Source organism: Streptomyces sp. NPDC088157 (assembly GCF_044741545.1).
Taxonomy (GTDB): domain Bacteria; phylum Actinomycetota; class Actinomycetes; order Streptomycetales; family Streptomycetaceae; genus Streptomyces.
Window position 1 is genome coordinate 506,415 of record NZ_JBIUSU010000006.1, and the last position, 115,343, is coordinate 621,757.

93 protein-coding genes, 1 pseudogene and 1 riboswitch (1 of these 95 only partly in view) are annotated in these 115,343 nt (G+C 70.3%); of the genes and pseudogenes, 27 read left to right on the forward strand and 67 right to left on the reverse strand.

From position 1 onward, the window contains the following. Positions 1-642, forward strand: the 3' portion of a protein-coding gene (locus tag ACIPFH_RS26210; protein WP_401829975.1) for a GAF domain-containing protein. Its footprint begins 96 nt before the window's first position; 642 of the gene's 738 nt are visible here — the last part of the coding sequence; the start codon falls outside the window, past its left edge; its stop codon occupies positions 640-642. A 1,083-nt stretch (positions 643-1,725) separates the two neighbouring features. Here the strand turns inward: ACIPFH_RS26210 and ACIPFH_RS26215 are convergent. The 11 genes from ACIPFH_RS26215 to ACIPFH_RS26265 all read right to left on the reverse strand — a co-directional run bounded on the left by ACIPFH_RS26215 (position 1,726) and on the right by ACIPFH_RS26265 (position 15,546). Then, entirely contained in the window at positions 1,726-3,699 is a 1,974-nt protein-coding gene (locus ACIPFH_RS26215) for a glycoside hydrolase family 97 catalytic domain-containing protein (RefSeq protein ID WP_401829977.1), read from the reverse strand. A gap of 103 nt (positions 3,700-3,802) precedes the next feature. Beyond that, positions 3,803-6,187, reverse strand: a complete 2,385-nt coding sequence (locus ACIPFH_RS26220; protein ID WP_401829978.1) for a carbohydrate binding domain-containing protein — start codon at positions 6,185-6,187, stop codon at positions 3,803-3,805. Further along, entirely contained in the window at positions 6,184-6,717 is a 534-nt protein-coding gene (locus ACIPFH_RS26225; protein WP_401829979.1) for a hypothetical protein, read from the reverse strand. Before ACIPFH_RS26225 ends, ACIPFH_RS26220 begins: the two co-directional genes overlap by 4 nt. A gap of 20 nt (positions 6,718-6,737) precedes the next feature. Beyond that, positions 6,738-7,691, reverse strand: a complete 954-nt coding sequence (locus tag ACIPFH_RS26230) for a glycosyl hydrolase (RefSeq protein ID WP_401829980.1) — start codon at positions 7,689-7,691, stop codon at positions 6,738-6,740. Positions 7,692-7,910: 219 nt separating this feature from the next. Next, entirely contained in the window at positions 7,911-9,440 is a 1,530-nt protein-coding gene (locus ACIPFH_RS26235) for an alpha-N-arabinofuranosidase (RefSeq protein ID WP_401829982.1), read from the reverse strand. Positions 9,441-9,499: 59 nt separating this feature from the next. Further along, positions 9,500-10,570, reverse strand: coding sequence for a lactonase family protein (locus tag ACIPFH_RS26240; RefSeq protein ID WP_401829984.1), 1,071 nt, complete (start codon positions 10,568-10,570; stop codon positions 9,500-9,502). A gap of 45 nt (positions 10,571-10,615) precedes the next feature. Continuing rightward, positions 10,616-11,584, reverse strand: coding sequence for a sugar kinase (locus ACIPFH_RS26245; protein ID WP_401829986.1), 969 nt, complete (start codon positions 11,582-11,584; stop codon positions 10,616-10,618). Next, positions 11,581-12,252 carry a bifunctional 4-hydroxy-2-oxoglutarate aldolase/2-dehydro-3-deoxy-phosphogluconate aldolase gene (locus ACIPFH_RS26250; RefSeq protein WP_401829988.1) on the reverse strand — a complete coding sequence of 224 codons (672 nt, stop codon included), beginning with the start codon at positions 12,250-12,252 and terminating at the stop codon, positions 11,581-11,583. The genes ACIPFH_RS26245 and ACIPFH_RS26250 overlap by 4 nt, the downstream gene beginning before the upstream one ends. Positions 12,253-12,338: 86 nt before the next feature. Further along, positions 12,339-13,160: a carbohydrate ABC transporter permease gene (locus tag ACIPFH_RS26255; RefSeq protein ID WP_401830239.1), complete on the reverse strand. Its 822-nt coding sequence runs from the start codon at positions 13,158-13,160 to the stop codon at positions 12,339-12,341. Beyond that, on the reverse strand, positions 13,160-14,203 hold the full coding sequence (locus ACIPFH_RS26260; protein ID WP_401829990.1) for a carbohydrate ABC transporter permease: 1,044 nt from the start codon (positions 14,201-14,203) through the stop codon (positions 13,160-13,162). The genes ACIPFH_RS26255 and ACIPFH_RS26260 overlap by 1 nt, the downstream gene beginning before the upstream one ends. Further along, positions 14,200-15,546, reverse strand: a complete 1,347-nt coding sequence (locus ACIPFH_RS26265; RefSeq protein ID WP_401829992.1) for an extracellular solute-binding protein — start codon at positions 15,544-15,546, stop codon at positions 14,200-14,202. The genes ACIPFH_RS26260 and ACIPFH_RS26265 overlap by 4 nt, the downstream gene beginning before the upstream one ends. A 474-nt stretch (positions 15,547-16,020) precedes the next feature. Between ACIPFH_RS26265 and ACIPFH_RS26270 the strand changes: the two genes are divergently transcribed. The 3 genes from ACIPFH_RS26270 to dgoD all read left to right on the forward strand — a co-directional run bounded on the left by ACIPFH_RS26270 (position 16,021) and on the right by dgoD (position 19,217). Further along, a complete protein-coding gene (locus tag ACIPFH_RS26270) occupies positions 16,021-17,070 on the forward strand; it encodes a LacI family DNA-binding transcriptional regulator (protein WP_401829995.1) in 1,050 nt (349 codons plus the stop codon). Then, positions 17,067-17,834 carry an SDR family NAD(P)-dependent oxidoreductase gene (locus tag ACIPFH_RS26275; protein ID WP_401829997.1) on the forward strand — a complete coding sequence of 256 codons (768 nt, stop codon included), beginning with the start codon at positions 17,067-17,069 and terminating at the stop codon, positions 17,832-17,834. Before ACIPFH_RS26270 ends, ACIPFH_RS26275 begins: the two co-directional genes overlap by 4 nt. A gap of 237 nt (positions 17,835-18,071) precedes the next feature. Further along, positions 18,072-19,217: a galactonate dehydratase gene (gene dgoD, locus ACIPFH_RS26280; protein ID WP_401829998.1), complete on the forward strand. Its 1,146-nt coding sequence runs from the start codon at positions 18,072-18,074 to the stop codon at positions 19,215-19,217. A gap of 410 nt (positions 19,218-19,627) precedes the next feature. Here the strand turns inward: dgoD and ACIPFH_RS26285 are convergent. From ACIPFH_RS26285 to ACIPFH_RS26300, 4 genes and pseudogenes are all read right to left on the reverse strand, one after another. Then, positions 19,628-19,987 (reverse strand): annotated as a pseudogene (locus ACIPFH_RS26285) (SDR family NAD(P)-dependent oxidoreductase); the annotation flags it as partial. Beyond that, positions 19,911-20,120 carry an SDR family NAD(P)-dependent oxidoreductase gene (locus tag ACIPFH_RS26290; protein WP_401830000.1) on the reverse strand — a complete coding sequence of 70 codons (210 nt, stop codon included), beginning with the start codon at positions 20,118-20,120 and terminating at the stop codon, positions 19,911-19,913. The pseudogene ACIPFH_RS26285 and the gene ACIPFH_RS26290, both read right to left, overlap by 77 nt. 500 nt (positions 20,121-20,620) lie before the next feature. Then, positions 20,621-21,961, reverse strand: a complete 1,341-nt coding sequence (locus ACIPFH_RS26295) for a class I SAM-dependent RNA methyltransferase (RefSeq protein WP_401830003.1) — start codon at positions 21,959-21,961, stop codon at positions 20,621-20,623. A 107-nt stretch (positions 21,962-22,068) separates the two neighbouring features. After that, positions 22,069-24,192: an APC family permease gene (locus ACIPFH_RS26300; RefSeq protein WP_401830006.1), complete on the reverse strand. Its 2,124-nt coding sequence runs from the start codon at positions 24,190-24,192 to the stop codon at positions 22,069-22,071. A 412-nt stretch (positions 24,193-24,604) separates the two neighbouring features. Here ACIPFH_RS26300 and ACIPFH_RS26305 point away from each other — a divergent pair, with 412 nt between their 5' ends. Then, positions 24,605-25,273: a TrkA family potassium uptake protein gene (locus ACIPFH_RS26305; protein WP_356266079.1), complete on the forward strand. Its 669-nt coding sequence runs from the start codon at positions 24,605-24,607 to the stop codon at positions 25,271-25,273. Beyond that, entirely contained in the window at positions 25,273-25,950 is a 678-nt protein-coding gene (locus ACIPFH_RS26310) for a potassium channel family protein (RefSeq protein ID WP_401830008.1), read from the forward strand. Before ACIPFH_RS26305 ends, ACIPFH_RS26310 begins: the two co-directional genes overlap by 1 nt. Before the next feature lie 240 nt (positions 25,951-26,190). On the opposite strand, the gene ACIPFH_RS26315 is transcribed toward ACIPFH_RS26310, so the two are convergent. From ACIPFH_RS26315 to ACIPFH_RS26350, 8 genes are all read right to left on the reverse strand, one after another. Continuing rightward, positions 26,191-26,946 (reverse strand): DUF3159 domain-containing protein, encoded by a 756-nt coding sequence (locus ACIPFH_RS26315; RefSeq protein ID WP_401830010.1) that lies wholly within the window; start codon positions 26,944-26,946, stop codon positions 26,191-26,193. Positions 26,947-26,949: 3 nt separating this feature from the next. After that, a complete protein-coding gene (locus tag ACIPFH_RS26320) occupies positions 26,950-27,348 on the reverse strand; it encodes an OB-fold nucleic acid binding domain-containing protein (protein WP_171399974.1) in 399 nt (132 codons plus the stop codon). Between the two features lie 57 nt (positions 27,349-27,405). Continuing rightward, positions 27,406-28,122: a response regulator gene (locus ACIPFH_RS26325; RefSeq protein WP_401830013.1), complete on the reverse strand. Its 717-nt coding sequence runs from the start codon at positions 28,120-28,122 to the stop codon at positions 27,406-27,408. After that, positions 28,116-30,674, reverse strand: coding sequence for an ATP-binding protein (locus ACIPFH_RS26330; RefSeq protein WP_401830015.1), 2,559 nt, complete (start codon positions 30,672-30,674; stop codon positions 28,116-28,118). Before ACIPFH_RS26330 ends, ACIPFH_RS26325 begins: the two co-directional genes overlap by 7 nt. 212 nt (positions 30,675-30,886) lie before the next feature. Beyond that, a complete protein-coding gene (locus tag ACIPFH_RS26335) occupies positions 30,887-32,065 on the reverse strand; it encodes an alginate lyase family protein (RefSeq protein WP_401830017.1) in 1,179 nt (392 codons plus the stop codon). Between the two features lie 228 nt (positions 32,066-32,293). After that, complete coding sequence (locus tag ACIPFH_RS26340) at positions 32,294-33,058, reverse strand: DUF3710 domain-containing protein (RefSeq protein ID WP_394640247.1); 765 nt, start codon at positions 33,056-33,058, stop codon at positions 32,294-32,296. A 1-nt stretch (position 33,059) separates the two neighbouring features. After that, positions 33,060-33,611: a dUTP diphosphatase gene (gene dut, locus ACIPFH_RS26345; protein ID WP_401830019.1), complete on the reverse strand. Its 552-nt coding sequence runs from the start codon at positions 33,609-33,611 to the stop codon at positions 33,060-33,062. Continuing rightward, entirely contained in the window at positions 33,608-34,192 is a 585-nt protein-coding gene (locus tag ACIPFH_RS26350) for a PaaI family thioesterase (RefSeq protein WP_356254889.1), read from the reverse strand. Before ACIPFH_RS26350 ends, dut begins: the two co-directional genes overlap by 4 nt. 58 nt (positions 34,193-34,250) lie before the next feature. Here ACIPFH_RS26350 and ACIPFH_RS26355 point away from each other — a divergent pair, with 58 nt between their 5' ends. After that, positions 34,251-34,718: a DUF3093 domain-containing protein gene (locus ACIPFH_RS26355; protein ID WP_356254892.1), complete on the forward strand. Its 468-nt coding sequence runs from the start codon at positions 34,251-34,253 to the stop codon at positions 34,716-34,718. 55 nt (positions 34,719-34,773) lie between these two features. Here ACIPFH_RS26355 and ACIPFH_RS26360 read toward each other — a convergent pair whose 3' ends face one another. The 4 genes from ACIPFH_RS26360 to ACIPFH_RS26375 all read right to left on the reverse strand — a co-directional run bounded on the left by ACIPFH_RS26360 (position 34,774) and on the right by ACIPFH_RS26375 (position 38,352). Next, entirely contained in the window at positions 34,774-35,745 is a 972-nt protein-coding gene (locus tag ACIPFH_RS26360) for a hypothetical protein (protein ID WP_401830022.1), read from the reverse strand. A gap of 13 nt (positions 35,746-35,758) precedes the next feature. Beyond that, positions 35,759-36,055, reverse strand: a complete 297-nt coding sequence (locus ACIPFH_RS26365; RefSeq protein WP_003993510.1) for a DUF4193 domain-containing protein — start codon at positions 36,053-36,055, stop codon at positions 35,759-35,761. A 396-nt stretch (positions 36,056-36,451) separates the two neighbouring features. Continuing rightward, positions 36,452-37,693 (reverse strand): HAMP domain-containing sensor histidine kinase, encoded by a 1,242-nt coding sequence (locus ACIPFH_RS26370; protein WP_356254897.1) that lies wholly within the window; start codon positions 37,691-37,693, stop codon positions 36,452-36,454. A gap of 5 nt (positions 37,694-37,698) precedes the next feature. Then, entirely contained in the window at positions 37,699-38,352 is a 654-nt protein-coding gene (locus tag ACIPFH_RS26375) for a response regulator transcription factor (RefSeq protein WP_356254900.1), read from the reverse strand. 416 nt (positions 38,353-38,768) lie between these two features. On the opposite strand from ACIPFH_RS26375, the gene ACIPFH_RS26380 reads away from it, so the two are divergent. Continuing rightward, on the forward strand, positions 38,769-38,942 hold the full coding sequence (locus ACIPFH_RS26380) for a hypothetical protein (RefSeq protein WP_171399964.1): 174 nt from the start codon (positions 38,769-38,771) through the stop codon (positions 38,940-38,942). A 72-nt stretch (positions 38,943-39,014) separates the two neighbouring features. Here ACIPFH_RS26380 and ACIPFH_RS26385 read toward each other — a convergent pair whose 3' ends face one another. Both ACIPFH_RS26385 and ACIPFH_RS26390 read right to left on the reverse strand, forming a co-directional pair. Beyond that, positions 39,015-39,830 carry an inositol monophosphatase family protein gene (locus tag ACIPFH_RS26385; RefSeq protein ID WP_401830024.1) on the reverse strand — a complete coding sequence of 272 codons (816 nt, stop codon included), beginning with the start codon at positions 39,828-39,830 and terminating at the stop codon, positions 39,015-39,017. Between the two features lie 8 nt (positions 39,831-39,838). After that, positions 39,839-40,966: a ferrochelatase gene (locus ACIPFH_RS26390; RefSeq protein ID WP_401830027.1), complete on the reverse strand. Its 1,128-nt coding sequence runs from the start codon at positions 40,964-40,966 to the stop codon at positions 39,839-39,841. Between the two features lie 247 nt (positions 40,967-41,213). Between ACIPFH_RS26390 and ACIPFH_RS26395 the strand changes: the two genes are divergently transcribed. The 3 genes from ACIPFH_RS26395 (at position 41,214) to sepH (ending at position 45,464) form a co-directional block, all read left to right on the forward strand. Further along, entirely contained in the window at positions 41,214-42,452 is a 1,239-nt protein-coding gene (locus ACIPFH_RS26395; protein ID WP_401830030.1) for an MFS transporter, read from the forward strand. After that, positions 42,412-43,731 carry a D-arabinono-1,4-lactone oxidase gene (locus ACIPFH_RS26400; protein ID WP_401830032.1) on the forward strand — a complete coding sequence of 440 codons (1,320 nt, stop codon included), beginning with the start codon at positions 42,412-42,414 and terminating at the stop codon, positions 43,729-43,731. The genes ACIPFH_RS26395 and ACIPFH_RS26400 overlap by 41 nt, the downstream gene beginning before the upstream one ends. Before the next feature lie 695 nt (positions 43,732-44,426). Next, positions 44,427-45,464, forward strand: a complete 1,038-nt coding sequence (sepH, locus tag ACIPFH_RS26405) for a septation protein SepH (protein ID WP_356254915.1) — start codon at positions 44,427-44,429, stop codon at positions 45,462-45,464. A gap of 126 nt (positions 45,465-45,590) precedes the next feature. Here sepH and ACIPFH_RS26410 read toward each other — a convergent pair whose 3' ends face one another. Then, complete coding sequence (locus tag ACIPFH_RS26410; protein ID WP_401830034.1) at positions 45,591-46,442, reverse strand: sulfurtransferase; 852 nt, start codon at positions 46,440-46,442, stop codon at positions 45,591-45,593. A gap of 220 nt (positions 46,443-46,662) precedes the next feature. Here ACIPFH_RS26410 and ACIPFH_RS26415 point away from each other — a divergent pair, with 220 nt between their 5' ends. Further along, the gene (locus tag ACIPFH_RS26415; protein WP_356254921.1) at positions 46,663-47,463 is read left to right on the forward strand and encodes a VOC family protein; all 801 of its coding nucleotides are present in this window, start codon (positions 46,663-46,665) and stop codon (positions 47,461-47,463) included. A 365-nt stretch (positions 47,464-47,828) separates the two neighbouring features. Here ACIPFH_RS26415 and ACIPFH_RS26420 read toward each other — a convergent pair whose 3' ends face one another. The 4 genes from ACIPFH_RS26420 to ACIPFH_RS26435 all read right to left on the reverse strand — a co-directional run bounded on the left by ACIPFH_RS26420 (position 47,829) and on the right by ACIPFH_RS26435 (position 53,489). Further along, the gene (locus tag ACIPFH_RS26420) at positions 47,829-48,476 is read right to left on the reverse strand and encodes a thymidine kinase (protein WP_356254924.1); all 648 of its coding nucleotides are present in this window, start codon (positions 48,474-48,476) and stop codon (positions 47,829-47,831) included. A 70-nt stretch (positions 48,477-48,546) separates the two neighbouring features. Then, positions 48,547-49,791, reverse strand: coding sequence for an alkaline phosphatase family protein (locus ACIPFH_RS26425; RefSeq protein ID WP_401830037.1), 1,245 nt, complete (start codon positions 49,789-49,791; stop codon positions 48,547-48,549). Next, positions 49,791-50,387 (reverse strand): DUF5998 family protein, encoded by a 597-nt coding sequence (locus ACIPFH_RS26430; RefSeq protein WP_401830242.1) that lies wholly within the window; start codon positions 50,385-50,387, stop codon positions 49,791-49,793. Before ACIPFH_RS26430 ends, ACIPFH_RS26425 begins: the two co-directional genes overlap by 1 nt. 240 nt (positions 50,388-50,627) lie before the next feature. Then, positions 50,628-53,489 carry a GNAT family N-acetyltransferase gene (locus ACIPFH_RS26435; protein ID WP_401830040.1) on the reverse strand — a complete coding sequence of 954 codons (2,862 nt, stop codon included), beginning with the start codon at positions 53,487-53,489 and terminating at the stop codon, positions 50,628-50,630. 179 nt (positions 53,490-53,668) lie between these two features. Here ACIPFH_RS26435 and ACIPFH_RS26440 point away from each other — a divergent pair, with 179 nt between their 5' ends. Continuing rightward, positions 53,669-53,950: an HPr family phosphocarrier protein gene (locus ACIPFH_RS26440; protein ID WP_355703427.1), complete on the forward strand. Its 282-nt coding sequence runs from the start codon at positions 53,669-53,671 to the stop codon at positions 53,948-53,950. A 225-nt stretch (positions 53,951-54,175) separates the two neighbouring features. On the opposite strand, the gene ACIPFH_RS26445 is transcribed toward ACIPFH_RS26440, so the two are convergent. The 4 genes from ACIPFH_RS26445 to ACIPFH_RS26460 all read right to left on the reverse strand — a co-directional run bounded on the left by ACIPFH_RS26445 (position 54,176) and on the right by ACIPFH_RS26460 (position 58,925). Next, positions 54,176-54,871, reverse strand: coding sequence for a GntR family transcriptional regulator (locus tag ACIPFH_RS26445; RefSeq protein ID WP_401830041.1), 696 nt, complete (start codon positions 54,869-54,871; stop codon positions 54,176-54,178). Positions 54,872-55,060: 189 nt separating this feature from the next. Beyond that, a complete protein-coding gene (locus ACIPFH_RS26450) occupies positions 55,061-55,804 on the reverse strand; it encodes a M23 family metallopeptidase (RefSeq protein WP_401830043.1) in 744 nt (247 codons plus the stop codon). A 15-nt stretch (positions 55,805-55,819) separates the two neighbouring features. Then, positions 55,820-55,988: riboswitch (cyclic di-AMP (ydaO/yuaA leader) on the reverse strand. A 202-nt stretch (positions 55,989-56,190) separates the two neighbouring features. Beyond that, complete coding sequence (locus tag ACIPFH_RS26455) at positions 56,191-57,579, reverse strand: M16 family metallopeptidase (protein WP_401830045.1); 1,389 nt, start codon at positions 57,577-57,579, stop codon at positions 56,191-56,193. Continuing rightward, entirely contained in the window at positions 57,576-58,925 is a 1,350-nt protein-coding gene (locus ACIPFH_RS26460) for a pitrilysin family protein (protein WP_356254942.1), read from the reverse strand. Before ACIPFH_RS26460 ends, ACIPFH_RS26455 begins: the two co-directional genes overlap by 4 nt. Before the next feature lie 270 nt (positions 58,926-59,195). Here ACIPFH_RS26460 and ACIPFH_RS26465 point away from each other — a divergent pair, with 270 nt between their 5' ends. Next, entirely contained in the window at positions 59,196-61,685 is a 2,490-nt protein-coding gene (locus ACIPFH_RS26465; protein ID WP_401830047.1) for a DNA topoisomerase (ATP-hydrolyzing) subunit A, read from the forward strand. Here the strand turns inward: ACIPFH_RS26465 and ACIPFH_RS26470 are convergent. Then, positions 61,682-62,755: a CobW family GTP-binding protein gene (locus tag ACIPFH_RS26470; RefSeq protein WP_401830048.1), complete on the reverse strand. Its 1,074-nt coding sequence runs from the start codon at positions 62,753-62,755 to the stop codon at positions 61,682-61,684. The two genes, ACIPFH_RS26465 and ACIPFH_RS26470, sit on opposite strands and share 4 nt — an antisense overlap. Positions 62,756-63,078: 323 nt before the next feature. On the opposite strand from ACIPFH_RS26470, the gene ACIPFH_RS26475 reads away from it, so the two are divergent. Together ACIPFH_RS26475 and ACIPFH_RS26480 are read left to right on the forward strand one after the other, a co-directional pair. Then, a complete protein-coding gene (locus tag ACIPFH_RS26475) occupies positions 63,079-63,636 on the forward strand; it encodes a DUF6082 family protein (protein ID WP_401830051.1) in 558 nt (185 codons plus the stop codon). 267 nt (positions 63,637-63,903) lie between these two features. Next, complete coding sequence (locus ACIPFH_RS26480) at positions 63,904-64,143, forward strand: hypothetical protein (protein WP_356254954.1); 240 nt, start codon at positions 63,904-63,906, stop codon at positions 64,141-64,143. Between the two features lie 102 nt (positions 64,144-64,245). On the opposite strand, the gene ACIPFH_RS26485 is transcribed toward ACIPFH_RS26480, so the two are convergent. Beyond that, positions 64,246-65,430: a citrate synthase/methylcitrate synthase gene (locus ACIPFH_RS26485; protein ID WP_401830053.1), complete on the reverse strand. Its 1,185-nt coding sequence runs from the start codon at positions 65,428-65,430 to the stop codon at positions 64,246-64,248. Positions 65,431-65,528: 98 nt separating this feature from the next. On the opposite strand from ACIPFH_RS26485, the gene ACIPFH_RS26490 reads away from it, so the two are divergent. From ACIPFH_RS26490 to ACIPFH_RS26505, 4 genes are all read left to right on the forward strand, one after another. Further along, entirely contained in the window at positions 65,529-66,785 is a 1,257-nt protein-coding gene (locus tag ACIPFH_RS26490) for a citrate/2-methylcitrate synthase (RefSeq protein WP_401830055.1), read from the forward strand. A gap of 506 nt (positions 66,786-67,291) precedes the next feature. Beyond that, entirely contained in the window at positions 67,292-68,233 is a 942-nt protein-coding gene (locus tag ACIPFH_RS26495) for a sucrase ferredoxin (protein ID WP_401830057.1), read from the forward strand. Between the two features lie 129 nt (positions 68,234-68,362). Then, complete coding sequence (locus tag ACIPFH_RS26500; RefSeq protein WP_401830058.1) at positions 68,363-70,033, forward strand: ATP-binding protein; 1,671 nt, start codon at positions 68,363-68,365, stop codon at positions 70,031-70,033. Further along, a complete protein-coding gene (locus tag ACIPFH_RS26505; protein ID WP_356261735.1) occupies positions 70,030-70,710 on the forward strand; it encodes a response regulator in 681 nt (226 codons plus the stop codon). The genes ACIPFH_RS26500 and ACIPFH_RS26505 overlap by 4 nt, the downstream gene beginning before the upstream one ends. An 80-nt stretch (positions 70,711-70,790) precedes the next feature. Here ACIPFH_RS26505 and ACIPFH_RS26510 read toward each other — a convergent pair whose 3' ends face one another. The 3 genes from ACIPFH_RS26510 to ACIPFH_RS26520 form a co-directional block, all read right to left on the reverse strand. Further along, complete coding sequence (locus ACIPFH_RS26510) at positions 70,791-71,852, reverse strand: ABC transporter substrate-binding protein (RefSeq protein WP_401830060.1); 1,062 nt, start codon at positions 71,850-71,852, stop codon at positions 70,791-70,793. 125 nt (positions 71,853-71,977) lie between these two features. Further along, on the reverse strand, positions 71,978-72,841 hold the full coding sequence (locus tag ACIPFH_RS26515; protein WP_401830062.1) for an ABC transporter permease: 864 nt from the start codon (positions 72,839-72,841) through the stop codon (positions 71,978-71,980). Continuing rightward, positions 72,831-73,646 (reverse strand): ABC transporter ATP-binding protein, encoded by an 816-nt coding sequence (locus tag ACIPFH_RS26520; protein ID WP_401830064.1) that lies wholly within the window; start codon positions 73,644-73,646, stop codon positions 72,831-72,833. Before ACIPFH_RS26520 ends, ACIPFH_RS26515 begins: the two co-directional genes overlap by 11 nt. 161 nt (positions 73,647-73,807) lie before the next feature. Here ACIPFH_RS26520 and ACIPFH_RS26525 point away from each other — a divergent pair, with 161 nt between their 5' ends. Continuing rightward, positions 73,808-74,500, forward strand: coding sequence for a response regulator (locus ACIPFH_RS26525; RefSeq protein ID WP_356261723.1), 693 nt, complete (start codon positions 73,808-73,810; stop codon positions 74,498-74,500). A 48-nt stretch (positions 74,501-74,548) separates the two neighbouring features. On the opposite strand, the gene ACIPFH_RS26530 is transcribed toward ACIPFH_RS26525, so the two are convergent. From ACIPFH_RS26530 to ACIPFH_RS26555, 6 genes are all read right to left on the reverse strand, one after another. Beyond that, positions 74,549-76,141 carry a cation acetate symporter gene (locus ACIPFH_RS26530; RefSeq protein ID WP_401830066.1) on the reverse strand — a complete coding sequence of 531 codons (1,593 nt, stop codon included), beginning with the start codon at positions 76,139-76,141 and terminating at the stop codon, positions 74,549-74,551. Further along, on the reverse strand, positions 76,138-76,716 hold the full coding sequence (locus ACIPFH_RS26535; protein WP_401830069.1) for a DUF485 domain-containing protein: 579 nt from the start codon (positions 76,714-76,716) through the stop codon (positions 76,138-76,140). The genes ACIPFH_RS26530 and ACIPFH_RS26535 overlap by 4 nt, the downstream gene beginning before the upstream one ends. 79 nt (positions 76,717-76,795) lie before the next feature. After that, the gene (locus ACIPFH_RS26540) at positions 76,796-77,482 is read right to left on the reverse strand and encodes a response regulator (RefSeq protein WP_401830071.1); all 687 of its coding nucleotides are present in this window, start codon (positions 77,480-77,482) and stop codon (positions 76,796-76,798) included. Next, a complete protein-coding gene (locus ACIPFH_RS26545; protein WP_401830073.1) occupies positions 77,479-78,630 on the reverse strand; it encodes a sensor histidine kinase in 1,152 nt (383 codons plus the stop codon). The genes ACIPFH_RS26540 and ACIPFH_RS26545 overlap by 4 nt, the downstream gene beginning before the upstream one ends. Next, on the reverse strand, positions 78,627-79,151 hold the full coding sequence (locus ACIPFH_RS26550) for a DUF1453 domain-containing protein (RefSeq protein WP_401830076.1): 525 nt from the start codon (positions 79,149-79,151) through the stop codon (positions 78,627-78,629). The genes ACIPFH_RS26545 and ACIPFH_RS26550 overlap by 4 nt, the downstream gene beginning before the upstream one ends. 225 nt (positions 79,152-79,376) lie before the next feature. Beyond that, positions 79,377-81,497: a type IIA DNA topoisomerase subunit B gene (locus tag ACIPFH_RS26555; protein WP_401830077.1), complete on the reverse strand. Its 2,121-nt coding sequence runs from the start codon at positions 81,495-81,497 to the stop codon at positions 79,377-79,379. 445 nt (positions 81,498-81,942) lie between these two features. Between ACIPFH_RS26555 and ACIPFH_RS26560 the strand changes: the two genes are divergently transcribed. Then, positions 81,943-82,173: a hypothetical protein gene (locus ACIPFH_RS26560; protein ID WP_328479314.1), complete on the forward strand. Its 231-nt coding sequence runs from the start codon at positions 81,943-81,945 to the stop codon at positions 82,171-82,173. Positions 82,174-82,291: 118 nt separating this feature from the next. Here ACIPFH_RS26560 and ACIPFH_RS26565 read toward each other — a convergent pair whose 3' ends face one another. The 7 genes from ACIPFH_RS26565 to ACIPFH_RS26595 all read right to left on the reverse strand — a co-directional run bounded on the left by ACIPFH_RS26565 (position 82,292) and on the right by ACIPFH_RS26595 (position 94,272). After that, positions 82,292-83,158 carry a S1 family peptidase gene (locus ACIPFH_RS26565; protein ID WP_401830079.1) on the reverse strand — a complete coding sequence of 289 codons (867 nt, stop codon included), beginning with the start codon at positions 83,156-83,158 and terminating at the stop codon, positions 82,292-82,294. Between the two features lie 134 nt (positions 83,159-83,292). After that, complete coding sequence (locus ACIPFH_RS26570) at positions 83,293-84,831, reverse strand: RNA polymerase sigma factor (RefSeq protein WP_359122586.1); 1,539 nt, start codon at positions 84,829-84,831, stop codon at positions 83,293-83,295. Positions 84,832-85,258: 427 nt separating this feature from the next. After that, positions 85,259-86,146, reverse strand: a complete 888-nt coding sequence (locus ACIPFH_RS26575) for a FadR/GntR family transcriptional regulator (protein WP_401830080.1) — start codon at positions 86,144-86,146, stop codon at positions 85,259-85,261. Positions 86,147-86,311: 165 nt separating this feature from the next. Continuing rightward, positions 86,312-88,702 carry an ATP-binding cassette domain-containing protein gene (locus ACIPFH_RS26580; protein ID WP_401830081.1) on the reverse strand — a complete coding sequence of 797 codons (2,391 nt, stop codon included), beginning with the start codon at positions 88,700-88,702 and terminating at the stop codon, positions 86,312-86,314. A 129-nt stretch (positions 88,703-88,831) separates the two neighbouring features. Beyond that, positions 88,832-89,590: an NUDIX hydrolase gene (locus ACIPFH_RS26585; protein WP_356253075.1), complete on the reverse strand. Its 759-nt coding sequence runs from the start codon at positions 89,588-89,590 to the stop codon at positions 88,832-88,834. Between the two features lie 130 nt (positions 89,591-89,720). Beyond that, on the reverse strand, positions 89,721-91,640 hold the full coding sequence (locus ACIPFH_RS26590) for a glycogen debranching N-terminal domain-containing protein (RefSeq protein ID WP_401830243.1): 1,920 nt from the start codon (positions 91,638-91,640) through the stop codon (positions 89,721-89,723). A 628-nt stretch (positions 91,641-92,268) separates the two neighbouring features. Then, complete coding sequence (locus tag ACIPFH_RS26595) at positions 92,269-94,272, reverse strand: DUF4192 domain-containing protein (RefSeq protein WP_401830082.1); 2,004 nt, start codon at positions 94,270-94,272, stop codon at positions 92,269-92,271. 162 nt (positions 94,273-94,434) lie between these two features. On the opposite strand from ACIPFH_RS26595, the gene ACIPFH_RS26600 reads away from it, so the two are divergent. Next, positions 94,435-96,600, forward strand: coding sequence for a RecQ family ATP-dependent DNA helicase (locus tag ACIPFH_RS26600; protein WP_401830084.1), 2,166 nt, complete (start codon positions 94,435-94,437; stop codon positions 96,598-96,600). A 343-nt stretch (positions 96,601-96,943) separates the two neighbouring features. Continuing rightward, the gene (locus ACIPFH_RS26605; protein WP_401830087.1) at positions 96,944-97,564 is read left to right on the forward strand and encodes a hypothetical protein; all 621 of its coding nucleotides are present in this window, start codon (positions 96,944-96,946) and stop codon (positions 97,562-97,564) included. A 362-nt stretch (positions 97,565-97,926) separates the two neighbouring features. Here the strand turns inward: ACIPFH_RS26605 and ACIPFH_RS26610 are convergent, their stop codons facing one another. The 3 genes from ACIPFH_RS26610 to ACIPFH_RS26620 form a co-directional block, all read right to left on the reverse strand. Continuing rightward, positions 97,927-98,556 carry a hypothetical protein gene (locus ACIPFH_RS26610; RefSeq protein WP_401830088.1) on the reverse strand — a complete coding sequence of 210 codons (630 nt, stop codon included), beginning with the start codon at positions 98,554-98,556 and terminating at the stop codon, positions 97,927-97,929. A 68-nt stretch (positions 98,557-98,624) separates the two neighbouring features. Then, positions 98,625-99,326 carry a ribonuclease HII gene (locus tag ACIPFH_RS26615; protein ID WP_356253061.1) on the reverse strand — a complete coding sequence of 234 codons (702 nt, stop codon included), beginning with the start codon at positions 99,324-99,326 and terminating at the stop codon, positions 98,625-98,627. A 93-nt stretch (positions 99,327-99,419) separates the two neighbouring features. Then, positions 99,420-100,043 (reverse strand): TetR/AcrR family transcriptional regulator, encoded by a 624-nt coding sequence (locus ACIPFH_RS26620; protein ID WP_401830091.1) that lies wholly within the window; start codon positions 100,041-100,043, stop codon positions 99,420-99,422. A 187-nt stretch (positions 100,044-100,230) separates the two neighbouring features. Here ACIPFH_RS26620 and ACIPFH_RS26625 point away from each other — a divergent pair, with 187 nt between their 5' ends. Continuing rightward, on the forward strand, positions 100,231-101,778 hold the full coding sequence (locus ACIPFH_RS26625) for an MFS transporter (protein ID WP_401830092.1): 1,548 nt from the start codon (positions 100,231-100,233) through the stop codon (positions 101,776-101,778). Between the two features lie 348 nt (positions 101,779-102,126). Here ACIPFH_RS26625 and ACIPFH_RS26630 read toward each other — a convergent pair whose 3' ends face one another. The 3 genes from ACIPFH_RS26630 to ACIPFH_RS26640 all read right to left on the reverse strand — a co-directional run bounded on the left by ACIPFH_RS26630 (position 102,127) and on the right by ACIPFH_RS26640 (position 104,451). After that, positions 102,127-103,032, reverse strand: coding sequence for an ADP-ribosylglycohydrolase family protein (locus ACIPFH_RS26630; RefSeq protein WP_401830093.1), 906 nt, complete (start codon positions 103,030-103,032; stop codon positions 102,127-102,129). Positions 103,033-103,044: 12 nt separating this feature from the next. Then, positions 103,045-103,704 (reverse strand): histidine phosphatase family protein, encoded by a 660-nt coding sequence (locus tag ACIPFH_RS26635; RefSeq protein ID WP_401830095.1) that lies wholly within the window; start codon positions 103,702-103,704, stop codon positions 103,045-103,047. Positions 103,705-103,845: 141 nt separating this feature from the next. Next, positions 103,846-104,451: a YdbC family protein gene (locus tag ACIPFH_RS26640; protein ID WP_401830097.1), complete on the reverse strand. Its 606-nt coding sequence runs from the start codon at positions 104,449-104,451 to the stop codon at positions 103,846-103,848. A gap of 156 nt (positions 104,452-104,607) precedes the next feature. Here ACIPFH_RS26640 and ACIPFH_RS26645 point away from each other — a divergent pair, with 156 nt between their 5' ends. Continuing rightward, entirely contained in the window at positions 104,608-105,141 is a 534-nt protein-coding gene (locus ACIPFH_RS26645; RefSeq protein ID WP_401830099.1) for a TerD family protein, read from the forward strand. Positions 105,142-105,265: 124 nt separating this feature from the next. Here the strand turns inward: ACIPFH_RS26645 and ACIPFH_RS26650 are convergent, their stop codons facing one another. Both ACIPFH_RS26650 and nrdR read right to left on the reverse strand, forming a co-directional pair. Continuing rightward, positions 105,266-108,166 (reverse strand): vitamin B12-dependent ribonucleotide reductase, encoded by a 2,901-nt coding sequence (locus tag ACIPFH_RS26650; protein ID WP_401830101.1) that lies wholly within the window; start codon positions 108,164-108,166, stop codon positions 105,266-105,268. 163 nt (positions 108,167-108,329) lie between these two features. Further along, positions 108,330-108,899, reverse strand: a complete 570-nt coding sequence (gene nrdR, locus ACIPFH_RS26655) for a transcriptional regulator NrdR (RefSeq protein WP_401830103.1) — start codon at positions 108,897-108,899, stop codon at positions 108,330-108,332. 583 nt (positions 108,900-109,482) lie between these two features. On the opposite strand from nrdR, the gene lexA reads away from it, so the two are divergent. Then, positions 109,483-110,262 (forward strand): transcriptional repressor LexA, encoded by a 780-nt coding sequence (gene lexA, locus ACIPFH_RS26660; RefSeq protein WP_057575372.1) that lies wholly within the window; start codon positions 109,483-109,485, stop codon positions 110,260-110,262. Positions 110,263-110,414: 152 nt separating this feature from the next. On the opposite strand, the gene ACIPFH_RS26665 is transcribed toward lexA, so the two are convergent. From ACIPFH_RS26665 to ACIPFH_RS26675, 3 genes are all read right to left on the reverse strand, one after another. Then, positions 110,415-112,391 carry an ATP-dependent DNA helicase gene (locus tag ACIPFH_RS26665; protein WP_401830104.1) on the reverse strand — a complete coding sequence of 659 codons (1,977 nt, stop codon included), beginning with the start codon at positions 112,389-112,391 and terminating at the stop codon, positions 110,415-110,417. Positions 112,392-112,557: 166 nt separating this feature from the next. After that, positions 112,558-113,181: a GNAT family N-acetyltransferase gene (locus tag ACIPFH_RS26670; protein WP_401830106.1), complete on the reverse strand. Its 624-nt coding sequence runs from the start codon at positions 113,179-113,181 to the stop codon at positions 112,558-112,560. 95 nt (positions 113,182-113,276) lie between these two features. Beyond that, complete coding sequence (locus ACIPFH_RS26675) at positions 113,277-115,217, reverse strand: IucA/IucC family protein (protein ID WP_401830107.1); 1,941 nt, start codon at positions 115,215-115,217, stop codon at positions 113,277-113,279. Positions 115,218-115,343 lie beyond the last annotated feature (126 nt).

Genomic DNA, 115,343 nt, shown 5'->3' on the forward strand with positions numbered 1-115,343 from the left:
CACGCCTGCCAGGACCTGCTGGACGTGGACGCGGCGGCCGTGATGATCGCCGACGCGCGTGGTGGTATGAGGACGATGGCGTCGACCGACGAGGACGCCGCCTTCGTCGAACTGCTGCAACTGCAGAACGGCCACGGCCCCTGCGTGGACTGCTACCGCACCGGGGAGCCGGTGAGCGTGCCCGACATCTCCGCCGAGCAGGAACGCTGGCCGCACCTGGTCGCCGCCGTGGTCGAAGCCGGATACGGCTCCCTGCAGGCGATCCCGATGCGGCTGCAGGATCGGCCCTTGGGCGCCCTCACCCTGCTGCGTCGGCCGTCGGGCCATCTCGCGCCGGACGACGTCCATCTCGCGCAGGCCCTCGCGGACTCGGCGGCGCTGGCCCTGATGCACTGGTCCAGCGAGCCCGCCCGGGTCGACGACGTGATCACCCGCGTGCAGAGCGTCATCGCTTCCAAGGCCACGCTGGAGATCGCCAAGGGCATGGTCGCCCAGTACGCCGACACCACCGTCGGCGAAGCCGCGCGACTGCTCACCGCCTATGCGAGTGAGCGACGGCTTCGCCTCACCGAGACCGCCCACGCCCTGGTCACCCGCCAGATGGCCCCGGATGCGGTCATCGGAGCACAGCGCCTGGGGTAGGGCTCGGGCCACTGCCGGGTGCCTGGAGCAGACGACTCTCCTCATGCCTTCATGCCCCCGGGCGGAACGGCGGGTACGCGGGAGCCCGAGCCCCGACGAGAACCGGAGACGCCGTGAAGCGCTGATCGTCAGCTGCGCCCCCAAGACGTCCCCCGAGCCTTCCGACACCGAGGCCCTGGCCGCCGTGGCCGGCGAGCGGCTGTCTGGAGGAGCGGCGCGGACGTGAGCCGGTCCCTCGCACCGGCCGGCTCATGGCCGCCGACCTCACGGCGTGGCCCGGGCCCCGCGTGCCGGGCCGTCGCCCCCGCCCGCCTGACGGCCGTCGCCCCGCCTGCGAGGTGCCCCCGTCCCGGAGCACGCGCAGGACCGCCCGCGGCGGGGCGCTCCCGATCGCTCGAGTGCCGAGCACGCCGTCGTCCCGGACGAGGTGGTGCCCGGGAACAGGTCGGAGCGATTCACTCCCACACGAGAAACCGCTGGTCGTCGATGTCTTCATCATGGCTTCCCGATCCTTGGTGACAGGGCCCCGACGAGAGGGGGAGCAAGGGAGACTGGCAACCGCGTTCCCGGCATACCAGCGGCGGCAGTTCCCAAAGTCGCGCGGCTGCCCTGCGCCGGCTGATAAGAAGCCGCTGCGGTGGCCGACGGGCACGTCGTCCGCGTTCGGGACGCTCGTGGCAGTTCTCGACGCAGCGGCCGTCCTGAGGTGAGCGGGTGGCCAGCACACTCGTCTCCCTGACGGCGGCCAATAGGTGACGGACCGGACCGGGCGCGAGCTGCACTGGCGGGCGCTCTGCGGCTTCTTCCGCCGCTGGCGGTCCTACCTAGCCGGGGCGGCTGCCCGACCTGGACCATCTACGTGGCCCGCAGAGCAGCGGGCACACCGGAGGACGAGGGCGCGGCCGGCCCCGGAAACGGGCCGGCTGCTCGCAGAACTCACGCCCGGCGCCGAAAACCTTCCGGCTCGTGGACCCGGTCCGCAGGACTCCGGGCATGGTGTCCTGCGGACCGGGTGCGGTCGAGCGCCTGCCGGTTCGCCCGCGCCCACCAGGTCCGGAACGGGACAGCCCGGGTCGCGGGGCGTCAGCTCGGCTTGAGGATGACCGCCTGACCACCCGCGTTGGTCATCGCCATGCTCAGGGTTGTCGAGGAGGTGACGGTCCGGGTGCTGACCACCGTGGGCGTGGCGTGCGGGGTGGTGCCCGCCGTTCCGTCCGCGTAGACGGTGGCGGTGTAGCTCACGCCGCTGTCGAGGAAGTCCAGCGGAACCGACAGGGTGCGGGCGGTCTCGTTGGTCATCGCCCCGAGGAACCAGGTGGTGCCGCTGCGGCGGGCGACCGCGATGTACTCGCCGATCGAACCGGTGAGGGTCGTGCTCTCGTCCCAGGTGGTGGGGACGGCGTCGAACCACGCCAGTCCGGGCCAGTTGGCGGTGGTGGCGTACGACGACGGTGTGGAGTACCAGTAGAGGAAGTTGAGCGGCTGGTAGTACACCGCCGCCATCGCCATCTGATGGTTGTTGGTCGTCAGGTCGCGGGACTGCCCGTAACAGATGGTGTAGTCCATCGGTCCGCCGACGTTGCGGGCGAAGGGCAGGGTCACGTTGTGGGTGGCCGTGGGGAAGTTCTCGTTGCCCCGGACGCCTTCCAGGCTGATCCAGTTGGGGTAGGTGCGCTCGTAGCCGAACGGCCGCACGTCGTCGTGCATGTCGATCAGCAGGTTGTACTTGGCGGCGGTCTTGGCCCAGGTGATGATCTGGTTGGTCATGGTCTGGGTGCCGTCGTTGATGAAGCCGAGCTTGACGCCGGCCACGCCCCAGCTCTTGTAGAGGGCGAACAGGGTGTCGGGGGCGCTCAGGGCCAGACGGTTCACATAGAGGAAGAGGCCGACGCTGCTCCTCGTGGCGTAGTCGATCACCGCGGGCAGATCGATCTCCGAGATGGCCTGGGTCGCGTCGGTGGTGGTGAACTCCGGCCCGTACCATCCCGCGTCGTACTCGACGTAGTCCAGGCTGCGGGCGACGGCGAAGTCCACGCCGGCGATTCCCGCGGCGGTGGTCAGGTTGCAGCGGAACACCTTGCCCGGCCGGATCCACGTCGTGTCGGTCAGGGCATTGGCCGGGGCCAGGTTGAGCACCAGTTCGGCGTTGTCGACCAGGTCGGTGTCGGAGGAGCCGAGGACGAGCACCCGCCAGGGCGTGGCGAACGGGGTGGCGACGGTCGAGGTGGTCTGCACCGTGCCGCTGCCGCGAGCGGTCTTCTTCATCAGGTACGTCTTGAGGGTGTTGCTCTGCCCGGAGACCGACGTGAGCATCCCTCGCGGGTAGTTCACGCGGGAGGACTCACAGATGCAGGCGCGCAGCCCGCCGGCCAGGGTGACCAGCAGAGGCATGTCGGTCAGGGGGCCGGCGTCCGTGCTGGAGGTGCCGGTGGAGGGGATCGCGTCCGGTGCGACCGGGGTGTACACGCTCTCGTCCCGGGCGCTGTGGACCAGGGTGCCGCCGGGGAACACGAAGCTGGTCAACTCGTCCGAGATGGTGGCCTTGCCCGTGCCGAGCAGCGTGTAGCGCAGCGCGACTCCGGTGTTGTAGGCGCGTATCTGGACGCCGAAGGTGATGCCGCCGCTGCTGTCCTGAAGGTTCCAGCGCATTTCCTGGTAGTAGTCGCGGATCGTCGCGTTACGCCCGTACACCGGGGTCCAGGTGTTGTCCTGGGTCCAGTGCTGATAGTTGGTCATTACGGTGTTGGCGGTGCCCAGCGTGGTGCCGTCGCTCATCACGAGTCCGAGCACCGAGGTGGCGACGACCGTCGTGCCGGAGCGCGTGACCGACCAGGAGAGCGCTCCACCGACCAGCGACACCGTGATCTTGTTGCTGCCGTCCGGTGACGTGGCGGTCATGACGGCGTCCGCGGCATGGGCCTCTCCCGTGCCGGCGAGGCCTAGTGCGGCGGCCCCCGCCGTGACCGCCGCTCCCTTGAGGATCCCGCGCCGGGACAGCCCTCCCGGGCGAGCGGCTCCGGGCAGGCCGGGCTGCTCCTGACGTCCTGACGTTCCCATGGTCGGTTCACCTCTCTGTTGAGTTGCACGAAAAGACATCGGCACGGGGAGCGCGTGGGCGTCCCGCACGGTCTTGGCCTGTGCGGGACGCCCACGCTGTTGGTCACTGCTGGGTCAGGGTGACTTCGTCGCAGTAGCCGTCGCCGGTTCCGGAGACGAGGTGGCAGTAGATGCGGGCGGAGGTCACGCCCGCGCCCGTGGTGAAGGTCGTCGACTGCTTCGAGTAGGTGCTCGACGTGGTCGAGGCACTCGTGACGGCCGTGCCGTTGTAGAGCTTGGCCTCCAGCGCCGTCGTGGTGCCGGCGGTCTGGCTCGCGAGGGAGCCGGTCAGCCTGTAGGTGGTGTTCGGCGTGAGGCCGGTGATGATCTGGAACAGGGTGCTTCCGCTCAGGGACGAGTTCGTCAGCGCCGCGGCGTTACCGTTGGCCGCGGTGCCCGTGAGCGAGAAGTCGCCGTTGCGCCAGGGCACGGTGTGGCCGGACTCGAAGTTGCCGTTGATGGCGTAGTTCCTGACGGGGGTGACGGCCATGTCGTCGCAGTAGCCGCTGCCCGTTCCCGAACTCTTGTAGCAGTACAGCCGCACGGTGTTGTTCGTCGCCCCGGTGGTGAAGTCGGCGGAGACGAACGTCCACGAGGTGCCGCTGGCGCTCGCCACCGTCTCCAGACCGCCGGTGTTCTTGACGCCGACGTTCATGACCTCACCGGCCGTGTCCGACTTCACCCAGCCCGAGACCCGGTAGGTCGTGCGTGGGGCGACGGGTACGGACTGTTCGAGGGAGGCGGGCGATGAGGTGATTTTGGCCGCGTAGGTTCCGGTGTGGGAGGTCGCGTTCGTCACCGAGGCGTTGTTCCACTTGCTCCACGCGCTGGTCGTCCCCGTCTCGAAGCCGAGGTTCTCGTTCGCCAGGCAGGTGGAGTCGGAGGGCGAGCTGTACTGGTCGGCGCCGATGTCGGGCGCGCAGACCGAGGGGACGGCCGATCCCCAGTAGTCCTGGCCGCCGTTGTTGGGGATGACGACCCCCGCGCCTACGGCCGGGGAGCCCGCGGTGAGCTGGTAGCCCGTGACGCTGCCGATTCCGGTGCCGCCGCTGCCGGGCGATGCCAGCAGCGGATTCGCCGTGATCTTCCCGGGGTCGGACGGCTCGCTGGCCGGGTGGTTGCCGTAGAAGAGATTGTTCCGCCAGGCGAAGTTCGAGGCGGGCTGGCCGGTGGTGTAGACGTAGCCGCCGCTGCCGAGGTTGTAGATGATGTTGTTGGCGAGCGTCAGGTCGTTCCAGGCGCCCGTGACCTCAAGGACGTTCGCGGTGGATCCGGACGGGATGTAGATGGTGTTGTTGTAGAACCTGGAGTCCTGCGAACCGTCCATGGTGATGGCGCGAAGACGGTCGTTCTGGCTGACGTTGTAGCGGACCGCCGCGTTGCTGGCGAGGTGCATCCCGCCGCCGCAGCCGCAGAAGAGGATGAAGCCTCCCGCGTTGTCGTGGCTGTAGTTGTACTGGACGATCGTGCCGTCTTGCCCGTAGTCGACGTCGAAGCCCTGGCCGTCGCTGTTCCCGGAGTTCTTCTGGGTTCCGTACGCCTCGTTGTACTGGATCACCGTGTTGTCGGAGTCCCAGGCCCAGATGCCCGCGTTCGCCGAATTGCCCTTGGCCGCGTTGTAGACGACGTTGTGCTGCATGACGGCGCCCTGCGAGCTCTGCACGACGATGCCGTCGCCGCTCGTGTCATGGACGGTGTTGTTCTGGACGACGACGTTGGTGAACGGGGTCCAGTTCGTGGAGCTGCAGCCGATGGAGGGGCGGCACCCCCACACGCTGCTCATGTTGATACCGCTGCGGTGGATGTTCGACACCGTGTTGCCGTCGATGACGAGGTCGTCGAAGGTGGTCGGCGTCGTGGTGGTCCCGATGACGGAGAACTGGATGCCGGCGCTTCCGTCGCCCGCCTTCGACTCGGTTCCGTTCACATCATGGATGTTGAGGTTGCTGATCTTGTAGTGGTGTCCCGTCCCGTAGTTCTCGAGGACCACGTAGACACCGCGCCGCTCGTTCGCGCCCGTGACGGCGCCGGTGTTGGTCACCTCCAGATCGGAGATCTCCCAGTACTGCTGGTTGTACAGGTAGATCGCGTCCGTGCCACCGCCGCCGGCTATGACCGGCAGGGCGCCGGTGCCGTAGGCGCTCATGGTGATCGATCCGCCTGCCGCGCTGCCCGAGCCCAGCGGGTGCAGAAGGCCGGTGCAGGTCGTCCCCCGTTTGAACAGCAGCTGGTCACCCGGGGCGAACGTCGTCGCGTTCGGGCCCGCCAGTGAGTTCCACGGTGAGGAGGAGGTTCCGGTCCCGTTGGATGCCGCCGAGCAGTCCACGTAGTAGGTCGAGCCCGCTGCGTGGGCGGGCACGGCCGGTGTCAGGGCCACCGCGGCGCAGGCGAGCAGCATGGTGACGACCGCGCCTGCGAACAGCCGTCTGATCTCTGCTATTTGTCTCATGGTGCTTCTTTCCGTACGACATTGTCGGAAGGGGTGGAGGGGCTCGCCGTGACCTTGCGGAGTGCGGCGACGATGGCCTGCGTCGGGGCGGCCTGGTTCGACCATTCGGCGGCGATGTGTCCGTCGGCTCCGATCAGCAGGGTGTGGAGCTGTCCGTCCGTGGGCAGTTGTCCGCCCACGGAGGCGGAGTCCGCGGCGACGACGAGTTCGGGCGGGAGGGCCCAGTTCGCCGCGAGGTTCTGGAGTGCGGCGTCGGTCGTGTGCCCGTCCGAGTCGGTGACGAGGACCCGGACGTCGGGATACTGAAGCGCCACGCTCTTGAGCGAGGGGATCTGGCCCCGCGCCGTCGCCGCGTCGACGTCGCCCTGGTCGTCGATGGGAAGGGCCGAGACGACGGTCGGGCCGGAGAGGGAGATGTGGTTCCCGTCGAGCAGGGTCACACCGGAGCCTGCCGGCGCTTGGGCACGGCATGCGGTGACGAGGAGGAGCGCGGCGGCGCACGGGATCATCCATGCGCGACGGGCCCTCACGGTCACTTCTCGGATCGCTGTCACCGGACCGGCCCTTCGAGAGGCAGGATGGGTGCTTCCAACTTTTCGTCGCGGTCGCACACGAGGGTGTCTCCGTTCACCTGGAGGCGGGCGACCTGGATCGAGCTTCGGCGCTCGTCGTGGTCGCTGTGTCGTCCAGGGCTTTTGTCGGATCGCCCGGGGTGGGTGAAGTAGAAGACGAATGCGCCGAGTTCGCTGGTGACGACATCGGCGTGGAAGCCGTACGACCCGTCGTCCGGGCCACGCCCGGGACGATCGAGGACGAGTCCTCGCGGTTCCCAAGTCTCCAGGTCCCGTGAGTGAAGGACTCGCAGGCCGTGCCATTCGTCGACAAGCATCCAGTAGCTGCCGTCGAACTCGAAGACATTAGGGCCTTCGTGCGACGAGCACTCGACGGCGGGTCCCCGGACGGTCCACCGCGTCAGGTCGTCGCTGTCCGCCGCATAGGTGTGCGCGTGGTCGGCCTCGTCCTTGTACCACATGCGGTAGCCGCCTGTGGGGAGCCGCAGTACGCAGGCGTCGATCACTTTGCCGGACGACAGCGACAGGGTGGAGCGGTAGGTCCATGAGAAGAGGTCGTGGCTCGTGTAGTGGCGGATCGCGCGTGCATGACCCTCCCACCGGGTCGGAACACCGCGGATGACGCTGAGGAACATGTGGTATTCGGTTCCGTCGTCGACGATCTCGGGGGCCCAGTAGGTGTGCCGTCCGGGCTCGATGTCCAGTCCCTCGGCGACTCCCCGGTACAGCCAGTCAGCCCCGCCGTCCGAGGAGGACGCGATCCCGATGTCGCTCCCGTGCACCCAGCTCACGTCGTTCGTCGGAGGCGCGTCGGCGCGACGGCTCGTGTAGAACATCCACCACTCGCCGGTGTGCCGGTTCCAGATGACGGTGGGATCGGTCGCCCCGTCGTGAACGGGGTCGCGGAACAGGGGGCGGGCAACGGCTGTCATCGGTACTTCCCAGGAGTGAGGACGACGGTGTCCCAGGACACCGGTTGCGGTCGTGCGGTCGGGGTGTGCCCGTCGGTCGAGGACACGGAGAACGTGTGGGCCTGAGGCCCGTCGTGATCCGGATGGCCCGGTACGCGGCCGGCAGGCCCATGAGCCGGTGTCGGCGACGTCGAGGACGGTGACTGCGCCGGCCCATGGGCGGTCGGTTCGTCGACGTCGTCAGGCGTGCTGGTGCGTCAGACGGATCATGTTCCAGGAGAGCGGTTCGAGTTCGGCATGGAGGACTCCGTCGGTGACGGCCGTGCCCGTGGCGGTGTGCGGGGTGACACGGTCGGGCCGGTCCGCGGTGTTGGTGGCCTCCGGGTCGCTGTCGGCCAGGACGAGGTGCTCCGCCAGGGCGTGGGCGTCGACGCCGCGCAGGTCGATCTTCAAGGGAAGGGCGTCCGTCTGGCTGCGGTTGACCGCGAAGACGGTGATGTCGCCTGTCTCGTCGTCGATCACCGCGGTGGCGTGCAGCAGCGGTACGTCGCCGAACCTGGCGGTGACGTACGTCGGGCTGTCCACCTCGACGCGCAGCACCCGGCCGCGCCCGTACCGCGAGGCCTGGGCGAAGGGGAAGAAGGTGGTCTGCCGCCAGGCGGGCCCGTCCGGCTCGGTCATGATCGGCGCGATGACGTTGACGAGCTGCGCGAGGGAGGCGGCGGTGACCCGGTCGGCGTGCCGCAGCAGGGCGATGAGCAGCGAGCCGAAGACCACGGCGTCGGTGACGGTGTAGACGTCCTCCAGCAGGCGCGGCGCCTGCTGCCACTCCTCGACGGGGTGCGGGTTGGGCCGCTTCTGGTACCAGACGTTCCACTCGTCGAAGGAGAGGTTGATGCGCTTGTCCGCCTTGAGGCGGGCGCGGACGTGGTCGCAGGTGGCGACGACCGACTCGATGAAGTGCTCCATGTCCACGGCGGACGCCAGGAAGGAGTCGCGGTCGCCGTCGATCTCCTCGTAGTAGGCGTGCAGGGAGACGTAGTCCACGAGGTCGTACGCGGCCTGAAGGACGGTCGCTTCCCAGGAGGCGAAGGTCGGCATGGAGGAGCTGGAGCTGCCGCAGGCGACCAGCTCCAGATCGGGGTCGACCTGCCGCATGGCACGGGCGGTCTCGGCGGCGAGGCGGCCGTACTCCTCGGGCGTCTTGTGGCCGGTCTGCCAGGGGCCGTCCATCTCGTTGCCCAGGCACCACATCCGGATGCCGTACGGCTCCTTGCCGCCGTCAGCGACACGGCGGTCGGACAGCTCGGTGCCGCCGGGGTGGTTTGCGTACTCCAGCAGCCGTACCGCGTCCTCCACGCCTCGCGTGCCGAGGTTGACGGCCATCATGGGTTCCATGCCGGTCCTACCGCAGAAGTCCATGAACTCGCCGAGGCCGAACTCGTTGGTCTCGGTGGACTTCCATGCCAGGTCCAGCCGGGTCGGCCGCTCCTCGCGCGGGCCCACGCTGTCCTCCCAGCGGTACCCCGAGACGAAGTTGCCGCCGGGGTAGCGAACGGTGGTGACGCCGAGCTCCCGGACCAGCGCCAGGACGTCCTGGCGCAGGCCGTCCGCGTCGGCGGCGGGGTGGCCGGGCTCGTATATGCCGGTGTAGACGCAGCGGCCCATGTGCTCGACGAACGATCCGTACAGACGAGGGTTGACATTGCCGACGTCGAACGCCGAGTCGAGAGTGAAGCGGGCGGCGGAGGTTGGGCCGTGCTCGGACATGACTGCCTTTCGGAGGTCGCTTCGGACGCGACCAGGGGGAGGGTGGGAGGGGAGGGTGGTCAGAGCGCCAGTGCGCAGACCACCGAGGGGGCGGAGATCGGCGGGTGGGGTGCGGTCAGGGTTCCGTCGTGCAGGACCGGCAGGACGGCGAGCGTGCCGCTGTGCTGGTTGGCGACGAGCAGATGACCGTCCACCAGAGCGAGGCCGCGGGGCCATGTGCCGCCGGCAGGGACCTCGCCGAGCGGTTCCAGGGCGCTGCCTGCGAGCCGGAACGCGGCGACCGTGTCCGCGCCGCGGTTGGTCACCCACACGAAGCGTCCGCAGGGCGATGCGACGATTCCCCCGGGCTGGTTGACGACGTCCTTGGCTGTCGTGGCGGGTACGGAGGAGAGAGCGGTCAGGGTGCCGTTGGCGGCGTCGTAGCGGTGGCAGGTGACGGTCGAGGACAGCTCGTCGGCGCTGAACACCAGGTCACCGCCGGGGGCGAAGGCGAGGTGGCGAGGGCCGGACCCCTCGCTCATCGGATTCACCGCGATCCGCTCCAGAGTTCCGGTGAGGGTGTCGAGCCGGTAGGTGAGAACGGCGTCCGCCCCGAGGTCTACAGCCAGCGCGAAACGGCCCGCCGGGTCGACGAGGACCTGATGGGCGTGGCTGCCCTCCTGCCGTCCGGTGACCGGTCCCGCCCCGTGGTGGACGACGAGATCGGTCGGCTCCAGCAGGCGTCCGTCCGCGCCGAGCCGGTGCACCGCGACAGTGCCCGGCGCGGTGTCGCTGCCGTAGTTCGCGGTCAGCAGCCACTCTCCGTCCGGGTGGACGGTGAGGTGGCACGGGTTCGCCCCGCCGCTGTTCATCGGGTCGCCCAGCGGGGACAGGGTGCCGTCGTCGGAGCGGGCGACGGCGCTGACGGTTCCCGTCTCGGTCTCGTTGGTGCTGTAGACGACGCCGAGCGACGGGTGCGCCGCCAGGAACGAGGCCCCGTTCACGGGCAGCGGCTGCACCTCGTCGTACGAGAGGCGTCCGGTCGTGGGATCGAGCCGCAGGGCGGCGATGCCGGGCCCGGTGCCGCCGGAGTCGGGGGTGTAGGAGCCGGTGAGGACGGGGATCGCGCCGGTGAGGGAGCTTGTGCGCATGGGTGGTCCTGGGAGGTTCATCGAGCAGGGCGGGTGGAGGGGGCTTCAGCGGACGATGTCGTCGTGGTGGTCCAGCAGCCCGAGTTCGGAGCGCCGGGGCAGGCCCTCCCAGTCGCCGGCGGTGCTCACCGCGAAGGCGCCGAGCCGGACCGCCGTCCTCAGCCGCCGTTTCGGGGGCTTCCCCGCGAGCAGTTCGGCGAGGTACCCGGCGGCGAAGGCGTCTCCCGCGCCCACCGAGTCGTGCACGCGGACGGGGATGGCGGGCTGCCGGTGGGTCCGTCCGTCGAGGAGGGCGTACGCCCCTTCGGCGCCGAGCTTGATCACGGCACCGCTGGGTCCGAGGTCGCAGATGCCCTGGGCGAGTTCCTCCGGTCCGTCGGCGCCGGGCACGACGAGAGCGGCCTCGTGCGGTCCGGCGAAGACCAGGTCGCTCCTGCGCACCAGGGGCAGCAGGATCGTCCGGGCCTCGGTCTCGCTCCACAGCAGGGAGCGGAAGTTGACGTCCAGCGAGATGGTCACGCCCGCCTCGGCGGCGATGCCCACGGCCCGGGTCACGGCCGCGGCGGGACCCTCCCCGAGCGCCGGGGTGATGCCCGTGATGTGCAGGACCGCCGCCCCCGCGACGACATGTTCGGGGATGTCGTCGGCGGACAGCCGGGCTCCGGCCGTGTGGGTGCGGTAGTAGCGCGTGCGGCTGTGGGTTGTGGTGCGGCGCTCCTTCAGCAGCAGGGAGGTGGGGGCGGGGTCGCGCACGGCGACGGTGGTGACCCCTTCGGCCCGTAGTTCCCGCAGGACGAGGTCGCCGAGTTCGTCGTCGCCCACCCGGCCGATCCAGGTCGCGGATCCGCCGAGTCGGCTGACCCCGATGGCGACGTTGGACTCCGCGCCGGCGATCCCCAGGCGCAGTGTCGTGCCGAGCGCGAACGGGCCGGGATCCGGGGCCGCCATGACGGCGAGCACGTCGCCGAGGGTGACGAGGTAGGGCTCGCCGAGCGGCGGTGAGGAAGTGTTCACGCGCTCGCCTCCCTGGCCCGCGCGGTGGTCCGTACCGCGTCCAGCAGGGTGCGCGCCCTCGCGGTGAGGGCGTCCAGTGCCTGCGCAGTCGGGTCCTGGTCCGCCCCGCGCACCAGCGGGGAGCCGATACCGACCGCACAGGCGCCCGCGTCGAGGTAGTCCCGCGCCTCGTCGAGGCCGACGCCGCCGACGGCGACGAGTGGGATGCCGGGCAGTGGCGCTCGCAGTTGGCGCAGGTGAGCGGGGCCGCCCGTGCTCGCGGGGAACAGCTTGACGGCGGCGGCGCCCGCCTGCCAGGCCTGGGACACCTCGGTCGGTGTCCAGGCACCCGGGTAGCACGGTACGCCCCGGTCGGCCGCGTTCCGGACGACGGCGGTGTCCACGACGGGGGCGACCAGGAACTCCGCTCCGGCCGCCAGGGCGTCCCTGGCCTGGTCACCGGTGATCACGGTGCCGGCGCCGACCGCGACGTCGGGGCCGAGTTCCGCCCGGATGGCGGCCAGCACGTCGAGCGCTCCGGCGGTGGTGAGGGTGACCTCCAGGCAGGTGACACCGCCGGACGCGAGAGCCGTGGCCACGGCGAGCAGCCCGGAGGCGTCGGCCGACCGCAGGATGGCCATGACCCGTGTCCGGCCGAGCTGCGGGGTGAGGGCGGGACGCTCGGTCATGACCCCACCGCCGCACGGGACCTGACGGTTGCCTGGGTGCCGGTCATGGGAAGTCCTTTGCTGCGAGGTGTGCTGGTACACGTCGGTCACTTGAGTCCGGAGGTGGCGGCGCCCGTGACGAAGCCTCGCTGCACGATCAGGAACAACGCCAGCACCGGGACGACGTACATCACCGCGCCCGCGGCGACCAGGTTCCCCAGCGGTGCACCGTGCTCGTTGACGTAGCCGTAGGCGAGCTTGACCGCGAGCGTGGTGTGGGCGTCGTCCAGCAGCAGGGCGGGCGCGATGTAGTCGCCCCAGGTCCAGCTGAAGGAAAGGATCAGGCTGGTGGCGATGACCGGCCAGGACTGCGGCAGGAAGATCCGCCAGAAGATGCGGATCTGCCCGCAGCCGTCCACGATCGCGGCCTCCTCCAGCTCCTTGGGCATGTTCGAGAAGAACTGCCGGAACAGGAAGATCAGGTACGGGGCGCCGCACAGGCCCCACAGCACCCACGGCACATAGGTGTTGGTGAGATGGAGCTTGGCGAACAGTAGATAGGTCGGGATGAGGGTGAGGATCTGCGGCAGCATCATCGTCGATAGCAGAACGTTGAATATGAGCCGCTTGCCGGGTGCGTTGAGGCGGGCGAATCCGTAGCCCGCCCACGCCGAGGCCAGGGTGACCAGGACGGCGTAGAGGGTGGCGATCGTCAGGGAGTTGCGGGCATAGCCGAGGTAGTCGATCTGGGTCAGGGCGTCACGGAAGTTGCTGAGGCTGGGGTGGTGCGGCCACCAGTGGATGGGCAGCGCGCGCAGCTCGTCGGGGGCCTTCAGAGCGGTGTCCAGCAGCCAGGCGAACGGGCCGAGGAAGAGGACGAGGGCGCCGACCAGCAGCATGTAGACGGCACTTCTGCGGGGGAACACCATCACTTGCCTCCGATCGTGCGCGGCCGGGACGGCTTGTCCGGCTCCGGGGCGACGGAGTAGAAGACCGCGCCCCTGCTGAGCCTGAAGACGAGGAAGGTGATCGCGACGATGATCAGGAACAGCACCCAGAGCATCGCTGAGGCGTATCCGTAGCGGCCGTTGGCGAAGTACTGGGCGAACACGTGGATCATGAAAAGGTAGTTGCCCTCGGGGACGGCCGTGACGCCCCTGGGGGTGGGGTCGAGGGAGATGAGCAGCGGCAGGAAGCTCTGCACGGCGGCGATGATGCCGGTGATGACCTGGAAGAACAGCACCGGGGAGAGCATCGGCAAGGTGATCCTGGTAAAGGACTGCCAGGCGTTCGCCCCGTCCATGCGGGCGGCCTCGTGGAGCTCCTTGGGGATTTCCTGGAGCCCGGCCAGCGAGATGATCATGGCGTTGCCGGCGCCCCACAGGGTCAGGGTGACCAGGACCCAGCGGGCGTAGGGATCCATCAGCCAGCTGACACCGTCGATGTGCAGGGCGTCCAGGACGCCGTTGGCGGCGCCCGAGTCCCGGTCGAAGATCAGCTTGAAGGTGAGGGCGGCGCCCACTGGCGGGACGACCGCGGGCAGGTACAGCAGGGTGCGGAACATCCCGCGGGCCCGGATCGGCTGGTTGACCAGCACCGCGAGCAACAGCCCCGCCGCGATGCTCAGCGGCACGGTGATAGCGGTGAAGACGCCGGTGCGGGCCAGGGAGGACATCGTCTCCGGGTCGGTGAGGACCTCCCGGTAGTTGTCCAGGCCGACGAAGCGGGAGTTGTTCGACAGTCCGTCGGCGTTGGTCAGGCTCAGCCACAGGGCGTAACCGAGCGGGAAGGCCGTCAGGGTGAGGAAGCCCAGCACCCAGGGTCCGGCGAACACGTAGAAGGAGAAGGCCCGGCGGGTGGTCAGGGAGGGGCGCCGACGGCTGCCGCGCGCGCGGCTGCGGGGCCCGGGCCGGGCGGCCGTCTCCCCGATGGGGGACGGCGCGCCCGGCGCGGTGATCTGTCCGGTGCTCACCCCACGAGCTCCTTGCCCTGGGCGAGCTGGTCGTTCATCCGGGAGTTGAGCTGGTCGGCGACCTTGCCCGCGGACGTCCCGGACTTCACGGCGCCCGGCAGGACCTTGTTCAGAACGCCCTCCAGGGCGGCCTGCTGGGCGTACGGGGTGAAGCTGAGGACGGAGAAGTGCGGCAGCTCCTGTTCCTGCACCTGGAACGCCTGCTTCTGGAAGGCGTTGGTCTGCGGCATCTTCGAACGCAAGGAGGTCAGCGAGGGGATGCCCCATCCGCTGGCGGCCCGGTCCTGGGCGGGCTTGCCGCCGAAGTACCACTCGAAGAACTTCCAGGCCGCGTCCTTGTTCTTGGCGTCCCTCGGGATCCAGAAGCCGGTGGCGCCGAAGCAGGAGCTGACGCGGTGGCTGCCGAGCTGCGGGGCGGGCGCGAAGCGGGAGACCTCGGCGAGCTTGGCGTCGGCGCCGATCAGACCGCCGAACCAGTAGCCGTTGCAGCTCATCGCCATCCGGTTGGCCTGGTAGGTGGGGCCGTCCCAGCCGTCCGGGTTGGGGTTGACGACGCTGGGGCCTATGTCGGCCTTCGCGTAGTCCAGGTACCACCGCAGGGCCTTGAGCGCCTCCGGGGAGGAGAAGTCCACCGTGGCCAGGTCCTCGGCGAACAGGCTGCCGCCGGCGGAGGCGGTCATGCCCATGAGCTGTGGGAAGACGCCCATGCCGGTGGCGTTCAGGCCGTACACCTTGACCTTGCCCAGGCGGCGCTTGACCAGCTTCTTGCCCAGGTCGAGCCACTCGTCGTAGGAGATCGGTTCGGTCGCGCTCGGCACGTCCAGCTTGGCGGCCTCGAACAGGTCGGTGCGGTACCAGAACATGGAGTCCTGTGAGTAGTCCTTGGCCATGCCGTAGCGCGGTCCGGCGCCCTGCTTCTTGCCGTCGTAGCGCCACACGTCGTTGACCGGGTCGAGGTCCGAGGCCTTCAGCACGGAGCTCTTGGCGAAGTACGGGTCCAGGTCGGTCATCAGGCCGCGCGCGGCGAAGTACGGGGTCTCGGTCGCGCCGAAGCCGCGGACCACGTCCGGCGCGTTCTTGGCGGCCAGCATGGCGTTGAGCTTGGTGGCGTCCCAGATGATGACGTTGAGGTGCATCCCCAGCGCCTCTTCGGCGGCCTTGAGGGTCTTCTTGTCCCACTCGTTCTCGACCGTCATCACGGTGAGGGTCGTCTTGCCGCTCCCCGCATCACCCGTGCCGTTGCTGACGGAGCCGGCGCAGGCGGACAGACCGGTCGCGGCGAGCGCGGTTCCGGCTGATACGGCGAGGAATCGACGTCTGTCGAGGGAGGTCGTCGTTGACATGGGCATGCTGATGGCCTTTCGTGGCGGACGTACGCGGCTGCGGGACGTACGACGGGGTCCATGGCGGCATGGGGGTTGCCGTGGCGGGCGAACGGAGAGGCGCGGCGGCCGGCGGAACACCGGCTCGCTCGGCAGTGGTGTCGATGCCCTGGGCCGAGCGCATCCGCCTGCGTGGACGAGTGCGCGCACCGGTTCGGCGGACCGCGGGTGCGACGGTGGTCGCGTCGGCGGTGAGCCCGGGGCCTCCATCGGCCAGCTGACTCCACGTCAGATTTGGCCGATAACTAGCAATGTCGCTATGGCCGGTTTCAACAGCTCTGCGTAGAGTTACCGCAATTTTCCGTCTGAGGAAACCGGTTGACTGAAGCTTTCGCGAACGTTAAGTTGCGTTTCCAGAAAGTGTCAAGAGCTACGAACAAGTCACTCTCGGCCCGCACCAGTGGACCAGGGCGACACCTACGGGAGGGGGAGCGCGTGCCGGAACAGCCCGTCCGTGCCAGGCTCGTGGATGTGGCACACGCGGCCGGGGTCTCCAAGGCCACCGTGTCCAAGGTGCTCAACGGCCGGCAGGACCTGTCCGTGCGGCCGGAGACACGCCGACGCGTCCATGAGGCCGCCGAGGAACTCGGCTACCGACCGCATTCCGGGGCCCGGGCCCTGGCCGGAGCCAGCACCCACGCAGTGGCCCTGCTGATCCCCGCCCTCGCCAACCCCACGTACGTCACCATCGCCCGCGGCGCCTATCAACGTGCCCGCGAGCTGGGCTACCTCTCCCTGCTGGCGGAGGACTTCGACGGTCAGGAGGCCGACGGCTCCTTCAACGACCTGGTGCAGGAGGGCAGGGTCGACGGGCTGCTCATCGCCTCCGCCCGCCCCGGCCACCCCCTGCTGGAGACTCTGAGCCACAGCACGGTCCCCCACGTCTTCCTCAACCGCTCCGTGGAGGGATCCGGCCGCAACGTCACCATGGACGTCGCCCGCTCCAGCGTGACCGCGCTCGACCACCTGCACGGCCTCGGCCACCGCAGGGTCGGCCACATCGCGGGTCCCGCCGGGATCACCCCCAGCGAGGTCCGCAAGGAGGCGTTCGTGCGCCACGCCGACGCACTGGGGCTGGACGCGGCTCCGGTCGCGTCCGGGGACTTCACCGAGGACGGCGGCAGCTTCGCCGCGCGGGAACTGCTGCGCCCCACCGCCGGGAGCGCGCGTCCGCCGGTCACCGCCCTCTACACCAGTTCGCTCGCTCAGGCGATAGGCGCCATGGCCGCGATCAGGGACCTGGGCTTCAGGATCCCGCAGGACGTCTCCGTGGTGGGCAATGACGACCTGCCCGTGGCCGCGCACCTCCATCCCCCGCTGACCACCGTGGCGATGCCCCTGTACGAGCTGGGGACCGTTGCCGTGGAGGCCTTGGTGGCCACCATCGAGGGCAAGCCCGTGGGAGACGTCGTCGTACCGACCGAGCCGCGGCTGGTGCTGCGGGGCTCCACGGCCAGACCGGCAGAACCAGGAGGAACGCCATGACCGTCGCCGCCGCACCGGCACGTTTCACCGGCCGTACGGCCCTGCTCACCGCGGCGGGCTCCGGCATCGGGGCGGCCACCGCCGGCCGGCTGGCGGCGGAGGGGGCGTCCGTCCTCGTCACCGACGTGGACGCCGACGCCGCCCATCGCGTGGCCGAGGAGATCCGCGCCTGGGGCGGGCGGGCACAGGACCGGCCCCTCGACGTCACCTCGCCGGTTCACTGGGCCGCGGCCGTCGCCGAGGCCGAGTCCTGGACCGGGCGCCTCGACGTGCTCCACCTCAACGCCGGCCGCAACCTGTACGGAGCGGCACATGAACTCGGCGATGCCGCCTGGCACGACCAGCTGCGGCTCTGCCTCGACTCGGTGTTCTACGGTGTCCGGGCCGCGGTGCCCCTCCTCAGGACGGCCAGGGGTGCGGTGGTGATCACCTCGTCCGTGCACGCGGCCATCGGCTTCAAGGGCTTCCCCGCGTACGCGGCGGCCAAGGGCGGTATCGACGCCCTCGTACGCCAACTCGCCGTCGAGTACGGGGGTCAGATCAGGTTCAACTCCGTCCTGCCCGGAGCCGTGGTCACCGCCCTGTGGGCCGAGGTACCCGAGGAGTACAGGGCGCAGACCGTCGCGCGTACCCCCGTCGGCAGGCTCGGCGCCCCCGAGGACATCGCCGCCGCCGTGGCCTTCCTCGCCTCCGAGGACGCCTCTTTCGTCACCGGCCAGAACCTGCTCGTGGACGGTGGCCGCAGCATCAGCTCCCAGGAGTAGGCGACCGGCCTCACCCGTCCCGGGCGAAGGCCCGCCCGGCCCGCTCCGGGAACGACCCGACCGCCGCAACTCCACCCTCGCACGCCCGCAACGGCCCTCCTCTTCCCCCCGCTCCAACTTCTCTCCCGCGCCACCGAGCGGGCAGTGGCCCCTTGCTCGCTGCGACCACGACCGACTCACCCCTCACCGAGCCCCCGCATCAGGCCGTACACAGCACAGGACCCGGAGGTCCATCCCATGAAGATCACTGGATACGAGCTCTTCCTCGTCGAACCGCGCTGGCTCTTCCTGCGCGTCGACACCGACGAGGGCATCTCCGGCTGGGGGGAGCCCATAGTCGAGGGCAAGGCCCACACCGTCGCCCGCTGCGTCGAGGAGATGTTCGACTACCTTCTCGGCCAGGATCCGGCCCGGATCGAGGAGCACTGGCAGGTGCTCGCCAAGAGCGGCTTCTACCGCGGCGGAGTCGTCCTCAGCAGCGCCCTGGCCGGAATCGACCAGGCGTTGTGGGACATCGCGGGCAAGACCCACGGCGTCCCGGTCCACCAGCTCCTCGGCGGCCACGTGCGCGACCGGGTGCGCGTCTACGGCTGGGTCGGCGGCGAAACCCCCCAGGAACTGGCCGAGTCGGCCGCCGAGCAGGTCGCCAAGGGCATGACCGCGGTCAAGCTCAACCCCTGCGGCCAGCTGGAACCGCTCGCCACGCCCGCCGCGATCGATGCCATCGTGGCCGGCGTGACCGCGGTCCGCGAGGCCATCGGGCCGGACCGCGACCTGGCGCTGGACTTCCACGGCCGGTTCAGCGGGGCGATGTCCCGCCGCGTCCTGCCCTTCCTGGAGCCGCTCCTGCCGCTCTTCGTCGAAGAGCCCGTGCTGCCGGAGTTCTCCCGGGACCTCGGCGCCGTGGTGCGCTCCACGTCCATCCCCATCGCCACCGGCGAACGGCTCTACTCCCGCTGGGACTTCCGCTCGGTGCTCTCGGACGGCATCGCCGTGGCCCAGCCCGACATCAGCCACGCCGGCGGCATCTCCGAGACCCGTCGTATCGCCGCGATGGCAGAAACCTACGACGTCCTGGTGGCACCGCACTGCCCGCTCGGCCCGATCGCCCTCGCCGCCAGCCTCCAACTCGACTTCGCCATCCCCAACTTCCTCATCCAGGAACAGGCACTGGGCATCGGATACGGCGACAGCAGCGGCCTGCTGGACTACCTCGCCGACACCACGCCCTTCACGTTCCGCGACGGTTACATCGACCGCCCGACAGCACCCGGTCTCGGCATCACCATCGACGAGGACGCAGTCCGCGCCGCCGCCGAACGCGGCCACCGCTGGCGCAATCCGCTCTGGCGCAACACCGACGGCTCACTGGCCGCCTGGTAGCCGCACCCGGCACCACCAGCCAGCCCGGACGAAGGCCACCTCGTCGACAACGGTGTGAAGTGGACGGCTCTGCCGGTCGATTTCCCGTACTGGCGGGCGGTCTGCGACTTCTTCCGCCGCTGGCGGTCCTGGGTCGGCCTCCCGCAATTCACCTGCGCGGGCTCCCCAACCTGAGCTGGCGGACAGATCGCCCGACGGCGCTTCCTGACCGTTCCGCGTCTTCGGTGAGGACCATCCGAGACGGGTCCAGCTCGCGTTCGCCCATGATGTGGCCCCAAGGTCCCGCCCGCGTGCTGTTGTCTCCCCCATCGAGAGCCACAGCGCGGCGGTGGATCTCGGCGACCGGCTGGCCCAGACACCACCTCGATCACCTGGACTCCGGCGTCAGCACCGGCGAGCTGGATGCGCAGGCTCTCGGAGAAGGAGTGCAGCGCGGCCTTGGTCGCGCTGTAGGTCGGGGTGAACGGGAGCGGTACGAACGCCAGCGCGGAGGTGACGTTCACGACGACCGCGTCGTCCTTGCCCACCAGCAGCGGCAGGAAGGCGTACGTCATCCGGATCGTGCCAAGCAGATTGGTCGCGATGTGATCCTCGGCGGCCTGGAGTCCGGCCGGGGCGAGGACGCTCTCCAGCAGCTGAATGCCGGCGTTGTTGACCAGGACGTTCAGCCCCGGGTGGCTCGCCGCCACGGTCTCACGGGCCCGGGCGATCGAGTCGGGGTCCGCGACGTCGAGGACGAGCGCGTCGATGCCCGGGTGCTCGGCCGTGATCTCGTCGAGGAGTTCCTTGCGCCGCGCCGGCGACGATCACTTTGTTGCCGGCCTCGTGCAGCCGCAGCGCCAGACCGAGGCCGATGCCCGAGGTTCCGCCGGTGATCAGGATCGTGTTGCCAGTCATCTTCATGAGGGTCCTGCTCCTTCGGTACGGCGGGCCGGTGAGCGCCCGCAGCCTCGACCGTAGGAGCGTCCGCGCAGGGGCGGGAGAGGAAGGTTTGTCCATGGGTCGGCGGTCTCTGCCTCGTGAAGCGAACGCCGCCCGTCGGGCCGAGTCCTGCAGAAGATGGACGGGGCCGCTGGCCGAGCAGTCGCGCAGGCACATCAACCCGCACCTGGCGTCCAACTCCTGAGCCCCCGTGCAGTCTGAGTTTGATCATTAACCTCGCTGCTGTTTCAGGCGCACGAGCCTCGTGACGCCCCATCAGAAGCAGCGTCGAACGAGCGTCAAGACACGTCCCCCACCGCCCCCTCACGAAGCCGAGGCAGAGCGTTCATCGCCCGCACCCCGCTGTTCGAAGCAGCAGGTGAGGCATGTGACACGAGCCTGCGACGCACTCCACGCGATGGACTGAGGGAAACAGGTCGGGCACACCTCGACGCACCTGAGCAGCCCAAGAAAACCGCAGGTCAGAGCGCCTTTGAAGCCGGTTCGAGAATCGCCACGCACTCCACGTGGTGCGTCATCGGGAACAGATCGAAAGCCCGAAGCGTCCGCACCCGGTATCCCCCGTCCCGGAAGTACGCCAGGTCCCGCGCCAGCGCCGCCGGGTCGCAGGCCACGTACGCGATCTTCCGCGCCCCCAGCGACGACAGATGCTCGACCGTCTTCTTGCCCGCGCCCGCGCGCGGCGGGTCGAGGACGATCAGGTCGACCTCGGTGATCCCGGTGCGCGGCAGGACCGCCTCGACCTTGCCCTGCTCGATCCGCACCCGCTCGAACCCGGCGAGGTTGTGCCGGGCGTCCTCGACGGCGCGCTTGCCGGACTCGATGCCGAGGACCGCGCCCTTGTCGCCGAGGCGGTCGGCGAGGGCGCCCGCGAAGAGGCCGACGCCGCAGTACAGGTCCAGCGCCATGTCGCCCTTGCGGGGCAGCAGACCCTGCATGACCGCCTTGACGAGGGTGTCGGCGGCCTGCGGGTGGACCTGCCAGAAGCCGCCGCTGCCGACCCGGTACGTCCGGCCGTCGGCACGCTCGCGCACGAACGCGCGGCCGTGGACGCGGTGGATGCCGCCGTCGTGCTCCTCGACGCGCATGACGGAGACGGGCCTGTCGAGCTCGACGAGGGGAAGGCGGGCGCCGGGCCGGGGCTCGAGGATCACCATGCGGTCCTGCGAGCCCGTGGCCGCGATCGCGTCGACGGACGCCATCCCCGACCAGTCGCGGTCCTCGATGCCCAGCTCGCTGACGCCCGGCGCCGCGATCATGCAGTGCTCGATCGGCTCGACCTCGTGCGAGCGGTGGCGCCGCAGGCCGGCGTTGCCGTCGGCGTCCACCGCGTACTGGACTCGGGTACGCCATGAGGGCACCTCGCCGGGCGGCAGCTTGTCGCCCTCGGCCGGCATCACCGTGCCGTCCCAGCCGGCCTCCTCGGGCGTGAGGCCCGCGAGCCGCAGCAGCTGCTCGGCGACGACCTCGCCCTTGAGGCGGCGCTGGGCGCCCGGCTTGGCGTGCTGCCAGTCGCAGCCACCGCAGCGGCCGGGTCCGGCGTAGGGGCAGGGCGCCTCGACCCGGTCCTTGGACGCCTCCAGCACCCGCACCGCGTCCGCGCGCAGATACCGGGCCCCCTCCTCGCCCTCGGTCACCCGGGCCACGACCCGCTCGCCGGGCAGCGTGTGCCGGACGAACAGCACCTGGCCGGCCTCCGTACGGGCGATGCAGTGGCCGCCGTGGGCGACGGGGCCGATCTCGACCTCGTACTCCTGCCCGACGAGCGACACCGCCTGCGACTTCTTCGGTTCTGCCTGCATGGCGGGGTGACTCCACAACGTCGAACGAGGAACAGCCGGACAACAGCCCACCAGTCTACGTGGCTGTCGTCCGGCCGTTCACCATGCGCCCGGGGATGAAGGGAGCGTCAGTCCTTCGCGTCCGGCCCCGAGGAGCCCGGGGCCTTGCCGGCCCCCGACCCGTTGCCGGAATGCGTCGAGGTGCCGGAACCCGACGGCTCCTTCGGCCGCCCCTCCTGCAGAGGACCGCGCCGCACCGAACCCGGAGCGTTCCACTCCGAGCGCCTGCGGGCCCGCTTCTTCGCCGCCTCGGAGGACTGGAGCTGGTACGGGACGGACGTGACCATGATGCCCGGGGTGAACAGCAGCCGGCCCTTGAGCCTGAGCGCGCTCTGGTTGTGCAGCAGGTGCTCGTACCAGTGGCCGACCACGTACTCCGGGATGATCACCGACACCGCGTCGCGCGGCGACTCCTGGCGCAGGCTCTTGACGTACTCGATGACCGGCCGCGTGACCTCGCGGTAGGGCGAGTCCAGGACCTTCAGCGGTACGTCGATCCCGCGCCGTTCCCACTCGTCGCGCAGTGTCTTCGTCTCGGCCGGGTCGACGTTGACGGTGAGCGCCTCGAGGGTGTCGGAGCGCATCAGCTTGGCGTAGGCGAGGGCGCGCAGCGTCGGGCGGTGGATCTTGGAGATCAGCAGCACCGAGTGGACGCGCGAGGGCCGGACGGTGTCGTCGCTGGGGCCCTCGGGGGCGGCGATCTCCGCGGAGACACCGTCGTAGTGGCGGCGGATCGCGGTCATCGTCCCGTAGAAGATCACCATGCCGAGCAGGGCGACCCACGCACCGTGCGTGAACTTGGTGACCAGGACGACGACCAGGACCAGGCCGGTGAAGAAGGCGCCGAAGGTGTTGATCGCGCGGGAGCGGACCATGTGACGGCGCTTGAGCTGGTCGGTCTCGGTCGCCAGGAGGCGGTTCCAGTGCCGGACCATGCCGATCTGGCTGAGCGTGAAGGACACGAACACGCCGACGATGTACAGCTGGATCAGCCGTGTGGAGTCGGCTCCGTAGATGACGACCAGCAGCGTGGCCGCGCCGGCGAGCAGCACGATGCCGTTGGAGAAGGCGAGGCGGTCGCCGCGGGTGTGCAGCTGGCGGGGCAGGTAGCGGTCCTGTGCGAGGATCGAGCCGAGCACCGGGAAGCCGTTGTAGGCGGTGTTCGCCGCCAGGAACAGCACCAGGGCCGTGGCCGCGGCGAGCACGATGAACAGGAAGCTGCCCTTGCCGAAGACGGCCTCGGCGACCTGGGTGATCACCGGGTTCTGGACGTATCCGGCGCCGACGGCGACGCCGTTGTGCAGCAGGTCGACGGCCGGGTTCTCGGCCATCCGGACCTTGGTGACCAGGGCCAGCACGATGATGCCGCAGAACATGGTGACGGCCAGCAGGCCCATCGCCGCGAGGGTGCTCGCCGCGTTCTTCGACTTGGGCTTGCGGAAGGCGGGGACGCCGTTGGAGATGGCCTCCACGCCGGTGAGCGCGGCGCAGCCGGAGGAGAAGGCGCGCAGCAGCAGGAAGACCAGCGCGAAGCCGGCCAGGCCCTGGTGCTCGGCCTTGATCGTGTACTCGGCCGTCGGCGCCCGCATGGTGTCGTCGAGCACCAGTCCGCGGAAGGCGCCCCAGGCGATCATGATGAAGACGCCCGCGACGAAGACGTAGGTCGGGATCGCGAAGAGATTGCCGGACTCCTTGACCCCGCGCAGGTTCATCAGCGTCAGCAGCACGATCACGCCGACCGCGCAGGCCACCTTGTGCTCGACGACGAACGGGATCGCGGAGCCGAGGTTCTCGATGCCGGAAGCGATGGAGACGGCGACGGTCAGGACGTAGTCGACGAGCAGCGCGCTCGCGACGGTCAGGCCGGCCTTGGGGCCGAGGTTGGTGGTGGCCACCTCGTAGTCGCCACCGCCGCTGGGGTAGGCGTGCACGTTCTGCCGGTAGGAGGCGACCACCGTGAACATCAGCACGACGACCGCGAGGGCGATCCACGGGCTGAAGTGGTAGGCCGACACGCCCGCGATGGACAGGACCAGCAGTACCTCCCCAGGCGCGTAGGCCACGGAGGACAGCGGGTCGGAAGCGAAGACGGGCAGAGCGATGCGCTTCGGCAGGAGCGTTTCTCCGAGCCGATCACTGCGCAGTGCGCGCCCGATCAGAATCCGTTTGGGCACGTCGGTCAGTTTGGACACAACAGAGGATCGTATTCCTTCGAACACGGAGCCGCCCACCCTCCCCCGTCCTCAGCCGGGTGATGGTGTGCCGCGTCTGCCTCCCGGGTGAAATCGGCCAGGCCCGCGCTGCGGATTCCGTGGCCGCGCCGGTCCTCATGTCTATATGACAAACCCCGCCCGCTGCCGCCCCCCAGGAGGGTCCATGCACACGACCGCGGAGATCATCGGCGCCGTCGGCACCCTCGTCGGCCTCGGAATCCTTACCTTCCTCAGTCTCTGGAGCATCAGCCGCCGCTGATCACGCAATGCGTGCACGGGGGTGCCCTGCGCCGACCGCGCGTGTGTAGCTTGGGCGACGGTCTGAGACCCTGTTCCAGGCCAGGCCAGATTTTTATTGACTTCTTGACTTCTTGACCTCGGAAGGACGGTCGTGCACATCGTCATCATGGGCTGCGGGAGAGTGGGTTCCGCTCTCGCCCAGACCCTGGAGCAACAGGGGCACACGGTCGCCGTGATCGACCAGGACCCCACCGCCTTCCGACGACTGGGCTCCGGTTTCGGCGGCCGTCGTGTCACCGGAGTCGGCTTCGACCAGGACACCCTGCGCGAGGCGGGCATCGAGGAGGCCGGCGCCTTCGCCGCCGTGTCCAGCGGCGACAACTCCAACATCATCGCCGCCCGCGTGGCGCGCGAGATGTTCGGCATCGAGAACGTCGCCGCCCGCATCTACGACCCCCGCCGCGCCGAGGTCTACCAGCGCCTGGGCATCCCCACCGTCGCCACCGTCCGCTGGACGGCCGACCAGATGCTGCGCCGCCTGCTCCCCTCGGGCGCCGAGCCGCTGTGGCGCGACCCCACCGGGGGCGTCCAGCTCGCCGAGGTGCACGCGGCCCCGTCCTGGGTCGGCCACAAGATCAGCAGGCTTCAGGAGGAGACGGGCGTCCGCGTGGCGTTCCTCACCCGCCTCGGCGAGGCGATCCTGCCCACCTCCCAGACGGTGCTCCAGGAAGGCGACCTGGTGCACGTGATGCTGCGCAGCGACGAGATCGAGAAGGTCGAGGCCTCGTTCGCCGAGGGTCCCAAGGAGGACGGTCACTGATGAGGGTCGCCATTGCCGGAGCCGGCGCCGTCGGCCGCTCGATCGCGGGCGAGCTGCTGGAGAACGGCCACGAGGTCCTGCTCGTGGACAAGGCGCCGACCGCGATCTCGGTCGAGCGCGTCCCGCAGGCGGAGTGGCTGCTGGCCGACGCCTGCGAGATCACGTCCCTCGACGAGGCCGCCCTCCAGCGTTGCAACGTCGTGATCGCCGCGACCGGCGACGACAAGGTCAACCTGGTCGTGTCGCTGCTGGCCAAGACGGAGTACGGCGTTCCGCGCGTCGTCGCCCGGGTGAACAACCCGAAGAACGAGTGGCTGTTCAACGAGTCCTGGGGCGTGGACGTGGCCGTCTCGACCCCGCGTCTGATGTCGGCCCTGGTCGAGGAGGCGGTGAGCGTCGGCGACCTGGTCCGGCTGCTCCGCTTCAGCCACGGCGACGCCAACCTCGTCGAACTGACCCTCCCCGAGGAGTCGGCCCTGGCCGGCACCCAGGTCGGCGACGTGGAATGGCCGGAGGACACCTCACTGGTCACCATCATCCGCGGCACCCGGGTCCTCACCCCGACCCGCGAGGACTCCCTCGAACCGGGCGACGAACTGCTCTTCGTGGCCGCCCAGGCCAGGGAGGAGCAGCTGGAGGACCTGCTGTCGGTGCGCAAGGACGACACCGGCAGCTGACCCGAAACGGTTCCGACGGCGAAGGGCGCCCTGAGATCTCAGGGCGCCCTTCGCCGTCGGTCGGCCCGGCGAGCTTGCGAACCGGGCTGTAGGCGTCCAACCAGCCCGTCCGGCAAGCTTGCGAACCAGGCTGTAGGGGTCCAACCAGCCCGTCCGGCGATTGAGGACAAGGCCCGTTCAGGGCCGGAGCGGGGGGTCCGGGGGCGCAGCCCCCGGGGACGGTCACCTGAACGCCGGGTGCTAGCCCTCCCGACGGTGCCGCGCACCAGCCTCCGACGACGCCTTCTCCGCGGCAGCGGCCTTCTCCTCCGCCTCCATCTCCGCGAAGACGTCGATCGGCGCGGGCGCCTTCGCGAGGAAGACCCACGTCAGCCAGACGGCCAGCAGGAACGGCGGGATCTTCAGGGCGATCAGGACCCAGCCCAGCTGTGCGGTGTTGGCCCACCAGTACAGCGGGAAAAGGATCGCGCACTTGGCGAGCAGGATCAGCCCCCACGCCCAGCTGGCCTTGGCGTACGCCTTCTTGCGGCCCGGGTTGCGGGTCCGCCAGGAGAGGTTCTCCTTGAAGACCGGCCCCAGGATCAGGCCGATCAGCGGCACCCCGCACAGCGTCGTGATGATGTAGGCGAGGGCCAGGCCCAGCGTGTAGAGCATGCCCGGCAGATAGAAGTCCTTGGCGTTGCCGGTCATCATCGCGAAGACGACGCCGAAGGCGACGCCGAAGACCCCGCTGAAGGCGTGCTTGACCGTGTCCTTCATCGCCAGGCGGACCACGACCAGGATCAGCGACACCGCGAGCGCGGCGATCGCGGACATGTGCAGGTCCTTGTTGATCGTGAAGATCGTGACGAAGAGCAGGCCGGGCACGACCGTCTCGACCATGCCCCGCACCCCGCCGAACGCTTCGAACAGCGCGGCCTCGGTCACCGCCCGGGCGTCGGCCGCGGTCGTGTCGTCCGCGGTCGTGTCTTCGGTCGGCTTGTCGAGCGAGGTCACCGGCTACTCCCTACCCAGGGGTCTCAGTTCGTACTTGGGGTTGAACAGCACGCGGCGGCCGCGGCTCATGGAGACCCGACCCGACGCGATGAGCTTGCGCCCCGGTTCTATCCCCACGATGGAGCGCCTGCCCAGCCACACCACGTCCAACGCGGCACTGCCGTCGAACAGCTCGGCCTCCAGGGCCGGGACTCCGGCGCGCGGCCGCAGGGTGACCGTGCGCAAGGTACCAGTAACCGTGACGATCTGGCGGTCCTGGCAGTCTCCGATGCGCGTGCATCCGGCCGTCTCGGCGTCCTCTCGCAGCTCCTCGGACTCCAGGTCCTCCTGCGAGGAGGAGAGCCGGTCGAGCATGCGCCGGAACCGGCCCACCGGCTTTTCGGAACGAGGAACAGCACTCATGTCTGAAGCGTACCGGGGCACACCCACAGAGCCGTAGCCACCGCCCCGGCCGTCGCACTAGCGCTCGAACCGGTATCCCATCCCGGGTTCGGTGACGAAGTGCCTGGGATGCGAGGGGTCCGCCTCGAGCTTGCGTCTCAGCTGCGCCATGTACACCCGCAGGTAGTTGGTCTCCGTCCCGTACGACGGCCCCCACACCTCCTGAAGCAGCTGCTTCTGGCTGACCAGACGGCCGGCGTTGCGCACCAGCACCTCCAGCAGATGCCACTCGGTGGGGGTCAGCCGTACGTCCCTCCCGGCCCGGTTGACCTTCTTCGCGGCCAGGTCGACGGTGAACCCGTCGGTCTCCACCAGGACCTCGTCCTCGCCGCCCCCGGCGGGTTCGGCCCGGCGGACGGCGGCCCGCAGCCGGGCCAGCAGCTCGTCCATGCCGAACGGCTTGGTGACGTAGTCGTCGGCGCCCGCGTCGAGCGCCTCGACCTTCTCGTCCGAGGAGTGCCGGGCCGACAGCACCAGGATCGGCACCCTGGTCCAGCCGCGGAGCCCCTTGATCACCTCGACGCCGTCCATGTCGGGCAGCCCGAGGTCGAGGACGATCACGTCCGGGTGGCGGGCGGCGGCGAGCCGGAGGGCGGTGGCGCCGTCATGGGCCGCGTCGACCTCGTACTGGCGGGCCTTGAGGTTGATCACGAGGGCACGGACGATCTGCGGCTCGTCGTCGACCACGAGCACCCTCGTGGGGACCTGGGGTGATCCGCCGGCCGGGCTCAGCATGGGGCATGCCTTTCGGGTTGTGCGGGCTGTGCGGGTTGCGGCTCGGGGCGCCGCCCAGCCGCGCGGACGGTGAGGACCATGGTGAGGCCGCCGCCCGGGGTGTCCTCGGCGTCGAGGGTGCCGCCCATGGCCTCGGCGAAGCCGCGCGCGACCGCGAGCCCCAGCCCGACTCCGGCCCCGCGCGGGGCGTCGCCGTAGCGCTGGAAGGGCGCGAATATCCGCTCCTTGGCCTCGTCGGGAACGCCCGGCCCACGGTCCACGACCCTCACCTCCACCCGGTCGGACAGGGCGCTGGCCGAGACAAGCACGGGCTCGCCGCCCGGGCTGTACTTGACCGCGTTCTCCACGAGGTTGGCGACCGACCGCTCCAGGAGCCCGGCGTCCACGGCGACCATGGGCAGCGTCTCCGGAATGTCCAGCTCCACGCTCTCCGCCGGGTCCGGCACCCCGCCGAGCGCCATCGGCACCACCTCGTCCAGGTCGATCTCCCGGATGATCGGCGTGACCGTACCGGTCTGGAGGCGGGACATGTCGAGCAGGTTGCCCACCAGGTGGTCGAGACGGTCCGCACCCTCCTCGATGCCCGCGAGCAGCTCCGCCCGGTCCTCCTCCGACCAGGCCACGTCGTCGGACCTGAGGCTCGACACCGCCGCCTTGATCCCCGCCAGCGGGGTCCGCAGATCGTGGCTCACGGCGGCCAGCAGGGCCGTGCGGATGCGGTTGCCCTCGGCCAGCGCGCGGGCCTGGTCGGCCTCCTCCTGGAGGCGCCGCCGGTCCAGTACGACGACCGCCTGCGCGGCGAACGCGGCCAGCACCCGTCGGTCCTCCGCGGGCAGCACCCGCCCGGTGAGCGCCAGCGCCAGGTGGTCGCCGACCGGCACGTCGACGTCCGCGTCCTCGGGCCGGTCGACCGGCCGTCCGAACCCGACGTGCCCCGCGCGTGTCCACGGCGCTCTGCCCTCCGCCCGCTCCAGCAGCGCCGCCGACTCCATCCCGAAGGTCTCGCGCACCCGCTCCAGCAGCGCCTCCAGGCTGGTCTCGCCCCGCAGTACGCTGCCCGCCAGGTAGGACAGGATCTCCGACTCGGCCCGCAGCCTGGCCGCCTGGTGCGTGCGCCGGGCGGCCAGGTCCACCACCGAGGCCACGGACACCCCCACCCCGACGAAGATCACGATGGCGACGATGTTCTTCGGGTCGGCGATCGTCCATCTGTGCAGGGGCGGCGTGTAGAAGTAGTTCAGCAGGAGCGACCCGACCGCAGCCGAGGCCAGGGCCGGCAGCAGCCCACCGAGCAGCGCCGCCGCCACCGTCACGGCCAGGAACAGCAGCATGTCGTTGGCGAGGCCCAGGTGGACGGTGTTCAGCAGCAGCGCGAGCAGCGCCGGGCCCGCCACGCCGACCAGCCAGCCCCAGACGATCCGGGCCCGCCCCAGCCGGGCGCCCCGGGCCACCGGCAGCCCGCGCCCCTTCGCGACCTCGTCGTGCGTGACGATGTGCACGTCGAGGTCGGACCCCGACTCCCGGGCGACCGTCGCGCCGACCCCGGGCCCGAAGACGTACTGCCAGGCCTTGCGGCGCGAGGAGCCGAGCACGATCTGCGTGGCGTTGACCCCACGGGCGAAGTCGAGCAGCGCGGCCGGTATGTCGTCGCCGACCACATGATGGAAGGTGCCGCCCAGGTCCTCCACGAGGGTGCGCTGGACCGCCAGTTCCTTGGGTGAGGCGGAGGTCAGCCCGTCACTGCGGGCGATGTACACGGCCAGCACCTCGCCGCCGGCGCCCTTCTCCGCCAGTCGCGCGGCCCGCCGGATCAGGGTGCGTCCCTCCGGGCCACCGGTCAGCCCGACCACGATCCGCTCGCGCGAGCCCCAGATCGCCGACACCCGGTGCTCGCTGCGGTACTGCTTCAGGTACTCGTCGACCCGGTCGGCCACCCACAGCAGGGCCAGCTCCCGCAGGGCGGTGAGGTTTCCGGGCCGGAAGTAGTTGGACAGGGCCGCGTCGACCTTGTCCGGCTGGTAGATGTTGCCGTGCGCCATCCGCCGCCGCAGCGCCTGCGGTGACATGTCCACCAGTTCGATCTGGTCGGCGTGCCGCACGAACTCGTCGGGCACGGTCTCCTGCTGCCTCACCCCCGTGATCGCCTCCACGACGTCACCGAGGGACTCCAGGTGCTGGATGTTCACCGTCGAGACCACGTCGACGCCGGCGGCCAGCAGCGCCTCCACGTCCTGCCAGCGCTTGGCGTCGCGCGAGCCCGGGACATTGGTGTGGGCGAGTTCGTCCACCAGGGCGACCTGCGGGGCGCGGGCGAGGACGGCGTCCACGTCCATCTCGGTGAAGACGCCGCTCCGGTACTCCAGCTCCCGGCGCGGGACCTGCTCGAGGCCGTGCAGCATCACCTCGGTGCGCTGGCGCCCGTGGTGCTCCACGAAGGCCACCACGCAGTCCGTGCCGCGCTCCACCCGGCGGTGCGCCTCGGACAGCATCGCGTACGTCTTGCCCACGCCCGGTGCCGCACCTAGGTAGATCCGAAGCTTTCCGCGTGCCATGGCCTCATTGTCTTCCAGGGGCTCCTGCGTAGGGCTGGTGCTTACGCAGCGTCGACCTTACGGCCAACAGTTCCGACATAAAGGACGAGCTGAAGGATGAGGGGCGCCTTTGACGCAACCCTGACGCGGTGAGACGAACACCGGCGCCCCTCACCCCCTCATCGGACGAGCCCCCCGAATCGGTTCACGCGCGTCGGGTCACGCGCGTCGGGTCACGCGGGATTGTCCCCGTGGGTGAACGTCTCCCAGGCGACGAAGAGGTTGTTGCTGCCGGCCGGACGGTTCTGCAGGGTCAGCGCCTGGGTGTTGCTCATCGCGATCCCCAGGCGGTTGTGCAGCGCGTTGTAGCCGACCTCGGTGACCGGGCCGAGCCCGAGGTTCAGGGAGCCTCCGCACAGCGAGCTCGGGACGGCCGCGCCGAGCTGGTACCTGGCCTGGAAGCCGAGGGCCTGCCGCAGTCGCTCCCCGACGTCGGTGCCGTACAGGTCCTGCCCCTGGATCCGGCTGGTCTCGGCGACGTGCGAGATCGCGGAGATGCCGTACCCCGTGTGGGTGAGGTCGCGGCAGGTCTCCTGGGTCAGGCCGGTGACGAACGTGCCCTGCCCCTGCCAGTAGGCGACGATCTTGTCCCGGGTGTTCAGGTTCTGGCTCGGCACGGTCTTCGGCAGCTCGCCGTCGGAGGCCAGATAGACGTAGGCGGCCGTGCGGGCGCGGAACTTCGCCATGGCCTTGTCGTACGACGCCCTGTCCTCGAGGAAGACGGAGATGCCGATCGCGGCCTCCGTCATGGAAAGTTCCCAGTTTCCGTTGGAGTGGGAGCCGTTGATGACCTCGGGCAGGTAGACGTCCCGCAGCATGGTCGCGAAGCGGCCGGAGTTCGCCCAGGTGCCGGTGTACGCGTACTTGATGATCTCGGCGGCCCTCGGCCAGGACGATCCGGCCCAACCGGTCTGGAGGGGCGCGTTGCTGTTGGTGTGGTCCTTGATGACGGCCGACCAGGCGTCCATCAGCTCGATGGCCTTCTTGGCGTACCGCTCGTCCCGCGTGACGTACCAGGCGAGCGCGTCGGTGTACGCGGCGAGCGCGTCCTCGCGTTCGTCCGTGCAGCCGTAGTTCGGGTTGGAGTAGGACCCGCACTCGACCACGGCGCGGGGCTTGGGGCTGCGGCTCAGGTTGGCGTACTTGCTCGCCAGGAGCTGATCGAAGGCTCCCTTCCAGGGCTGGGCCGCGGAGGCGACCTTGTCCCGGACGAAGTCCAGCTGGGCCCGGGAGACGGTGACCCCGGGGTGGGCGAAGGCGGCGGGGGCGGCTTGCGCGCGCGGGACGTTCGAGGGCACGAGAGCGCCCACGACCAGGGCGGCGACGGTCACAAGGAATGCGGTTCGACGCACAGCGGCTCCGTTCTCGTTCTCATATGTGAACTGGGAGCGCCCTTATGAACTTAGGCGTTGAGCGGAGACCGTAGGTCCAGACCAATCGACCGTCAAGAGTTCACACACGAGGAAGGAGCGGACATGGCCACGCCACGCCAAGAGGACCCGCCGGGAGGCGCGGCGAAAGGGCACGGCAAAGGGCCGCACCCCGTCAGGAGTGCGGCCCTCGCAACCGTGCGGTCCGGCCTAGCGGACCTCGGTGATCTCCGGCCCGCGCTGCAACTGGCCCATGCCGCCGGAGAAGCGGGAACTGTCGTCCTGCTGCTGGACGCCCTCGGGGACCATCTGCGCGTCGTTCGGCAGCTTGAGGACGATCGGGTCGCGGGGCGCCATCGGGCCCTCGCCGCGAACCACGACCGTGTCCCGGAAGATCTGCTCGAGCAGGCCGGCCGCCTGCGGCTGCACCGCGCCCTGTCCCGAGATCACCCCGCGCAGGAACCAGCGGGGGCCGTCCACGCCGACGAACCGCACGACGTGGAAGCCGCCCGTGCCGTCCGGCAGCTGCACCGGCACCTGTGCGCGCAGCTCCCAGCCCAGGGGGCCCTCGACCTCGTCGACGATGCCACCCTGCTGAGTGATGCCGGAGCCGATCTCCTCGCGCACCTCGCCCCAGATGCCCTCACGCTTGGGAGCGGCGAAGGCCTGCAGCTGGATGGCGCTGTCGCGCAGCACGACGGTCGCCGCGACGATCGCGTCACCGGCGACCTCGACCCGCAGTTCCATGCCGTCGACCCCGGGCACGAAGATCCCGCCGAGGTCCACACGGCCCTCGGCCGGGTCGCGCACCTCCGAGTCGTCCCAGGGCCCGTCGGGCCGCGGCTCGGGCTCGAGCCGCACCCGCTCGCGCTCGCCCTCTACATCGTCCGCCTCAGCGTCGACACTGTCGACGACCTGCTCGGCCTCGCCGGCCGCGTCTTCGGCGGCACCCTTCTTCTTGCGACGTCCGAACACGTCACTGTCCTTCCCGGTCGGATACGACCGAAGCGTATCGATTCCCACCCGTCGCGCCGCCCTCGGCGGCCGAGGCGCTTGTACCGCTTGCACCGCCCACGGCAGCATGCCCGCCGGTGGACCCGAAGCCCCCCGCGGCCCGCGCCGATTCGGGAAGCTCCGCGACCTCCTGGAAGCGGACCCTCTCGACCTGCTGTACGACCAGTTGGGCAATCCGGTCGAAGCGCTCGAACCGCACGGACTCGCGCGGGTCGAGATTCACCACGATCACCTTGATCTCCCCACGGTACCCGGCATCAACCGTCCCCGGGGCATTCACGAGGGCGACGCCGCACCGGGCGGCCAGGCCCGAACGCGGGTGCACGAAGGCCGCGTACCCCTCGGGCAGGGCGATGGACACCCCCGTGGGCAACACTGCCCGCTCCCCCGGCGCCAGTTCATGGCCGCGCGTGGTGCGCAGATCGGCTCCGGCGTCACCCGGGTGCTCGTACGTCGGAAGCGGTACCTCGGGGTCGACGCGCCGGATCAGGACGTCCAGGAAGTCACGGCTCACGGGTTCACCTCGAAGGCGCGGGCGCGCCTGCTCTGGTCCGGGTCGCTCATCGCGGCCCGGATCTCGGCCTCGCGGCCGTGGTTCACGAAGTGCTCGACCGCCACCTCGACGAAGAGGGCGTCGGCACGAACGGCGACGGGCCCGTCGGGGCCACCGATCCGTCCGGTGGCACTCGAGTAGATCTTGCGCCGGGCCACCGCTGTCACCTCGGCCTCCAGGTACAGCGTGGTCCCCACGGGCACGGGCCGTACGAAGTCGGTCTCCAGCCGTCCGGTCACGGCGATCGTCCGCAGCAGCCAGTTCAGCGAGCCGAGCGTCTCGTCGAGGGCGGTGGCCAGGATCCCGCCGTGCGCGAGGCCGGGCGCGCCCTGGTGGGCGGGCTGCACGGTGAACTCGGCGGTGACGGTCACTCCCTCGCCGGCCCGCGCCTCCAGGTGGAGCCCGTGGGCCTGCTCGCCGCCGCATCCGAAACAGTGTTCGTAGTGGGCACCGAGAAGCTCGCCGGGCACCGGAGCGTCGGGGTGCCGAACGGGTTTCACGGCATCGGCCGGAGGCTCAAGAGCTGCGGAAGTACCACTCACAGGCGCAGACCTTACCCGCGCGTCCGCCGTCTCAGGACACCGTGCCAAGCTTGGCTGCATGCAGCTCTCCGCCACCCCTTACGAAGAACGCCTCACCGCCCCCCGCTCCTGGTGGTTCGTCTCGTTCCTCGTGGGTGTCTCCATGGCCCTGATCCTGCTGCCCTTCGGCACCCTGCCGTTGCTCGGCGGCCTGGTCGGCGGCACCGCGGCCGCGGCGGTCGTGGCCAGTTCCTACGGTTCCCTCCGGATCCGCGTCGTCGGCGACTCCCTGATCGCGGGCGAGGCGAAGATCCCGGTCACGGCCCTGGGCGACGCGGAGATCCTGGACGCGGACGGGGCGCGCGCCTGGCGCACGTACAAGGCCGACACCCGGGCCTTCCTGCTGTTGCGCGCGTACATCCCGACGGCGCTGAGGGTGGAGGTCACCGACCCCGACGACCCCACGCCCTACCTGTACCTGTCGACGCGGGAGCCGGAGCGGCTGGCGGAGGCGCTGAAGGCGGCACGGGAGGCCGCGGCGTCGTAGTCGGAGCCGCAGCGCGGATCCGGCAGAACCGGCCTCGCCAGACGAGCCGGAGCCCTCAGCGCCCGAGTTGTCCGGGGTTCCCGGAGCCGTCGGGGTCTTCGGGGTTCAGCGGGTGCTCGGGGATCTCCCCGATGGCCAGGGGGTTCGCCGGCTTCTCCAGCGGCGGCAGTTCCGACAGCGTGTCCCACGGCACCTGCATCTTCCGCAGGTCGGCCCGGACCTTCGCGGCCAGCCTTCTGGTGTCCCGCCGGTTCATGACCGCGCCGACGGCGGCGCCGACCATGAAGGGCATCAGGTTCGGCAGGTCACGGACCATGCGCTTCATGATCTGCTGGCGCAGCTCGCGCTTCATCTGACCGCCGAGCGCGGAGTTGATCGAGGACGGCTTCATGACGTCGATCCCGCGTTCGCCCGACCACGAGCGCAGATACGCGGTACTGCGGTCCTTGAGATTGCCCGTCGGCCGCACGCCGTAGACCTCGTGGAGTTCGGCGATCAGCTTGAGCTCGATCGCCGCGACCCCGGTGATCTCCGCGGCCAGTTCGGTCGGCATCGCGGGCGGCACGGGAAGCATGGCCGCCGCCCCGATGCCCGCTCCGACGGTGGACGTGGCGTTCGCGGCGCCCGTCACGAGCTTGTCCGCGAGCTGTTCGGGACCGAGACCGGGGAACTGCCTGCGCAGCGCCTGGAGGTCCCGTACGGGGATCCGCGGGGCGATCTCGATGATCCGGTCGGCGAGGTGCCCCAGTCCCGCCCTGGCGCGGCTCCCGCCCTTGCGGACGCCTTCACGGGCCAGGCCCGTCGCCCTGTCCCGGATGACCGCCGCCCTCCGCCTCGCGACGGGGGCGGCGTTCCGCGTGGGTGCCGGGAGGTCATTCCGGCCGCTCGCGGGTTCGAGCGAGGCCGATCCGCCCTCGGCGGATGAGCCTCGCTCGTCGTCACGCACGCCGTGAGGGCCGCTGGACGGCCCTTTGTCCGTTCCCCGGAAGGGGAAGCGGCGCTTCCGAGGAGGGGTCGAGCCAGTCACGGCCGACCCCGCCTCAGTCGCAGTCGCGGCAGATCGGCTGGCCGTTCTTCTCCCGGGCCAGCTGGCTGCGGTGGTGCACCAGGAAGCAGCTCATGCAAGTGAACTCGTCCTGCTGCTTCGGCAGCACCCGGACGGCCAGTTCCTCGTTCGAGAGGTCTGCGCCGGGCAGCTCGAGCCCCTCCGCGGCCTCGAATTCGTCGACATCGACTGCGGAGGCGGACTTGTCGTTCCGCCTGGCCTTCAGCTCTTCAAGGCTGTCTGAGTCGACGTCGTCATCGGTCTTGCGTGGGGTGTCGTAATCGGTAGCCATTTCGCCTCTCCCCCTCTGGGTGTCTGCGGTGTCTCCAGCGCACGTAACGCGTGAGAGGCCGGACTTGTGCCCGCCTCGAGGCGGAGATTTTGCCTCACATCAAGGTCTGTTACTCAATCGACACCCAACCGAACTCCTCACGAGTGATCGGCTTGGATGGCGATGCGGACCGTACACGGTCCGAATGCCGCACTTCAAAGGCGTCTCACCGTGTACTTCCCGTGATCAGGACCCTTGAAAACCCGGATTTTCCGGGCTTTACGACGGCATTCATGATCACGGAGAGTAGATGGCCGGAAATTCGCCCTTGTGATCGATCACACACGGGAAACCCAGGTCGGGACCCAAAGAATTCCGCGCAAAGCGAACATCCCCGCGTGTGTCGGCGACATGATCTCAGACGGGGAAGGTGACCCGCATCACGAGCCCACCCCCCTCGCGTGGATGGGCCACGATATGACCGCCGTGCGCCCGGGCCACCGACCGCACGATGGACAGACCCAGCCCGACCCCCTTGTCACTGCCCGTCCGCTCCGTACGTAGCCTACGGAAGGGCTCGAACAGATTGTCGATCTCGTACGCGGGCACGACCGGCCCCGTGTTCGACACGACGAGGACCGCCTGTCCGTGCTGGACCTCGGTGGTCACCTCGACCCAGCCGCCCTCGGACACGTTGTACCGTACGGCGTTCTGCACGAGATTGAGCGCGATCCGCTCCAGCAGGACGCCGTTGCCCTGGACGACCGCGGGCTTCTGCTCGCCCCGGATCACCACGCCCTTGGCCACCGCCTCGCCGTGCACCTGGTCGACGGCCTGCTCGGCGACCTCCGCCAGGTCGACCGGCTTGCGCTCGACGATCTGGTTGTCGCTGCGGGCGAGCAGCAGCAGACCCTCGACCAGCTGCTCGCTGCGCTCGTTGGTGGCCAGCAGTGTCTTGCCGAGCTGTTGCAGCTCCACTGGCGCGTTCGGATCGGAGAGGTGCACTTCGAGCAGCGTGCGGTTGATCGCCAGCGGTGTTCTCAGCTCGTGCGAGGCGTTGCCCACGAAGCGCTGCTGGGCCGTGAAGGCCCGTTGCAGGCGCTCCAGCATGTCGTCGAAGGTGTCGGCCAGTTCCTTCAGCTCGTCGTCCGGCCCGTCCAGCTCGATACGACGGGACAGGTCCGAGCCCGCCACCGCGCGCGCGGTGCGGGTGATCCGGCCGAGCGGGGACAGCACGCGGCCGGCCATCGCGTAGCCGAAGGCGAAAGCGATCACGGCGAGGCCCAGGAGAGCCAGCAGGGACCGGCTGAGGAGGTCGTCCAGGGCGTGCTGCCGCTGGACGGCGTCGCACTGCCTGAGCACCGAGTTGATCTCGTCCACGGGCGCGGAGTTCACGGCGGGACAGCTCGCGCTGCTGACGTCGAGGCTGACCCCGCGAATCTGCAGGGACTGGCCGCCGCCGCCCTCGTGCAGGGCCTGCGCGGCCAGCAGGTAGATGATCGACAGCAGCAGGATCCCGGCGATCAGGAACATCCCGCCGTACAGCAGCGTGAGCCGTATGCGGATGGTCGGGCGCAGCCAGGGGAACGGGGCCTGCGGGCTCCTGGGGTCCCAGGTCGGCTTCGGGGGCGCCTGGGGAGGCGCGGGCGTCGATGCCACGGCCATCAGATCCGGTAGCCGGAACCGGGGACCGTGACGATCACCGGGGGCTCACCCAGCTTGCGGCGGAGCGTCATGACGGTCACGCGTACGACGTTCGTGAACGGGTCGGTGTTCTCGTCCCAGGCCTTCTCGAGGAGCTGCTCCGCGGAGACCACCGCCCCCTCGCTGCGCATCAGCACCTCGAGGACGGCGAACTCCTTCGGCGCGAGCTGGACCTCCTTGCCGTCGCGGAAGACCTCGCGGCGGTTCGGGTCGAGCTTGATGCCGGCCCGCTCCAGGACGGGCGGCAGCGGCAGGCTGGTGCGCCGGCCCAGGGCACGCACGCGTGCGATCAGCTCGCTGAAGGCGAACGGCTTGGGGAGGTAGTCGTCGGCGCCGATCTCCAGGCCCTCGACACGGTCGCTGACGTCACCCGAGGCCGTGAGCATCAACACGCGTGTGGGCATGCCGAGTTCGACGATCCTGCGGCAGACGTCGTCGCCGTGCACGAGGGGGAGGTCCCGGTCGAGGACGACCACGTCGTAGTCGTTGACTCCGATGCGCTCCAGGGCGGCCGCACCGTCGTACACGACGTCGACGGCCATGGCCTCCCGGCGCAGTCCGGTGGCCACCGCATCGGCGAGCAGCTGCTCGTCCTCGACGACGAGTACGCGCACGTCGCTTGTCCTTCCTGTGTCCACCCGCGTAGCGCTCCGTGAACGCACGCGGGCAGGGGCTGGTGGGTGTGGGCCTCCATCCTGCCCTTTTCGGCCATAAGTCGGCGGTAAGACGGGTGCGCGCGAGATGAAGGCCGGGTGTGAAGCCCGGGAATGCGAAATTTTCTCGAGACGTTGAGGTTTCCGTGGAATGGAGCGGGGGGAGGACGGCTTTACACACCCCGCGATCACGCTCTGCATGTGCCACAGCACCATGTGGTACTCCGTGTTCCGCTTGCCGCAGAGCGGGCGTGGGTGTCCGGCACCGTCGCCGCCCGGCAGGGCAGCGCTGGGCACCTATGGCAGACGTGATCGCCCCTTCCCAACCGGCACACCCCCGTGCCACCGACCCACGACCCAGGACGAGGGGGCGCAGCATGGACGCATTCACCGCAGGACTTCTGCACCGCATAAGGACGACCGAGTCCGACCTGACGCGGGCTCGCGACGAGGGCGACGACTTCCTCGTCGAGGTGGAACAGGCCGAGCTCGACGACCTGCGCCGCCTCGCCGCCGAGCACGGTGTGGAGGTCGGCGCGACGAGCGTCTGAGCGTTTCGCGGTACGCGGAGGGGCCCCGGCGAATCCAGCGCCGGGGCCCCTTCGCGTCTTCGCGCGAGCGGCTCAGTCGTGCCAGGCGCCGAAGTCCTCCAGGAGTCGCTGGAGGGGCTCGAAGACGCCCGGGGTGGCCGCCACCGTCAGGTCACGTGCGGGGCGTTCTCCGGGCCGCCCACCGGTCAGGGCGCCCGCTTCCCGGGCGATCAGGTCGCCCGCGGCGAGGTCCCAGGGGTGCAGCCCGCGCTCGTAGTAGCCGTCGAGACGGCCCGCGGCCACGTCGCACAGGTCGACGGCGGCCGAGCCGCTGCGCCGGATGTCCCGCAGCAGCGGGATCAGCCGCTGTGCGACGTCGGCCTGGTGGGCACGGACCTCGGTGACGTAGTTGAAGCCGGTGGAGACCAAGGCCTGCTCGAGGGGCGCCGCGGGACGGCAGGAGAGGGCACGCTCGCCCTCCCGCCCACCGGTCCCCCACGCTCCCCGGCCGCGCACGGCGTGGTACGTCTCACCGCGCATCGGGACCTCGACGACCCCGACGACGGTCTCGCCGTCCTGCTCCGCGGCGATGGAGACGGCCCAGGTCGGCAGCCCGTAGAGGTAGTTGACCGTGCCGTCGAGGGGGTCGATCACCCAGCGGATGCCGCTGCTGCCCTCGCTGGAGGCCCCCTCCTCGCCGAGGAAGCCGTCGTCCGGGCGGTGCTCGGAGATCAGGCCCGTGATCAGTTTCTCGGCCGCGATGTCCATCTCGGTGACCACGTCGATCGGGCTCGACTTGGTGGCGGCGACCGCGAGATCGGCCGGGCGGCCGTCCCGCAGCAGCTCGCCGGCCCGGCGGGCGGCCTCCTGGGCGAGCTCGAGCAGTTCCGTGTGCAGGGAGTCGATCACGCCGTTCCTCACGCGTAGGGGCTGTCGGCGCCCGCGGCGGCGGGCTTGGGAGCGCGGGCGGGGCAGCAGCCGACCGGGCACAGGTCGTGGCTCGCGCCCAGCGCCCCCAGGGCGCACGGGGTGACCTCCCGGCCGCTCTCCGCCGCGGCGCGCTCCAGGACGAGTTCGCGGATCGCTGCGGCGAAGCGCGGGTCGGCGCCGACGGTGGCGGAGCGGCGCACCGGCAGGCCCAGCTCCTTAGCCCTGGCCTCGGCCTCCGTGTCGAGGTCGTAGAGGACCTCCATGTGGTCGGAGACGAAGCCGATGGGGGCCATCACGACGGCCGGGACGCCGGCAGCGTGCCGCTCCTCCAGGTGGTCGCAGATGTCGGGCTCCAGCCAGGGGATGTGCGGCGCGCCGGAGCGGGACTGGTAGACGAGCTGCCACGGGTGGTCCACGCCGGTCCGGTCGCGGACGGCGTCGGCGATGAGTCGCGCGGTGTCCAGGTGCTGCCTCACGTACGCGCCGCCGTCCCCGTGCTCCTCGACCGGGCCGGAGGTGTCCGCGGACGCGTTCGGGATGGAGTGGGTCGAGAACGCGAGGTGCGCGCCGTCCCGGACGTTCTCGGGCAGGTCGGCCAGCGACCGCAGCACGCCCTCGATCATGGGCTCCAGGAAGCCGGGGTGGTTGAAGTAGTGCCGCAGCTTGTCGACCTTCGGCAGCTCGAGGCCCTCGGCCTCCAGCGCGGCCAGCGAGTCGGCGAGGTTCTCGCGGTACTGGCGGCAGCCGGAGTAGGAGGCGTAGGCGCTGGTGGCGAGGACGAGAATGCGACGGCGGCCGTCGGTGACCATCTCGCGCAGGGTGTCCGTGAGGTACGGGGCCCAGTTGCGGTTTCCCCAGTAGACCGGCAGGTCCAGGCCGTGCTCGGCGAAGTCCTTGCGCAGGGCGTCCAGCAGGGCGCGGTTCTGGTCGTTGATGGGGCTGATCCCGCCGAACAGGAAGTAGTGCTGCCCGACTTCCTTCAGGCGTTCCTTGGGGATGCCGCGCCCGCGCGTCACGTTCTCCAGGAACGGAACCACGTCGTCCGGGCCTTCCGGGCCGCCGAACGAGAGCAGGAGCAGGGCGTCGTAGGGGGTGGCATCGAGCGCGTCTCGCATGACTCGATCCTGCCACCCGCCTCTGACGGGCGGGAAACGACGGGGTGCCGGACGGGCGCCGAACGGGACGCCACCCGCACATCCGGATGCGTTAGGGTTACCTAACTTCGTAAGCTGTATGAGCTGCATTCACGCCTTACCGGCTCTGTCCGGGCTCACCGCACGCCTTACCGAGTCCCTGCCGAGCCGCCTTCTCACACGCCGCGCCGAGCCGCCACGCGCGCGTGCCCGGACCACCGGAGACCCCGTGCCCAGCCCGTACCACGCCCTGTTCGCCGCCCCCGGCTCCAAGGAGTTCTCCGCCGCCGGGTTCCTCGGCAGGATGCCGCTGTCGATGATGGGCATCGGCGTGGTCACGATGGTCTCCCAGCTCACGGGACGCTACGGGCTGGCGGGAGCGCTCTCGGCGACCATCGCCCTGGCTGCCGCCGCCTTCGGGCCGCAGATCTCGCGCCTGGTGGATGTCCACGGTCAGCGCCGGGTGCTGCGGCCCGCGACGCTGGTCGCGCTCGCCGCCGCGGCCGGGCTGCTGCTGGCCGCGCACTTCGAGTGGCCCGACTGGGTGCTGTTCGTGTGCGCCGCCGGGATCGGTTCCGTGCCGAGCCTGGGCGCGATGATCCGGGCCCGCTGGGCGGCCGTGTACCGGGGCACGCCGCAGCTGCACACCGCGTACTCCTTCGAGTCCGTGGTGGACGAGGTGTGCTTCATCTTCGGACCGATCATCTCCATCGGTCTGTCCACGGCCTGGTTCCCCGAAGCGGGCCCCCTGCTCGCGGCCTGCTTCCTCGCCGTCGGCGTCTTCTGGCTGACCGCCCAGCGGGCCACCGAGCCCGTGCCGCACCCGCGCGGGCAGCGCGGTGACGGTTCGGCCCTGCGCTCGCCCGGCCTCCAGGTCCTGGTGGCGACCTTCGTGGCCACCGGAACGATCTTCGGGGCTGTCGACGTGGTCACCGTCGCCTTCGCCGACGAGCAGGGCCACAAGGGCGCCGCCAGTGTCGTCCTGGCGCTCTACGCGGCGGGTTCCTGCGTGGCCGGGCTCGTGTTCGGCCTGCTGCGCCCCGAAGGCGCACCGGAACGGCGCTGGCTGCTGGGCGTGTTCATGATGGGCGTGAGTATGATCCCCCTCCTACTGGTCGGAAACTTGCCGTTTCTGGCCGTGGCGCTGTTCTTTGCGGGCCTGGCCATCGCTCCCACGATGATCACCACGATGTCCCTCATCGAAGAGCACGTACCACGCGCACAACTGACCGAGGGCATGACCTGGATCAGCACCGGGCTCGCGGTCGGCGTCGCGCTCGGTTCCTCCCTCGCCGGCTGGGTCATCGACGCGGCGGGCGCGCGGGCCGGGTACGGGGTTCCGGCGGTGTCCGGAGCCGTCGCGGTCGCGGTCGGTTTCCTGGGGTACCGCCGGCTGAGCAGGCCGGCTCCGGGTCGGGGAGGCACCGTTGAGCAGCACGACGAGCGGGAAGAACGCCACGTGGCGTAACTGGGGCGGCAATGTCGCCGCACGCCCCGCGCGGGAGGTCACGCCCGCCTCCGTCGACGAACTGGCCGAGGCCGTGCGCCGGGCCGCCGAGGACGGGCTGAAGGTGAAGGCCGTCGGCACCGGCCACTCCTTCACGTCGATCGCGGCGACTGACGGCGTTTTGATCCGTCCTCAGCTCTTGACCGGCATCCGCAACATTGATCGCGACAACATGACCGTCACGGTCGAGGCCGGAACGCCGCTCAAGAGGCTCAACCTGGCGCTCGCGCGCGAGGGTCTGTCGCTCACGAACATGGGCGACATCATGGAGCAGACGGTCTCCGGGGCCATCAGCACCGGCACGCACGGCACCGGCCGCGAGTCCGCCTCGATCGCCGCCCAGATCAAGGGGCTCGAACTCGTCACCGCCGACGGCTCAGTCCTCGTCTGCTCCGAGAAGGAGAATCACGAGGTCTTCGCGGCCGCCCGGATCGGCCTGGGCGCCCTGGGCATCGTCACCGCGATCACCTTCGCCGTGGAGCCGATCTTCCTGCTCACCGCGCGGGAGGAACCGATGCCCCTGGACAGGGTCCTCGCCGACTTCGACGAACTGTGGGCCGTAAACGAGCACTTCGAGTTCTACTGGTTCCCGCACACCGGCAGCACCAACACCAAGCGCAACAACCGCAGCGCGGGCCCCCGCAGGCCGGTGAGCCAGGTCTCGAGCTGGGTCGAGGACGAGTTCCTCTCCAACGGCGTCTTCCAGGTGGCCCAGTGGGTCGGCCGGGCGGTGCCCGCCACCATCCCGACGATCGCCCAGGTCTCCAGCAAGGCCCTGTCCGCGCGCACCTACACGGACATCCCCTACAAGGTCTTCACGTCTCCGCGTCGGGTGCGCTTCGTGGAGATGGAGTACGCGGTCCCGCGCGAGGCGGTGACCGAGACCCTGCGTGAGCTGAAGGCGATGGTCGACCGCTCGGGCCGGCGGATCAGCTTCCCGGTGGAGGTGCGCACCGCGCCGGCCGACGACATCACGCTGTCCACCGCCTCCGGCCGCGACACCGCCTACATCGCCGTCCACATGGTCAAGGGCACGCCCTACCAGGGGTACTTCACCGACGCGGAGCGCATCTTCACCGCCCACGAGGGCCGGCCGCACTGGGGCAAGGTGCACACGAGGGACGCGGAGTACTTCGCCGGTGTCTATCCGCGCTTCGGCGAGTTCACGGCGCTTCGGGATCGGCTGGATCCTGACCGCCGGTTCCAGAACGACTACTTGCGGAGGGTCCTGGGGACGTAGCGGACTCCGCGGGTGCGGGCGCCGTCGGGTCACCGGGCCCCCTGCCGCCCTCCGCGGCCGCTTGCGGCTCACCGTCCGGGCACGGTGAACGGTGTCCTCGCCGAACTCACCGGGGGCGGGCGGTGTTCCGTCCCCCGGTCGCGTCGTCACCTGCGCGTCGCGGAGCTGCGCCTCGCGCAGTTGCCCGTCGGTACGCCTGAGCGGCTTCGGGCCTTTCACGCGTACCGGCGACTTGCCTGCCTTTCCCGCACTTGGTCCACCAACCGCACCAGTGCGGGACGTACGGAGACTAAACGGATAGTTCCGTTTCGGGAGATTCCGTGAACTACGCCACGTTCAAGATCGCGAAACGCCCGCCACGGACGGTCAAGTCGCTCCCACTGCCAGAAGTTGAGTGGCGCGCCAATCCACGCACGTGGCCCAAATGGAGTACTGTTGCGAGCCCTGGGCCCGGTCTCCCGCCAGGATGTCCAGGGCCTCGCTGGACCGCTGGAGGGGGCTGGTTGCACAGGGTGACGGGGTTGGTCACTTAGCGTGGCGAATAGGTAACCGTGCCATAACGGCGGCACAGGACCTGTGCCCGACACGCCGGGCAACTCGGCAAGGTTGTGGCAGGCTGCACCCGGGCAGGCCACACTCGACTAGCGGAAGCAGCGACGCACGTGACGTCGGCAGGCACCACCCGGGAGGTCCCCATGCCCGAACTGCGTGTCGTGGCCGTCTCGAATGACGGCACACGGCTGGTGCTGAAGGCTGCGGACAGCACGGAGTACACGCTTCCGATCGATGAGCGTCTGCGCGCCGCCGTCCGCGGCGACCGTCCCCGCCTCGGCCAGATCGAGATCGAGGTGGAGAGCCATCTCCGCCCCCGTGACATCCAGGCGCGTATACGAGCCGGCGCCACCGCGGAAGAAGTCGCCCAGATGGCCGGCATCCCTGTCGACCGTGTGCGCCGCTTCGAGGGCCCCGTGCTGGCCGAGCGCGCCTTCATGGCCGAGCGGGCCCGGAAGACTCCGGTCCGCAGGCCCGGCGAGAACGCCGGACCCCAACTCGGCGAGGCCGTCCAGGAACGGCTGGTGCTGCGCGGCGCCGACAAGGACACCGTCCAGTGGGACTCGTGGCGCCGCGACGACGGCACCTGGGAAGTCCTGTTGGTCTACCTGGTCGCGGGCGAACCGCATTCGGCGAGCTGGACCTACGACCCGCCCCGGCGGCTCGTCCAGGCCGTCGACGACGAGGCGCGTTCACTGATCGGCGAGTCCGACGACCTGGCCGCTCCCGAGCCCAGCTTCCCGTTCGTCCCGCGTATCGCACGGCTGCCGCGCGACCGTCCGCTGGACCGCACCCTCGACCGGCCCAGCCTGCCGGCCCAGCCGTCCGAGCCGACCGAGGAGAGCACCGGCGAGCGGGAACGCGACTCGCTGACCAGCCTGTTGGAGGCGGTGCCGAGTTTCCGTGGCGACATGGTCGTGCCGGAGCGCCCGACGGAGCCCGCTCCGGAGGAGCCCGACGAGCAGGAGCCCGTCACCGAGGAACCCCCGGCGCCGGCCGCCTCCGCCGGATCCGCCTATGCGGACGTCCTCATGCCGCGTTCCGTCGGCAGTCACCGCGACCGTCTCGTCGGTGCCACCGACCGCCAGGCCGAGGCGGACGGCGTCCGTCCGGGCCGCCGGGCCGCGGTGCCGAGCTGGGACGAGATCGTGTTCGGCACCCGCAGGAAGAAGCAGGAGTAACCGGCCCTCGGCAACCCGCCCGAGGCGTCGGCCGGTTCGCGGGATTCGGTTCGCGCGCCAGGACATACGTGGGGGAGGTCCGCACCGGGCAGGTGCGGACCTCCCCCACGCGTCTGTGCGGAACGGCTACTGGGGATCGGGGCCCACGGCGACCGGCCGGGCCGGGTCCGAGGACCACTCCGACCAGGAGCCGACGTAGAGGGCCGCCGGAATGCCCGCGACCGCCAGGGCCAGCACCTCGTGGGCGCCGGAGACGCCCGAGCCGCAGTACACGCCGACCTCGGTGTCGTCGGCCGCCCCCAGCGTCTTGAAGCGGTCCTTGAGGTCCTCCGCGGACAGGAAGCGGCCGTCCGGACCCACGTTGTCGTTCGTGGGCGCGGAGACGGCACCCGGAATGTGCCCGCCGACCCGGTCGATCGGCTCGACCTCACCCCGGTACCGCTCCCCCGCGCGGGCGTCGAACAGCACTCCGGAACGGGCGAGAGCCGCGGCGCCGTCGGCGTCGAGGAGGCCCTTGGCACCCGGCACCGGCTCGAAGTCGCCCTCCACGCGCGCGGGGTCGTCGACCGAGAGCTCCCCCTGCCACGACGGCAACCCACCGTCGAGGACCCGCACGTCCGGGTGACCTGTCCAACGCAGCAGCCACCACGCGCGTGCCGCCGCCCAGCCCTGCCCGCCGTCGTACACGACCACCGGCCTGCCGGCCGAGACGCCGGCCCCGCGCATCGCGGAACCGAACAGCGCGATGTCGGGCAGCGGATGCCTGCCACGCCCGCCCGGCGCTCCCGCGAGCTCCCCGTCCAGGTCGACGTAGACCGCGCCGGGCACATGCCCGGAGTCGTACGCGGCACGGCCGTCGAACGGCGGCTCCCCCGCGGCCTTGGCCAGGCTGAGCTGCCAGCGGACGTCGAGGACGACGGGCGGATTCGCCCCCGCCAGGTCGCCTGCCAGTTCCGATGCGGTGATGATGACGTTCATGGCCACCATCCTCGCGTACGGAGTGGCCCCATCGCTGATGTCCGGCTACTCTGCTCGGCCGGACAGGCTCGGTCACGGGGCGTACGGGATCGAGCACATGCCGTACAGGCAATCGACATACAGCGACAACCACACGTAAACCAAAGAGAAACCCCCTATCAGGCATCCTCCGAGGGCGGCAGCGACGCGGCCACAGCAAGGGGCCGAGGAGAGAGTGACGATGACCGAGGCAGGCGGGTCGGCCGACCGGATCGGCGCAGCACACGCCAGGTACGCGCCCGGTACACCCTGCTGGGTGAGTCTGATGGCGCACGGGTTGACCGCGACGCAGGAGTTCTACGGCGAGCTGTTCGGTTGGGAATTCCAACCCGGCCCGGAGCAACTCGGCCCCTACGCGCGGGCATTGCTCGACGGCGAGGAGGTGGCCGGCATCGGCCAACTGTCCCCGGATCGCCACCTCCCGGTCGCCTGGACGCCCTATTTCGCCTCGGACGACGTGGACGCGACAGCGGAAACGGTCCGGCTGTGCGGCGGCACGATCGGAGTCGGCCCGCTGGACGCCTCCGACGCCGGGCGGCTGGCCATCGGCTCCGATCCCTCCGGCGCCGTCTTCGGCGTCTGGCAGGCGGCGGCCCATGTCGGCACCACCATCACCGGCGTGGCCGGCACGCCGGTCTGGAACGAGCTGACGACCTATGAGGCCGCGAGTGTCCGCAAGTTCTACGAGACGGTCTTCGGCTACGAGGAGACGGTGTCGTCCGCCGACTTCGACTACGTGACTCTGCACGTCGCCGGGCGCCCGGTCGCAGGCATCCACGGAGTGGGCACCGCGTTGCCCCGGGACCGGGGACCGCACTGGACGACGTACTTCGAGGTGGCCGACACGGACGCGGCGCTCGGCCTCGTAACGGGCCTCGGCGGGCGCGTCGTCGAACCGGCCCGGGACAGCGGCCACGGGCGCGTGGCGACCGTGGCCGACCCCGAGGGGGCCTGCTTCTCCCTGATCCAGGGGCCCCGTTGAGAGACGGCCCGTGAGGGCGTCGGCGCCTGGGGTCACGCGTTTGGATCAGGACGGATCAGGGAGCGGGGTCCGGTGCCGTGCATCGCAAGGCGGAGGAGGGAGTCAGGGCGGAGAGCCCTGGCGACCGACGACAACGCGGCGAGGTGCGGTGCCAGGGCTCGCGAGCCCGGCCTGATCCGAACGAGAGGCCTAGGTCGGGTCCGCAAAGTCCCGCCTGACTCGCGACGCCCGGCACGCGCGCTCGCCGCGTTGTCGGGATCGCCCACGTACACCGGTAGGAGGGCGACCCTCCGCCTTGCGATCGCACGCACCGGACGCCGCGAGCCCTGCCCTCCGGGCAGCCGGCGCTACTTCGCGGACCCGACCTAGCCCTGCTGCACCGGCAGCACGTCCGGCGAGAGGGCCGCCGCCCGCGCCGACGCCGAGGTCATACGGCGGCGGTGGTGACGTCGGCACAGGACCTCGTAGCCGACCGTGTCCGCCTGGTCGACGTCGCCGACGACGACCTGGGCGCCCTCCACGACCATGACGCCGCCCACCGTGCGGGCGTTGTGCGTCGCGCGGGCCCCGCACCAGCACAGGGCCTCCACCTGGAGGACCTCGACGCGGTCGGCGAGTTCGACGAGCCGCTGGGAGCCGGGGAACAGCTTGGAGCGGAAGTCGGTGGTGATCCCGAAGGCGTAGACGTCGATGTCCAGGTCGTCGACCACGCGCGCGAGCTGGTCGATCTGCTCCTCGGCCAGGAACTGCGCCTCGTCGGCGATCACGTAGTCCGCGCGGCCGCCCTGCGAGAGGTGGTCGACGAGGGAGGCGTAGAGGTCCTGACCGTCCTCGACCTCGACCGCGTCGGTGACCAGCCCCAGGCGGGAGGAGAGCTTGCCCTCGCCCGCCCGGTCGTCCCGGGTGAAGATCATGCCCTGGAGGCCCCGCGCGGAGCGGTTGTGCTCTATCTGGAGAGCCAGCGTCGACTTCCCGCAGTCCATGGTTCCGGAGAAGAAAACCAGCTCGGGCATGGGGAGTCGAGCGCCTTTCGGTGAAGGTGAAGAAGGAACGGGAGCAGGGCGGGAGAAAAGGTTCCGGGCGTCAGGAGCGTACTTCGAGCAGCGGGACGAGCTGTTCGGCAGGGGTCATCGAGCCGTGGTTGCCGACCATCGACGACTCCTTGGGCTCCCGCTCGGAGGCGATGATCAGGACGTCGTCCCGGGCGGCCGCGACCACATCGCCGAGGCGGGCGTACACCCGCTTGTCGATCTGCGGCCCGAACCAGCCCGCGGCGATCGCCTCGTCGCGCGAGGCGACCCAGAACTGCTCGCCGAGCACCTCGCGCCAGCAGGTCAGGACGTCGCCCTCGGCGCCCGGCACGGCGTACACATGGCGGGCGCGGCCCTCGCCGCCCAGCAGGGCGACTCCGGCACGCAGCTCCCAGTCCGCGTCGAAGTCGATGCGGTGCTCCTCGTCGAAGGGCACGTCGACCATGCCGTGGTCGGCGGTGACGTAGAGCGCGCTGCGTGGCGGAAGCTGCTCGGCGAGGCGCTGCACGAGCCGGTCGACGTACATGAGCTGGCCGCGCCAGGTGTCGGAGGCGACGCCGTAGCGGTGCCCCGCGCCGTCCAGTTCCGCGTAGTACGTGTAGACCAGGGAGCGGTCGCCGGCGGCGAGTTGCTCGGCGGCGAAGTCCATGCGCTCCTCGCCGGTCAGCCGCCCGTGAAACGTTCCGCCGCTGAGCGCGACCTTGGTCAGCGGGGTGTTCTGGAACGTGGGCGACGACACCTGGGCGGCGTGCACACCCGCCTTGTGCGCGAGCTGGAAGACGGTGGGGTACGGCTGCCAGGCGCCCGGGGCCGTCCACGGCTGCCAGCGGAGCTGGTTCATCAGCTCGCCGGTCGCCGGGTTGCGCACGGTGTAGCCGGGCAGGCCGTGCGCGCCCGGGGGCAGGCCGGTGCCGACGGAGGCGAGGGAGGTCGCGGTGGTCGCCGGGTAGCCGGCGGTGAGCGGGCGTCCGGTGCCGCCGCGCGAGCTGCCGAGCAGCGCGTGGAGGTAGGGCGCCTCGTCGGGGTGGGCCTTGATCTGCTCCCAGCCGAGGCCGTCGATCAGGAAGACGCAGTTGCGGTCGGCCGGGGTCAGCTCCGTGATCGCCGCGGTCGTACCGGGTACGCCCATGCCCGCCGCCAGCGTCGGCAGCAGGTCGGCGAGGGAGCCGGAGCCGTACTCGGGGACGGGGGCGGAGCCGACGGCGAGCGGTTCGGGGAAGTCCCAGGGGACGGAGTCGATCGGGGTGGGCGCGGAGCGCCCTCGATCATGGGCGGCGGGGGGAGGCGGGAGGGACATCAGCGGGTTACGTCCGCTGTCGCCTCGGAGAGCGACTGTGCGAAGACGAGTGTCTGGCGCACCGTCTCCGGGCCGTCGCCGGCCTCGCTCACACGCAGGCTGAGGTCGTCGGCCGTCGAACTGCCGGTGTAGCCGTGGTCGGCGTCGCAGTTGGGGTCGCCGCAGGCGGCCGGCTCGAGGTCGATGCGGGAGACGGCGCCCCAGCCGATGGTCAGTACGACCTCGCGCGGCAGGGTGCCCGGCGTGTACGACTCCGGGTTGGCGACCACCCGGCTGAGGACCACGGACGAGATCCGGCCGAGCTTCACGGACTCCGTGGACGTCGTGGCGTACGGCGTCGGAGAGGTACTGTCGGCGGCCTGCTCATCGGTGTGGCTGACGATGAAGCGGTTGCCGGTGAGAACCAGCACGGTCACATGCCGGCGCACCTCGTTCTGGTCGAACGTGGTCTCCTGGTGGACCAGGTACGACCGGATCGGCTCGCCGCCCACGGCGGCCTCCACCGCCTCGGCCACGAGGGCCGGGTAGTAGCCGCTGCGCTCGATCGCCGCGCGCAGCCCCTGGGTCGTCGTACTGGTCTTGGCCATGCCCTCCATCCTACGGGGACCCACTGACTGCGAGGCACCGCTCAGGACCGCTTCGCTACGTCCACGGCGGCCACGGCGCGCTCCGACGGCGCCGAGGGGGATCGCCCCCAGGGGCGAGCCGCTGTCCGGGCTGCGCGTCCACGCGCGCGTACCCTCCGACGCGCTCCCGGACGGTCTCCGACCGTCCGGGGCCTCCTGGCAGGGGTCCGTCCTGCGAGACCGGCGCGATCCGTCCGCCCAGGGGCGTGCTCAGTACGTCGGCAGCGTTCTCGGTCCGAGGTCGTCGCGGGCCGGTGGGGGCGCGAGGCGAACGGACGCGCCGAGGACGCTCAGGCCGTGCGGGGCGACGACGACCGGCTCGAGGGTGACCGCGACGACCTCGGGGTGGTCGTCGACCAGCCGGGACACCCGCAGCAGCAGCTCCTCCAGGGCGGCGGTGTCGACGGGTGTCGAGCCGCGCCAGCCGAAGAGGAGCGGGGCCGTCCTGATGGACCTGATCAGCGCGGCGGCGTCCCGGTCCGTGACCGGGACCAGCCGGTGCGCCATGTCGCCGAGCAGCTGCGAGGCGGCTCCCGCGAGCCCGAAGGACAGGACGGCTCCGGCCGCCGGGTCGATGACCGCGCGGACGACCGTGTCGACCCCGCGCGGTGCCATCGCCTGCACGACGGGACGGATCTCCTCCGGCTTGCCGAAGAGCTCGGTCAACTCGGCGTACGACCGACGCAGTTGCTCCTCGTCGGCCACGTCGAGGCGTACGCCGCCCAGGTCCGCGCGGTGTCGCAGGTGCGGGGCGGTGGCCTTGAGGGCGACGGGATAGCCGAGGGCGTCCGCGGCCCGCGCGGCCTCGTCCGGGGTGGGGGCCGGGATCGCCCGGCGGATGCGGATGCCGTAGCGGCCGAGCAGTTCGCACGTCTCGTCGGTGCCGAGGGTCAGGCCCTGCCCGCGCGCGAGGAGCCCCCCGATCAGTCCGGCGGCGCCCTTCTCGTCGATGTCCTCGTACTCGGGCACCTTGCCGGCGTCGGCCGCCTCGCGCCGCCACTGGGCGTACTTCACCGCCTCCGCGAGCGCGCGGACGGCGCGTTCGGCCGCGGGGTAGGCGGGGATCAGGTGTGTTCCCTCGGGCGCTTCGACGGCGGTGGGCGCCGGCGGCCCGCTGTCCTGGTCGTCGGGCCGCACGCGGTCCTGGCCGTCGGGCCGCACGCGGTCCTGGTCGTCGGGCCGCACGCGTGGGGCGGCTTCCGCGCGCGGTGCGGTGCTCGCCGCGGCGGACAGCGCCGTCGCGAGGCCGCCGAGTTCCACGTGCACGACGAGCACCGGCTTCGCGGGAGCGGCGGCCGCGGCCGACCGCAGGGCGTCGGCGAGCTCCGCGTCCCCGGGCGACCTCTCCCCGATCGCCGGGATCGCCGTCACGACCACCGCGTCGCACGTCTCGTCGGCCAGCGCCCGGGCCAGCGCCGCGTGGAAGTCCTGCGCCGACGCCTCCGTCGTCAGGTCCAGCGGCGGCAGCGGCCGCAGTCCCTCCGAGAGGCAGGCGTCGTACGTCAGCAGGCCCAGCGACTCGGAGTTGCCGAGGATCGCCACCCGCGGCCCCGTCGGCAGCGGCTGGCGGGCGAGCAGCAGGCCCGCGTCGACCAGTTCGGTGATGGTGTCCACGCGGATCACACCGGCCTGCCGCAGCAGCGCCGACACCGTCGCGTGCGGCAGCCGGGTAGCCCGTACGGCGTGCCCCTGCGGGGCGGAACCCGCGCCCTGGACGACGACCAGGGGCTTGGCGGCCGCCGTGCGCCGTGCGAGGCGGGTGAACTTGCGCGGGTTTCCGATGGACTCCAGGTACATGAGGGCGACATCGGTGTCCGGGTCGTCGTACCAGTACTGGAGCACGTCGTTGCCGGAGACGTCCGCACGGTTGCCGGAGGAGACGAAGGTCGACACGCCGGTGACGCCGGTGACTCCTCCGCCCCGCCGGTGGAGGCGGGACAGCAGGGCGATGCCGATGGCGCCGGACTGCGCGAACAGGCCGATCCGGCCGGGCCTCGGCATCTCCGGGGCCAGTGAGGCGTTGAGCCGGACCTCCGGGGACGTGTTGATGACCCCGAAGGCGTTGGGGCCGATGATCCGCATGCCGTACGCGCGTGCCTGCCGGACGAGTTCGCGCTGGCGCTCACGCCCGTCGGGCCCGCTCTCGGCGTAGCCGGCGGAGAGGACCACCAGTCCCTGCACGCCGTGCTCGCCGCACTCGGCGACGGCCTCGGGCACCTGCTCCGCCGGGACGGCGACGACCGCGAGGTCGACGGGTGCCGCTATGTCGCGCACCGAGCGGTGGGCGGGCACCCCGTCCAGTTCCTTCAGGTCCTCGGGAAAGGCCTTGTTCACCGCGTACAGAGGGCCGGTGAAGCCCGCCTCCCGAAGGTTGCCCAGGACGCTCCGGCCGACGCCGCCAGGAGTGCGGCCGGTGCCGACGACGGCGACCGAGCCGGGCGCCAGCAGCCGCCGTACGGAGTGCGCCTCGGCGCGCTGCTCCCGCGCGCGCTGCACCGCGAGGGAGCGCTCGGTGGGTTCGAGGCCGAACTCCAGGTGCACGACGCCGTCCTCGAAGCTGCGCTTCTGGGTGTAGCCGGCGTCCGTGAACACTTTGATCATCTTGGTGTTGGCGGGAAGCACCTCCGCCGCGAAGCGGCGGATGCCGCGCTCGCGTGCCACGGCCGCGATGTGCTCGAGCAGTGCGGAGGCGACGCCCCGGCCCTGGTGGGCGTCCTGCACGAGGAACGCGACCTCGGCCTCGTCGGCCGGCGCCGAGGCCGCCATGCCGTCGGCGCCAATGCGGTCATAGCGTACGGTTGCGATGAACTCGCCGCCCACGGTGGCCGCGAGTCCCACCCGGTCCACAAAGTCGTGGTGCGTGAAGCGGTGGACGTCCTTGGCGGACAGCCGCGGGTAGGGCGCGAAGAAGCGGTAGTACTTCGACTCGTCCGAAACCTGCTCGTAGAAGCTGACCAGGCGCTCGGCGTCGTCGACGGTGATGGGGCGGATGCGTGCGGTGCCGCCGTCGCGCAGCACCACGTCGGCCTCCCAGTGGGCGGGATATTCGTGGCGGTCCGACGCGCTCTGCATGGGGCCCAGAGTACGGCTCGCGTACGACAACGGCGCGAGGCAGTCTGTGGAGGACGAACGTCGGATCGAGGCCGCGATCCGACGACCACGTCCGGGAGCGGGTGACACAACCCCTCCCTCACACGCTTCACGTGTGGAACACTGGTCTAGACAACCTGAACACTGAAGGGCAGCATCACATGGCTGAGCGCCGCGTCAACGTCGGCTGGGCCGAGGGCCTTCACGCCCGCCCCGCTTCCATCTTCGTCCGGGCCACCACGGCCGCAGGTATCCCGGTGACGATCGCCAAGGCCGACGGCAACCCCGTCAACGCGGCCTCCATGCTGGCCGTTCTCGGCCTGGGAGCCCAGGGCGGCGAGGAGATCGTCCTCGCCTCCGAGGCCGACGGCGCGGACGCCGCCCTCGACCGTCTGGCGAAGCTGGTCGCCGAGGGGCTCGAGGAACTTCCCGAGACCGTCTGACCGCGCGCAACCCGCGCACCTGAGCCGGCGCCGCTCTCGCGGATTCGGTTGCGCGTCGTCGGGGTCGCTCAATTGACGGTTGCGGTGTTCGTCGCTTCAAAGGGGTCGTCCCGCCAACCCCGAAGGGCTCGTCCGAATTATCGGGCGAGCCCTTCGCAATTCCCGTTCCCGGGCAGCAGAAATAATCCCCCGCGAATTATCTCCTCTTTGTATACGGCCCCCGTGTTAATGCCGAAGGCCCGTCATGTTTACGGGAGGTTGCGAAGTCCTCACACGGTCGGCGCGCTCGGGTCCGCCGGAAAAGCGCAGCCGGTGCGCGGACGTCGCGCGCTCGGTGTGCAGCGACGTGATCGCCCGCGCGCGCTCGCCGTCACCGCGCGCCACCGCGTCCACGATCGCGCCGTGCTCCGCCCAGGACTCCACGGGGTTCGCCGGAGCCTCCACCGCGTACATCCACGCGATCTTGTGGCGCAGCTGGGTGAGCATCGACGTCAGGGCATGGCTTCCGGAGGACTGGGCGAGCGTCTCGTGGAACCAGCCCCCCAGGGAGCGCAGATCCTCGCTGTTACCCCTCCTGGCCCGCTCCTGCCCCAGCCGGACGAGTCCGCGCAGCACCTTGAGATGGGCCTCGGTGCGCCGCTGGGCGGCCCGGGAGGCGCCGAGCGGCTCCAGCAGCATGCGCATCTCCAGCAGGTCCGCGGCCTCCTGCTCGGTCGGTTCCGCGACGCACGCGCCCGCGTGCCGCCGCGTGACGACGAAGCCCTCGGCCTCCAGCGTGCGCAGCGCCTCCCGGACCGGGACGCGGGAAACGCCGTAGCGGCGGGCGAGGAGTTCCTCAGTGAGGCGGCTGCCGCGCTCGTAGACACCCGCGACGATGTCGTCCCGAATGGCCGTGCACACCGAGTGCGCCGGAATACGCATGACGGACCTCCGCCTTAATCCCCGTGAAACGTCGACGATTGACGTGTGTTCCGTGACTCTATTGCAATGAGCGGGAATTTCCGACGGCGGACCGGAATCCGGGGATATTTTTTGGACAGCGGGCCCTCGAAAACGACGAAAGCCCCGGCCGGGAGGGGCCGGGGCAAGACGATCTGTCGCCGTGGGTCGTCAGACGTTCACGCCGTGCTTGCGAAGGTAGGCGACCGGGTCGATGTCCGAGCCGTACTCCGCGGTGGTACGCGCCTCGAAGTGCAGATGAGGGCCGGTGACGTTGCCGGTGGCGCCGGACAGGCCGATCCGCTGGCCCGGGATGACCTGCTGCCCCACCGACACCGCGAGGGACGACAGGTGACCGTACTGGGTGTACGTCCCGTCGTTCATCTTGATGACGATCTCGTTGCCGTAGGACCCGCCCCAGCCGGCCTCGACCACGGTGCCGGAGCCCACCGCGTGCACGGAGGTACCGCTCGCGGCGTGGAAGTCGATGCCGGTGTGGCTGCCGGAGGACCACAGCGAACTGCTGGCCTGGTAGCCGGTGGAGACGTAGGAACCGGTGATCGGCGACACGAAGGTGTTGAGGAGCTTGCGCTCGGCGTCGCGGGCGGCACGTACGCGTGCCTCGCGCTCCTCCACGGCCTTCTTGGCGGCGGCCTGGCGGGAGGCCTCCTCGAAGGCCGCCTGCTTCTGCACGGCGACCTGGTCGTCGATCTGCTCGACGACGGACTCGCCGGCGGTGACGACGGGGATCAGCCCGGTCTGCTCGGGGGTGGGCTCGGCGGCGAAGGCCGGGGTGGAGGCGACGGTGGCCATGACACCGGTGGTGGTGAGCGCCGCGAGGCCCGCCGCGCGGACGCCGCTGCGCTGCATCCGGCTGGGCCGACGGTGCTTCCCGGTGGCGCAGGTGAACGCCATGAAGTTGGGGGTGTCCTTTCCTTCCTTCTCGCCTACCGGGTTAGCTGACGGGTTCGGAGCAGGAAGGTCTCCTACGGACCCCCTCGCGCTTGGCGCGCGGGCGTCCGATTCACCCCAGGGACTTCACAGTTGGGTCCCCGGCTCCCCTGGCTCGCGCCGTACGGGGACTCGGCGATGACTGTCCGGTGCCGCGGCTGCGGCGCACTGCCTGACGAACAGCCCGCATGACGCTAAGCGGCGCGGGTTTCAATCCTCAAACGGATCCCGGTTTTTGTAGCGCATCCCACAGGGCAGACAGGCAACCTCCGTCTCAATTCGGACATGCGGAGGCCCTGGTGACACTTTCGTCGACCAGGGCCCCTGCACGCGCGCGTCGTTGCCGGGAACTACTCCGCGGACACGACCTTCACCTCGCCGATACCGAGGGCCTCCACCGGTTCCTTGATCTGGGCCGCGTCTCCGACGAGGACGGTCACCAGCCGGTCCACCGGGAAGGCGTTCACGGCCGCCGCGGTGGCCTCCACCGTGCCGGTCGCGGCGAGCTGCTGGTACAGCGTGGCCTGGAAGTCGTCGGGCAGGTGCTGCTCGACCTGGTCGGCCAGCGTGCCGGCGACGGCCGCGGCCGTCTCGAACTTCAGCGGCGCCACGCCGACCAGGTTCTGCACGGCGACGTCACGCTCGGCGTCGGTCAGCCCCTCGGCGGCGAGGGTGCGCAGGACCTTCCACAGGTCGTCCAGAGCGGGACCGGTGTTCGGGGTGTCCACGGAGCCGCTGATGGCGAGCATCGCGGCGCCCGAACCGTCCGGAGCCGACCGCAGGACCTGCCCGAACGCGCGGACACCGTAGGTGTAGCCCTTCTCCTCGCGCAGGACGCGGTCCAGCCGGGAGGTGAGGGTGCCGCCGAGGCAGTACGTGCCGAGCACCTGCGCGGGCCACACACGGTCGTGCCGGTCGGCGCCGATCCGGCCGATCAGCAACTGCGTCTGGACGGCGCCGGGACGGTCCACGATGACGACCCGGCCGGTGTCGTCGGCCGTCACCGGCGGCACGGGCCGCGGCTGGCCCGAGGAGCCCGTCCAGGCGCCCAGGGTGTCGCCGAGGAGCGCGTCCAGGTCGACGCCGGTGAGGTCGCCGACGATCACGGCGGTGGCCGTGGCGGGGCGGACGTGCTTGTCGTAGAAGGCGCGTACGGCGGCGGAGTCGATCTTCTCGACCGTCTCCGCGGTGCCCTGACGCGGGCGCGACATGCGCGAGGTGGCCGGGAACAGCTCCTTGGAGAGCTCCTTGGCGGCGCGCCGGGACGGGTTGGCCAGCTCGTGCGGGATCTCGTCCAGGCGGTTGCGGACGAGGCGCTCGACCTCGCTGTCGGCGAACGCGGGCGCCCTGAGGGCGTCGGCGAGCAGGCCGAGGCCCTTGGGCAGGCGCGAGGCCGGCACCTCGAGGCTCAGCCGGACGCCGGGGTGATCGGCATGCGCGTCCAGGGTGGCGCCGCAGCGCTCCAGTTCGGCGGCGAACTCCTCGGCGGAGTGCTTGTCGGTGCCCTCCGAGAAGGCGCGCGCCATGATCGTGGCGACGCCGTCGAGGCCTGCCGGTTCGGCGTCCAGGGGCGCGTCGAGGAGGATCTCGACGGCGACGACCTGCTGGCCGGGACGGTGGCAGTGCAGCACGGTCAGGCCGTTGGCCGGCGCGGTGCGCTCGGGCGCCGGGAACGCCCACGGCCTGGCCTCGCCCGCCCGGGGCTGGGGGTGGAAGTCCATCGTGGCGAGCTCGGTCACCGGGCCGCCTCCTCGTTCTCGTCCTGGTCGGCGGGGGCTTCGGCCGCGGTCGGCTCGTAGACGAGCACCGCGCGGTTGTCGGGGCGCAGGCGGGCCTTGGCGATCTCCTGCACCTCCTCGGGCGTCACGTCCAGCACACGCTGGACGGCGTTGAGAGCGAGCTGCGGGTCGCCGAACAGGACGGCGAACCGGCACAGTTCATCGGCGCGGCCGGCGACCGTGCCGAGCCGGTCGAGCCACTCGCGCTCCAACTGCGCCTGGGCCCGCTCCATTTCCTCGGCCGTCGGCCCCTCCTCGGCGAACCGGGCGAGCTCCTCGTCGATGGCGGCCTCGATGACGGGCACCTCGACGTCGCCGGACGTCTTCACGTCCAGCCACCCCAGGGAGGGCGCCCCGGCGAGCCGCAGCAGGCCGAAGCCGGCCGCGACGGCCGTACGGTCGCGGCGCACGAGCCGGTTGTAGAGGCGGGAGGACTCGCCGCCTCCGAGGACGGTGAGCGCAAGGTCGACGGCGTCGCACGCACGCGTGCCGTCCTGGGGCAGGCGGTAGGCGGCCATCAGCGCACGGGCCGGCACCTCCTCCTCCACGACCTCGCGCAGCTGCTCCCCGATGACGTCGGGCAGGCCGCCGTCACGGGGCGCGGGCTTGCCGTCGTGGCCGGGGATGGAGCCGAAGTACTTCTCGACCCAGGCGAGGGTCTGCTCGGGGTCGATGTCGCCGACCACGGAGAGCACCGCGTTGTTGGGCGCGTAGTACGTGCGGAAGAACGCGCGCGCGTCCTCCAGTGTCGCCGCGTCCAGGTCCGCCATCGAACCGATCGGCGTGTGGTGGTACGGGTGGCCGTCCGGGTAGGCGAGGGCGGTCAGCTTCTCGAACGCCGTGCCGTAGGGGACGTTGTCGTAGCGCTGGCGGCGCTCGTTCTTGACGACGTCGCGCTGGTTCTCCATCGACTCGTCGTCGAGCGCGGTGAGCAGCGAGCCCATCCGGTCGGCCTCCAGCCAGAGGGCGAGCTCCAGCTGGTGGGTGGGCATGGTCTCGAAGTAGTTCGTGCGCTCGAAGCTGGTGGTGCCGTTGAGCGAGCCGCCCGCCCCCTGGACCAGCTCGAAGTGGCCGTTGCCCTTGACCTGGCCGGAGCCCTGGAACATCAGGTGCTCGAAGAGGTGAGCAAGACCGGTACGCCCCTTGACTTCGTGGCGTGAACCGACGTCGTACCAGAGGCACACCGCCGCGACGGGGGTCAGGTGGTCCTCCGAGAGCACCACGCGCAGGCCGTTGGCCAGACGGTGCTCGGTCGCTGTCAGGCCCCCGGAGCCTGCCTGGGCTGTGGCCGTGTGACCCATGGGCATGTACGTCCCTTCCGATCGCGGACGCGGTCGTCGAAACCGCGGTTTTCCTGCCGGTCCTGCCACTGTATGCAAGCGTGCGGACGGTCCGCGAAGTTCCCGCACGACATACGCCGAGAGCGAGATCGCGTAGCCTGCGGGCAGCCGCGGAGGAGAAGCCTCTGCGTACGGGCCGGACGGCCGACCCCGGGTCCTCGCCCGCTCTGTCAGTGCCACGGTCCACAATGGTCCGCGTCAGATCCCGTATCACGCCCCAGCAAGGAGCCGGCAGCGATGGCCCGCCGCAGCACGAAGACCCCGCCGCCCGACGACTCGTACGAGGAGCGGATCCTCGACATCGACGTCGTCGACGAGATGCAGGGCTCCTTCCTCGAGTACGCGTACTCGGTCATCTACTCCCGCGCCCTGCCGGACGCCCGTGACGGCCTCAAGCCGGTGCACCGCCGCATCGTCTACCAGATGAACGAGATGGGCCTGCGCCCGGAGCGCGGCTATGTGAAGTGCGCCCGGGTCGTCGGCGAGGTCATGGGCAAGCTGCACCCGCACGGCGACGCGTCCATCTACGACGCGCTGGTGCGGATGGCCCAGCCCTTCTCCATGCGGGTGCCCTTGGTCGACGGGCACGGCAACTTCGGTTCGCTGGGCAACGACGACCCGCCTGCGGCCATGCGGTACACCGAGTGCCGTCAGGCCGCGGCGACGAGCCTGATGACGGAGTCGATCGACGAGGACACGGTCGACTTCACGCCCAACTACGACGGCCAGGAGCAGGAGCCGGTCGCGCTGCCCGCCGCCTTCCCGAACCTCCTGGTCAACGGCTCGTCCGGGATCGCGGTCGGCATGGCCACGAACATGCCGCCGCACAACCTGGGCGAGGTCATCGCGGCCGCCCGGCATCTGATCCGCTACCCCGGCGCGGATCTGGACGCCCTGATGAAGTACGTTCCGGGCCCCGACCTGCCGACCGGCGGCCGGATCGTCGGCCTCTCCGGCATCCGGGACGCCTACGAGAACGGCCGCGGCACGTTCAAGATCCGCGCGACGGTGGCGGTGGAGACCGTCACGGCCCGCCGCAAGGGCCTGGTCATCACCGAACTGCCCTTCGCCGTCGGGCCCGAGAAGGTCATCGCCAAGATCAAGGACCTGGTCGGCTCGAAGAAGATCCAGGGCATCGCCGACGTCAAGGACCTCACCGACCGCGCGCACGGCCTGCGCCTGGTCATCGAGATCAAGAACGGCTTCGTGCCGGAGGCGGTCCTGGAGCAGCTGTACAAGCTCACGCCGATGGAGGAGTCCTTCGGCATCAACAACGTGGCTCTGGTCGACGGCCAGCCGCTCACGCTGGGCCTCAAGGAGCTTCTGGAGGTCTACCTCGACCACCGCTTCACCGTGGTGCGCCGACGCAGCGAGTTCCGCCGCAGCAAGCGCCGGGACCGGCTGCACCTGGTGGAGGGCCTGCTGACGGCGCTCGTCGACATCGACGAGGTCATCCGACTGATCCGCTCCAGCGACAACAGCGCGCAGGCCAAGGAGCGCCTGATGGAGCGCTTCTCGCTGTCGGACATCCAGACCCAGTACATCCTCGACACCCCGCTGCGCCGGTTGACCAGGTTCGACCGCATCGAGCTGGAGGCGGAGAAGGAGAAGCTCAACGAGGAGATCACCGAGCTGACCCGGATCCTGGACTCGGACGCGGAGCTGCGCAAGCTGGTCTCGGCCGAACTGGCCTCGGTGGCGAAGAGGTTCGGCACCGAGCGCCGTACCGTCCTGCTGGAGTCGTCGGGCGCCACGGCCACCGCCGTACCCCTCCAGGTCGCGGACGACCCGTGCCGTGTCCTGCTGTCCTCCACGGATCTGCTGGCCCGTACGGCGAACGACGACCCCTTCACGGCGAACGCCGAGGACGGCGACGGGGACGGGGACGGGGACGGGGACGGCAAGCGCACCAAGCACGATGTGATCGTCTCGGCGGTATCGGCCACCGCGCGCGGGGAGGTCGGTGCCGTCACGTCCTCGGGCCGCCTGTTGCGGATCAACGTCGTCGACCTGCCGCAGCTCCCGGACACGGCCTCGGCGCCGAACCTCTCGGGCGGCGCCCCGCTGGCGGAGTTCGTCTCCCTGGAGGGCGACGAGACGGTGGTCTGCCTGACCACCCTCGACGAGTCGTCCCCGGGTCTGGCCATCGGCACCGAACAGGGCGTCGTCAAGCGGGTCGTGCCCGACTACCCGACCAACAAGGACGAGCTGGAGGTCATCACCCTCAGGGAGGGCGACCGGATCGTCGGCGCCGTCGAGTTGCGCACCGGCGAGGAGGATCTGGTCTTCATCGCCGACGACGCCCAGTTGCTGCGCTATCAGGCCTCGCAGGTGCGCCCGCAGGGCCGTGCCGCGGGCGGTATGGCGGGCATCAAGCTCACCGAGGGCGCGAAGGTGATCTCGTTCACGGCCGTGGATCCCGCGGCGGACGCGGTGGTCTTCACGATCGCGGGCTCGCGAGGGACGTTGGACGACTCCGTCCAGACGACCGCCAAGGTCACCCCCTTCGACCAGTACCCGCGCAAGGGTCGCGCCACGGGTGGTGTGCGCTGCCAGCGGTTCCTGAAGGGCGAGGACTGCCTGTCGCTCGCGTGGGCGGGCCCCGTCCCCGCCAAGGCGGCACAGAAGAACGGCCTGCCGGCCGAGCTGCCGGAGATCGACCCGCGCCGTGACGGCTCCGGCGTGTCGCTGACGAAGACGGTCTCGGTGGTCGCCGGACCGATCTAGGCCTCGACCTCGGCCTCGACCTCTTGGAAGGCCTCGTCGTCGGGGGACCGTACGTAACGCAGGACGCCCCACATGCCGTGCTCGTCGGTGTGTGGGGCGTCGTCCTTGCACGCCTCGAGTCCCTTGGCGAGGGCGGCGTTGTCGATGCCGGAGCCGATGAGGACGAGCTGGGTGAGGCGGGCGTCGGCGGGCGGCCAGGGCTCCGGGTAGAAGCGGAGGAATCGCCCGACGGCGTGCACGGCATACCGATTGGCCGGATCGTGCGGACCGAAGCCGACATATCCCTTGATCCGGTAGAGCCCCTCGGGCCGGCTGTCGAGGAACGCCATCAGCCGGCGGGGGTCGAGGGGTACCGCGGAGGTGAAGGAGAGGCTGTCGTAGGCGGTGTGGAGATGGCCGGCGTGATCGCTGCCGGAGTGGTCGTGCAGGTCGTCGAAGGAGAGCTGCCCGACGCGCTCCTCGCTGGGACGGCAGTCGAAAAGGAACTCGGGGTCGATACGGCCGTGGGTGGCGGGAACGACGGCGGCCCGGTCGGTGAGGGAGCGGACGAGTCCGAGGACCCGGTCGGCGTCGGTCGCGCGGTCGAGTTTGTTCACCACGACGAGGTCGGCGAGGGCGAGGTGACGGTCGATCCCGGGGTGTTTCGCCCGGGTCTCCTCGAACTCGGCGGCGTCGACGACTTCGACGAGGCCGCCGTAGACGATGCCGGGATGCTCACTGGCCAGCACCATCCGGACGAGTTCCTGGGGCTCGGCGAGTCCGCTGGCCTCGATGACGATGACATCGATGCCGAAACCGGGTCCTGCGAGGCGTTCGAGGTACACGTCGAGTTCGCTGGTGTCGACCGCGCAGCACAGGCAACCGTTGCCGAGTGAGACGGTCGAGTCGCCGAGCGCACCGGCCACGGCCATGACGTCGATCTCGATGGCGCCGAAGTCGTTCACGATCGCACCGATCCTGCTGCCTCCGCTGCGGTGCAGGAGATGGTTGAGCAGGGTCGTCTTTCCGGAACCCAGGAATCCGGCGAGTACGACGACCGGGATCTGCTGCGGACTGCGGCTCTGCGACACGTGCGACCTTTCTGCAACCTACGCGTGCACCGGCGCGCGGCCCGGCGCGCGTACGAGGATTGAATGCCGCTCAAGGATACGAGCCGCAGGAATCGCCGCGAAGTGAACGATTGTTAGCAGCATTTGCGGGGCAGACGTTGGGCAAGGCGCCCTGGCGTGCGACCCTCGCTTCCCTCCGTGCGCCTCCCCTCCGCCTCCCCCGCCGATCAGAGCCGCTCGGCACTCTGGGAGACGGCAAGCGCCGCCCACCGCTCGCCGGTCCCCGTCACGTCCACCCGCACCCCGACGACCGGCGCACGGCCGCTCGATCGGGGGTTTTTGACATGGCCACACAGAGGTTTCGGGTACGCGGACTTGGTGCGGTCGCCGCGGCGACCGCTGGCCTGGCCGCGGGTGCCCTCGTCACCATGGCGGCACAGCGCCATGCGCTGGAGGCACTGCGCGTCCGACTGGAGCACCTGGAGCGGACCGCGCACACCCAGCAGCACACCAATCTGGCCAACCAGCAGCGCCTGCACTGGGAATTGCTGAGCAAAGCCATCGACGACCCGGAACTGGCGGAGGTGCTGGATCTCTTCGAGGCCCCCGTTTCCACCAAGCAGCGGCGCCAGTACCTCTACGCCAACGCTCTCTACACAAACGCGTTGTTTTATTACCGGATCGGCAACATATCCCGTGAAGAGTTCTTCGGATACATTCGAGGTATTCTGCAGAACCCTGTGGTACGGGAGTACTGGTACGCGACGAGACACCAGCGGGCGACCATTGCCGACGGTTCGGACGAAGCGGAACTCGGCCATATGGTGGACGAACTCCTGACACAACTCGAGGAGTCGGACACGGACGAATGGTGGGTGGTGGGCGAGCCGCCGAGCCCATGAACTCCCGTGAGCCCTCGGCGCACTCCCGCAGTCGAGGGCTCACGCTCCGGGGCTCGCACCCCCTCCTGCGGAATCACACCCTCGGCCCATAACGAAGAGGTCAAGTCGGGAGTTAAGTGAGGCGTCAGGGAGTTGACTCGCGCTTGATCGCGTAGAGGACCCCACCAGATCGTCGCCTACGCCGCCGGATGACGAGCGCACCCCACAGGGCCCGCCTTGCACCGCGCAGTCGTCGTGCGCAAGCCAACGGACCCAAGGGAAGCAACAGTGAGTCAGATCATCCGTCGGATCGGTGCATCTCCGCGCGCTCGGGGGAGCGTGAGTGGAGCAAATTGCCCCGATATTTTCGAACTTGCCGACGGCAATTTCGCCATTATCGGCACGGACGCCACGGATTCACTGGACCCGGACCTTCCCTCCGACGCCTCACGCGGCGACCACGAGCGCATTGTCGTCATCACACGCGAGACACTGATTCGCGCTAAGGCCGATATTCCGGACCTCTAGACCCTTTCGAGACCTCCAGGACCTTTCGAGAAAAGGGCCCGGCTCGCCCTCCCGTGACGCCGGGCCTGCCTCGCATACGCCCACCCTTGGAGCGGAACCCTTTCAGGCCACGGCCGGCACCTCGACCGGCGCTCCCGGTCCCACATACCGCGCGACCGGACGGATGATCTTCGAGTCCTCCGCCTGCTCCAGGATGTTGGCGCTCCAGCCCACCATCCGCGCCGCCGCGAAGGTCGGGGTGAACATCTCGCGGGGCAGCCCGCAGAGCTCCATGACCACGCCGGCATAGAACTCCACGTTGGTGTGCAACTCACGGCCCGGCTTGAGCTCGGCGAGAATCGCCTCGACGCGCCGTTCGACCTCGACGGCGAACTCGACTCGCGGGCCTCCGAATCGCCGCGCGATCTCGCGGAGCATGCGCGAACGCGGGTCCTCCGTGCGGTAGACGGCGTGGCCGAAGCCCATGATGCGCTCCCCCGCGACGACACGCTCACGGATCCAGGAGTCGACGCGATCCGGGGTACCGATCGCGTCCAGGGTGTCCAGCGCACGGCTGGGAGCTCCCCCGTGCAGCGGTCCCGACAGCGCCCCGACCGCCCCCACGAGGCACGCGGCCACGTCCGCTCCGGTCGAGGCGATCACCCTCGCCGTGAAGGTTGATGCGTTGAAGCCGTGATCAATGGTGGAGATCAAGTATTGCTCCACGGCGCGGGCGCGCTCCGGGTCGGGCTCGGCTCCGGTCAGCATGTAGAGGTAGTTCGCCGCGTACGTAAGGTCCTCGCGCGGCTCGACGGGTTCGAGGCCGCGCCCCAGCCGGTACAGCGCGGTGAGCAGCGTCGGTACGGCCGCGGCCGCGACGACCGTGTCCTCGCGGCGCCGGTCCGCGTCGACGTCGTACACCGGCCGGAAACCCTTCGCCGCGCCCAGCAGCGACAACGCCGTCCGCATCCCGGCCAGCGGATTCGCGTCCGCACCGGCCGCCGCCAGGGCGGGCAGCGCGGCTGCCACCTCCTCGGGCAGGCCGCGGAGTGCAGCGGTCCCGGCGGCGAAGGCGGCACTGCGCCGCGCGTCCGGCAGCTCGCCGTGGAGCAGAAGATGCCAGACGTCCTCGAAGCGACGGGTGCGCGCGAGGTCCACGGCGGAGTACTGCCGGTAGTGGTAGAAGCCCTCGCGTCCTCGGACGTCGCCGACCTTCGTGTCGGCGACGACGACACCGGCGAGCCCCCGCGGCACGTCGGGCGCTGTGGCTGTGGCTGTGGCTGTGGCTGTGGACGGGTTGACGGACATTTTTCCTCCCTGAACTTGATTCGACTGTCCATGCTTGACTTGATGCCTGTCAATATTGATTGAATCAATACAACTGTCTTGTGGATACGGTGACCCCCATGCGTGATCAGGAACCCGGACCCGGCCATCCCGAACGACGGCTGAGCACCAAGGAGGCCGCCGAACTGCTCGGTGTGAAACCCGAGACGGTGTACGCGTACGTCAGCCGCGGCCAGCTGAGCAGCCGGCGCACGCCCGGTGGCCGGGGCAGCACCTTCGACGCCAAGGAGGTCGAAGCGCTGGCACGACGCAACAGGCGGGAGGGCAGCGGGGGCCGGGGCTCCGGGACGGAGCTGTCCGTACGCACGCGGGTCACGTTCATCGACCAGGACCACTACTACTTCCGGGGCGTCGACGCGGTCGAACTGGCCACCCGGCACTCCTACGAAGAGGTCGCGGAGTGGCTGTGGACCGGCCGACTGCACCCCGGGGCCACCTTCACCGCGCCGGAGGCATCCGTCGAGGCCGCCCGTAGCGTCGTCGAGGCACTGCCGGAGCACACCGGCCCCACCGACCGGTTGCGGGTCGCCGCCGTCGCCGCGGCCGCTGTGGACCCCCTGCGGTTCGACCTGTCCGAGGACGCCGTGCTCGGCACCGCGCGCATCCTGATCCCCACCCTCGTCGCGGCCCTGCCCCCGAAGTGGCCCGCGCACGGGGACGAGGGACCGCTCGCCCTGCGCCTGTGGCGCCGGCTCAGTGGCCGCCCCGCCGAGGACGCGCAGCTGCGCGTCCTCGACACGGCGCTCGGTCTGCTGGCCGACCACGACCTGGCCGCCTCGACCCTCGCGGTGCGCGTCGCCGCCTCGGCCCGTGCGCACGCGTACGCGGCGGTCTCCGCCGGACTCGGCGTGATCGAGGGACCACTGCACGGCGCGGCCGGCGGTCTCGCCCATCGCATGCTGTTCGAGGTGCTCGACCTCGGCAGTGCCGCCCCGGTGATCGCCGAGGAGTTGCGGGCCGGCCGTCGCATTCCGGGCCTCGGTCACCGGCTCTACCCCGGAGAGGACCCACGCGCGCGTGCCCTGTTCGCCCTCCTGGAGGAGATCCCCGCGGCAGGGCCCGCCCTCGCGGCGGCCAGGGACATCGTGGCCACGACCGCCCGCCACGCACCGCTGCACGCCAACGTGGACCTGGCGCTCGCCGTCCTCACCGCGTCCAGCGGCATGGAGCCCTCGGCCAGCGAGACGATCTTCGCCGTCGCCCGTACGGCCGGCTGGGTCGCCCATGCCCTGGAGGAGTACGGCGAGCGGCCCCTCCGGATGCGCCCGAGCGGTCACTACGTGGGCCCCAAGCCGCCGCAGCCCCTACCGGAGTAGGGAACCGGACAGGCCGACAGCAGCCGTCGGCGGAAGCGCCCCGGGCCGCCTCCGGGGAGGGCCTCGGGCGCGAGCGGCCCGACCGTCCCCGAACAGGCACCCCGGTGCGAGGAGGTTCGCGACCGTACCCGCGGTCGACGTGCGGCCCGGTCCCGCGGGCAGGCGGGCGCCGTAGTCCGTCGCGGGCCCGAGCGTGTGCGCCGGCGCCGTCCGCGGCGGAACGAACGGCACGATCGTGGCGGCCCCACGGCCCCACGGCCCCGCGCACGCCCCGCCGGCGCCGTCCGCGGCGGAACGAACGGCACGATCGTGGCGGCCCCACGGCCCCGCGCACGCCATCCCCTCCCGGGCGGCCGGCAGGACGGACGGCACCGCTACGACCAGGGCAGACGCCCGGCCAAGCCAGGGCGCCCCGGTCCAGGCGGCACGCGCACGTGTACCGACATGGCTGAGCAGATGCCCCGGCCGGAAGTCGCTCTGCGGCAAGTCAGGTTAGGCTCACCTCTGTGAGTACGTGCGCGACCGTCTCGCGGGATCTCGGTGAGCCCATTTCCGGAACCGCGGCCACGGCAACGACCTGGCTCCTCCTGGAACAGCCCGGCCCCTGGGGTGCCAGAGCGCTGGTTTCGAGCCACCTGGACCCGGCCCTGGGCCGCGCCCTGGAGGCCGCCGCGCAGGACACGGGCGTACGTATCGCGCTCATCCGCCGCCCTGGACGCCACGCGGACTTCGGCGCGCCGCCCCTGCGGCAGGTGTACGCGGCGCACACCGTCCCCGGAAAGGTGTGGCTGCACAACGCCACGACCCACGATCCCCGGCAGCTGTTGGACCTCGACTTCGCCGCGCTCGGCAGGGGCGACCACCACACCTTCGACACCGCCCTGCGGGGCCGCTCCCACACGGGCGACCCGCTCGCCCTCGTCTGCACCAACGGCAAGCGTGACCGCTGCTGCGCGCTGCTCGGCCGTCCGCTGGCCGCGGAACTCGCCGCCTCGGGGGTGCGGGGCGCCTGGGAGGTCACCCATCTGGGGGGTCATCGCTTCTCCCCCACGCTGCTCGTCCTGCCGCACGGTTACGCGTACGGCCGCGCCGAGGCCCACACCGTCAAGGAGGTCCTGCACGGCGTCCAGGAGGGCCGGATCGTCGTGGAGGGGTGCCGCGGGTCCTCGGCCTGGGAGCGGCCCGGCCAGGCGGCGGAACTGGCGGTGCGCTCCGCGACCGGCGAGGAGGCGGCGGAGGTGCTGAGCGTCGTCCGCACCACCGGTGGCGCACCACGCTGGGAGGTGACCGTCGCGCACACGGACGGTCGCCACTGGCAGGTCGTCGTGGCCGAGGGCGCTTCGCTGCCGCCCCGGCCGGAGAGCTGCGGCACGTCGGTCCTCGGTTCACCTGCGCGGATGGACGTGGTGGCGGTACGCGAGCTGACCGGGACGGCGCCGGCGGGCTGACCCACCTCGGAGCGGCGCTCGGCCGCCCCCCGCTCGGGCACGGCCGAACCGTTTCCTCTTGAGCCGGTCAAGAGATCCACCTCACCCACCCCTACGGCTGCGCCGGTCCACCCACGTACCGTCTTGGGTATGAGCCCCACTCCCCCCGCCCGTCGCCTGCGCCTCGGAATGCCGCGCCGCATGTTCTCGCAGCTTCTGCTCATGCAGCTGGCGATCGCCGCGGGAGTCGTGGTGCTCGCGACCGGACTGTTCCTCGCCCCGCTCAGCGATCAGCTGGACGACCAGGCGATGCGCCGCGCCCTCGCCATCGCCCAGACCACCGCGGCCGTTCCGCAGATCGCCGAGGACCTCCGGAGCACGCGGCCGTCGGTCGACGGCCCGGTGCAGCGGGAGGCCGAGCGCATACGCATGGCCAGCGGTGCGGAGTACGTCGTGGTGATGGACCTCAACGGCACGCGCTGGTCGCACACCGAGCCCGAACAGGTCGGCGGCCACGTCTCGACGGACCCGAGCCAGGCACTGGCCGGCAAGGACGTCATGGAGATCGACAGCGGCACCCTGGGCCGCTCGGCCCGCGGCAAAGTGCCCCTGCGCGACGGTAACGACAAGATCATCGGCGCGGTCTCGGTCGGCATCGAGTACGACAGTGTGCGAGCCCGCCTGATCCACGCCATCCCCGGGCTGTTCGCCTACGCCGGCGGCGCTCTGGCCGTGGGCGCGCTGGCCGCCTGGCTGATCTCCCGACGGGTCCAGCGACAGACCCGCGACCTGGCCTTCTCGGACATCTCGGCGCTGCTCGCCGAGCGTGAGGCGATGCTGCACGGCATCCGGGAGGGCGTCGTCGCCCTGGACCGCGCCGGTCGCGTCCGGCTGCTCAACGACGAGGCCCAGCGCCTCCTCGGCATCGGGGAGGAGGTGGTGGGCAGGTCGCCCGACGAGGCGCTCGGCGAGGGACGTACGGCCGACGTGCTGGCGGGCCGGGTGACCGGCACGGACCTGATCGCCGTCCGCGGACAGCGCGTCCTGGTCGTCAACCGCATGCCCACCGACGACGGCGGCGCCGTGGCCACCCTGCGCGACCGCACCGAACTGGAACAGCTCGGCCGCGAACTCGACTCGACGCACGGCCTCATCGACGCGCTCCGCGCCCAGGACCACGAGCACGCCAACCGGATGCACACGCTGCTCGGGCTGCTCGAACTGGAGATGTACGACGACGCCGTGGACTTCGTCGGAGAGGTCGTCGGTGATCACCGGGCCACCGCGGAGCAGGTGACCGAGAAGATCGGGGACCCGCTGCTCGCCGCCCTGCTGGTCGGCAAGGCGACCGTCGCGGCCGAGCGCGCTGTCGCCCTGTGGGTCTCGGACCGCACGTGGCTGCCGGACCGCCTGATCGACCCGCGCGGACTGGTCACGGTCGTCGGCAACCTCGTGGACAACGCGCTCGACGCCGTCGCGGGCAAGCCGCACGCGCGCGTGGAGGTCGAACTGCGCGCGGAGGGCCGTGCCGCGGTCCTGCGGGTGCGGGACACAGGGCCCGGGATCCCGGCCGAGCAACGGGAGTTGATCTTCACAGAGGGCTGGTCCACGAAGAAGCCGCCGGCGCACGGCAAGCGTGGCATCGGGCTCTCCCTGGTGCGCAGACTCGCCGAGCGGCAGGGCGGGCACGCGACGGTCGACGAAGCGGCCGGTGGGGGCGCCGAGTTCACCGTCGTCCTGCCCGAGGCGCTGACCGCGCCCGACCTGCAACCCGCACTGGCCGCACCGGCGGCGAGCCCTGTCGAGGAGGAGTCGCGATGATCGAGGTCCTGGTCGTGGACGACGACTCCAGGGTCGTCCAGGTCAACGCCGCCTACGTCGGGAAGGTGCCGGGTTTCCATGTGGCCGGCGAGGCCCACAGTGCGGCCGACGCGCTGCGCCGGCTGGAGCTGCTGCCCCGTGTGGACCTCGTCCTGCTGGATCACTACCTGCCCGACGAGACGGGTCTGGAGGTCGTCCAGGAGATGCGCCGGCGCGGCCACCAGACCGACGTCATCATGGTGACGGCCGCGCGGGACATCTCCACGGTGCAGGCGGCGATGCGCCAAGGCGCCCTTCAGTACCTGGTGAAACCGTTCGCCTTCGCGGGCCTGCGCGCCAAGCTGGAGGCGTACGCCGAGCTGCGTCGCACCCTCGACGGCGGCGGGGAGGCCGAACAGGCCGACGTGGACCGCATGTTCGGCGCACTGTCCGCCCCCTCGGAACCCGGCCTCCCCAAAGGGCACTCCCCCACCACCGCCGAACTCGTACGCCAGTCCCTGATGAACGCCGAGGGGCCCCTGTCGGCTCAGGAGATCGCCGACCGGACCGGGGTGAGCCGCCAGACCGCCCAGCGCTACCTGAAGCTCCTGGAGCGCACGGGAAGAGCCCGGCTGACCTTGAAGTACGGCGACGCGGGCCGCCCGGAACACCGTTACGTGTGGGCGACCCGCGCCTGAGGGCACGGTCCTCGGGGGCGGGGGGAAGGGAGACCGTACCCTCCTGGGACACGGATCCCGGCCCGCCGCCTGTTCGACCGTCAGCCCACCGCCTTCTCCACGAACTCGGTCGTGTAGGTCCTGTCGAGGTCCACGTCGGCGTTCTGGATGTTGGGGTTGAACGCCTTGAGGACCTTCTCGACGGTCTCGGGGCCGTTCTTGGGCATCACGCCGTCCTTGGTGAACATCGGCAGCGTGTTCTTGATGGCCACCGAGTACAGCAGCTTGTTTCCCTGCGAGTAGTCCGTCGGCATCTTCTCGGCGATCTCGCTCGCGCTGTGAGTGGACATCCACTTGAGCGTCTTGACGAACGCATTGGCCAACTTCTGGACGGTGTCCTTGTGACCGTTGACCCAGTCCGTCTGCATGTACAGGCTTGACGAGGGATACGGTCCGCCGAGCGCTTCCTCGGAGCCCTGCGGGGTGCGCATGTCGAGAAGGACCTTGCCGGCCTTCTTGTCCAGGATGGTCGCCACGGTCGGATCGGTCGTCATGCCGCCGTCGATGGCGCCCTGCTGGAGCGCCGCGATGAAGGTCGGCCCCGCGCCGACGGCGACCGGGGTGAACTCGCTGACCTTCACGCCGTTCTTGACGGCCAGGTACTTGGTCAGGAAGTCGGTCGACGAGCCGAGCCCCGTGACGCCGAGCTTCTTGCCCTTGAAGTCCTTCGGCGAGGTGATGTCGTCCTCCTTCTTGGTCGAGACGATCTCGACCTCGCCGGGCGCGTGCGAGAACTGCACGACGGACTCCACCTCCTTGCCCTTCACCTGCAGGTCGAGTGTGTGGTCGTAGAAACCGACCGCTCCCTGGACCTGGCCGGAGACGAGCGCCGTCTCGGCCTGCACACCGGCCGGCTCGCTCAACAGCTCGACGTCGAGTCCCTCGGCGTCGAAGTAGCCCAGGCGCTGGGTGAGCATGGCGGGCAGGTAGATGACCTTGTCCAGGCCGCCGACCATGATCTTGACCTTGGTTCCCTTGCCGTCCCCCTTGGCTCCGGAGCCGGTGGACGCGGTACTGGCCGCGTCGTTGGCACAGGCGGTGAGCGAGGAGAGGGCGAGCAGGCCGACGGCGGCCAGGGCGGTGTGTCTGAGGGGTGTGCGCATGGCGGTTCACGTCCTTGTGAGAGGGCGATGCGGGGGGAGCGGGGATTCGGGAACTGCCGGCGAGGAGGTCCCGAGGGGCTGTCCTCGCCCGGCGATGGATCCTCGAAGGATCGTTCAACGAAAGGTCAGCTGTCGGAGCCCGACGGCTTCCACCGGAAGATGCGGCGCTCGGCGAAGGTCAGCAGCCCCTCCGCGACGAGTGCGACGACGGCCAGGATGACCATCGCGGCGTACACGCCCGCCGCGTTGAACGTGCCCTGCGACTGCGCGACAAGCAGGCCGATTCCCTTGGTCGCGCCGATGTACTCGCCGACGATGGCTCCGATCAGGGCGAAGCCGAAGCTGACATGAAGGCTGGTGAAGATCCACGAGGTGGCGGACGGGACAACCACCTGGAGCGTCACCCTGCGGTCGCTCGCGCCGAGTATGCGGGCGTTGGCGACGAGGTTGCGGTCGACCTCCCGGGCGCCCTGGAAGGCGTTGAAGAAGACCGGGAAGAACACCAGGACGACGGCCGAGGCGACCTTGGAGGCCGGGCCGAGGCCGAACCAGATCACGAAGATCGGGGCCAGCACGATTCTGGGTATGGAGTTGAGCACCTTGATGTATGGACCAAGGATGTCGGCGAGAAAGGTGATCCGCCCCAGTGCGATACCGCACACGACACCGGCGACCACCCCGATGATCCAGCCCAGGAGCGCCTCGTAGAGCGTGTACCAGATCTGCTCGCCCAGAGAACCGAGCGCGGTCCCGTGCGTCACCCAGGTCCAGATCTGGTCCCAGATCTTGGAGGGCATCGAGAAGTTGAAGGGATCGATGACCTTGGCCCGGGAGAACGCCTCCCACAGGGCGAGCACGGCCACCAGGAGCAGGACACGGGACGCCGACACGACGACCTTGCGTCTGCGTGCGGCACGCGCGCGTGAGTGCGCGCGGTCAGGTGCCTTGGCCGTGTCGACGACCGGGGTGCTGAGAACTTCAGGCGACACTGGCGGCACCTCTCTCGCGGGTGATGCGGACCTCTTCGCCGAGGGACTCCCAGATCTCGCGGTAGATCTCGATGAACCGCGGCTCCAGACGCACCGACTCGACCTTGCGCGGCCTCGGCAGGTCGATGTCGAAGATCTGCTTCACGGTGGCGGGGCCGGCGGTCATCACGACGACCTTGTCGGCCAGCGCGATGGACTCCTCCAGGTCGTGGGTGACGAAGACGACGGACGCGCCCGTGCCCTCCCACAGCTCGAGGAGCTCGTCCGACATCAGTGCCCTGGTCTGCACGTCGAGCGCCGAGAACGGCTCATCCATGAGGAGGATCTCGGGGTCGTTCACGAAGGTCGCGGCGAGGGCCACTCGCTTGCGCTGACCGCCGGAGAGCTGGTGCGGATAGCGGTCCTCGAAGGCGGTGAGCCCGACCCGGGCCAGCCATTCGCGCGCCTTCCGCCTCGCCTCCGCCTTGGGCACACCGCGGAAGCGGGGCCCGGCCATGACGTTGGACAGGACCGTACGCCAGGGAAAGGTGGCGTCCTGCTGGAAGACGAAGCCGACCTTGTCACCGACGCCACGAACGGGCTGCCCGGATACCATCACCTCGCCCCGGGTGGGCTCCTCCAGGCCGCTGACCAGGGTCAGCGTGGTCGACTTGCCGCAGCCGGTCGGGCCGACGACGGCCACGAACTCGCCACGCCCGACAGTGAGGTCGAGTTCCCGCACGGCGGTGTGCGGGGCCCCCGACGGGGTCCTGAAGACCTTGCTCGCGCCCCGCAGCTCGATGGCGGGGCTGGTGTGTGCGCTCATGGCCGGGGACGGTAGAGGTGACCCGGGAGGCGGCATCAGCCTTCTGGCCGCATGCGCTTCTTTTGCTTGCAGTAGCCTGTTGTGCTCGTTTTGCTCGCGCTAGAACAGCGAAGCCGAAACACGGGCGTAACGCCCGCCTGGCCTTCACGGAGAGAGGCCCGATGATTGACGTCCTGGTGGTGGACGACGACTTCCGTGTCGCCGAGATCAACGCCAAGTACGTGGGAAAGGTTCCCGGATTCCGGGTGGCTGCCCGCGCGCACAGTGCCGCCCAGGCGCTGGGCACCATCGAACGCGGAACCATCGACCTGGTGCTGCTCGACCACTACCTGCCCGACCAGACCGGCCTCCAGCTCATCCACCGCATGCGTGAGCAGGGCCATGGCACCGACGTCATCATGATCACGGCGGCCGGTGACGTCACGACCGTCCAGACCGCGATGCGCTTGGGGGCCCTGCATTACCTGGTTAAACCGTTCACCTTCGCCGCCCTGCGCACCCGCCTCGATTCGTACGCCGCCCTGCGCCGCACGGTGGACCGGGTCGGTGGACACGGCATCGCCGGCCAGGAGCAGGTCGACCGGATCTTCGGCGCCCTGCGCACGGGTCCGGCGCCGTCCTCGCCCGGCCTGCCGAGCGGCCACTCGGAACCGACCACGGACCTGATCTGCGCCGTCCTGCACCGCGCGAACCACCCTCTGTCGGCCCATGAGGTCGCCGCCGAGACCGGCCTGAGCCGCTCCACCGCCCAGCGCTACCTCCGTCACCTGGAACAGGCCGGGCGCCTGCACCTCTCGCTCAAGTACGGCGACACGGGCCGCCCGGAACACCGGTACGCGTGGGTGGCGCCGTAGCCAGGAGCGAGGGCTCTCGACGAAGTGCAGCGGCGCCGGAGCCGCCTTCTACGCGGCACCGGCCCCCGTCAGTGACCGCACCTCGATCTCCGCGTGCTTGGCCTCGTCCGCGACCTCGGCCGAGGTGACCGTGCCCAGCCAGCCCGCCAGGAAGCCCAGCGGAATCGAGACGAGGCCGGGGTTCTGCAGCGGGAAGTACTGGAAGTCGACGGCCGGGAAAAGCGACTCGGGGCTCCCGGACACCACCGGCGACAGCACGACGAGCACCAGGGCCGGCACCAGCCCGCCATACACCGCCCACACGGCGCCCCGTGTGGTGAAGCCCCGCCAGAACAGCGAGTACAGCAGGACCGGCAGGTTCGCGGACGCGGCGACGGCGAAGGCGAGCCCGACCAGGAAGGCGACGTTGAGATCGCGGGCCAGAAGGCCGAGGGCGATCGCGACCACGCCGACGCCCACGGCGGCGACCCGCGCCACCGCGACCTCACTGCGGGGTTTGTTCCGCCTGCGGCGCAAGGAGGCATACAGGTCGTGCGCCACCGACGCCGAGGAGGCGAGTGTGATTCCGGCGACGACGGCGAGGATCGTGGCGAAGGCGACTGCCCCCACGACCGCGAACAGAACCGCCCCGCCCGTGGAGTCGGCGCCGCCTCCCAGGTCGAGCGCCAGGAGCGGAACCGCCGTGTTGCCGGCCGCGTTCGAGCCGCGCACCGCCTCCGGGCCGACGATCGCCGCCGCGCCGAAGCCGAGGACGATCGTCATCAGGTAGAAGCCGCCGATCAGCCCGATCGACCAGACGACGGAGCGCCGGGCGGCCTGCGCGGTCGGCACGGTGTAGAAGCGGGACAGGATGTGCGGCAGTCCCGCCGTACCCAGCACCAGCGCGAGCCCCAGGCTCATGAAGTCGAAGCGCGCGGTCCAGTCCCCGCCGTACTTCAGCCCGGGCGCCAGGAACGCGTCACCGTGCCCGCTGCGTTCGGCCGCCGTGCGCAGCAACTGGTCGAAGTCACCGTGGAAGCGCACCAGGACGAGCACGGTGAGCGCGATGGTGCCGACCAGCAGCAGAACCGCCTTGACGATCTGAATCCACGTGGTCGCCCGCATCCCTCCGAACGACACGTAGACCACCATGAGCGCGCCGACCCCGATGACGGCCCAGGACTGGGCAGCCTCGTCGGTGTTCCCGAGGAGCAGCGCCACCAGGCTGCCCGCACCCACCATCTGCGCCACCAGATAGAGGACGGACACGGTGACCGAGGAGATTCCGGCCGCGATGCGCACCGGCCGCTCGCTCATGCGCGCAGCCACCACGTCGGCGAGGGTGAACCGCCCGCAGTTGCGTACCAGTTCGGCGACGAGGAACAGCACCACCAGCCAGGCCACCAAAAAGCCGACCACATACAGCAGCCCGTCGTACCCGAACAGCGCGATGAGCCCGGTGACGCCCAGGAAGGAGGCGGCCGACATGTAGTCGCCCGCGATGGCAAAACCATTCTCCATCGGAGAGAACAACCGCCCGCCGACGTAGAACTCCTCCTCCGAACCGTGCCGGTTGCGGCTCACCCAGGTCGTGATCCCCAGCGTGACCGCGACGAAGACGCTGAACAGCAACAGCACCAGCGCCTGTTGATTGCCGCTCACAACGCACCACCCTTGGCTTCACGGGTCAACTCCTGTGTGTCCCAGCGCAGCTCGAGGGCGGCGCGATCCCGGCGAAGCCGTGCGTGGCGGGCGTAGGCCCAGGTGAGCAGGAACGTGCTGAGGAACTGCCCCAGTCCGGCCAGCAACGCCACGTTCACCGCGCCCGCCACCGGCCGCGCCATCAACCCGGGCACCGTCGTCGCGGCCACGACGTATGCCACGTACCAGACGAAGAACCCGGCGACGGCCGGCATCGCGAACCGCCGGTACCGGCTGCGCACCTCCTGGAAGGCCGGGCTGCGCTGCACCTCGAGGTAGATCTGAGCCGCTGCCCGGGCTCCGGTCTCCCGCTCCCGCCGTGCCGCGGGGACGTCGGTCCCGGGCGTGCTCATGAGGGCCGACTCGCCCCAGCCCGAGGCGAGCGCGTCGTACCACGGGTCCTCGTAGCGCACGTCCCCTGGCACCTCGGCGAACGCCTGGCCCAGGCCTTGATGGTGTTCGCGCGCGTGTGGCGTGGAGGCACCGCTCCCGGGACCGTCCCCGTCGGCGCGGGCACGGCCGTTGCTTGACTGCATGCCCAAGGATGGACAGAACGGGAAGATCCCCGACTCTTCTCCCCGCAGACTTCACCCCATCAGGTGACCGTCCGGCCGTTCACCCCGTGGGCGGCCGGACCAGCCCCTTCGCGTACGCGTAACGCACCGCCTGTGCCCGGTCCTTGAGTCCTGTCTTGGAGAACATGTTGTTGATGTGCGTCTTCACAGTGGCGGTGGACACGCTCAGCCTGCGCGCGATCTCCTGGTTGCTGAGCCCCTCGGCGATCAGCACCAGCACCTCCGCCTCCCGCGTCGTGAGCCCGTCGGGTGCCGCAGCGGTCTCTGGCGCCGGCTCCGGTGCGGGCGCCGACAGGCGCTCCAGCAGCCTCCGCTGGACACTCGGCGACAGCCCCGCGTCCCCGGACAGCACACTGTGCACGGCTCGTACGATCTCGTCCCCGCCCGCGTCCTTGGTCAGGTACCCCCGGGCGCCCGCTTTCAGCGCCGGGAACAGGGATTCGTCGTCCGCGTAGGTCGTGAGCACCACGACCTGCGTTCCGGGATGCTCGGCCCGGATGCGCCGAGTCGCCTCCACGCCGTCGCAGCGGGGCATGCGCAGGTCCATAAGCACGACATCGGGGGCCAGTTCGGCGACGAGCCGCACGGCCTCGTCCCCGTCCCCGGCAGCGCCGACGACCTCGACTCCCGGCAAGAGGCCGAGCAGCATCACGATGCCCTCCCGGACGACTGTCTGATCGTCCGCGACCACTACCCGGGCGGGCTTGCGCTCCGCCTCCTCCGTCATACCGGCACCTTCAGCGTCACCACGAACCCTTCCTCGTCCGGCCCGGCAGCGAGTGAACCGCCCAGCAGTTCGGCGCGCTCCCGCATGCCCAGCAGACCGTACCCGCCTCCGGCCTCGGCGAGTTCGCCCGGCGAGCCACCCGAGTCCCGCACGTTCAGGGTCACTTCGTGGGGGCCGTACTCCAGCCGTACGCGAACCTTCGCGCCCGGCGCGTGTTTGCGGGCGTTCGTCAAAGCCTCCTGCGCGACCCTGCGCACGGCCTGCGACGCCTCCACCGGCAACGGTCTGCGTTCGCCCCCCACGGTGACCTCGGCGCCGTCGGACGTGCGCACGAGGTCGGTCAGGAAGTCCTCCAGGGGCGTCAGTTCACCGCGCAACGCGGAGAGCGACTGCCTGGTCTCCTCGAGACCGTCACGGGCCATCCCCCGTGCTGCCACCACGCGGTCGAGGATCTGCTCCCGATCCGCGCCCCGCTCGATCAGCAGCCTGGCCGCCTCCAGGTGTACGAGTTGCGCCGAGAGACTGTGGGCCAGGACATCGTGGATCTCACGGGCGATGCGGGCCCGCTCCGCGAGTGCGGCGGACTCGGCCTCGGCCACGCGCGCGGCCCGCTCCTGGGCGAGCAGCCGCTGCGCGTTGGCCCTGGCTTCGGCGTCCAGACGCAGTGCGTACCCGGCGAGGGCCATACCACCGATGGCGGCTGCCGAAGTCACCCCCGAGTCGTCGTTGACCACGGCGAAGGCGGCGAACCCGACCGTAGCCGCCGGCAGCGCCGCTCCGAGCGGCAGTCGCTCCAGCGCCGCGATCGCGCACCCGCACCACAGGACGACGGCCGGCGAGCGGAAGTCGGCGGCCTCGGCCCCGGCTGCCAGTCCCAGCAGAAGGAGGAGGAGTGCCAGCGAGGGAAACAGCCGGTGCTCGAACGTGGTCCGGAACAAGCCCCACGCCAACCCACTTGCCACGAGCACTCCGCCGGCCCCCGCGACCGCGGTCCACCCGTGTACGCGGCTGTCGTGGACGGCGCTCCACAGCAGCGCACCGACGACCAGCAGCCTCACGGCCCAAGCCAGCAGACGCCTGGGGCGCGAAACCGCTTTGGGGCCGAGCGCCTCCCGTGAGGGCCAGCGTGTCCAGATGTTCTCCGTCACGCCCGCTCCTTCCACGGGGGCCGGGGCACGTGGTCACCGTACGCCAGGGCGTGTGCCGGAGCCTGGTCCAGGGACTGCACGCGCCGGATCAGGATCCCGGAGCGGACCAGCAGGGTGGCCGCGAGTCCCAGCATCAGGGCCGAGCTGCCCTGATGGATACCCAGCAGTGCACCGACCGCGAAGAGGGCCGCTCTCAGACCGATGCCGACGCCCCAGACGGCCACGCTCGCCCTGGTGCTCTTGCTCCACACGGCGCCGTCCGGCTCAGCCCAGATGCGGGTCGTCCAGGCCCAGGCGGCCCCCATGGCCAGGGCGACGGTCAGTTCGGCGCCGAGCACCAGGACCGATGCGGTGTGGTGGTGGGCGTCCAGCAGGTCGGGCTCGCGCAGCGCCAAGACGGCCAGGATGCCGGGTAGGAGCCACCATCGCCGATCTGTGTCGATGCGGCTTGCGCGGAACTGTCGAACGATCACGAATGCGGCTGCCGCCACGATCAGCAGCGCGTTGACGAGCCCGGACATCACAGCCTCCGCGAGCGGGAAGGGGATGCCGACAGCGAGCGCTGCCGACGCCTTCGACGCTACGGAAACGCGCTGGTCCGCGGATCGGAGCTGGGGTGGATCATGGGTGGATCCACAGGGGCCGGGGTTCTCCACCCGCGGGTGGAGAACCCCGGCCGAACCTGCGAGAGACCCGGCCCAGGCGAACGAACCTGCGAGAGACTCGGTCCAGGCCGAATGCGGCGGCTAGGCGTCGATACGGGATCGGTCCAGCGTCGCCGCCGAGCTGGAGATGAACTCCTTGCGCGGCGCCACGTCATTACCCATGAGCAGATCGAACACCTGCTCGGCCGCTTCCAGGTCGGAGAGGTTGATGCGCCGCAGGGTGCGGTGGCGCGGATCCATCGTCGTCTCGGCCAGCTGGTCGGCGTCCATCTCACCAAGACCCTTGTAGCGCTGGATCGAGTCCTTGTACCGGACGCCCTTGCTCTGGAACTCCATGAGCTTGTCGCGCAGCTCGCGGTCCGAGTACGTGTACACGTACTTGTCCTGGCCCTTCTTGGGCTGGACGAGCTCGATGCGGTGCAGGGGCGGGACCGCGGCGAACACCCGCCCGGCCTCGACCATGGGCCGCATGTAGCGGTGGAACAGGGTCAGGAGGAGCGTCCGGATGTGGGATCCGTCCACGTCGGCGTCGGTCATCATGATGATCTTGCCGTAGCGGGCCGCGTCGATGTCGAAGGTGCGCCCGGAGCCCGCTCCTATGACCTGGATGATCGCGCCGCACTCGGCGTTCTTGAGCATGTCGGTCACGGATGACTTCTGGACGTTGAGGATCTTGCCCCGGATCGGCAGCAGTGCCTGGAACTCGGAGTTCCGGGCGAGCTTGGCCGTACCGAGTGCGGAGTCTCCCTCGACGATGAACAACTCGCTGCGCTCGACGTCGTCGCTGCGGCAGTCGGCGAGCTTGGCAGGCAGGGACGAGGACTCCAGAGCCGTCTTGCGGCGCTGCGCGTCCTTGTGCTGGCGGGCCGCGATACGCGTCCGCGCGGCGGCGACCGCCTTCTCCATGACGACCCGCGCCTGAGCTGCGGCATCGCGCTTGGCGGAGGTCAGGAACCCCTTGAGCTCCTTGGAGATCACGGTGTTCACGATGCGCCGGGCCGCCGAGGTACCGAGGACCTCCTTGGTCTGGCCCTCGAACTGGGGCTCGGCGAGGCGGACCGTGACGACGGCGGTCAGGCCTTCCAGGGCGTCGTCCTTCACGATGTCGTCCTCGGCGACGCGCAACAGCTTCTTGACGCGCAGCACCTCGTTCATCGTCTTGGCGACCGCCTGCTCGAAGCCGGCGACATGGGTGCCGCCCTTGGGCGTGGCGATGATGTTGACGAACGACTTGAGATTCGTGTCGTAGCCGGTGCCCCAGCGCATCGCCACATCGACGACGAGCTCACGGGTGACCTCCGTCGGAGTCATCTGCCCGTGCTCGTCCAGGACCGGCACCGTCTCCTTGAAGGTGCCCTGTCCCGTGAAGCGGAGGACGTCGCAGACGGGCTTGTCGGTGGCCAGGTACTCGCAGAACTCACTGATGCCACCGTCGAAGCGGAAGGACTCCTCGCCCTTGCTGCCGCCCTCGCCGAGGCCGTACTCGTCGCGGACGACGATGGTCAGGCCGGGCACCAGGAACGCGGTCTGGCGAGCCCGCTGATGCAGGTTCTCCAGGGAGAGCTTGGCGTCCTTCAGGAAGATCTGGCGGTCGGCCCAGTACCGCACCCTCGTGCCGGTGCGGTTCTTGGCGACCCTCTTGACCTTGCGCAGGCCGCCCGTCTCGAACTTCGAGTCGGGGCCGTCCGCGGCGAAGGCGCCCGGGACTCCACGCCGGAAGCTGATCGCGTGCGTGTGGCCGCCTCGGTCCACCTCGACGTCGAGCCGGGCGGACAGGGCGTTGACCACGGAGGCGCCGACGCCGTGCAGACCGCCGGAGGCGGCGTAGGAGCCACCGCCGAACTTGCCGCCGGCGTGCAGCTTGGTCATGACGACCTCGACACCGGACAGTCCCGTCTTGGGCTCGACGTCGACGGGGATGCCCCGGCCGTTGTCACGGACCTCCACCGAGGCGTCGTCGTGGAGGATCACCTCGATGTGGTCGCAATAGCCGCCCAGGGCCTCGTCGACGGAGTTGTCGATGATTTCCCACAGGCAGTGCATGAGACCACGGCTGTCGGTCGAGCCGATGTACATACCCGGGCGCTTCCGCACGGCCTCGAGGCCCTCGAGGACGAGCAGGTGCCGCGCGGTGTAGTTGGAACCGTCCCGGTCTGCTCCTGCCAGCAGCGCTGTGGACGGCACGGACGTTTCGGCGGTCACGCGGTTCGCTCCTCGCTGAATTTCACTTGGGGCCCTTCTGGGTAAGGGCGCGGCTTGGGTAGCCGCCAAGAGGGTACCGAGGCCTGGTAGAGCCGTTGTAACGCCACCCTCGTCCGAAACCCAGACTAGTCCAGCGTCGCATGCGTGTTCGATCCCTCGATGGAGTGAAGTACATATCACGTTCCCTTCGGGGCATGAACCATTTAGGCTCCGGGCACGTCCTCATGAACAAACCGGCAAGCCAGCCGGGAGGATGGAACCATGACCGACAGCGCGAAACCGTAAGCACTACAGACCACGCAATACGGCACATTCGCCGCCAAACCGGCAGCAGACGGCCACCTCGGAAAGATTTTTTCGAGGACAAGCCACGAGCGGGAACGTTTTGGGGCTGGTTGGATGTTGACCCTGGTACGACAGCTCGTCGAGCTAGAGAAGAGGCGACGTGACTACTGTTCTGACCCCCGCGAGCCCGCTGACGGCCGCTGACCGCTGCGACCGCTGCGGCGCCCAGGCGTACGTACGCGTCGTGCTGCTCAGCGGCGGAGAACTGCTCTTCTGCGCCCACCACGGCCGCAAGTTCGAGCCGGAACTCAAGAAGATCGCCGCTGAGATACAGGACGAGACAGAGCGGCTGACGACCGTTCCGGCCTCCAGTTCGGAAGAAGAGCGCTGATCTGCGCGTCCACGACGAGCCAGAACCGGCACAGGCCGGTATGCGGGCGGCCGTCCCTGCTCCCAGGGGCGGCCGCCCGCTTTCCTGGCTAAGTCGGCCAAACCGTGCCAGGACTCGCTCAGAGGCCCTTCGAAGGCTTCGTGGAACGCTTTGGCGCCCGCGCCCAGCCCAGGGCCCGTACGGCGTCGGAAACGCGCGTGTAGACACCCGGGCTTCCCGGCCGTCCACAGCCGCTGCCCCACGACACGAGCCCGATGAGCCGGCCCCGCGCGACCAGCGGCCCGCCACTGTCCCCCTGACACGCGTCGCGACCGCCCCGCACCTCCCCGGCGCACACCATGCTCCGCGCGTCGTAGGTGCCGTCGGTGGTGCCGGGATACGCCCGCTCGCACAGCGCGTCGGCGAGCACATGGACCCGAGCCGCTCGCAGGGTGCGGGCATAGGCACCGAACCCCGTGCTGTCACCCCAGCCGTAGACGACGGCGTCCGTGCCGGCCTCGTACGCCGGATCCCCCTCTGCGGCCAGGCCGATGACCGCTCCCGCAGGAAGTGGCTCGGCAAGGGTGAGTACGGCGAAGTCCCCGGCGTTGCTGGAACTGTCGTAGGCGGGATTGACCCAGACACTGCGCACGGAGACCTCATGCCCGGTGTCCGCGTACAGGTCCGTGCGTCCCGCGACGACCTTCAGGTCGGCCAGGCGCCCGGGCGGCGCTCCCAGGACGTCCTCGCCCATGCAGTGGGCCGCCGTGAGCACCGTGGACGGGCCTACCGCCACGCCTCCGCAGAACTGCCCGGATCGCATACCTCCGAACCGGGCACGGCTGGACAGCGCGACCGTCCAGGGGCTCTGGGAGACGTCGACCGGGAAGCCGCCCACCACAACGCCGTCTGAGGCCGCCTGGGTGGCGGAGGCCAAGGGTATGGCCATCGCCACGGCCGCCAGGATCAACGGCCGGGACAGGGCCCGGACAAAGGGACGACGCATGCGCGCTCCTCACTCTGAAGTGATCGATGAAGACCCAGAGTGATCCAGGGCGAGGCGCCTCGCACCCTCACGCCGACGCCGAAGGCCCGGCTCCCTGACGGGAGACCGGGCCTTCGGCGTCGTACGGGTTCGACCTAGTCGAGGTAGTCGCGCAGCACCTGCGAACGGGACGGGTGGCGCAGCTTCGACATGGTCTTCGACTCGATCTGGCGGATGCGCTCGCGCGTCACGCCGTACACCTTGCCGATCTCGTCGAGGGTCTTCGGCTGACCGTCGGTGAGACCGAACCGCATGGAGACGACGCCCGCCTCGCGCTCGGACAGGGTGTCGAGCACGGAGTGCAGCTGCTCCTGGAGGAGCGTGAAGCTGACCGCGTCGGCCGGGACCACGGCCTCGGAGTCCTCGATGAGGTCACCGAACTCGCTGTCACCGTCCTCGCCCAGCGGGGTGTGCAGCGAGATGGGCTCGCGGCCGTACTTCTGGACCTCGATGACCTTCTCCGGGGTCATGTCGAGTTCCTTGGCCAGCTCCTCCGGGGTGGGCTCGCGGCCCAGGTCCTGGAGCATCTGGCGCTGCACGCGCGCGAGCTTGTTGATGACCTCGACCATGTGCACCGGGATACGGATGGTGCGGGCCTGGTCGGCCATGGCGCGGGTGATCGCCTGACGAATCCACCAGGTGGCGTACGTGGAGAACTTGTAGCCCTTGGTGTAGTCGAACTTCTCGACCGCGCGGATCAGACCGAGGTTGCCCTCCTGGATGAGGTCCAGGAAGAGCATGCCGCGGCCGGTGTAGCGCTTGGCCAGGGAGACCACCAGACGGAGGTTGGCCTCCAGGAGGTGGTTCTTGGCGCGCCGACCGTCCTCTGCGATGATCTCCAGTTCGCGCTTGAGCTTCGGGGCGAGCTTGTCGGCGTTGGCCAGCTTGTCCTCGGCGAACAGACCGGCCTCGATGCGCTTGGCGAGCTCGACCTCCTGCTCGGCGTTGAGCAGCGGGACCTTGCCGATCTGCTTGAGGTAGTCCTTCACCGGGTCGGCGGTGGCACCGGCCACGGCGACCTGCTGGGCGGGCGCGTCGTCCTCGTCGTCGTCGGAGAGGACGAAACCCTTGTTCTCGGTCCCCTCCTCTTCCTCTTCGCCGGGCTTGGCGTCCTCGAGGACCTCGTCCTCGGCAACCTCGGCGTCGTCCTTGCCTGCGGTCTTCTTGGCCGCCGTCTTCTTGGCGACGGTCTTCTTCGCGACCGTCTTCTTGGCGGTCGTCTTCTTGGCAGCCGCCTTCTTGGCGGGGGCGGCTTCCTCTGCGGGATCGTCCACAGCGGGGGCGGCCGGGGTGACCGGGGCGGCCGTGGCGGTGGCCTTCCTCGTGGTCACCGCCTTCGCCGCGACCGTCTTGGTGGCGGTGCGCTTGGCCGGACTCTTCGCTGCGACGCTCTTTCGGGTGCGCTTGGGCTCCGCGGCACTGACCATCAGCGTCACACCCTCTTCCTCGAGGATCTGGTTGAGGCTGCGCAGTACGTTCTTCCACTGAGTGGCCGGAATCTGGTCAGCTTCGAAGGCCCGACGCACATCGTCGCCGGCGATCTGCCCCTCAGCCTTTCCCCGCTCAATGAGCGCCATGACAGAGACGGACTCGGCGATCTCAGGCGGGAGCGTACGGGATGTGCTGGCCGACACGAACAACCTCTCGGAACGTTGGAAAACGGCTTCCGGCCCCGTCCGTGAGGGACAGGAGCCGACCACCGGCCTGGGGGTGGGCCGACGGCGCGGGCGGGGGCCGGGAGGATTCACAGCGCCTTGAACGGCGTCCGTATTCCCTCCGCGGCTGCCACCTCTTAGGTCATCGCGTTGTTTCCACAAGCGTTACGCCCAATCTTCGTGGCCCGAGTCACACCCCGTAAGCGTTCAAAAAAGGTCAGACGCGGGCAGAGGAGGTCACCCATGGAGCCTACCGGTACCGCCACGACCGGTTACGCCACGTCGCTCGTCGGACCCCGCAGGCCCCGTGGCGGGTCCTGCGGGGTCCGACGGGAGTCCGGGTGGAGCGGGCGAGGATGACGCGGGCGGGGAAAGGCGTCCCCGAGCCGTTCTCCGCGCGGTGCGGTCAGTGCTCGCGCGGCGCCGGCACGACGCGCTCCACCTCAGGGTGAACGGTGAGCAGCTGCCGCATGGCCGTCTCGGCCGCGGTGCCGTCGCCCGCCGCGAGGGCGTCGGCGATCCGGCCATGGTGTCCCAGCGACGCGTCGTTCGGCCGGTCACAGCCCGTGACCGGGCCGCCGGAGACCTGCAGGGCGGACGACACGATCCTGGAAAGGTGCTCCAGCATCCGGTTGCCCGCGACCTGGATGAGCAGCGAGTGGAATTCGGCGTCGGCCCGGGAGTAGGTGAGCGCGTCGCCCTGCGCCATGGCATGCCCCATGATCTCCACCATGTCGGAGAGTCGCTGCTGGATGTCGGCGCGCCCGTGCCCTGCGGCAAGGCGGGCGGCAAGCGGCTCGATCGTCCAGCGCAGCTCGCTCAGCTCGCGCCGCTGGTTGTCGCGCTGGGGACCGAATGCCCGCCACTCGATGATGTCCGGGTCGAGAAGGTTCCAGTCGCTCACGGGACGCACGCGCGTGCCGACGTTCGGCCGGGCGCTGACCAGGCCCTTGGCCTCGAGGACACGCAGCGACTCGCGGACGACGGTGCGGGACACCTCGAACCGCTGACCGATCTCCTCGGGCACCAGCGGCCGGTCGGCGCCCAGGTCACCGGAGACGATCATCTGGCCCAGTTGTTGGACGAGTTGGCCGTGCAGCCCACGTCCGCGGTTGCCCGCGGCGCGACGGCCCACGCGGCCCAGCTCGGGTTCCGCGGACTCCCACACGGGGGCTCCGACGCGTTCGGCCACGGGGGCCTCGGCGAAGGGGTAGCGGTCGAGTTCGCCCGGGCCGGCCAGACCGGAGTCGGTGGAGCGGGCGGCGGTCATCATGGTGTGCGCAAGGGTACTCACGGATCCTTTGTCGGCGTCGCTCCCAACTCCCTTGAGGTCTTTGGTGAAAAGCACACGAAAGGGTGATCGCTCACCCCGTCGCAATTGACGCCTTATCGGAAAGAAATGGGCTTCTTCCGGGGAGTTGCGCACACGCGGGGATCGGTTCGGCCCGGCCGGTGGTCATCAGGTCCGGCTCCGCAGGGCCGTGAGCAGGTACGCGCACAGCAGGGCCGTCAAGGACAACGTCATTGCCCCGCCGACCGGTTGGACGATCACTCGCGCCGCAGCGGCCAGGTAACGATCTCCCCCGAAGGGCCACTGCACCAGGAGCATCTCGCGCAACCGGACCGCGAATCCGGCCGCCGTCCGCACGGACGCGCCCTCCACGAGCTTCTGTACGACGGGCAGGACGACGACGGGCATGGCCACCACGGCCGCCAGCCCGGCCGTGGTGGAGCCGAAGACACCGGCGGCCAGCACACCGGTCCAGGCGCAGCCGACCACGAGGCCGAGCCAACTCACGCTCAGCGGCAGCCAGTCCGCGGGAACCTGTGCGACCTCCCGTCCGTAGACGAGATAGAGCGCTTCCGCGTCGCAGCCCACCGTGAGGAAGGCCAGCGTCAGGGCGGTGAGAGCGGCGACGAGGAGCTTGGCGGTGAGTACACCCAGCTTCCGGGGCACGGTGCCGCGGTCCGCGGCCAGGGCGGGGTGGCGGAACTCGTCTCCGAAGGCCAGCGCACCGAGCAGGCCCGCACCGAGCGCCGCGGGCGGCAACGGAAGCTCCGCGGGCCACGCGGCCAGCACCCGAGCCTGTGAGGTGTGACCGACGCGGGCCAGAAGCACGGCGGCGAGGGCGGAGACGATCAGCACCGCGGCGCCGGTGAGAAATCCGGTGCCGATGCCGGTGGCGCGACGGAGTTCGTAGCGCAGGGGACGCAACGGGCTGGGGGCGGAGCGGACGGCGATGGGAGGTGGCAGGGCGGGCAGGAAGTCGAATCTGCGGGACGTGGAAGAGCGCGGGGAGCGCCGGGCAGAGGGCATGGTCGGCGCCGGCCGAGAACCCGAGGCGGAGGGGTGGGCGCCTGGAGTGGTGGCGTCGGCGGTGTCGGCTTCCTCGGGCCGCCGGAGACCGTTCACGAGTGAGCCTGCCGGGGCACCCGATGCGCCGACGGTGTCTCGTTCAGCAGCGGCCGCGGGCGCCGTCACGCCCGGGGGGTCCTCAGCCGGGTCGTCGGCCGCCGTTGCGGCCGCACCCGACGGAAGGTCGACTTCGGAGGCCAGGACGCCGTCGCGAGGCGGCGCGTCCGCTCCGCCGACGGTGTCTCGTTCAGTAGCAGCCGCGGGCGCCGCCACGCCCGGGCGGTCCTCAGCCGGGTCGTCGGCCGCCGTTGCGGCCGCACCGGACCGAAGGTCGACTTCGGAGGCCAGGACGCCGTCGCGAGGCGGCGCGTCCGACGGCCGGTACCGCGCGGTGGACGTCGGCTGCGGATCGTCGGACTCACGTGATGCGGTCGCGACGCCGGTCCGCCGGGTGCCGTTCGCCGCGCGTGCGTCGCTCGAGACCTCCGTGCGTTCCGCGTTCGGCTCGGCGACGGCGACGGTGGCCGGTTCTCCGTCCGAGGGTTCCTGGTTTGTCTGTCCCGCGAGACCCGGCCCTGCCCAGACGTGCGTCCACCGCGGAGTCGCCGCTTCCGCTCCCGGCCCCATGTCTCCTGTCTCGTCGGCGAGTTGATGGACGAGGATGCTGTGCCGAAATGCCGTCTCGCCGACATGGGCGCAGCTGCTGCCGTACACGGAGAGCCGGTTGCCGTCCTCCTGCACGACCTCGACGGAGCGCTGTGCGGCTCGGGCCTCCCGGGTGAGCAGGGTCGCCAAGCGGACCGCGTGTGGGCTGCGAACCGCCACCCGGGGGCGCAGCCGGGTGCGGGCGAAGTCGGCGGCCTCCTGATCGGCGAGGAGTCTGCCCCCGTCCAGGGTGACGACCCGGTCGGCGGTACGAGTGGCCTCCTTGGGGTCGGCCGTGGTCGTCAGGACCGTGCCGCCCTGATCCGCGTGCGCGCGCAGCATGCCGTACAGCCAGCGGTTCTCCCGCCCGGAGAGCCCGTCAGCGGGATCGTCGAGGACGAGAGTGTGCGGGTCCGCGAGGAGAGCGCAGGCCAGGCCCAGCCGCCGGTCCATGCCACGGGACAGGGTGCCCAGCCGTTCGTCACGCAGACCGACCAGGCCGACCACTTCGAGCACTTCGTCGGCCCGCCGTACCGGAACGCCGGCGGCCGCGCACAGCATGCGCAGATGGCCACGGACCGTGCGGGCGGGGTGCCCGGGCACATCGCCCAGGAGGACGCCGACCTCACGCGAGGGGTGAGCGATGCGGTGCAGCGGACGGCCTCTGAAGTACGCGAGGCCGCGGCCCTCTTCGAGCCCGAGCATGAGTCTCAGCACCGTGGTCTTGCCCGCGCCCGGCGCTCCGAGCAGCACGGTGACGCGGCCCGCGCGCGCCTCGAACGAGACATCGTCGACGGCGGGCGGAAGCGCCTTGCGGGAGTTGCTGGTCAGTCCGAAGGCCTGGATCACCCGTAGCAAGATAGCGCCCCATATCCGATTTTTACGGATATGGCACGGCGACATCGTCCGTCCGGTTGAGCGCACCCGACAGGCCGGTCCGCCGCCCCGTCCCGACATAAGCAGCCACGGCGGGCTGCGTCACACCTCGGGCCGCAGCATCGGCGGGTTGAGCAAGGTCGCTCCGCCGGCCCGGAACAGCTGGGCAGGGCGGCCGCCCTGCCGCGTGGTGGTACCGCCTGTGGGTACCAGGAAGCCGGGCGTGCCCGTCACCTTGCGGTGGAAGTTCCGCGGGTCGAGCGCCACGCCCCAGACGGCCTCGTAGACACGGCGGAGCTCGCCGACCGTGAACTCGGTGGGGCAGAAAGCGGTCGCGAGGGACGAGTACTCGATCTTGGAACGAGCCCGTTCCACGCCGTCCGCGAGGATCTGGGCGTGGTCGAAGGCCAGCGGTGCGACCGGTTCCCCGTCACGGCCGTACCCCCCGTGCTCGAGCAGCTCGTCGACCGGCGCCCAGCGGGCGTTGCTGGCGTCTCCACCCGCGCGCGGAGCCGGCAGGTCCGGCGCGAGCGCCAGGTGCGCGACGCTCACGACGCGCATCCGGGGGTCACGCTTGGGATCTCCGTACGTGGCGAGCTGTTCCAGGTGGGCACCATTGTCCTGGGCCGGAGCCGAGGGGTCGTGGGCCCGGAGCCCGGTCTCCTCGGCCAGCTCGCGGGCCGCGGCCTGGGTGAGGTCCTCGTCCTCCCGCACGAAGCCGCCCGGGAGCGCCCACCGCCCCTGGAACGGCGCCTCACCCCTGCGCACCGCCAGCGCACACAGGGCGTGGCGGCGCACGGTCAGCACGACCAGGTCCACGGTGACGGCGAAGGGCGGAAAGGCTGACGGGTCGTAGGGCATGCGGCGATCATAGTCGTCTTCCTGACGATAAACACTCCCTTCGCCGGCCGCTTCGATGGCTGGTCCACTTCGGTACCGCACGGCCGTCGCCTTCCGCCCGGACCGCCGTCCTGATCCGCATCGTGCGAGGTCACACTCCCAACTGGAGCCCGTCGGCCGCCTCCTCCACCATGGCGAGACCGAGCCGACTGACCCGCACGGAGAAGGGGGCGCCGGCGACCCGTAGCCCGGTGAACCCGATCTCCCCCAGCGGTGCGCTGCGCAGGGGGCGCAGCGTGACGGTTCCGGCCGGGGCGTCGGGCCGGACACCGGCCAGGGTGGTCAGCAGCAGGACCCCGGCCGCCGCCGCGGTGGCGGCGGGACGGCAGGCGGCCGGATGAGGAAGGGGGGCCCGCCCGTCACCGCGTTGCTCCCCCGCGTACATCTCCGGCAGGCGGTGCCCGAAGGCCTCGGCCGCCGCCAGAACACCTCGCAGCAGTGCGGCTCCCTCCTTCTCGTAGCCCGCGGCGGCCAGACCGGCGACGGCGATGGCCGTTTCGTGGACCCGGACGGCACCACTGCGGTGACCGAAGGGGTTGTAGCCGGCCTCCTTCGCACCGAGGCCCCGCAGGCCCCAGCCCGAGTCCATGACGGGGCTGCCCAGGAGACGGGCGAGGTGTTCGGTCTGCACCCTGTCCAACAGACCGGGGGCGTGGGCGCCACCGCCCAGCAACCCGGTGTCGAGGAGGTGGACGGCCGTCGCGCAGAGGTGGGGCAGCGGCCGCCCGTCCCCGGTTCGGGCGGCCGCGGGTCGGCCGCCTCCCGGGTCGTCGATCCAGAAGTCCCGCCGAAAGGTGGCGCGCAGCTTCCGGGCCCACTCCCGCAGTCCGCCGCCGCCCGGTCTCCCGCAGGCGTCGAGCAGGTCGGCGCCGAGCAGTGCGGCACGGTGGGCGTGGGCCTGTGTCTCGCAGCGGACGGGGCCGCTGGGTTGGGGGTCGCTCAGGTAGGGTCCCTCGCCGACAGTGGTGCGCAGCCAGGTCAGGCAGCGCTCGGCCGCCGGCAGCAGTTCCTCCGTCTCGTGCTCGGGCAGGCCCCATCGGCGGGCCTCCGCGAGAAGCACCGGGAAGAGCAGGGTGGCCTCGGTTCCCGTGCAGCCCGGCGGGAGGTGCGCGCCAGCGTCCCGTCTCGGACCGGGGATCATGCCGTACCGCGGCCCCGGGCCGGTGACCTGGGTACGGGCCAGCGTGCGCAGCGTCCCCGAGGCGAGGCGGGTACCGAGCGGCAGTGTCATCCGAGCCGCGGCGAGAGCCTCGGCCGGAGCCAGGCCGCAGCGCCACGGCGCCCCTGCCGCGAGATGGGTGTCCGCGGGGTGCTCGGGATCTCGCACCAGCAGGGCCTGAAGATCGTCGACACTCGTCGCGAGAAGCTCCCGGACGCGCGGATCGTCACCCGTCGCGTGGGCAGAGGCCAACGGGCTCGTCGCCCCCCGACCCACGGATCGGACCGGTCCGGCACCGTCCAGGCGGACTCTCAGTTCCACGCGTACGGTGCCGCCGGGAGGGACCTCGAAGTCCCAGCGCAGCAGACCCGCGGAGGCGATCGCGTCGGCCGGGGGCGGGTCGGCGGTGACGCACGAGGCACCGGTGGCACAGGACCACCGCAGACCGGAGTCGTGGACGCTGGCGGGCAGCTCGGCCCCCACGGTGCCGGCCGCGATCGCCCCCAGGTCTGCCAGGTCGGCGCCGAGAGTCACCTCGACCGGGATGCGGAGCGGCCGCGCGGCGGAACTGTGCAGCGTGATCCGCTCGGTGCCGTCGGCGGAACGCGTCCGCTCGACGATGACGTCCGGGTCCGGGCCGCCGTGCGGAGTGACACGGAGCGTACCGACGAAACGGGCTCTGTCGGCCGAGGTCATCCGGGCCTGGACCGCCAGCGGTTCGCGCCCCGCCACCCGCACCTGGCAACGGGACAGCATGCGCCGGCCCGCCCGGTAGAACCCCTCCAGCCCATGCCCCGTCAGCTGCCCCTGATCCGTCGAGATGACGAGGCCCGGCAGGGCGACGCAGATCATCGCCGTGTGGGCGGCGGGCAGGCCGACAGCGCGCGGCCGAGTCGGCGTTGCGGGCGGAGGTCCGGCGCCTCTGGAGGAGGGCGGCTGCGGGGGGCGGGCCGGGCCGGTCGAAGGGAAGGACGGGAACGTCGACGTACCGCGGACACCCTGACCGACGGACAGGACAGGGCCTGCCTCCGGCTCTGTGGCCGCCGCGCCGTGGACCGGCGCCGGGGTGCTGTGGCTGGAGCGTTCGTCGGCGGCGGAGGGCGGAGTCGGCTCATGCATGCGGTGACTTTTCTGCTCTCTGTGCGCCTCGGACATGGTCGAGGCCGGGTGGGAGGCGCCGGCAGGGCGGGTGCGCAGCGGCGGCACGACCCGTGCAGGTGTTCCGCCACTCAGGTGAACGGGCCGGGACTCCGCCAGGTCACGCTCCTCGGTCGCAGGCGGCACCGAATGGCGGCCGCATCCGGATACGCGGGACCGACCGCGGGCCATGGCGCGTCCGCTCCGGAGGGAGCCCGCCATAGGCGCTCACCGGGCCGGGCCCGGTGTCGGGCCCGGCTCTGGTGATCGTCGGCCGATCCCATGCGGGCGTCTTCGGCCCAGCACCCGGGCCCCGGCCTCCACCAGGGCAGCCGAGCCGGCGTCACCCCTTGTCCGCGGTGTCGCTGTCGGACCGCAGACTTTCCGGGCTGTCGCCACGGCGGCGAGCGGAAGTCTTTCCCACAGGGCGGGGACGGGATCCTCCACGGCTCGGCCCGGCAGGGCGCGTGGGCTTCGGCCTCGGTGGGTGCACGCGAAGGTCGTTGGCTCCGCGCGTGCGGCGTTGCGGTTCCTTGCCTTCCTCCGCTTCGGCCGCAGCCTGCGCGTGATCCACGGCGGCACCGGTGGGACGGACGCGGCGCCGCCTGCGAGCAGTCGTGGACACAGACGCAGGCACAGGCCCCGAGACGCATGTGACCGGGCTGTGCGGGACAGGGCCGACGGTGTCCTTCGCTTCCCCGATACGAGCCACTTGCTCGGCTTCCCGTGGGCCGTGTACGTCCTGCGCTTCCCGTGGGCCGTGTACGTCCACGACTTCGCATGAACCCTCTGCGTCCTCGGTGTCGCGTGGGTCTTCTGCGTCCATGTCCATGTCCATCAATGCGTGGGCGCAGTCTTCTTCGACGGAGCAGCTCCCACGGTCGGGCCGGCTTCCGTCGCCGGGGCGGTTCTCTGCTTCTGGGCAGCGGAGGTCGACGAGTCCGTCGTCCCTCTTTGTTCCACGGGGACGTGCGGGGGCTTGCGTCCCGCGCGTGCCCTGTGTGCCCTGCGGGCCTTCGGAGTCCTCGGCCGTCGCCGCACCGGCCCGCCTCCCGGCTGCCGCGTGCTCCCCGTGCCCCTCGCGCTCGGCTCGCAGACAGCGTCGTACCGACTCGGGGTCGAGGCCTTCGTTGCAGGCCTGGTGCAGGAGGCGGGCGAAGAGATAGTCCGGGTCCGCGCCCAGGGCCATGGCGAGGGCCTCCCTTGCCTCGAGTTCATCGCCGCTGGACCAGGCGACCCAGCCGGCGAGGGTGAGGGGCGCCGCCGCGTGTTCGCCGTAAGGTCCGACGCAGCGCCGTGACAGAGCCCGCCAGAGACGCAGGGCGGGGGCCGCCTCGTCGCCCTCCATCCACTGCGCTGCCCGGTCACGCGTCACCCGGTCCTGGAGGCCGAGGATCAACGCCGCGGCTTCGTCGAATCCGAGCAGTTCGTCGTCTCGGTGGTCCGCCAGGAGAACACCCGGGACGACCGGAGCCCCGGCGAAGCGGCACATGACCCGTCGGGCCAGTTCGAGTGTCTCCTCGGCCACCGCCGGGCGACTCGCCTCGTGGAGAATCCTGGGGACGAGCGTCATGCCGGCGGTGTCCAGCGCGACCTCCTGCTCCAGCGCGGCACCGGTCTCCAGCGGCAGCAGTCGGGCCCGCAACTCGCGCAAGGTGCCTCGCACCTGGATCCCCGCGTAGGTCGCCGCCGCGGCCAGCACGGAGGTGCCGGGCAGCCCCATCGGTACGCCCTCGACCGGGCAGCAGCCCTTGCCCCCGCAGCAGTACGACCAGAACCGGCCGTCGGAGATGCAGAGCGCCTCGATCACGGGGACGTCGAGGCGTCCGCATTCGAGACGTAGTCGGTGGGCCAGGGACTGGAGCCGTTCCATGACCTGACGGCCGGTCTCCCCCTTCCCCGGTTCCTGGCAGAGGTAGGCGACCATCTGTGCGGGACGGGTACCTCGGCGTTCGCTGCCCTTGACGAGCCCTTGCGCCAGTTGCTGGGCGACGGCCCCCCAGTCGTCCGGGTTCGCGGGAATGCCGAGCCGGGCGCGCCCACCGAACCGGCCCCGTCCGTCCCGGTCGTGCAGGGCGACCAGGACGATGCTGTCCTCCGGCCGGTACCCGAGCAGATAGGGCAGGGCGTCGGCCAGTTCCCCCGGAGTGCGCAGGGTGACCTGGTGGTCGGCGGGGCCCGGGCCGTTTTCGGCGTTTCCGCCGTACATCGTGTGGCTGACGTACGCCGTGTGCTCGCCGTTCGCGGGCAGCTCGTACGGGATCCTTGCGGCCCTTCCGTCCTGCCCGTCGCGTCCCGCGATGTCGCCGTTTTCGGGGGATCCAGTGGTTTCGCTGTGATTCGTCATGCGCAGACGATCTCGCGGATCACGAAGTTCCGCTTGACCTGTGGATAAGTCCGATCAGGGGCACGTCAGAATCCCGGGATCGGTGGCTGTGGCCCACCCGGCGGCGCACTGCTGCGACCGTCCCCTGACCGGATTGTCAGCGCCGTCCTGTTGTATGGAGGCATGGAGCACACGAACAACGCGGATCTCCGGTCCGACGCCGACGCCGTCCTCGCCCGCCTGGTCGGGGACGCCACGGGCGTGACCCGGCTGCGCGAGGACCAGTGGCGGGCGATCGAGGCGCTGGTCGCGGACCGACGCCGGGCCCTGGTGGTACAGCGGACGGGATGGGGCAAGTCCGCTGTCTATTTCGTGGCGACCTCCCTGCTCCGGGCCCGCGGTGCCGGCCCCACGGTGATCGTCTCTCCGCTGCTCGCCCTGATGCGCAACCAGGTCGAGGCCGCGGCCCGGGCCGGTATCCACGCACGGACCATCAACTCCTCGAACACCGAGGAGTGGGACACCGTGCAGGCCGAGATCGCCGCGGGCGAGGTCGACGTCCTGCTGGTCAGCCCGGAGCGGCTCAACAACCCAGACTTCCGTGACGAGGTACTGCCCGCGCTGGCTGCGGCGACCGGACTGCTCGTGGTCGACGAGGCCCACTGCATCTCCGACTGGGGTCACGACTTCCGACCGGACTACCGTCGGCTGCGGACCATGCTCACCGATCTCCCGCCGGGCGTACCGGTCCTCGCGACCACCGCGACCGCCAACGCGCGGGTCACCGCCGACGTGGCCGAGCAGCTCGGCACCGGCGGCACCTCGGACGCCCTGGTACTGCGCGGCCCGCTGGACCGCGAGAGCCTCAGCCTGAACGTGCTGCGGCTGCCCGACGCCGCGCACCGGATGGCGTGGCTCGCCGACCACTTCGACGACCTCCCCGGTTCCGGAATCGTCTACACGCTCACAGTCGCCGCCGCGGAGGAGGTCACCGCCTTCCTGCGGCAGCGCGGGCACATCGTCGCGTCGTACACCGGGCGCACGGAGAACGCCGACCGTCAGCAGGCCGAGGAGGACCTGCTGGCCAACAAGGTCAAGGCGCTGATCGCCACCTCCGCCCTCGGTATGGGCTTCGACAAGCCCGACCTCGGCTTCGTCGTGCACCTGGGCTCGCCCTCCTCTCCCATCGCGTACTACCAGCAGGTGGGCCGCGCCGGGCGCGGTGTGGAGCACGCGGAGGTACTCCTGCTGCCGGGGAGGGAGGACGAGGCGATCTGGGAGTACTTCGCGTCGCTCGCCTTCCCGTCGGAGGATCTGGTACGCCGCACGCTGGATGTCCTCGCGCGGGCTGAGCGGCCCGTGTCGCTTCCCGCTCTGGAGCCTCTGGTGGAGCTGCGCCGCTCCCGCCTGGAGACCATGCTCAAGGTCCTCGACGTGGACGGGGCGGTCAAGCGGGTCAAGGGCGGCTGGCTCGCGACAGGGCAGCCGTGGAGGTACGAGACCGAGCGGTACGGGTGGGTCGCCAGACAGCGCAAGGCCGAGCAGGAGGCGATGCGCCAGTACGCGTCGACGACGGACTGCCGGATGGAGTTCCTTCAGCGCCAGCTCGACGACGAAGGCGCCAAGCCCTGCGGACGCTGCGACAACTGCGCGGGACCGCGTTACGCCGCCGAGACGTCCACGGCCGCGCTGGACGCCGCGCGGGTGGATCTGGGCCGCGCCGGCGTCGAGGTGGAGCCCCGCCGGATGTGGCCGACCGGGCTCCCGGCGATCGGCGTGGAACTCAAGGGGCGCATTCCGGCCGGTGAACAGGCCTCGACCGGAAGGGCGTTGGGCCGCCTCTCCGACATCGGCTGGGGCAACCGGCTCCGCCCGATGTTCACCGTCCAGGCTTCCGACGAGCCGGTTCCGGACGACGTATCGAGGGCCGTGGTGGGCGTGTTGGCCGACTGGGCCAAGGGGCCCGGCGGTTGGGCCTCCGCAGTGGCCGACGCCTCGCCGCGCCCGGTCGGCGTGGTCACCATCGCCTCACGCACACGACCGCGGTTGATCCACTCACTGGGCGCGCGCATCGCGGAGGTCGGCCGGCTTCCACTCCTGGGATCGGTGGAATACACCGCCGAAGCCTCGCCGATCTCCCGGAGCAACAGCGCCCAACGCCTCAAAGCGCTCCACGGCATGCTGGAGGTGCCCCCCGCGCTCGCCGCCGCGCTGATCGAGGCCCGGGGCCCCGTTCTCCTCGTGGACGACTACACAGAGACAGGCTGGACCCTCGCGGTTGCGGCCCGGATGCTGCGCCGTGCAGGCGCGCACGAGGTGTTGCCTCTGGTGCTGGCAGTGCAAGGATGATCACAGTCGGCAACCGACGAAGCGGGTCCCGGGCTCTTCCGGCCGCTCCTCGACGGCGCCTCGGTGTCGGTGTGCCGTCGAATCCGCGGCTTCGGCAGCGCTCCCGAGGCGTGGGCTGTGGGCTCACGTGTCCTTCCACGAATCACTGGGTAAGGATATAAGTCACTCATCGTCACATAACGGTCGGTGGCCCCAATTGCTCGTTGCCGCATCCAAGTTCGGCAGGAAGAATTGAGCTCCGCTCCCCGCACGGCTTGCCCGTAGTCCGGTAGGGCTCTGCCGCGGCGTGCGCTCCCCCGAACCCGACCCGCCCGCAGTGTGGGCCGTAGCCGAAGGGAGGATCGTGACCTTCGGATTCGCTCCGTCCTCGGCGGCATCGTTGTCGACGTCCACGTCCGCCACCTCCGCCACCCGCTTGCTCGAGCCTGCCGAATGGGCAGCGGCCGGCATCCCGCTGCTGCGCAACCCGCGGGAAGTCGTCAGTGGGCTGCACTCGCGGCACCGGCCACGGCCGGCCACCGCGATCGTGGCCGTGCTGGACTCGGACGAACGGGTGCGGGCCAGCGCCTCGTTCACCCGGCGCCAGGCTTCGTCCGACGGCTGGATGTTCCGCAACGCCCTGCTCGCCCAGCTGCGTCGGGTCATCCCTCACGACCTGCGGCTGCGCACCCCCGTGCGCACCGCCGTGCTGCTCTACTGCCGTGACGGCGACGCACGCTGGACGGAAGAGGACGGGGCGTGGATGTGGGGCCTGCGTGATGCGTGCACGTTGCACGGACTGCGCTGCGGGGCGTACATCACTCTCACCCGGGACGGCTGGCAGGTCCTGGGCGAGGGTCGCGGAGGACGTCGGCCGCACGCGGATTCGACTCCGGAACCCTTCGCTCTGTCCGAAGCCCCGCCGCCGCTGCCACGGACCGGCGGTTCCGCCTCGGAAGTGCTGCGTCGCGCGGCCGCCCGCTGAGAGGCGAGGCGACGGCCGGCCAAGGGCCCGCCGGGACGTCGGCCCTGTGAGGCGCGAGCCCCCAGGGCCTGACGTGCATCGTCGCGCGCCGTGCCGTGCCGCCCGCGACGATGCGTAGGCCGCGGGTGGTCACCGGAACCTACGCTCGCCCTTGGTCGGTCCCGGTGGTGGCTACGACGTGATCTCTTTCGAGGTGCTTCCGGGTCGGACGGCGCCTGGGCACCGGCTCGGGACGCAATGGAACGCGCGCCGAGCTCCCGGCCATCCAGGCAAGCGGCAGATGCAAGCCAGGGCACGCCGCAGAGGCGCCGCAGCAGCGACGCCTCCAGGACCCCGGCGCCTGTCGGCCTACCGGAACAGGCTCAGACGCCCGCGCCCGACACCGCGTCGAGCTGCTGCGGGTCGCCGCAGACGATCAGCAGGGCGGCGGCCCGAGCGCGGGCCAGCGGCAGAGCGGTGGCCGCCGCGGCGTCGGGACCGCCGTTGACTGCCACCACGACGACAGGACGCACACCCGCCCGTTCCAAGGCGGCGGCGTCGGCGTAGAAGACGTCGTCTCCCGCGTCGTGCTGGGCCCAGTAGGGAGCCTCACCGAAGGACCGTTCGTGGGTGGCCCAGGGGTGCTGTTCGCCGGTGGTGATCACCAGCACGTCCCCCGGGGCGCGGCCCGAGTCCAGGAGGAGGTCCACGGCCTCCTCTGCGGCGTCCAGCGCGCCCTCGACCGAGGCCGGGATCAACTGGACCTGGGGAGCCACCGAAGCGGGCGCGGTGACGGCAGGGGCCGAGGGCCCCGGCTTGGCGGCCGCGTCACGCGGCGCGCGTTGCGCCGGCGGCGTGGGCCGAAGGGGTCCGGGACGACCGGGACGCGACGGAGCCGCGGGACGGGGTCCGGGTACAGGTCGAGGGGTCGGCGCTGTGCGGCTGCTGGCCGGAGTGGCGCGGGGACCCTGGGCACTCTCGTGAATCTGAGGCTCCTCGGGAATGAGAGGCATGAGCTGTTGTCTATCAAACGGTGGTGCGGCAAGCGCCAGCGGGTGGCACGTCGGTGCGGCCGGACTCGTCAGAAGTCGAAGCCGAGTTGGCCTTCGACCGCCGGAACGCTTCCGTTCGCCCAGATGCGGGCCTTCTTGAGGTGCCGCCACTGGGGCAGCGCATCAAGATACGCCCACGACAACCGGTGGAACGGAGTGGGGCCCCGCTCCTCCAGTGCGGCCTTGTGCACGGGTGACGGGTACCCGGCGTTGTCCGCAAAGGCGAAGTCTGCATGGTCGATACCCAGTTCGGCCATCAGTTTGTCGCGCTGGACCTTGGCGATCACCGAGGCCGCCGCGACCGCCACGCAGGACTGGTCACCCTTGATCACCGTGCGAACCCTCCACGGGGCGCCGAGGTAGTCGTGCTTCCCGTCGAGGATCACCGCGTCCGGGCGGATCGGGAGGGCCTCCAGGGCCCGCCCGGCGGCCAGCCGTAGAGCGGCGGTCATCCCCAGGTCATCGATCTCCTCCGGGGAGGCATGGCCCAGGGCGTGCGACGTCACCCATTTCAGCAGCTCCGCGGAGAGCTCGGTACGCCGCTTGACGGTGAGCAGCTTGGAATCGGTGAGACCTGCGGGAGGCCGACGGAGTCCGGTGACCGCCGCGCAGACGGTGACAGGGCCGGCCCACGCACCGCGGCCCACCTCGTCGACACCGGCAATGATCTTCGCTCCGGTCGTGGCGCGGAGGGAGCGCTCGACGGTGTGAGTGGGGGGTTCGTACGGCATGGCGCCCTTAGATTACGCCGCCGGGATCCCAACGCGACACCCCGGTCGGCACAGACCCTTCGCCGACCCCCGGCAAGGGCGCCGAATGCGCGCTCAGGACATGGCCGGCCGCAGCAACGGCATCATGAGCCGGTCGATCATCTCATCGAGATCGCGATCATTCCATTCACACCCGCACATTTTTGTTCGATACATCATCATGGCCGGGATGACATCGAAGACGTAACCGTCCGCCGCGTCGGCTCGCACCTCGCCTCTCTTGATACCACGGTTGACGACCTCCCTCAGGAGCTTGACGGTCGGCTCCACCACCCCCTCGACGATCAAGGTATGGAAGCGTTCACCCTGGATCGGATCGCATTCGTGAATGATCGAGCGCAATGCGAAACCGGGTCGGGAGAACATCGCGTCGCGCGCGTCGCGACACAGCGCCATGAGGTCCTCGCGCACGCTCCCCAGATCGGGTACGGCATCCAGCCGGGGCAGTCCGGCCCGCAGGGCATCCGCGACCAGTGCCTCCTTGGACGGCCAGCGGCGGTAGACGGCGGCCTTGCCGGTCTGGGCACCGGCCGCCACACCTTCCATCGTGAGTCCGTTCCAGCCAACGGTGCCCAACTGCTCCAGCGTGGCATCGAGAATCGCACGTTCGAGCACGGCGCCGCGCCGGCGGGGAGAGGACACCCGAGCAGGGGCGGCCGTCCAGCGCGAAGTATCCATCTGAGTGTCTCCAGCGAGCAGAAGAAGCGGGGATCGAGGGGTGGAGCGAGGCTCCGTACGACCGCGACGGGGGACACGCCGAGAGGCGACGCCGCGAGTGAACGCTTGCGTTCACTACGAGAGACTCACTACCGTTGACGCGCAAGTGAACGCCACCGTTCACTAACGCTCTTGTGGGGGACTCATAGTGACAACCTCTCAGCTGACTCAGGACCAGAAACCAGGGGCGGCGCGCCGGGAGGGGCACCCCGGCATCGCACTCACCGTGATCGCGGCCTGCCAACTCATGGTGGTACTCGACGCGACGATTGTGAACATCGCGCTTCCGCACATTCAAGACGCGCTCAAGTTCAGCACCACCGATCTCACCTGGGTGGTCAGCGCCTACACGCTCACCTTCGGCGGCCTGCTGCTGCTCGGCGCCCGAGCGGGTGACATCCTCGGCCGACGCCGGGTGTTCATGGCCGGCATCCTTCTCTTCACCTTCGCCTCGCTCCTCGGCGGCCTGGCCCAGGAGCCCTGGCAGTTGCTCGCCGCACGCGCCCTGCAAGGCGTGGGAGGCGCCATCGCCTCGCCCACCTCGCTGGCGCTCATCACCACCACGTTTCCCGAGGGCCCGGAACGGAACCGGGCCTTCGGCGTCTTCGCCGCGGTCTCCGCGGGCGGTGGCGCCATCGGCCTGCTCGCCGGCGGCATGCTCACCGAGTGGCTCGACTGGCGCTGGGTGCTGTTCGTCAACGTGCCCATCGGCGTGCTCATCGCCTTCCTCGCGCCGCTCTACATCAGCGAGTCCGAGCGCCACCCCGGGCGCTTCGACATAGCCGGCGCGCTCACCTCTACGGCCGGCATGGCCTCTCTGGTCTATGCCTTCATCCGCGTGGCGGAGGAAGGCTGGCGGGACACTCTGACCCTCGGCGCCTTCGCGGCCGCGCTGATTCTGCTGGTCGCTTTCGTGTTCACGGAGATGCGGGCCAAGGAGCCGATCACCCCGCTGAAGATGTTCGCCGACCGCAACCGCTCCGGCACGTACGTGATCATGCTGAGCCTCGCCGCGGCCATGTTCGGCATGTTCTTCTACATCGTGCTCTTCGTGCAGAACGTGCTGGGCTACAGCCCGATCAAGGCCGGCCTCGCCTTCCTCCCCGTCACGGTCGCCATCGCGGCGGGCGCGGGTCTGTCGCAGCGCTTCCTGCCCACCGCCGGCCCCAAGCCCTTCATGCTCGCCGGTTCGGCGCTGGTGGCGCTCGGCCTCACCTGGCAGGCCTTCATCAGCCCCGACAGCTCCTATGTCGGCGGGGTGCTCGGACCGATGGTGGTCTTCGGCTTCGGCATGGGGCTGAACTTCGTGACGGTGACGGTCACCGCCGTCTCCGGCGTCGCCCAGCACGAAGCAGGCGCCGCGTCCGGCCTGCTCAACGCCACGCAGCAGGTCGGAGGTTCGCTCGGTCTGTCCATCCTGACGACGGTCTTCGGTTCGGCCGGCAAGGACGAGGCGGAGAAACAACTGCCGAAGTTCCTCTCCGAGGGATCGGCGGAGCAGAAGGCCGAGTTCGCCAAGACGCACCAGTTGCCCGCTCCCTGGGGGCACGAGGTGCTCGCCCACGGCATCTCGACGGCCTTCGTCCCGGCCGCCGCGATGGCCGTACTCGCTCTGGCGACGGCCTGGTTCGTCATCCGCGTCCAGAAGAGCGACCTGGATGCGCTGCAGGGAACAGCGGGCCCCGTGGCCGGCTGACAGGACGGTTGCACCGGCCGGCCCGGAAGCGTCACCGCCTGCCGTGAAGGCGCGTACACCGCTTCCGGGCCGGCCCGCCGCGCCCCGCAAGACCACCGGCGTGATCACCAACAGGACGAACCGCACGCGCCCACCCCCTACGTTGCTCCCGCAGCCACCTGCCCTGCGCGCAGACGGCGCACAGCGGATACCGGAACAACGCATGATCGGTCACTCAGAGTTCCCACCGAGTACGGAGAGTTCTCGCCGGGCTTCGGTCGTCGCCCGCCGACCGGCAAGTCGCCTCGTCCGGCGCGGCGACGCGGGCTCACGGCCGAGCAGCACGTGTGAGAGGGCCGGGGTCCGGCGTCACGCGGACGGGCGCAGCCACCCCGGCAGCGCCTCCACCTGCTGCTCCCACGCCCCCGGCGGCGTCCCCGCCTTGCTGGACGCCAGTATTCCGCCCACGATGGCGCAGGTCGTGTCCACATCGCCGCCGACCTGCGCTGTCGTCCAGAACGCTGCCTCGAAGTCACCGAGGGCGCGAGCCGCCGACCAGACCGCGAAGGGGACGGTGTCGTGGGCCGACGTACGCCTTCCGCAACCCAGCACTGCCGCGACGGTGGCCGCGTCGGCGTAGTCGAGCATGTCCCTGGCACGTCGCAGTCCGGCGCCGACGGCACTCTTCGGGACGAGAGCGATGACGCCGTCCAGGAGCGCCTCGGCGCTGGGCGGGCCTCCGGGGGCGCCGGCCAGCGCTGCGGCCGCGGCGACGGCCATGGCCCCGACCACGGCCTCACGGTGCTGATGCGTGGGGTAGGCGGAGATCTCGGCCTGGTGGATCGCCTGCTCGGGGTCGTCCGCGTACCAGGCCCCCAAGGGGGCGACCCGCATCGCGGCGCCGTTGCCCCACGACCCCTGCCCGTTGAACAGGGCGGCCGACAGCTCACGCCAGTCGGAGCCCTCCCGGACCAGCCTCAGCAGCCGGTTGACCGCGGGGCCGTATCCGCGGTCGAAGTCGTGGTGCTGTGCGAAGGAGTGGGCCAGTGCGTCCTGGTCGACGCGGTGGTGGGCGGCCAGGACGGCCACGACGGAGCAGGCCATCTCTGTGTCGTCGGTCCACTGCCACGGCCCGGGCGGCAGCTCGCGGCGCTGGAGCAGCGGATAGTTCACGGGCACGAAGAACTGTGAGCCCAGCGCGTCACCCACGGCGAGGCCGCGCAGGCTTGCCAGCGCGCGCTCCAGGCGCCGGTCGGGAGAGGAGTCAGCGGTCATCGCCCTGCCACTCTATCCGGTGATCCCGTACGGTTCCGGATCTCGCCAGCGGTTGAAAGGCCGGTCAAGGGTGTACCGGTCGTCGTCCCCGAGAACGAGCATCCGCATCTCGGCGTTCCCCGGATTGGCGAGCGACTCGAATTCCGCGACCGTCCAGTGGAACCAGCGCATGCAGAAGAGGCGCATCGCCAGACCATGGGTCACGAGGAGCACGTTCGGCGGGTGGTCGGGGGCCTCGAAGCTGCGGAAGAGGCTCTCCAGGAAGCCACCGACCCGGTCGTAGACGTCGGCGCCGCTCTCCCCCTGCGCGAACCGGTAGAAGAAGTGCCCGTAGGCGTCCCGATAGGTCTTCTGCAGCCGTACGTCGTCGCAGTCCTGCCAGTTGCCCCAGTCCTGCTCGCGCAGCCGGGGCTCCTCGCGGATCCGCACGAGTTCGGGGTCCAGGTGGAAGGCCCGCAGTGTCTCGTGCGTGCGCCGGTACGGGGAGACGTACACGCTGACCCGTTCGCGGCCGAACACCTCCCGCAGGGTCTTTCCCGTCTCCTCTGCCTGCCGCCACCCTCGCTCGGTCAGGGGCAGCGCGTGGTCGGGTTCACGTTCGTAGACGGTGTCATCAACATTGCCCGATGACTCCCCGTGCCGGACAAGGACGATGCGCCGTGGTCGTGCCATGCCAAAACCCTAGATCGGGTGACGGCCGATCGAGCACTCGTAGGGCCTCCATACGGCGTAGGTCACACAAATCCCGCAACAGAAGGCACATAACAGCGCACGATCAACGAGCGCGTAGCGAGTCGGTGGCGCGTCCGGTTTTCAAACCGTCCAGGTCGACTCGAGTTCGACTATGTCGCCGGTGAGTGAGGCGATGTCCGCCTCCGTCTGGGCGCGCAGTGCCAGCCGCTCCACGCGTTCGGTGCGGTACTTTCCGTGCTCTGCCTGCGAGCGCCACATCGAGAGCACCATGAACTCGGGCCCGGGCGCCTCGGCGAACATCCCCCGGATCATGCCGGGCGAGCCCGCCATGGCGGGATTCCAGACCTTCTCCTGCATCAGGGTGAAGTGCTCGGCCCGTTCCTCGTGGACCCGGCACAGGGCCACCCGCAGCAGGTCCGAGTCGGTGAAGCGGGGTTCGAAGCCCGTCTTCACGTCGAAGCGGTAGTCGAACAGGCGCACCTGGGCATCCTTGAACGTGCCCGACTGCGCGGTCGCCAGCCGGTCATGGGAGCGCGCCATGAAGGAGTCGTAGAACGCACGGCTCTCCCAGAACGCGAAGACATGCGCGACGGAGGGCCGCCCTCTGCTCCAGCCCCCGCCCTGTCCCCGGAACCCCGGCTCCCCCAGAAGCCCCGCCCACTTTCGCTGTCCCCGTTCGAAACCGCGGCGGTCCACCACGGTGCAGCGAATCCACTTGACCAGCACCGCGCCATGGTAAGGCCAGTCGGCGTGGCGTTGGTCACCTTCGTTCACAGAGCGGCGCTGCGATGCGGCACGCGCGCGTGGCAGGATGGACAACCGGCCCTGAAGGTCCGCCAGTTCGGGGCGACGCCAGACGGGGAAACGGGGAGGGGAATTCCGGTGAGCGGCCTGAACAAGGGAATCCGCAAGGTCGAGATGGCTCTGAAGTGGGACCCGAGTCCGACGGGACAGCCACCCACCGACCTGGACATCGTGGCCGCGACCTACCTGGAGAGCGATCCGCATGGCGCCCCGGCCTATGTGGTCCACTTCGACAGTCGCTCGCCCGACGGCACGATCTACCTCAACCGGGACAGCAAGGACGGCAAGGGCTTCGGCTGGGACGAGGTGATGACGCTGGAACTCGATCGCCTGGACGCGCGTTACGCGCGCGTGGTCGTCGGCGTCGTCATCCAGCAGAGTCCGGAGCACCGGACCTTCGTCGGTGTGCTCAACCCCGCCTTCCGGATACGAGAGGGCTACACCGTGCTGGACGAGGACGACTTCGCCGACGTCCTGGGTGCGACCGCGGCGACGGTCGGGGAGTTCCTGCGCGAGTCGTCCGACGGGTGGTCGTTCCACTCCGGCGTCCAGGGCTACGAGGACGACCCGGCGACGTTCACGAGGATCATGGGCCAGGTACGCCGCTCCTGACGTCGCGCGGGGCCTCACCGACCGCTCGAGCACGGTGGTACCCCGAAACACCGAGGGCGGTGGAGCCGGAATCGGCTCCACCGCCCTTTGTCAGCTCATCGCGAGCCGACCGGCACGGCTGGGATCAGCTGCAACCGCTGGTCGAACCGCAGCCCTCGCAGATGTAGCAGGAACCTGCCCGCTGCATCTTCGTACCGCAGGAGAAGCACAGCGGGGCGTCGGCCTGGATGCCCAGCTGCATCTCCACCAGTTCGGCACTGGTGTGCACCTGCTTCGGGGCGGGCTCGGCCACCTCGATTTCGGCCTTCGGGGTGGCGACGGCCTTCAGGTCCGTCTGGCGCGGGGCCGACTGGGCCAGACCCTCGACGTCCACGTCCTCCTCCTCGAAGGTCGGCTCGTACGAACCGGTCTCCAGGTGGCGCTGACGCTCCTCGGCGGAGTGGATTCCGAGCGCGGAGCGGGTCTCGAAGGGCAGGAAGTCGAGTGCCAGGCGACGGAAGATGTAGTCGACGATCGACTGCGCCATCCGCACGTCCGGGTCGTCGGTCATGCCGGCCGGCTCGAAGCGCATGTTGGTGAACTTCGAGACGTACGTCTCGAGCGGCACGCCGTACTGGAGGCCGACGGAGACCGCGATGGAGAAGGCGTCCATCATTCCGGCGAGGGTCGAGCCCTGCTTGGACATCTTCAGGAAGACCTCGCCGAGACCGTCGTCCGGGTACGAGTTGGCGGTCATGTAGCCCTCGGCGCCACCGACCGTGAACGAGGTCGTGATGCCGGGACGGCCCTTGGGCAGACGCTTGCGGACCGGGCGGTACTCGATGACCTTCTCGACCGCGGCGCGGATCGTCTCCTCGGCCTTCTCGGTGACCTCGGTCTTCTCCTTCTCCTTGGTCTTCGCGGAGAGGGGCTGGCCGACCTTGCAGTTGTCGCGGTAGATCGCGAGCGCCTTGACGCCGAGCTTCCAGGCCTCGAAGTAGATCTCCTCGACCTCCTCGACGGTCGCCGTCTCCGGCATGTTGACCGTCTTGGAGATGGCGCCGGAGATCCAGGGCTGGATCGCGGCCATCATGCGGACGTGGCCCATCGGGGAGATGGCGCGCTCACCCATGGCGCAGTCGAACACCTCGTAGTGCTCCTGCTTGAGGCCGGGAGCGTCGATCACGTTGCCGTTGTCGGCGATGTGGGCGACGATCGCCTCGATCTGCTCCTCCTGGTAACCCAGGCGGCGCAGGGCCTGCGGGACGGTGCCGTTGACGATCTGCATCGAGCCGCCGCCGACCAGCTTCTTGAACTTGACCAGGGCGAGGTCGGGCTCGACGCCGGTGGTGTCGCAGGACATCGCCAGACCGATGGTGCCGGTCGGGGCGAGCACGGACGCCTGGGAGTTACGGAAACCGTTCTTCTCACCGAGACGCAGCACGTCCTGCCACGCCTCCGTGGCGGCGGCCCAGACCGGGCTGTCCAGGTCGTCCATGCGGACGGCCGTCCCGTTGGCGTCGGAGTGCTGCTTCATGACGCGGTTGTGGGCGTCGGCGTTGCGGGCGTAGCCGTCGTACGTGCCGACCACCGAGGCCAGTTCGGCGGAGCGGCGGTATGCGGTGCCGGTCATCAGGGAGGTGATGGCGCCGGCCAGGGATCGGCCGCCGTCCGAGTCGTACGCGTGGCCGGTGGCCATCAGCAGGGCGCCGAGGTTGGCGTAGCCGATGCCGAGCTGGCGGAACGCGCGCGTGTTCTCGCCGATCTTCTGGGTGGGGAAGTCGGCGAAGCAGATGGAGATGTCCATCGCCGTGATGACGAGCTCGACGACCTTCTGGAAGCGGTCGGCCTCGAAGGACTGGTTGCCCTTGCTGTCGTCCTTGAGGAACTTCATCAGGTTCAGCGAGGCGAGGTTGCAGGACGTGTTGTCCAGGTGCATGTACTCGCTGCACGGGTTCGACGCGGTGATCCGGCCGGACTCGGGGCAGGTGTGCCAGTTGTTGATCACACCGTCGTACTGGATGCCCGGATCGGCGCAGGCCCAGGCGGCCTCGGCGAGCTTGCGGAACAGCGCCTTGGCGTCGACCTTCTCGATGATCTCGCCGGTCATGCGGGCGCGGAGGCCGAACTCGGTCCCGTTCTCGACGGCCGTCATGAACTCGTCGTTCACGCGGACGCTGTTGTTGGCGTTCTGGTACTGGACGGACGTGATGTCGTCGCCGCCCAGGTCCATGTCGAAGCCCGCGTCGCGCAGCGCGCGGATCTTCTCCTCTTCCTTCACCTTGGTGGCGATGAAGTCCTCGACGTCCGGGTGGTCCACGTCGAGAACGACCATCTTGGCGGCGCGACGGGTGGCGCCACCGGACTTGATGGTGCCGGCGGAGGCGTCGGCGCCACGCATGAAGGAGACGGGGCCGGAGGCGTTGCCACCGGAGGAGAGGAGCTCCTTGGAGGAGCGGATGCGGGAGAGGTTGAGGCCGGCGCCGGAGCCGCCCTTGAAGATCATGCCCTCTTCCTTGTACCAGTCGAGGATCGACTCCATGGAGTCGTCGACGGCCAGGATGAAACAGGCGGAGACCTGCTGGGGCTGCGGGGTACCGACGTTGAACCAGACGGGGCTGTTGAAGCTGAAGATCTGGTGCAGGAGGGCATACGCCAGCTCGTGCTCGAAGATCTCGGCGTCGGCGGGCGAGGCGAAGTACTTGTGGTCCTCACCGGCCTTCCGGTACGTCTTCACGATCCGGTCGATCAGCTGCCTGAGGCCGGTCTCGCGCTGAGGGGTGCCGACGGCACCACGGAAGTACTTGCTGGTGACGATGTTGACCGCGTTCACCGACCAGAAGTCGGGGAACTCGACGCCACGCTGCTCGAAATTGATCGAGCCGTCGCGCCAGTTGGTCATGACGACGTCACGACGCTCCCAGACCACCTCGTCGTAGGGGTGCACGCCGGGGGTCGTGTGGATGCGCTCGATACGCAGGCCCTTGGTGGTCTTGGCACCCTTGGCCCGGGTGCCTCGTGCCGGACCGCTCGCCGTCTCTGTCATGCCGCCTCCCTCTGCGGGCGAAAACGCCCTAAAATGCCACGTTGTTCCCATGGCACGCTGTTCTGTCTTGTACTGCGGGCACCACGCACTACCGCCCACAGCAGGTCTTGGTCCGCCGCCGCCCGGCCCTCCCCGGAATGGAAACCCGGTTCAGGCCCGTCGGTCAGTCGGCGGCGTGGGCGGGCTCGGGGACCTGCACGGTCTCTCCGGGCCCGCCTTCGTCTTCTCGGCTTCCCACGACAGCCCCCGCGCCACCCTCGCGGTCTTCGTCGTCCGCGGCGGGGTGTGCCGTCTGGTCCCTGAGTTCCGTGATGGCGGCCTCGAAGTCCTCGAGCGAGTCGAACGCCCGATAGACGGAGGCGAATCGCAGATAGGCGACGAGGTCGAGCTCCTGCAACGGGCCGAGTATGGCCAGCCCCACGTCATGAGTGGTCAACTCGGCGCTTCCGGTGGCCCGCACCGCCTCCTCGACCCGCTGGCCGAGCTGAGCCAGAGCGTCCTCGGTGACAGGCCGCCCCTGGCATGCCTTGCGCACGCCGTTGATGACCTTGGTACGGCTGAAGGGTTCGGTGACTCCGGACCGCTTCACCACCATGAGCGAGCACGTCTCCACGGTCGTGAAACGACGGGAGCAGTCAGGGCACTGGCGGCGCCTGCGGATCGACGTGCCGTCATCCGTCGTACGGCTGTCGACGACACGGCTGTCGGGGTGCCTACAGAAGGGGCAGTGCATGAACTCCAACCCTCCTCACAGCAGACTCGATGGCCTCGCCGGGTCCCATGGGCCCCTCGAAGCAGCCCCAAGCATAGGGGATCCAAGAGCATCCGAAGACACCGGGGACCACAACTGCTGGGCCGCTGCCGCAATCCAACCACTACATATGGGGGCTTGGCCTATACATCCAGGCCGTATCGCGTGTCGCGCCCGCGGGGTTCACCGCATGCGTTCCCGCCGTCACACCGAGCACCCGAAATCCACCCGCGCACGCGTGCGTGCACCCGTATCCGCGTGGCGGATACGGCGATACCGTGGTCGCCGCAGGGAGGAGAGGTGGGACTCTCGCGCAGAGCGGGGCCGGTTCCCGAACGACGGGACGCCGGATGGCAGACTGGGGCCACGCCTCACAAGGCCATCCGTCTCGGCGGTGAAGAGTACGACCACGAGCCCCCTCATCTGCCGGGCAGCGCGTCAGCCATACACCCAGACACATGATCAAGTCAGGCTATCCACGCTTTTTCACTCGAACGTGTGTTTGGCGCAACCTTTCGAAAGCCACTACCGTTGTCCAGCAGGGAGACAATCGAGAGGGGCCGACGTGACCACCACCGCAGACAGCGCCACCATCACTGCCCAGGACCGCTCCCAGGGCCGACTCGAGCCGGTGCATGCGATGAACGAAGCCATGAATCCCGAGGGACACAAGCGCTCGCTGCCTGGCCGACCTCCAGGCATCCGCGCCGACAGTTCGGGACTCACCGACCGTCAGCGCCGAGTGATCGAGGTCATCAGGGACTCCGTACAGCGGCGCGGCTATCCGCCGTCCATGCGGGAGATCGGTCAGGCGGTCGGCCTGTCCAGCACTTCGTCGGTCGCGCACCAGCTGATGGCGCTGGAGCGAAAGGGCTTCCTGCGCCGCGACCCGCACCGGCCGCGCGCCTACGAGGTGCGCGGCTCCGACCAGGCCGCCTCCGTCCAGCCGACGGACACCGCCGGCAAGCCCGCCGCGTCGTACGTCCCGCTGGTCGGCCGCATCGCCGCCGGTGGCCCGATCCTCGCCGAGGAATCGGTCGAGGACGTCTTCCCACTGCCGCGCCAGCTGGTGGGCGACGGGGAGCTGTTCGTGCTCAAGGTCGTCGGTGACTCGATGATCGAAGCCGCGATCTGCGACGGCGACTGGGTCACCGTCCGCCGCCAGCCCGTCGCCGAGAACGGCGACATCGTGGCGGCGATGCTGGACGGCGAGGCCACCGTCAAGCGTTTCAAGCGCGAGGACGGCCATGTGTGGCTCCTCCCGCACAACGCGGCGTACGAGCCGATCCCGGGTGACGACGCGACCATCCTCGGCAAGGTGGTGGCCGTACTCCGCCGCGTCTGAGCACGGTGGTGGCCGGGACCGCGCCGGCCACCCTCTGAACTGGGCCCCGGGATCCCTGCGCCGGTTCCGGGGCCCTGTGCTGTGCCCGATGGCAAGAGGGAAAGGGGGCCGTTCCGATTACGGGACGGCCCCTCTACGAGCCTCGGCCTGCCTCACTGTGCCTCTACCTGCTTGGCCACCGCGTCGATCGCGGCGAGCGACTTCCGGACCTGAGTGCGGTCCGTGGTGTACCAGAAGTCCGGGAGCGACGCCTTCAGATAGCTCCCGTAGCGGGCCGTCGCCAGTCGCTGATCCAGCACGGCGACCACGCCACGGTCCCCCGACGCCCGTACCAGGCGGCCTGCGCCCTGCGCCATCAGCAGCGCCGCGTGGGTGGCGGCTACGGCCATGAAGCCGTTGCCACCGGCTTCCTCCACCGCTTTCTGGCGTGCGCTCATCAGGGGGTCGTCGGGGCGCGGGAAGGGGATCTTGTCCATGACCACCAGCTGGCAGCTGGGACCGGGGACGTCGACGCCCTGCCAGAGCGACAGCGTGCCGAAGAGGCAGGTCGCCGGATCCGCCGCGAAGTTCTTGATCAGCTCACCGAGTGTCTCCTCCCCCTGGAGGAGGATCGGGAACTCGGGCACCCGGGTGCGCAGTTCCTCGGCGGCGAGCTGCGCGGCCCGCATGGAGGAGAAGAGGCCGAGCGTGCGTCCGCCGGCCGCCTGGATCAGTTCGGTCAGCTCATCCAGCATGTCGCCGCGGTCGCCGTCCCGCGCGGGACGCGACAGGTGTTTGGCCACGTAGAGGATGCCCTGCTTGGGGTAGTCGAAAGGCGAACCCACGTCGATGCCCTTCCACTGCGGGACGTCCTCGCCTTCCGTGCCCTCCGGGGCCAGCCCCATCGAGGCGCCCACACCGTTGAAGTCCCCGCCCAGCTTCAGGGTCGCCGAGGCCAGGGTCACGGAGCGGTCCGCGAAGAGCTTCTCCCGCAGCAGACCCGACACGGACATGGGCGCGACCCGCAGAGAAGCACCGAAGCGGTCGTGCCGCTCGTACCAGACGACGTCCCACTCGGAGCCGTTGACGATCCGCTCCGCCACGTCGTGCACGGTCTCCACCGATGCGAGGGCCTGTTTGCGTACGGCGTCCTCGTCCTGGACGGACTTGTCGCGGGTCGCGCCGATGCCCGAGATGACGGTCCGCGCGGCGTCACGCAGCGCCATGAGGGCGTACCCGAGGTCCTCCGGGATTTCCTCCAGGCGACCGGGCAACGCCAGTTCCATGAGTCGCTCGAAGCCCTCGGCGGCCGTCTGGAGCTGGTCGGCCGCCTTTTCGTTGACCAGCTTCGCCGCCCGGCGCACGGCCCGGTTGACCTGTCCCGGAGTGAGCTCGCCCGTGGCCACACCGGTGACCCGCGAGACCAGCTCATGCGCCTCGTCCACGATCAGCACCTCGTGCTGCGGAAGGACCGGCGCACCCTCGATGGCGTCGATGGCGAGCAGCGCGTGATTGGTGACGACGACCTCGGCGAGCTTGGCTCGCTCACGGGCCATCTCCGCGAAGCACTCGGCGCCGTAGGCGCACTTCGTGGCTCCCAGACACTCCCGGGAGGAAACCGACACCTGGGCCCAGGCCCGGTCGGAGACGCCGGGCGTGAGGTCGTCCCGGTCACCGGTCTCGGTCTCGTCCGACCAGTCCCGCAACCGGAGCAGATCCTGGCCCAGCTTGCTGGTGGGTGCGGCCGCCTCGAACTGGTCGAAGAGGCCCTCCTCCTCGTCCTGCGGGACCCCTTCGTGCAGTCGGTGCAGGCACAGGTAGTTCGATCTGCCCTTGAGCATCGCGAACTCCGGGCGGCGGCGCAGCAGCGGATGCAGCGCGTCGACCGTGCGCGGCAGGTCCCGCTCCACGAGCTGGCGCTGCAGGGCCAGCGTGGCGGTCGCCACGACCACTCTCTCCCCGTGCGCGAGGGCGGGCACGAGGTAGCCGAGCGACTTACCGGTGCCGGTGCCGGCCTGGACCAGCAGATGGGAGCCGTCGTCGATCGCCTCGGCGACGGCTTCGGCCATGGTCACCTGGCCGGGGCGCTCGGTGCCGCCGACAGCGGTGACGGCAGCGTGCAGGAGTTCGGGGAGTGAGGGCTTCGTCATAGCGCGACCACCCTACGGCTCGGCACTGACAAACGGGTGGTCACGGCGGACGGGCGGGACGGGATCAAGACTGTGGGTTCCTCGGTGGCGGTGCGAAAGCCCGGCGTCGGCGGGAACCGATTCGGCACGAGGGGCGTTCCATCTGTGACGGCTCCATTACACACTGTCATGACAGGTCCCGCAGGGCCCGGTCCCGAACCATGAGTGCGGCCCGCTTGGTGGGCAGGTCGACCTCGGCGAAGAATCGGAAACCCGCGTTCAGGAAGGTGGCGACGGACGGAATGTTGCGAAGGTCGGGTTCGGCGACGACGCGGACACACGCGGGCCTCCTGTCCAGGACGAGGTCGGCGACGGCTGTGAGCAGACGGCTGCCCAGTCCTCGTCCGCGGTCGGCGACACCGCCGATGAGGAGGTGGATTCCGGTGTCGTGCGCTCGGGCCGGGTAGTAGCGCGCCAACGGATCGAGGTCTGCCCGATAGATCTCCCAGTAGCTCATGGGGCGCCCCGCCAGTACCCCTAGGCAGGGGACGGTGTGCCCGTCGTCGGCGAGTTGGCGACGCAGGTGTCGCTCCGTTCTGGACGCGGGTCCCGCCAGTTCCCAGAACGCCGCGACGGCGGGGTCGTTCATCCACCGGCCGACGAGAGGGAGGTCCCTCTCGACCTGTACCGGGACGAGGTGGAACGCACCCGCGGGGGTGGCGGTGGGCCCCCAGTCGTCGACGCGGTCGAGCAGGTCGGTGACGGCGGAAGGGATACGACGGCTGTCGGCGTCTGTCTCGACGGGAGGCACGGCAGATCCTCTCAGCGGGTCGGGTGGGACATGTCCTCGGAGAAGCGAACGAAGGCAGCGAAGCGAAGGAAGGAGGCGGTCGGTGAAGCGAGGGCTCAGGAGCGGAGGGGGTTGTCGATGGTGACGTAGACGGACTGGGTGTCCACCGGGCCGACGAGTTCGTCGAGGCCGTGCAACCGGGTCAGCAGATTGGCCTTGCAGCGCAGCCGGGGCGAGTCGAGCAGCCGGGCGGCGAGCGAACCACGCAGTCGGCGGGGGCCTGACGCGGCGTCGGTGAGGAAGCGCCGGAAGGCGGCGAGCAGGAGTCGCTCGTCGGCGAGCCGCTGGGAACCGAACGCGCCGATGAGTCCCAGCACGTTGTTGATCCCCAGGTAGTAGGCGAAGCGCTCGTCGGTGACGTCGTCGGACACGAAGGTGTCGCTGCGCTCGCCGATACCGGGCAACCGGGCTTCCAGACCCGCGCGGCCGGACTCGCGGAAGTAGTAGCCCTGATTGTCGCGGTAGCGACCGCCGGCGGGCCAGCCGTCGGGGTCCAGGAGGAGAAGCGTGTTCTGCTGATGCGCCTCCAGGGCGATCCCTGCCTCACCGTCGAGCCACAGGACCGGGCGGACGACCTGTTCCAGATAGCGCAGAAACCACTCGGCGGCGACGGCCTCCCGCGGCCGGGACGTCCTTACGGCGAGGCGTGTGACGATCGCGGCAAGTCGGGAGCGATGGGCGCTAGCCGAGTCCGGCCGGGGTGCGACGAGACCGGCGACGCAGGACACGTCGTCCGCCGGTGCGAACGGGTTGTGGCGGATCATCACGTCGAGGCCCGCCAACGGGAGGCCGTCAGCAGCGTCGACCGCGAGCCAGGCCGGATCGCGGACGATGTCGAAGCCCGGGTGGGCGGCCTGCCACTGCTTGGCCAGGCCGGCGCGCAGGAGGCGGTGGACCTCGACACCACGGTGGAGTTCTTTGCGCAGGTTCTCACGAAGGGAGTTGGTGATGCGCAGCCCCAGCGACAGTTTGAGCATCGCGGGGGCGCCGGACCGATGGACGGTGCGCACGGAGGAGGTCGGATGCCACGAAGGGCCATGGGCGCCCAGGTCCAGGAGGAGTCCGGCGTCGAACAGGGTCTCGACCTCGGGACGGTGCCGCGCCTCGCGCAGCTGCCATGGATGCACTGGCAGGGCGGCGAAGCCGTCCGGCAGAGGCAGCGAGGCGCCGGCGAGACGAGCCGTCAGTCGGGCGGCGGGGACGCGACGGCCGCCTTCGGTCCAGGCGGAGTCGGTGGCGACCACGGAGGGAGCGACAGCCAGCCAGCGAAGTGGGAAGGAACCCCGGGACTCCGGTGAGTAGAGGCGCGCTTCGCCGTCCGAGAGGCCTTCTCGGCTCTTCGGCGTCGGATGCAGCGGATGCCCGAGCAGCAGTGCCTGTTCGGCGGCCAGGAACAGATCGGGTGCCTCGGCCGGACTTTCCCGGCGCTCGCGGATGAACACCGTGGTACGGCGGACGGAGTCGGCGACACGCGCGACGAGGTCGAGGCCCTCGCCGTTTTCCTTGCCCCACTTGGACGCGGGCCAGGGCGTCGGGGATGCGGCGGCGCGCTCCACAGGCAGGGCGCCTACATGAGCCGCCGCTACGGCTTCCGCGGACGTGTCCGGCAGGCAACCGTCCCGAAGTGTCTCGCGGGCCAGGAGGGCCGCGACCGTGATCGCGTCCGCGGGCGGGGACTGTTCGGGTGCGCCGGCCAGACGCGGGAGGCCGAAGCGGTGCCAGCCGGTCGGGGACCAGTAATGGACGGGGGCGAGCAGGGCGATGCCACTGGCGGGCAGCGGCACGTGGAGGACGCCGCCACGGGGCGCGGGCAGGCGCGCCTCGCGCACCCAGCAGCGCAGCAGGTTCTCCACGGCGGCGGCCCCGCCCGCGGTGTGCGGATCCGGGTGGTCCAGGAGATCGGCGGCAGGGCGCGGTGGTTCGACGGGGGCGGCTTCTCCCTGCTGACGGGGGACGGAGGGCCTGAGGTAGGGGTACTGGTCGGAGGAGGTGGTCAAGGTCGTTCCTCGTGAAATCGTGGGTTCGGCCGCGAGCGGGCGGTGGCGCGGAGCTCGCTGGCTCGTGGATCGAGCGGGCGTCGCCCCGGCGGCGAGGCGGCACCGGGGCCGGTGCCGGTGGCGTAC

Bases quoted from the DNA above. Each gene is read 5' to 3' on its own strand.
- ACIPFH_RS26430 (WP_401830242.1), bottom strand. From the start codon at position 50,387: ATGGAGGGCATGGCCAAGACCAGTACGACGACCCAGGGGCTGCGCGCG.
- ACIPFH_RS26450 (WP_401830043.1), bottom strand. From the start codon at position 55,804: ATGGCGTTCACCTGCGCCACCGGGAAGCACCGTCGGCCCAGCCGGATG.
- ACIPFH_RS26610 (WP_401830088.1), bottom strand. From the start codon at position 98,556: ATGCCTCTCATTCCCGAGGAGCCTCAGATTCACGAGAGTGCCCAGGGT.
- ACIPFH_RS26410 (WP_401830034.1), bottom strand. From the start codon at position 46,442: ATGAACGTCATCATCACCGCATCGGAACTGGCAGGCGACCTGGCGGGG.
- ACIPFH_RS26550 (WP_401830076.1), bottom strand. From the start codon at position 79,151: ATGTCCGGGCTCGTCAACGCGCTGCTGATCGTGGCGGCAGCCGCATTC.
- ACIPFH_RS26615 (WP_356253061.1), bottom strand. From the start codon at position 99,326: ATGCCGTACGAACCCCCCACTCACACCGTCGAGCGCTCCCTCCGCGCC.
- ACIPFH_RS26630 (WP_401830093.1), bottom strand. From the start codon at position 103,032: ATGACCGCTGACTCCTCTCCCGACCGGCGCCTGGAGCGCGCGCTGGCA.
- ACIPFH_RS26475 (WP_401830051.1), top strand. From the start codon at position 63,079: ATGGCCACACAGAGGTTTCGGGTACGCGGACTTGGTGCGGTCGCCGCG.
- ACIPFH_RS26445 (WP_401830041.1), bottom strand. From the start codon at position 54,871: ATGCGTATTCCGGCGCACTCGGTGTGCACGGCCATTCGGGACGACATC.
- nrdR (WP_401830103.1), bottom strand. From the start codon at position 108,899: ATGCACTGCCCCTTCTGTAGGCACCCCGACAGCCGTGTCGTCGACAGC.
- ACIPFH_RS26265 (WP_401829992.1), bottom strand. From the start codon at position 15,546: ATGTCAACGACGACCTCCCTCGACAGACGTCGATTCCTCGCCGTATCA.
- ACIPFH_RS26250 (WP_401829988.1), bottom strand. From the start codon at position 12,252: ATGACCGAGCGTCCCGCCCTCACCCCGCAGCTCGGCCGGACACGGGTC.
- ACIPFH_RS26490 (WP_401830055.1), top strand. From the start codon at position 65,529: ATGCGTGATCAGGAACCCGGACCCGGCCATCCCGAACGACGGCTGAGC.
- dgoD (WP_401829998.1), top strand. From the start codon at position 18,072: ATGAAGATCACTGGATACGAGCTCTTCCTCGTCGAACCGCGCTGGCTC.
- ACIPFH_RS26585 (WP_356253075.1), bottom strand. From the start codon at position 89,590: ATGCCCTACGACCCGTCAGCCTTTCCGCCCTTCGCCGTCACCGTGGAC.
- ACIPFH_RS26665 (WP_401830104.1), bottom strand. From the start codon at position 112,391: ATGACGAAGCCCTCACTCCCCGAACTCCTGCACGCTGCCGTCACCGCT.
- ACIPFH_RS26460 (WP_356254942.1), bottom strand. From the start codon at position 58,925: ATGCCCATGGGTCACACGGCCACAGCCCAGGCAGGCTCCGGGGGCCTG.
- ACIPFH_RS26320 (WP_171399974.1), bottom strand. From the start codon at position 27,348: ATGAGTGCTGTTCCTCGTTCCGAAAAGCCGGTGGGCCGGTTCCGGCGC.
- ACIPFH_RS26485 (WP_401830053.1), bottom strand. From the start codon at position 65,430: ATGTCCGTCAACCCGTCCACAGCCACAGCCACAGCCACAGCCACAGCG.
- ACIPFH_RS26435 (WP_401830040.1), bottom strand. From the start codon at position 53,489: ATGCAGAGCGCGTCGGACCGCCACGAATATCCCGCCCACTGGGAGGCC.
- ACIPFH_RS26650 (WP_401830101.1), bottom strand. From the start codon at position 108,166: ATGACAGAGACGGCGAGCGGTCCGGCACGAGGCACCCGGGCCAAGGGT.
- ACIPFH_RS26600 (WP_401830084.1), top strand. From the start codon at position 94,435: ATGGAGCACACGAACAACGCGGATCTCCGGTCCGACGCCGACGCCGTC.
- ACIPFH_RS26295 (WP_401830003.1), bottom strand. From the start codon at position 21,961: ATGCAGGCAGAACCGAAGAAGTCGCAGGCGGTGTCGCTCGTCGGGCAG.
- ACIPFH_RS26380 (WP_171399964.1), top strand. From the start codon at position 38,769: ATGGACGCATTCACCGCAGGACTTCTGCACCGCATAAGGACGACCGAG.
- ACIPFH_RS26355 (WP_356254892.1), top strand. From the start codon at position 34,251: ATGCAGCTCTCCGCCACCCCTTACGAAGAACGCCTCACCGCCCCCCGC.
- ACIPFH_RS26525 (WP_356261723.1), top strand. From the start codon at position 73,808: ATGATTGACGTCCTGGTGGTGGACGACGACTTCCGTGTCGCCGAGATC.
- ACIPFH_RS26540 (WP_401830071.1), bottom strand. From the start codon at position 77,482: ATGACGGAGGAGGCGGAGCGCAAGCCCGCCCGGGTAGTGGTCGCGGAC.
- ACIPFH_RS26240 (WP_401829984.1), bottom strand. From the start codon at position 10,570: ATGCGCACAAGCTCCCTCACCGGCGCGATCCCCGTCCTCACCGGCTCC.
- ACIPFH_RS26215 (WP_401829977.1), bottom strand. From the start codon at position 3,699: ATGGGAACGTCAGGACGTCAGGAGCAGCCCGGCCTGCCCGGAGCCGCT.
- ACIPFH_RS26465 (WP_401830047.1), top strand. From the start codon at position 59,196: ATGGCCCGCCGCAGCACGAAGACCCCGCCGCCCGACGACTCGTACGAG.
- ACIPFH_RS26290 (WP_401830000.1), bottom strand. From the start codon at position 20,120: ATGAAGATGACTGGCAACACGATCCTGATCACCGGCGGAACCTCGGGC.
- ACIPFH_RS26220 (WP_401829978.1), bottom strand. From the start codon at position 6,187: ATGAGACAAATAGCAGAGATCAGACGGCTGTTCGCAGGCGCGGTCGTC.
- ACIPFH_RS26535 (WP_401830069.1), bottom strand. From the start codon at position 76,716: ATGCAGTCAAGCAACGGCCGTGCCCGCGCCGACGGGGACGGTCCCGGG.
- ACIPFH_RS26415 (WP_356254921.1), top strand. From the start codon at position 46,663: ATGACCGAGGCAGGCGGGTCGGCCGACCGGATCGGCGCAGCACACGCC.
- ACIPFH_RS26235 (WP_401829982.1), bottom strand. From the start codon at position 9,440: ATGTCCGAGCACGGCCCAACCTCCGCCGCCCGCTTCACTCTCGACTCG.
- sepH (WP_356254915.1), top strand. From the start codon at position 44,427: ATGCCCGAACTGCGTGTCGTGGCCGTCTCGAATGACGGCACACGGCTG.
- ACIPFH_RS26510 (WP_401830060.1), bottom strand. From the start codon at position 71,852: ATGCGCACACCCCTCAGACACACCGCCCTGGCCGCCGTCGGCCTGCTC.
- ACIPFH_RS26500 (WP_401830058.1), top strand. From the start codon at position 68,363: ATGAGCCCCACTCCCCCCGCCCGTCGCCTGCGCCTCGGAATGCCGCGC.
- ACIPFH_RS26425 (WP_401830037.1), bottom strand. From the start codon at position 49,791: ATGTCCCTCCCGCCTCCCCCCGCCGCCCATGATCGAGGGCGCTCCGCG.
- ACIPFH_RS26230 (WP_401829980.1), bottom strand. From the start codon at position 7,691: ATGACAGCCGTTGCCCGCCCCCTGTTCCGCGACCCCGTTCACGACGGG.
- ACIPFH_RS26330 (WP_401830015.1), bottom strand. From the start codon at position 30,674: ATGGCACGCGGAAAGCTTCGGATCTACCTAGGTGCGGCACCGGGCGTG.
- ACIPFH_RS26325 (WP_401830013.1), bottom strand. From the start codon at position 28,122: ATGCTGAGCCCGGCCGGCGGATCACCCCAGGTCCCCACGAGGGTGCTC.
- ACIPFH_RS26635 (WP_401830095.1), bottom strand. From the start codon at position 103,704: ATGGCACGACCACGGCGCATCGTCCTTGTCCGGCACGGGGAGTCATCG.
- ACIPFH_RS26565 (WP_401830079.1), bottom strand. From the start codon at position 83,158: ATGCGTCGTCCCTTTGTCCGGGCCCTGTCCCGGCCGTTGATCCTGGCG.
- ACIPFH_RS26440 (WP_355703427.1), top strand. From the start codon at position 53,669: ATGGCTGAGCGCCGCGTCAACGTCGGCTGGGCCGAGGGCCTTCACGCC.
- ACIPFH_RS26420 (WP_356254924.1), bottom strand. From the start codon at position 48,476: ATGCCCGAGCTGGTTTTCTTCTCCGGAACCATGGACTGCGGGAAGTCG.
- ACIPFH_RS26595 (WP_401830082.1), bottom strand. From the start codon at position 94,272: ATGACGAATCACAGCGAAACCACTGGATCCCCCGAAAACGGCGACATC.
- ACIPFH_RS26390 (WP_401830027.1), bottom strand. From the start codon at position 40,966: ATGCGAGACGCGCTCGATGCCACCCCCTACGACGCCCTGCTCCTGCTC.
- ACIPFH_RS26310 (WP_401830008.1), top strand. From the start codon at position 25,273: ATGAGGGTCGCCATTGCCGGAGCCGGCGCCGTCGGCCGCTCGATCGCG.
- ACIPFH_RS26255 (WP_401830239.1), bottom strand. From the start codon at position 13,160: ATGGTGTTCCCCCGCAGAAGTGCCGTCTACATGCTGCTGGTCGGCGCC.
- ACIPFH_RS26590 (WP_401830243.1), bottom strand. From the start codon at position 91,640: ATGATCTGCGTCGCCCTGCCGGGCCTCGTCATCTCGACGGATCAGGGG.
- ACIPFH_RS26620 (WP_401830091.1), bottom strand. From the start codon at position 100,043: ATGGATACTTCGCGCTGGACGGCCGCCCCTGCTCGGGTGTCCTCTCCC.
- ACIPFH_RS26505 (WP_356261735.1), top strand. From the start codon at position 70,030: ATGATCGAGGTCCTGGTCGTGGACGACGACTCCAGGGTCGTCCAGGTC.
- ACIPFH_RS26275 (WP_401829997.1), top strand. From the start codon at position 17,067: ATGACCGTCGCCGCCGCACCGGCACGTTTCACCGGCCGTACGGCCCTG.
- ACIPFH_RS26520 (WP_401830064.1), bottom strand. From the start codon at position 73,646: ATGAGCGCACACACCAGCCCCGCCATCGAGCTGCGGGGCGCGAGCAAG.
- ACIPFH_RS26365 (WP_003993510.1), bottom strand. From the start codon at position 36,055: ATGGCTACCGATTACGACACCCCACGCAAGACCGATGACGACGTCGAC.